Here is a 115,343-nt window from a genome sequence, read left to right as displayed (position 1 = left end):
TGAAGCAACTGTTTCACACATATAATCAATAAAACAAGCACTATAATGAAAAATGAATTTCCTGCTCCTAAAGCTTTATATAAAGGATCTGCGATTATTAATCCTAAGATTGCAAAAGCAGTTAGAAGTATTTTATAGAAAGAAAATACTCTTCCAATATACTCTTGAGGTATTTCTTTTTGTATTATGCTTCTTGAGTATATACCTTGGATTGTTTGGACAATGCCTACTAATATTAAAACTATAAATGTAAATATAAACTGATTGGAATATCCAAAAATCAAAAAACCTATTCCTGTTATTAATGAGGCTATTATAAATATTTTTATTTGTTTATATTTTGATAGCCACTTTAAAATTAAAGGAACTAATAGACCTCCTATTGCAAAAGCATAATCAAAATAAATTATCCCATCAGAACCTATTCTTAATTGCACATCTGCTATAACTACCTTATAAGTTTCATAGAATCTTCCTAAAACCGCAATCATGCTAACAACTACAAGCATATTTTTTATATCTGTATATTTTAATATAATTTTAAATCCTTCTGCTCCACTCTTAAATATTTCAAACTTAGATATACTATTGCCTACAGTGCAGTGTGTATATTTTATAAAGCTAAATAAAACTCCTGCTATAAGAAAACTTATTGCATTAATTACAAATAATATATTGCTTCCGTAGACTTTATAAATTACGCCTGCCAAAGCTGGAGATAAAAATGTACATATAGATTGCAAAACTGAAAATACAGAATTAGCATATGGTAATTCTTCTTTTATAACTAACTCTGGAAGAATTGCACTTTCAGAACTTTCATCTAAATCATTTAGTGACTGTAAAAGAAAAGCTAATATATATGCAAGCCAAATTCTATTGTTATCTGCAAAAATAAATAGAAATGCTATTATTGAACTGATTGAGTTTGCGTAAAAAATGATTTTTTTCTTATTATATCTATCTGTCATTATGCCTGCTAAATATTGAACCGGAATTCTCAACACTGCCCTTGAAAGCCACATTAATGCAATTGACATTACAGATTTGGTCATATCATAGAGTGCAATTGTTATGGCTACATAATACATATAGTCCCCAATAGCTGAAATAAATCCTCCTAAACTCAATAGCATAAAACTTTTATTTTTAACTAAGTTTTTATACATAGAACCATTCCCCCTTTTATGAAACAATGGCTTTATTATACATACATTTTTTTCCTAATATAAGTCTGCAATTTATTTTTTTTCTGTGCTATAATAAGAATGTAGGGAAGATTTTTACTTATAAAATATTCTTTACAAAAAAATTCTATTGTTATATACTTTATTGGATATGACATACTCTGATAATAAGTAAGTCCATATGCGACGCATATTTGAACTTGTTATTTATTTTCAGATGACAATTAAATACCAGGGGAGCTTGTATTGGCAGGCTGAGAGGAAGTAAACATTAACTTCGACCCATATACCTGATTTGGATAATGCCAACGTAGGAAACCTTAAAATGATGTTAATAGGATGTACCGTTGGTATGTCCTATATTTTATTTTAAGGAGTGTAATTATGACTAAAGAAAAAACTTCTCTATTAAACAATTCTTTATTGTGGTTTGGAGCTGCAATTTCTATTGCAGAAATATTAACAGGTTCACTTATTGCCCCACTGGGTTTCAGTACAGGAGTAACCGCAATTGTTTTAGGTCATTTTATTGGCTGTATTCTTTTATACTTTGCAGGACTTATTGGGTCTAAAAGTGGAATGGCCTCTATGGAATCTGGGAGAATCTCTTTTGGTGAAAAAGGCTCATACCTATTTTCAATTCTAAATATTCTTCAACTAATAGGTTGGACTGCTGTTATGGTTATTAGTGGTGCAAAAGCTTTAGATACTATAACTGGTTCAATTATAAATTACCATAATGAATGGTTATGGTGTATACTGATTGGTTTGCTAATAATAATCTGGATAGTTGTAGGAATTAAAAATCTAGGCAAACTTAACTTATTTGCAGTTGGTGGTTTATTAGTATTATGTGGTATTCTCGCTGCAATAATTTTTAAAGGAAATAAAGTTTATTCCTCAAGTGATGTAATGAGCTTTGGAACTGCTGTTGAGCTAGGTGTAGCTATGCCATTATCTTGGCTGCCACTAATAGCTGATTATACAAGTAAGGCTGACAAACCTAAAGCCGCAAATGCCATTAGCGTTATTTCTTATTTTATAGGTAGTAACTTTATGTACATTATTGGGTTAGGAGCTGCATTATATACTGGTACCACAGATATATCTCAAATCTTAGTTAGTGCTGGACTTGGAATCGCTGGGGTAATAGTTGTACTACTTTCTACAGTTACTACTACATTTTTAGATGTATATTCAGCTGCCATAAGCGCACTTAATATAAATAAAAATTTAAACGAAAAGTTTATAACAATTCTTGTTTGTATCATCGGAACTGTTATAGCAATGTTTACTCCAATTGAACAATATCAAGATTTCCTTTACTTTATAGGTTCAGTGTTTGCACCTATGATTACTATACTAATTACAGATTATTTTATATTAAAACATACACAGGTTACAGAATCAGTTAATATATCCAATATCATTGTGTGGATAATAGGATTTATTGTATATAGAAAGTTTATTCAATTAGATACGCCTTTAGGCAGTACTGTTCCTGTAATGATTGTTGTTTCTATTTTATGTTTACTCGTTAATTATTTTAAAAAAATTATCCGCAAATAAAAATTCTTTGGGAGGGAAAAATATGTTTGAAGAAATTTTAAAAAATGTTCAAGAAAAAACACCTCTAGTTCACAGCATTACAAATTATGTTACTGTTAATGATTGTGCCAATATAATTCTTGCTTGTGGTGGCTCACCAATAATGGCAGACGATATCAATGAGGTTGAAGATATCACATCTATATGTAACACTCTTGTAATTAACATTGGTACTCTTAATGAACGCACTATTGATTCCATGATAAAGGCTGGTAAGAAAGCTAACGAATTAAAACATCCAGTTATTCTTGACCCTGTAGGAGCTGGTGCTTCAAAATTTAGAAATGATACTGTAAAAAAACTTTTAAGTGCAGTTAACTTTTCAGTTATTAGAGGAAATATCTCAGAAATTAAGGCTGTAAATGCTGGCAGTGGCACTACTAAAGGTGTTGATACAGATATTAATGATGCAGTAAGTAATGATAATTTAAAAGAAGTAGTTAGCTTTGCTAAAGCTCTAAGCCAAAAAACAGGAGCAATTATCGCTATTACAGGTGCTATAGATATAGTAGCTGATAGCCAAAAAGCCTATATAATTAAGAATGGTACTTCTGCTATGTCAAAAATCACAGGTACAGGCTGCATGTTAACTACAGTTATAGCAAGCTTCTGTGGTGGAAATTATGATAATCTTTTAGATTCAACAGCTTGTGCCGTTTCTGCCATGGGTATATGTGGGGAATTAGCATTAGAGAAAGTAACTAAACTTGATGAGGGAACCTCTTCATTAAGAACATATATAATTGATTATATGAGCAAAATAAACAGCTCTATATTAAATAAAAAAATGAAAATAGAAACAATATAGATTAGGAGGATTACTATGAAAAAGGTTTTAACTATTGCTGGTTCAGATTGCAGTGGTGGTGCTGGAATTCAAGCTGATATTAAGACAATGACAGCTCATAAAGTTTATGCTATGAGTGCCATTACAGCATTAACAGCTCAAAATACCACTGGAGTCTATGGAGTTTTAGAATCCACTTCTGAATTCTTAGAACAACAGCTTGATTGCATATTTAAAGATATCTTCCCAGATGCAATTAAAATAGGAATGGTGTCTTCAATTTCTCTAATTGATGTCATAGTAAAAAAACTTAAAGAGTATAATGCCCAAAATATAGTTGTAGATCCTGTGATGTTTTCAACAAGCGGCCATGCCTTGATGTGCAGTGACGCTATGGATACTTTAAAAAACAAACTTATACCACTAGCTGATATTATAACTCCAAATATTTCTGAAGCTGAAGCTCTTTGCGGCTTCTCCATTGAAAATACTGAACAAATGTTAGAAGCAGCTAAGGTGATTTCATCACTATTAAATGGTTCTGTTTTAATAAAAGGTGGGCATCTTACAGATAGTGCTGACGACTTATTATATATTGATGGGAAAGTTACTTGGTTTAATGGAGAAAAGATTGATAATCCAAACACTCACGGAACTGGCTGCACACTTTCATCTGCCATTGCCTCTAACCTTGCACTAGGTTTCAATATGAATGATAGTGTCAAAAATGCAAAAAGTTACATTACTGGTGCATTGAAAGCAAATCTTGATTTAGGTGCTGGAAGTGGCCCACTAAATCATTGCTTTAACATAATTATTTAAACTAATAAATATTTGATTTGCGAATTTAAGACGATATTCTCATATACGATCTTATATATCCTAATGTGAATATTTTAAAAACGCCTATAGTTCTATTCCATCTAAATGTTGGTAGAATTATAGGTTTTTTTGTCAAAATTTCAGAACTTGTCCACCAACATTTTAGTGGAACACTTCTACATAGCTCTTACTGTATAAGTTCTAATAAGTTCTAAATAGAATTCTACCTAAATAACCGTACATATTACTCAAACATGTATTTTATTTACTTGAATATATAAGGGTTTGCACTAAATATTTAATACTTGCATATATCCATTAATTACTAAGTATATAAAAACTTCTACTGGTTATCATAATAGCATAGGGTGCTTAACAGTCGAGCAAAGATTTATATTTGCTTTTGATAAAGAGGTGAATATAAGTCGAGCAAAGATTACCTATAGGTTAAAATCATAATAAATTTTAGCTTATATATAGTCGGAGATAAAATTCTATACTGTGAGGAAAAGCTTTTATATAGTCGAAGTAATTTGATTATATAAAGGTTCCAACTTATGATATGGAGTCGAGCTAAGATTGCCTAAAGTATTGCATGATTTCGATCTAATGGTTATATTTAGCCGAAAGGTTATTTATAGTTGTGAAAATATTTTATGTAGTTGAACAAACCATCTTTATAGGTGAGTAGGTGCTATATAATAGTCGAAAGATTATTATTTGGTATTCTAATTTATCTACTTTTGATAAATTTTTTACTTATATTGGTGCAAGTGAAGATTGTTAAGTGCTCTTTTATAGAGTAGCAATCAACTTATATCTATTATGAGTTGGTTGCTACTTTTAATTTCTTACTTATTAGAATAATACATCATAATTACATCTGAATACAAATCAAAGGCACATGAATAAACAATTGTTTTCCCATCTATTACATTAATATAAAATGATCCATCACAAACGATTGCATCAAATTTCATGTTTTCTGGATTCAAATCATTCCTTACTTGAACAAAATGAGATACGCAGGCTTTTAAAAAGCTTTGAAAAGGACGATATCCTGCTGCCGGTGGTATTGGTGGATTACTAGTAGCTATATTGTAACTTTTTGTTCCTAAACTAACTCTAAAAACTTTGATATGCTGTTGAAATTCTCTAAGTTCATTTTCCACCCCTTCAGCATCACTACTACCGATACAAGGATGTTCCATTTTTCTAATTCCTCCGACTCCAATAATTTCATGAGAACTGCTCTCTTCATTATTAGCTCGTTCTTGCTCTTCAATTTTCTTTTTTTCATCTATCTTATCATTTAAGTTATTAACTCTTTCATCTATATCCTTAGATTTATAAGTTATTTTTTCTATTGCTATACATGCATCTTCAACTGTACCACTATCAAGTATCTTCTGCACTTCATCAAGTTTCTTAATACTATCTTCAATTTGTTTTATTTCATTAATTTTACCATTAACCTTGTCATCAGATTTAACATCAAGAGCTTGTTTGTATACACTTTTTGCTTCTTCATATTTTTTTGCTGCCATAAACTTTTCTGCAGAATTCAATAAAGCCTCAAATTTACTCTGCTTTTGCTCATTAAGAAATAAATAAGTTCCAGCACCGCCAAGTAGAATTAATAATAATACTATAATGCTAATTATAACTTTTTTCTTCATAAAATCTCCCCGCTAATAAATTATTTGTTTTTAATTAGTTTATCACCTATTAGACATAAATGTAAATAAATTATAAATATTTCAATGTTTAAAAATTATATAAAAGTCAATAATCATAACAAGGGGTGATTGAATTGTATAGAAGAAATATTATTAAATATAATGTCATTATTGCAGTAGAAGCAGTAGCTTTGGCTATTGCAGTTGCAGCACTAATACTTTTCCCTATATTATTTTAATTTTTCACTAATTTAGATCCCTCAATATAAATTTATAATACTTATAACTAAAGCCTGTTATGTACCCCCTACATAACAGGCTTTATAACTATAATAACTCTTACTAAAATACTCTACAGACTTCCTAATCGAACTTAAACTTACTTATTTCAATCTTCAATTTATTAGCAACACTTTCAAGATTATTAGCATACTCAGTAAGCTCGTCCATTGTTGCATTTACTTCTTGTACTGAAGCTGATACTTGCTCTGAAACTGAAGCTGTTTCCTCAGATACAGATGCAATACTCTCCACTTGTTCTGCTACTTCTGACTTATTTTCATTAATTTTTTCATTTAAAGTTTTTATCTTCTTAATTGCTTCAGTTAATTGAACCACTGAATCAGCTATTTCATTAAATAACGCTTTAGTAGATTCCATCTCAGTATCCTGAACTTCTAAAAGCTTTGTACTTTCAATCATAGCCTCTCTAGCTGCATTAGCCTTAGAATTTATCTCTTCTACAATACTTTGAATCTGATTTGTAGAATTTCTTGATTCTTCTGATAGTCCTCTTATTTCTTCAGCAACTACGGCAAACCCTCGTCCTGACTCGCCTGCCCTTGCTGCTTCTATGCTTGCATTTAAGGATAATAAATTAGTTTGTTCTGTTATTTCTGATATAGCATTTGATATATAATTAATCTTCTCTATGCTCTTAACCATATCAGTGACTATACTTGTTGTCTCAATTGAGTTCTCCTTTGTTTTCTTTGACTTTTCCCTAAGTGCACTAATAGTTCTTAATCCTCTACTACTTAAGTGTTCAGTTTTATCAGATAAATTACTAATACCTTCAGTTTCTTTTGCAATTTCATCCATGCCATTTGACAATGCCTCTACACTTTCACTTACACTTGTAGATGATTGAGCCTGGCTTGTTGCACCATTAGCAACTTCTTGAATAGCATGTGATACCTCTGAAACTGATGCTGTAGTCTCTTCTGACATACTTGAAATATTAATTGATGCTTCTACTAATGATTGTGATGTTGTTTCAACACTTTGTATAAGCTCTGATACATTTTCCACCATAGAGTTAACATTGTTCCCCAAGATGCCAAATTCATCTTTTACTGTTACCTTTACTCTCTCAGTAAAGTCTCCATTAGCTACCTTGCCTATTACTCTATTTACTTTATTTAATTCTTTCATTATCCGTAACGCAATTATAGCCCCAAGTATAACTCCGGCAACTATAGCTATTGCCATGGTAATAACTATTGCTAGGTTCAGTTCCCGTATATTAGACCTTACTTCATCCCCATTTATCATCCCAATTAACTTCCATGAAGTAGCTTGATTAGTTTCTTGTGATATGTAATCTAATTTTCCTTGCTTATCCTTCCATTCGTAGCTACCTTCTGCTTCTGATTTCACATTATTCCAAACTGGTAGCTCGCTAAAATTCTTCACGCCTTTTTTATCATTGCTATTACTTAATATAACATTACCATCACCATCCACAAGAAATATCAATCCAGTATTTAATAACTTTGTACTTTTAAAATATGACTCCATAGATTCCAAAGATAAATCTATGGCTACAACTCCAACAAATTTATTATCTGAATCCATCACTGCTTGTGCTATAGTCATAATTTGTTTGCCTGTAACATTATCTTTAAATGGCTTAGTAAATATCACTTTTCCGTTAGCCTCTTTAGCTAACTTGTACCAATCTCTTTCTTTAAAATTAAAATCCTTTATATTCATCACTTTACTATCTAATATTATTTCCCCATATTCCCCTGCATAATATGCATTTAGAATACCTTCATTAGTTTCTTTTGTGACCTTCATAGACTGCTGAACATATCCTACTGTTGTCTTATGCTCTACTTCGGAATCAGTTAAATCTGGTATGTCATCATCTTTTGTAAGTACATTAACTTGTCTTGATATTGTTTCCACACGATTTGAAAACCCTTTATTTACTTCTTTAAGTGTTTGCTTACTTGCTAATTTTAAAGTTTGTTCAAGCGAACTTTTGGATTTATATACAGAAATACAACCTAAAGAGATTATAGGTAATATTACTAATAATGAAATACTACCTATTAATTTTGTTAGTAATTTGTTTCTAAACTTCATATATTGTTTCCTCCCAGCCAAATTAATCTTCTCAACTCACTTTAATATTTTATTAAAATAATCAAATAACCCTATGCTTCCTATTTTATACCTATATTCTTCCTATTTCAATTTTTTATGACAATTATCAAGATTTTAGTCATAAAATATATTATTTTGTCTTTTATACTATTAATGGTTATCCCTTTTTATATTGACCATATGGAGGAAATTAGTATAATTAGAATAGAAAGTTATTTGAAATAACACTTTTCATAATATAAGGGAATATCAAAAAATTTAACATTATAATTTAAAAATTGGGGGAATTACTTTGAAGATTATTAATGATATTACTAATTTTATATTTTTAGATAACCAGCCTGAAAAGGCTGATATAATCTTTATTGCAGGGACTTCTTGGCCTGCACCTACAGAAAGAGCAGCTGAAATATATAAACATGAAGATGTACCTTATATTCTACCTTCTGGAAAGTATGGTGTGAATTTAGGATATTTCCCTGGACCTAAGGCAAAATCAGATATCTACAATGGAAACTATGCTACTGAATGGGAATATATGAAGGATGTATTAATAAAATGTGGAGTACCTTCTACTGCAATTTTAAGAGAAGATTCTGCTGAATTTACTTATGAAAATGCCTTTAAATCTCGTAAGGTCACTGATGAAAATAACTTGAACATAAAAAAAGCCATTATTTGTTGTCAAGCCTTTCATGCAAGACGATGCTTGATGTATTATAAATGGGCATTTCCTGAAGCAGAATTTTTACTTTGTCCTGCTGAAACTCAAGGTATAAACAAAAACAATTGGTATAAAAGTGACTACGGAATAAAGCGTGTAATGGGTGAACTTATGAGATGTGGTGATCAGCTTCAAGAAGCTATCCCTTTCTATAGAGAATTTCTTAAATGACTTCAGAATGAAATTATAGTAACTATAATGAACATATCTTTTTATTAAATAGAACTATTAACCCCAAAAGATAGTATTGAAAATTAACTTTCTAAGTTATATCTTCAATACTATCTCTTTACTTTGTTCCAATTTTACTTCTATTTAGTCATCTGAAAATAAATAACAAGTCTAAATAGATTAACATATAAACTTATTTGCTTTAATATGACTTATTAATCCAATTCAATAGCACCAGTATACAACTGATAGTATCTTCCTTTTAAATCAAGCAATTCATCATGAGTTCCACGTTCAATAATCTCACCTTGATCCATAACCATGATTGCATTAGAATTACGAACTGTGGAAAGTCTATGAGCAATAACAAAGGTTGTTCTGTCCTTCATAAGTCTATCTAGTCCATGCTCAATATGAAGCTCAGTCCTTGTATCAACAGAACTTGTTGCTTCATCAAGAATTAGAATAGGAGCATCTGCTACTGCTGCTCTTGCTATATTTAGAAGTTGACGTTGACCTTGACTCAAGTTAGCACCATCACCTTCAATTATAGTATCATATCCATGAGGAAGACGTTTTATAAAGGAATGTGCACTTGCTAACTTTGCTGCTTCTTCTATTTCTTCATCAGTAGCATTAATTCTACCATATCTAATGTTTTCTCTTACTGTACCCGTAAAAAGATGTGTATCTTGTAACACTATAGATATTGCATTTCTTAAGCTATCTTTTTTAATATGCTTTAAATCTATACCATCCACTGTTACTGAACCTTCATTTATTTCATAGAATCTTGTTAATAGATTAATTACAGTTGTTTTTCCTGCACCTGTAGAACCTACAAATGCAATTTTTTGCCCTGGTTTAGCATAAAGAGAAATATCCTTTAATATAGTTTTATTGTCATTGTAACCGAATGTCACATTATTAAATCTAACATCACCTTTCACAGGAATAAGTTTTTCTGTGTTTCCATCTTTACTAGGCAGCTTCCAGAAGAATTCACCAGTATTGTTTTTTATAAGTTCCCACGCATCCTCTGGATCCTTTTCTTCAACCTTTTCTTCCATAACTTCAAAAATACGTTCAGCACCTGCTATTGCTGATACTAAACTATTATATTGATTTGAAGCTTCATTTATAGGTCTTCCTATTTGTTGAGTAAGCTGCAAGAATACAACTAAGCCTCCAACACTAATGTGACCAAATACAGAAAGCACTCCCCCTATTGCAGCAACTAATGCATAGGTAAGATAATTAATATTTTTTGATAATGGCATCATCATTCCAGCGTACCCTTGAGCAGTGGTTGCTGCTTCACAAAGAGCATTGTTTAACTTATCAAATTCTTTCTCAGCAGTTTCTTCATAGCAGAATACTTTTACTACTTTCTGCCCTGTCATTATTTCTTCAACATACCCATTTACCGCTCCTAAATTCTTCTGCTGAGCCACAAAGTATTTACTACTGACTTTCATTAACTTACTTGCAGATATAGCTATTAAAGGTGCAATAACTACTACTACCAATGTTAACAACCAATTTCTATATATCATTAAAGAAAAGATCCCCGTTAGAGTAATTGCACTAGAAAAAAGAGTAACAATTCCATTTTGTGTAGCATCATACAAAGTATCCACATCATTTGTAAAACGACTCATCAATTCACCATGAGTATTAGAATCAAAGTATCTTACTGAAAGCTGCTGAAGATGTGAAAATAAATCATTTCTGATATCAGTTATAGTATGTTGTGCAACTATAACCATTAGTCTGCTTTGCAAATAAGCAGCCACAACTCCAATTAAAAAGATTGAACCTAATACAATAACTCCATGTAAAAGTCCTGCAAAACGTGCTGATATTGATAAGTTCCCCCCAACAGGTTGAAGAAAATTATCTATTATTGGCTGTAAATACGAAAGTGATGCTAATGAAGTAACTATATTAACAAGTACCATAGCAAATGCTAGTATAAGAGCTATTTTATTACGACTTATATATTTCCATAAATACTTGATTGTTTTTTTCACATTCTTAGGTTTACGAAGGTTTTTACCTTGAGAAGCTTGCTCTTGTTTTTCTTTCTTTGCTTTTCTCATTATGCATTCACCTCTTTTCTTTGTTGTGAATTATAAATTTCCTGATACTCCTCATTACTCTCTAATAGCTCTTCATGAGTTCCTAAACCCACTATTTTACCATCTTCAAGTACAATTATCTTATCTGCATCCTGAACAGAACTAATTCTTTGAGCAATTATAAAAGTTGTAGTATCCTTCAATGTAGTGCTAAATGCAGTCCTTATTTTACCTTCGGTAGCAGTATCCACAGCACTAGTACTATCATCAAGAATTAGAATAGGTGGTTTCTTAAGCATCGCCCTTGCAATACATAAACGTTGCTTTTGTCCTCCAGATACATTTACACCACCTTGATCAATCCAAGTATCATACCCATCAGGAAATCCCATTATAAAATCATGAGCTTGGGCATTCTTTGCTGCTTCTATTATTTCTTCATCTGTTGCATTCAAATTTCCCCACTTAAGGTTATCTCGAATAGTTCCTGAAAATAAGGTATTCTTCTGCAGAACCATTCCTATGTTATTACGCAAAGATTCAATAGTATAATCAATTAAATTCTTGCCATCAATAAGAATCTCACCAGAAGTTACATCATAAAGTCTTGGAATCAATTGAACTAGTGAACTTTTTCCTGAGCCTGTCCCACCTATGATTGCCACAACTTCACCCTTATGAGCTTTAAAATTTATATTCTCTAAAATAGTTTCATCTTGCTCTAGATTATACTTAAAGCTCACATTCTTAAATTCAACTTCACCTTGTATAAGTTCAACATCTTTTGCTGAAGCCTCATCTTCAAGATCCACAACTGTGTTAAGTACTTCTAAAATACGTTTATAAGAAGCACTGGCTTGTGTTACCATAATAAATATCATTGAAAGAACCATTAATGACATAAGAATCATAAAAATATAGTTTATAAAAGCAGTCATTGAGGCTACATCAAGAGTTCCATGAATAACTTGTGAACCTCCAAACCACAAAACTGCTACAATTGCAGAATTCATTGCAAACATCATTATTGGCATATTAAAAATCACTATGTTTATAGCCTCAAAAGATGATTTCATTAACTTGTCGTTAGTTCCATAAAACTTTTGTTTTTCATATTCTTCTCTAACAAAGGATTTAACTACACGAACATTGGTTACATTTTCTTGAACACTGGCATTTAACCCATCTAGGCACTTCCTTAACTTTTGAAATAAAGGCATAACCTTATAGATAATCGTTCCTAAAGCAATAATTATCACTGGAATTACTATAGCTAAAATAACTGCTAGGGATGCATTCAGACTAATAGCCATTAAAAGTGCAAAAATAAACATTAATGGAGCTTTAACACAAATTCTTAGTCCCATTATCACAGTATTTTGTAATTGCGTAACATCATTTGTAAGTCTTGTGCTCAACGAAGCTGTAGAAAAATCATCTATGTTCTTAAAAGAAAAAGTCTGAACTTTAGAAAAAAGACCCTTTCTAAGATTGGCTGCAAATCCTACTCCTGACTTGGCAGAAAACTTAGAATTTCCTATGCCACCTATAATAGATATTCCTGAGAAAATTATCATTATAATACCTATCATAACAATGTAAGATAAATTTTTCGATTGTATACCTTTACCTACAATAGCTGCCATTAATTGTGGCTGAATAATTTCTGACAAAACATCTAGGCACATAAAAAATATTGCAAGCCACACTTCTTTTTTATATGGCTTAAGGTAATATGCAATTTTTTTCAATTTTATCACCGTCCTTTAATACGTATATACATATAATTTTAACTATCTTTTGTACATTGTTTTTAATATCAGCAAATATACTTAAATTAGTTAAAAAAAATAGTAAGTTAATTTTTACAATCAACCTACTAAAGTGTAATTCTCTCAATTTTATTAGTCAACCACTATAAGTCAACTACAATTACTTATATTTTTATATGTTTATATCTTATAAATTTAGTTTCACTATGCAAGAGTGTTTTTTATCTTCATAAAAGCATAGTCCAAAGCTGATTCAGCATTACCTACATTTTTTCCAGCGCCTTGTGCCATCAAAGCACTTCCACCGCCTCTTCCATCAACCAAGGTAATGGCATCTTTTAATAAGTCATTCATACTAACAGCCTTTATATCTTTAGACGCACTAAAGTTTAAATTCACCTTATCTTCTACCTTATTTCCAAATAAAACTATAACTTTTTCATTATCTACAAGCTTTGAAGCTAGCTTAGATAGATACTTCAAATTTTCATTTGTATATAAGCACTTAACTACAGTAATATCTTTTATTTTTTCAGCATTTTCTAGTATTTCCTTAACTTCATATGAGCCAACCTTCTCAGTTAATTTCTTATTTTCATCAAGAGCTTCCTTTAACTGAGTTGTTAAATTATTTATAGCATTAGTTACTTCAAGTTCATTACAATTTAAAAATCTACATATCTCTGTTACAAAATCATCTTTTTTAAAGTAATCCTCAACTGCTCTTTTACCTGCTAAAAATTCTATTCTTGTAGTATTATTCTTATGTTTTTCCCACTTCTTAATCTTTATTAATTGAAGATCTCTACAATCACTTGGATGAACTCCACAACAAGCATTTATATCTAAATCTCCTATTTTTACTACCCTTATAGCTTCATCCGTATTTGGAAGTGCCCTTCTTAAACCTAGTTTTTTCAATTCAGACTTAGTTGGCCATAAGAATTCTACCTTCATTCCTTGATGTATAACTTCATTCGCCTTAATTTCAACTGCTCTAACTTGTTTTTCATCAATACTACCAATTATATCTATAGTACTAACTTCTTTTCCCAAATGAATTCCTGCTGTATTGGCATTAAATAACTTAAAAAAGCATCCAGACAAAACATGCTGACCTAAATGTTGCTGCATCCCATCAAACCTATTTTCCCAATCCAAAACACATTTAACCTTATGAATTTTTATAGGCTTTTTTTCTGTTACATGATAGACTACTCCAGCCTCTTCATATACATCAATTACTGGATGTACATCTATCATTCCTTTGTCTTGAGACTGACCTCCTCCACCTGGGAAAAAAGCAGTTCTGTCTAAAACAACATGAAACTTTCCATCCTTCTCTATGATATCCTCTATCTCTGCTGTAAATTCTCTTACATATTGATCTTCATAATAGATTTTTTCCATAATATCAACTCCTGCACAAATGTTATTTGAATTTCTATTTTATTATACTTTTCCAATCTATATATTTGTTAAGTATATCCACTGCCTTCTCTAAATAATCCTTTTCTAAGTCAGTAAATCTTGCAATTTCTTCACTGTCTAAGTCTAAAACCCCAAGCAACTCTCCATCCTTAACTATTGGAACTACCACTTCTGAATTAGATGCTGCATCACAAGCAATATGACCTTCAAACTCATGTACATTTTTAATTAATAGAGTTTCTTGCTTTTCTGCTGCTGTTCCACATACCCCTTTACCTATTTGAATTTTTGTACATGCTGGCATTCCTTGAAAAGGTCCAAGAATTAATTCATCATTATGTACCAAATAGAAACCACACCAATTAATTCTGCCTATCATAGCATTAATCACTGCAGAAGCATTACTTAGCTTTGTTAATCCAAGCTCATCCCCTTGAATTAATCCCTCTAGCATAAGTAACATATTGTCTAGCTTATCTTTTTCACTCATTCCATCAAACATCTTTATATCAAACATAATTATTCCTCCTCATAACAATGCGTAGAAACCACATAAATTATTATCTTTTTAAGTTTCATTATAACACCTATACATTGCATTTTTCTACATGTAAGTTGTATATAAGCACTCTATTTGTCTCCTATCATAAAAAAAGAGACTGAATTACCATAGAAAATAACGTCTATGATAAAATCAGTCTCAAATATATATAATTATAAGGGATTACATGTTAAATTTTTTGTACTTTAAATATAATGGGTTTAATAAATTTTATACATTTTAAATCATAGGCTATTTATTGATATATTGTATCTTTATAGAACTGTTCCATAATAATGTTGGTGGACAAGTTACAAAAATTCGACATTTTTCTACCAACATTTAAGTGGAATAGTTCTATACAATCTTTATTTATCCCATAACCATAACCCATCTATGATTAACTTGTCTCTTATTTAGTTACAAAACACAGCATTTATTATAAATATAAATCATCTGAGAATTCTAATCATGCTCTATTTTGATACTAGGAACCCTAGAATTGTTACCTCTTTATCTCTAGCTTGATTTTGCACTTCTATTTCAACTCTATGCTTTTTAACTTCGTTACCTTCAACTAAAATTTCAGTTTCAGAATAATCTCCCCAGCCATCTTTAAAATAAGTGTCTATGTTTTTAACTTCATCATTGATTTTTACAGTAATCTTTCCTGCTGTCTCAGCTACAGATTTTTTATATAGAATTGATACATTTTTTCCTTCAACTTCTGCTATCAATGTACCTGCTACATTTTTTGAACCTACAAACTTCCAAGCATTTTTAAATACTTGAAAACCATCTTCACATTTTTCAAATCCAATATTTTTTTCTACATTAGTAGTAGCATAATTTTCAATTATTCCATTGATGTATCTGTCTCCAAAAACACATTCTTTACTTAATACAGAATCATCTATTTCTATATTATTATCATTTTTATATTCATCAATTACACTTTCAATATAGTTTATAATAAGCTCAGAAAGTAATTTATGCCCTGTATCATTTGGGTGAACTTCATCTGTAGAAATTTCTTCCCACTTAACTTCATTTTTTGTTAACAGATCAAATACCACGTCTCTATAACTTATCATAGGTACATTGTAGTTTTTACCTATAGCTATCTGCTGTTCTTGCATATTAATTCCGCCTTCAATTATCATGAAGATTTCAACAACAGCAGGCTTACTTTTGCTGCTTAAAATTTTTCTTATTAAACTTTCATATGCTACTTTATAGAAATAATCTTCCTTATCATTTACAGCAAAATCTATAAATACTATATCGGGATTTAAATCTAATACTTGCTTTGCAACTCTATGAACACCAATTAAGGAACCCGTAGCTCCAACACCTGCATTTATATGTTTTACCTTAACATTATTAAATTTTTCTTTGAACCAGCTATATACTAATTCAACATAACATTTTTCGTAGATACTTGAATTACATCCTTGTGTTATTGATCCACCCAAAAATGCTACAGTTATGTCTTGTCCATTTTCAGCTTTTTGAATTAACTTTTTTATTCTATTGGTATCGCCTCTGCTAATTATAGATTTTTTTAATATTTCATCAATAATTTTGATTTCCATAGCCATCTGTCCTTTCAATTATTTTTATAGAATATATTTATTGTTGATCCTTTCTTCTTCTCTTTATTATTTCAATAAAACTATCTACACTGCTTAAATTCAAACAATAAAATATAAAAATATATAGAGGAAGTAATATTACTAAAATTAGAACAGGCCATTTATATCCTACAAATATAAATGCAATTAGCAAAATAATGCTATATATAAAATTCTTTAGATTGAAAAACATGAATATGAACCCTTCTAAAATTGTTCCCTCTTCTTTCTCTATACTATGTAATTGAATATTTAAAAGCTGCCAGAATAGACAAAATAAAATTGTCATTATACAAAGGTAACCCAAAAATAAATTTAGCACACCAGCTATTGGAGAATTTATTTTCTTCAATATTATAACCAATGCTGACAGCCATATTAAAATTAGAATAGGCATCAAGTCTTTTTTAAAGTTCTTGAATTCTCCTTTAAATATAGGAAGATAATTATCTCTTATATTACTATATCCGTCTACTTTTCCTTCTTTAATCAGTTTGACTAAAACTAAATTAGCTTTAAGAACTGGTTGAAAGGTGAAAAAAAGCGCTCCTATAACTAATAAAATCATAGAAAGAAAATTCACTTTAAATAATGCATAAAAACTATGTATTGTTTGTACTAATCTATTATTCTCTTGCATACCTATCACACCTTTTTTATTATGTGGCATCTGAAAACAATTAGGTTTATATGCTAGTTTATTTTCAGATGCCTAAATATAAGAAGAGTATATCACTCTTCTTATATTTATTTAATCCTAATTTATTAGAATCCTTGAGATGTCTTTGAATCATTCCAAGCTTTATTTAAATCTGCGATTGCTTTATCAAAATCTGCTTTGCTCTTCTTAGCTGCTAATGCTGCTGGTTGAACAAATGTACCACCCCAGATATCAATCTTACCTTTGTTGATTACTAAATCAAATTTTCCATCATCTTCTTTACTAGCTGGATCTTGAACTAATGTGTTAACACCAGATTTAATGAAATCTTGAAGAGCCTTATCTCCACCTGTTAACTTCTTGTTGTTTGGTATAAATCCATTATTTGCTGCATAATCAGAATCAAGGAATGCATACATAAATGCTTTAGCTTCTTCTTTATGAGTTGATTTGCTGCTTACACCATATGCATAATCTGGACTTAATATAGTATATGTCTTACCATCTTTAGTTGGGAAAGCCATAAATCCTATATCATCCTTGTTTGTTGCTAATCCCTTCATTTGAGGAATAGCCCATGTTCCTAGAGGCATCATAGCTACTTTTCCAGTTGCTAAATCAGTCTTTGATTGCTCCCAGTTAGTTGTTGTTAAATCTTTTTCTGTCCATCCTTTACTTATAAGAGTATAAAGAACTTCTAATGATTGTCCAAGTGGCTTTGATGCATCAAATACTGATGAATCTTTATATACTGTGTTAGGGAAATTCTTATCTCCACTGAATGCCCAACCAGTTGTATACCAGTTACTTAATGTCCATTTTGCACTAAAGTTTGTTGCTAAAGGAATTGCACCTGTTTTTGCAATTTTATCACAAGCTGCATAGAATTGATCTAAAGTTTTTATTTGTGTATCGTCAACTCCAGCCTTTTTAAATACAGCCTTGTTGTAAACAATACCTGTTGCTCCTAATCCATATGATAATCCATAAACTGTGTAAGTATCTTTACCTTCATCTTTAACTGCACTTAATTTATTTGATTGATATTCACTAATCTTTGAATCAGTATCTTTTCCTAATGGTTCAAAGAAGTTAGGAAGTTCTTTCTTAGGCATTGTACTTGGTAATAAAAGTACATCACCATAGTCATTTGAATTAAGACGAACCTTTATATCTCCTTCATAATCTTTAATTGCTTCCCATTTGATTGTAACTCCTGTCTTTGCCTTATAGTCATCTCCAAATTTCTTTAAATCTGTATCAACTATATCAGTTCTTTGAGTTAGAACCTTAAGTGTAACATCTTTCTTTCCATTGCTACCAGCAGATTTAGATCCACAACCTACTAGCATTCCAGCTGTAAGTGCTCCTGTTAATACCATACATAATGTTTTTTTCATTTTCATACTCTTTTCCCCCTCTTATATTAAATATTAAGTTATCGGTAACTTAACAACTTTATTGTAACTGTTTACAAGCATAAGGTAAATAGCAGTATATTAGTTTTCTTAACACTTTTTAATATGTTATTTACTTTACAACTTTCTTCTTAACGCCATTCTTTTTCATCCCCTGAAGCTAATACAGAATTGTTTTTTACATACTCCACAAGTTCTTCTACGTTAGTGTATGCCACAGCTAAGTATGTGTCAGCAGCTCCATAGTATATTGCAATTCTTCCTGTAGTTTCATCATGCAATGTAGCACATGGGAATGCAACATTTGGTACGAAACCTGTTGTTTCGTAACTTTCCTCAGGAGTCAATATATAATCTTTACATCTGTATAATACTTTTGAAGGGTTATCTATATCTAATATGGCAGCTCCCATTGAATATACAAATCCATTACATGTAGTAGAAACTCCATGATATAACATTAACCAACCTTCTGATGTTTCTATAGGTACAGCACCTGCCCCTATCTTAACTCCTTGCCACCAGCCAGCAGCACCTTTAGTCATTACTTTTCTATGTTTTCCCCAGAATACTAAATCTGGACTTTCACTTAAGAAAACATCACCAAATGGAGTATGTCCACTATCTGACGGTCTACTTAAAAGTGCATAGTTACCATGTATCTTTCTTGGGAATAAAACTCCATTTCTGTTGAATGGTATAAATGGATTTTCAAGTCTTACAAAGTTTTTAAAATCCTTTGTCATACCAAGACCTAGAGCGGCCCCTGAAAAATCTGTACACCAAACTATATAGTAAGTATCTTCTATTTTAACTACTCTTGGATCATAAGAATAATCTGGTTGATAATCATTACCTTTTTCATCTTTCCATTGAATTTCTTTATCTTCTATATCCCACTTTAAACCATCTTTACTTCTTCCAACATGAATTCTAGCTTTTCCATCTTTATGATCAGCTCTAAAAATTCCAATAAATTCACCTTCATATGGAACTACTGCACTATTATATACTCTAGCTGTACTAGGTGTAGGATTCCAACCAATAATAGGGTTATTAGTATGTCTCCATACAAGTCCTTCAAATCCTTCTGGCTTATCTTGCCATGGAATATTAGTTGAACCTTTACTTAATATCTTAACTTTACTCATATTTATCATCCTCTCTCTACTATTTATTTAATAATTCTAAATTTTTTCTTACTAATTCATTTCTTTGCTTAACACAGTCTACAGATCTTAATGGATCTTCCGGTGTGTTAAATGCATAATCAAGAAGTCTTTCAATTGTAGTTGTTGCTACATGAAGTCTTGTGTCTGAAGAAGCATAATAAATATATACTTCACCACTTTCTTTAACAATTGCTCCATTGGTAAATACTACATTAGAAACGTCTCCAACTCTTTCTTCGCCCATTGGTGCTATTAAATATCCACTTGGAGCTGCTATAACTTTGCTTGGATCTTTTAAGTCTGTTACAAATAAATATATTACATATCTTAGACCTGCAGCTGTATTTCTAACTCCATGCGCTATATGAACCCATCCTCTATCAGTCTTAATCGGAACTGCACCTGCTCCATTCTTAACTTCTGTGATAGTATGATATACTCTTGGACTAACTAATATCTCTTCTTCAACTACTGGATTTAAGATATCATCACATAATCCAAAGCATATACCACTTCCATTCCCAGTCTCTATAAATCCATCCATTGGTCTTGTATAAAATGCATATTTACCATCTACAAATTCAGGATGAAGAACTACATTTCTTTGCTGAGGAGATACTGTTTTTAAGTTAGGAAGTCTCTCCCAAGTTTTAAGATCTTTAGTTCTGGCAATTCCTGCCTCTGCTACTGCAGAAGATAAATCTCCTGGTGCTGCATCTGGATCTTTAGCTTCTGAACAGAATACCCCATATATCCACCCATCTTCATGCTTAGTTAATCTCATGTCATAAACATTGGTTTCTTTTTCACAAGTATCAGGAAGCTCTATTGCATAATCCCAAAACTTAAAGTTATCTATTCCATTTGGACTCTCAGCAACTGCAAAGAAAGATTTTCTATCATTTCCTTCAACCCTTGCTACAACATAGTATTTACCATCTAATTCTATAGCTCCTGCATTTAATACAGCGTTTATCCCTAATCTTTCAATAAATAGCGGATTTGTCTTCTCATTGAAATCATATCTCCATACTAATGGAGCATGCTCACGTGTAAGTACAGGATATTTATATCTAGTAAAAATACCATTATACTCATCTGTAGGCTGATTTTTTCTCGTAATTAGGGTGTTGTACTTTGCTAATTCTCTTTCCAGTCTTTCTTTAAACATTACATTGTCCTCCTCACTATTTCGATACACATTCTGCTATTGTGATAAGGGCATTTCCAAGGTTCAACTATAGGCTTATCCTTATAAGGTTGTCCATCTTCTGATACCTTCCAAAACCACTCTCCACTATTTCTTTTATCTACAATAGTAGATTTTATATAATCCCACATATTCATAGCAGCATCACAGTACTTTTTATCCTTAGTTATTTGAAAATTATTATAAAAACCTATAACTGCTTCTGCTTGCACCCACCAAATTCTGTCTGTATCTAACTTTCCTTCAACACATTCATTATTCATCCCGTGATCAGAATAAGCAAGTTCATGTATTTTGGCAGCCACCTTAGGAATATAGGATCTAACATCTTCTGTAACTTCCTTATCACCTATTACTTCTGCAGCTCTATCAATTAACCAACAAGTTTCAATATCATGTCCAAATGACTTAACATCTATAGTTACATTCCATTCCTCATCAAAAAATATTTTAAATACATGCTGATTTTCATCATATATTCTTACCTTAAATATATCTAGGATGTAAAGTAACTGATTCTTTACTCTTTCATCTTTCCATACACTATAAAGATTTGTATATGCCTCTAATACATGAAGGTGTGTATTTGTAGTTTTCTTTGAAATCACCCCACATTCACTGAGCATTTCATTTGATTTCTCATTCCATTCTTCATCAAATTCTTCAAGGTATCCATACATGTCTTTACAGTGCATTTCTATAATTTCAAATAATTCTTTTGCTAGATCTAAAGCTTCTTCATTCTTAGTTGCCTTATAATACTCAGCCAAAGCATATATTGCAAAGGCTTGGTTATAGGTATGTTTTATACTATCTGTAATCTTCCCTGTATAATCAGCCATCCAAAAAACTCCGCCATATTTTTTATCTAGAAACACATTTTTAAGAAAATTATATGCATGTTCTGCATACTTTAAATTCTTTTTATCATGATTAAGATTATAAGTGGCTGAATAGAACCATAAAATTCTTGAATTTAGTATGCAGCCTTTTTCAGCCGTTTTGTCTAATTCCAAATTGTAAGTCATATAGCCATAGAATCCACCATTTTCTTTGTCCTGTAGCTTATCCCAAAATGGTACAATAACATTTTCTAAATGCTCTAACATTTCTAATGCCATTTTCATTATTGAATCTCTCCTTTACCTATTAGCCTTTTACAGCTCCAGCTGCAAATCCATTGTAAATATATTTTTGCAAGCATAAGAATAATACAGTAGTAGGAATCATGATTATTATGATACCTGCACAGATAACATTCCATTCTCCGCCATATGGTCCCATAAAGCTAAGTAATGATGTGGATATTGGTCTTGCTTCTTTTGAAGGTAAGTATAGATATTGGGTATAGAAATCATTATATATACCTACACCTTTTATAATAAGCACAGTTGCTATAGCCGGCTTAAGCAATGGTAATATTATTCTAAAGAATATATAGAAATAGCTTGCTCCATCTAACATTGCTGACTCATCCAAAGATACTGAAATTGAATCTAAGAATTGCATCATGATTATAATACTCATTACATCTGCGCCAATGTATAAGATTATTACTGATATTGGGGTATTAATTATTCCTGTTTCTGAGTTAAATGCTGTTCTCACGAACATATCTAAGTTAGACATAATTTTGTAAGTACAAATTTGAGTAGTTACCATTGGTATTAACATTGCTGTCATATATAACCCAAAAACTAACTTCTTTCCTTTGAAATCAAATCTTTGTATAACATAGGCTACCATTGAACCAAACATTATTACAAATAGTAATGAACCTAACATTATCACTACTGTATTTACAAAACCTGTAAGCATACCTCCATCTACAAAGGCTTTTCTAAAATTCTCAAAATTTAAAAAGCTATGTGGAAGAGTTAGCTTACTTGCAGTACCATAAAATTCTGCTTTAGTCTTGAATGCACCAAAAAATACAACCAAAACAGGAATTATAAAAATTAAACTTGCAATTATTAAAGTAAAATATTTAAATGCAGACCAAAACATTCTCCCCATCTTGGAAGATTTATTTAAATCATATCCAGTTTTCTTTTCATTATTAACCTGAACATTTCCTTCCATAATTACTCTGCTCCTCCTTTACTTACTTTTTGAGAAATTATTGTTACTACTGCGACTATGATCAACACTATAATTGCCATTGCTGATGATAGACCCATATCCATATACTTGAATGCTGTGTTAATTGTATCTATAACGAAGGTGCTACTTCCATTTGCACCACCTGTCATGATATATGGAATTTCAAATACAGATATTGCACCTGAGATATTAAGGATTAATGAAAGTTGAACAATTCTCTTTATTGTTGGTAAAATAATATATTTAGCCTTGTCCCATTCTCCTGCACCGTCAATATCAGCTGCCTCTAATACATCACTTGGAACTGACTGTATTGCTCCTAATAGAATGACAAAGTTATATCCTAAGTATCTCCACATTGATGTGAATGCTAACGAGTAGTTAACTATATGTTCATTTCCTAACCACAATTGAACAAGATGTCCAAGGCCTAAGGCATTTAAAACTGAATCTAATGTTCCTCCTGGTTGGAAGAAGAAAACAAATATAAGTGATATAGCAACACTATTAATTAAATATGGGAAAAAGAATAATGCTTTGAATATTGATTTTCCTCTTATCTTCGAATTAAGTACTATTGCAAAATAGAATGCTATGCCTAATTGAATAAGTCCTCCTACAAAATAGTACAAACTGTTTTTCAATACTGCAAAATGTGAAGGATTGCTGAAAAGCTCTTTGTAGTTTGCTAGTCCAACAAATTCTTTATTTGGACTAAAACCATTCCATTTTTCAAATGAATATCCAAACATGGTCAATGCCGGATAATAAGTAAATGTTAATAATAAAACTAGCGGTATTAATAAGAATAGACATATTATCAAGGTTTTTTGTTTCTTATAGCTAAGCTTTGCAAACATCTATAACCCCTCCTGTTTAAATTAAGTTATCGGTAACGTTACATCTTTATTGTATTGTATACATTTTCATTTTTCAATAAGTTTTTTCAACTTCCTAAAAAGTGATAAGAAATCTGTATCGCAATCAAAAAAAAAGAATGTACTTATGGTACATTCTTTTTACATCTATATTCTTTTTACCGACTCTCTATCAACTAATAATCCTTTTATCAATATTCTACCAGACGGCCTGTCTTTCTGCTTTATTCTCTTTACTACAAGATCTATAGCCACCCTTGCCATCTCTTCTATATTTACTCTAACAGTGGTTATCTTAGGTGAAGACAGTCTTGCATGTATGCTATCATCAAATCCAACTACTGATATATCACTTGGAACTGAATACCCAAGTTCATTTAACTTTTTAATTGCAATATATGCAGCCTTATCACAGTTGCATACAAAAGCAGTCGGTGACTTTTTAGGGAAATCAATATCTATCCATTGATTATCATCAGATTTATCTGGCACAATCCATTCTTTTTTTATCTCTAAGTTATTTTCTAACATTGCTTTATAGTATCCCAAATAACGATCTTGAATACTTGAAGTAACGTTAAGGTTACCTATAAATCCTATTTCTTTATGTCCTCTTTCAATTAACTTATTCGTTAACTCATAAGTTGCGAAAAAGTTATCTGTAATTACAGAATCTACATTAAAGTTATTAGAGTAGAAATCTAAAAATACTGTGGCATAATTATATTTTGATAACTCCTTCAAATATTCTTTTGATATTTGTCCTAAAATTATTAAGCCATCAATCTTTTGCTCGAGTACCATTCTAGGAATATTTAATGTTTTCTCATCATTAGAATTTAATATATAAAACATAGCTGTAAAGTGTGACTTGTCCATCTCGTCATTCATTAGTTTATATAAATCCAAATAGAAATAATCTTCAACCCCAAAATATCTTTCAGCGGTTATAATTCCTATTGTATAATTTAGGTTTTCTTTTAAGGTTCTTCCTTTTGAATTATAAATGTATCCCAGCTCTTTTGCAGCTTCTAGAATTCTATTTTTCATTGCATCACTGATATCTTTTCTACCTGCTATAGCTTTTGAAACTGTTACCTTGGTTACCCCTACATAATCAGCTACATCTTGCATAGTAACTCTTTTTTCTTGCAAAAGTTTTCCCTCCCCTCAATAAGTACTTTTGATACCAACTTAAAAGTACTTAAAACTACACTTTTCTTGAATTATATGACTTTTAAAACTTTAATTCAATAGCCCCTTAAAATAATCTGTATTTATTATAAAATCAATTGGTTTTTTATCAAAATTACGATTTATTTCTATATTTTTTTGTAAACAATTACAAAAGTATTTTTAATTTTACTTTTACAAAAATAATAGGGAAACTATATACATAGCTTCCCTGTTAAATATTGGCAGGGGTAGTAGGATTTGAACCCACAACCAATGGTTTTGGAGACCACTACTCTACCGTTGAGCCATACCCCTTCATCAATAACAAATACAATATTAGCATAAGTTTTTATGTTTTGCAACTATACTTTTTTAGGTATTTATATAGCTTAATTAATAAATTAGCATTCATATATAGTTAATAAATATCAATTTCATATTTTTCAATATTAATTAATATTAATTTATTATTTTTTGAAATGCTTTTCAGCTATTTTCTTAGCTTTTATTTATTTTTTGTTGACAATTTATCAATTTCTTATTAATATTAATATATGAGATACAAGACAAAGACGTCTATCTAATTAGGGCGTCTTTGTCTTTTTTTATTGAATTTATTTATTTTATATGAAAGGAATGATTATTATGGAAATTAATTTAGCTGATAGTGCTTTCATCTTAGTATGTACTGCACTTGTATTATTCATGACACCTGGACTTGCTTTCTTCTACGGTGGAATGGTCAGAAGAAAAAATGTACTAAATACTATTTTATCTTCATTTTTTATTTGTGGACTAGCGTCGGTACTTTGGATTATCGTTGGATATTCCTTATCATTTGGGTCTGATAACTTTAGAATAATCGGTGGTTTTGATCATCTATTCTTTAACGGTGTTCTTAATACACCAAAAGCAGCTTACTCATCAACAATCCCTGAAACATTATTTGCTGCTTTTCAGATGATGTTTGCAATAATAACTCCAGCCTTAATAACTGGATCATTGGTAGAAAGAATGAAGTTTAAACCTCTTTTTATATTTGTAATTGCTTGGTCTTTTCTAGTATATTATCCACTTGCACATATGGTATGGGGTGAAGGTGGCCTAATAAGAAATTTAGGAGCTCTAGACTTTGCAGGTGGTAACGTAGTTCATATAAGTTCCGGTATTTCAGGATTAGTAGCTTGTATAATACTTGGTAAAAGAAAAGGACATGGTATGATATCTTACAAGCCTCACAATATACCTTTTGTGGTACTTGGTGCTGCTATTCTATGGTTTGGTTGGTTTGGTTTCAATGCTGGTAGTGCCTTAACTGCAGGTCCGCTTGCAGTACATGCTCTACTAACTACAAATACCTCTGCAGGTGCAGCTTTATTATCTTGGATGCTTGTTGAAAAAGTATTACATGGAAAAGTTACTGTATTAGGTGCTGCAACAGGTGCAGTACTTGGACTAGTTGCTATAACTCCTGGAGCTGGTTTTGTTCCAATCTGGGCATCATTAATAATCGGAGCTTTAGTGAGCCCAATTTGTTATTTCACTATGTCAGTTATAAAGAAGAAATTTGGTTACGATGATGCTTTAGATGCTTTTGGTTGTCACGGTACAGGTGGTATATGGGGTGGTATAGCTACTGGATTATTCACTGATAAATCTATAAACTCTGCTGCTCAATGGAACGGTCTAATATTCGGAGATACACATTTACTTGTGGTACAAATTATAAGTATTGTTATTACAATAGGCTTATCAGTTGTAGCTACATTCATTATTATGAAAGTATTGAAGGCTTTCATGGAAATAAGAGTTTCTTCTACAGATGAATCAAATGGATTAGATTTATCTGAGCATAGTGAATCAGCTTATCCATCATTTACTGGTCTTGATTAAGGAGGAAAATACTATGAAAAAAATTGAAGCTATAATCCGTCCAGATAAATTAGAAGAACTTAAAGAAGCATTACAAGCAGCTAATGTTCACGGAATCACTATAAGACAAGTTTTAGGATGTGGTAATCAACATGGATGGACTGAATATTACAGAAGTAATGAAGTGCTTATGAATCTTTTGCCAAAGGTTGAACTAAAAATTGTAGCAAATGATTCAGATGTAGAAAATATAGTAAGCATTATAATTTCAATTGCAAAAACAGGAGAAGTTGGGGATGGTAAAATATTTATATCAGATATATGCGAATGCATTAGAATTCGTACAGAAGAAAGAGGTCCATCTGCCATATAGCAACACTACGCTAATTTAATTTTGATTAATATAAATATATTAATACTACAAAATACAATTTCCTTAAAATATATTTTAAAATACACAAAAAGAGAGCAGTGATGCTCTCTTTTCTATTAAGAAAAGTAAAAAGGTTTAGACAAATTAAGTCTAAACCTTTAATACTCTATATCTGGCAGGGGCAGTAGGATTTGAACCCACAACCAATGGTTTTGGAGACCACTACTCTACCGTTGAGCCATACCCCTATGATACTTTTGAATTTTAACATATATAGTATTTTTTATCAAGCATTTATTTACACTTTCATATTAATTTCTTAACAAATCTTCAACAATTGCTTTCCTTTATTTTGGTATAATAAACCTATGATAATAACAAGTAACCCTAATAATAATTTAAGGGAGAAGGAGTTTCTTTAGCATATATAAACACCTTCTCCCTCCTCCTTATTTAATCAAATTCATATATTCTTTTGGAGATATGCCAACAATCCTTTTAAAAGCTCTATTGAAGGAGGCATGTTCTTTATACCCAACTTCATTTGCAACTTCGTATACCTTTATTCCAGGCTTCTTCAATAATTCTTTTGATATTTCAATTCTTAATTCTAATAAATAATCTAAAAAGTTTTTTCCAACTTTTCTTTTAAATAAATCACTAAAATAATTAGGATTCAGGTATACCTTACCTGCAACCTCAGTTAATGAAATATCTTTATTATAATTTTCTCTAATGTATTCTTTGACAAATTCAATCATTCTTTCACTTCTACTATCTCTTAATACCTTAATTTTATCAAACACATCATGAAAATAATTTAAGATATATGCTTTTGCACATTCTATTTGTTTAGCATATCTTATATATTCCTTAATGCTAATGCCTTCAGCTTCTTTATCATCATAGACATTAGAGAAATCTTCTATTTTAAATTTAGCTAAATCAATTAACTTTATTAATGCATTTTTAAACATTTCAGGTTTAATTTTATTATCTCGTCCAAATTTAATTAATGCTTGAAATTCATCTCCAAATTTTGTCTTATCACTTAATTCAATTGCTGCAACTAATTTATCTAGCATTTCTTCTATCAGCTGCTTATCAACTGTTGAATATGAGTTTAAATTAACATTAGCATCCCCATAGAAACCATCTAGAAGTTTTTCACAACATATTTTATAAGCCCTTTGTATATCATTATCAACAGATTGGATACTATATATTATCTCTCTATTATTTAATACTAAACTGTCTAAAATCTTTAGTATTACTTCCTCATATTGGTTGCTATAAACAATAATGACTTCATTTTCATTTTCATATTCACACATCATGGCAAAATCATAAAAATTATTACTATTTGCTTCTATATACATTTTTATTGTTGAGCTCTTATCTTGCAGTATTTTTGTTGAAACTACAACCATTTGAAAATCACTAACATCAATATTACCAATTAAATTCTTATCACTATCATTTTCTGATACCTTACCAGATATTATTTGCAAAAGTGCATTGGTCTGTATAATATTATTACTCATTTTTATACTTTTTTCATATTGCTTTGAATCAATAACTTCCTTTTCTATGCTTCTTTTAATATCTTGTAGCATAGTAATAAAATCTTGGTTATTTACAGGCTTTAGTAAATAATCAGAAGCACCATTTTTTAATGTTTCTCTAACAAATTTGTATTCATCAAATCCACTTAAAGCAATTATTTTCGATTTTATTCCATATGATTTTAATTGTTTGATAAGTTCTATTCCATCCATAACAGGCATTTTAATATCTGTTATTATTACATCTGGAGGATTTTTTATAATCATATCAAGCGCAATTGCCCCATTACTGGCCTCACCTACAACTATGAACTCTGTTCCCGCTCTTTCTATAATTTTTCTCATACCTGCACGTATAAGCTTATCATCGTCAACAATAATAATATTCATACTCATCCCTCCACAAATTGATTTTACCATCAATTTATATTTTTTAAAAGGTTTACAATAGTTTAATTTTTACTAATCTGCTATACTAATATTACGTGTAACTTAACAAATTACAAATTACCTCACATATAATAAGGATTGATATTATGAATAATATTTTTTTAAATTTAAAAAAGCGATTTATGGATTTTTCAATATATACTAAACTAATTGTAAGTTTTCTAACTATAGTATTATTTTTAGTTATAATTTCATTTGTAGATTTTTTTTATTACAAAAATGACAAAACTAAAAATACCTTAAATACAATTTCTCAAATGAATAATCAAGGTCTTACTGAAATAGACTCTTATATAAAAGATATAGAAAAATTAACTCAGCTACCTCTTTTCTACAAAAACTCAAACATACTATATAATTTAAAAGAAAGTAATTTAGATCCAAATAAAATAAATGATATGGAAACTGATACGAATTATATATTTAATAATATATTTGCTTTAAAAAATGAAATTCATTCTGTTTTTCTTTTTAATCTTAATGGTAAGAGTTTGTATAAAATACCAGGTTCATCACTATATACCCCTTACTATCCATCAAACGAACGTTGGTTTCAAGAAAGTATACAGAACTTCGGAAAACCTGTATTAACTCCAATATATAAAATAGACTATATAGCTGATAAGCAACTTGGTTCCAGTTACTTGTTTAATATATCTAGAGCCTTAATAGATTACGATATGGGAAAAGTTGAGGGTGTTATATCCATAAACAGTAATGTAGATGTCTTAAAAAACTTTCTACAAAAATTACTTATATATGATAAACAAAGAATTCTATTGATTGATCACAACAATAATATAATCTACGATACAATTGAAGATAATATTGGAAAACCATTAAAAAGCACTTCTATAAATCTTACAGATGATGAAATAAAAAAAGGATCTATAAACATAGACAATACAAATTATATTATAAAAACCAATAAATCTAGTTATTGTAATTGGACTATAGTTAATTTAATACCAACTCAATCGTTAAATAAACAAATAACTAATTTAAAAAATTATAGCATATCAATAACAATTTTGTTTATATTGCTATCACTTGTTTTTATAGTTCTTTTATCTAAACAGATTGTTCGACCTATTCAATTACTAACTAAAAAAATAAAATTAGTGGAAAGTGGTGATTTAGATGTACATCTAACACTTACTTCAAATGATGAGATTGGTAAGTTATCTAGAAGTTTTGACAGCATGATAATAAAATTACGCGAATTAATTAATGAAGTTTATGTTGATAAAATCAAACAAAAAGAACTTGAAATGAATATGTTGCAAAATCAAATCAATCCACATTTTCTTTACAATACACTTGAATCTATTCATATGATGGCTGAAATAAACGATGATGCTGAAGTATCAGAAATGTCTACTGCTTTAGGCTCTATACTTAGATATGGGCTTAATACTCGTATAAAGTTAGTCTCCCTTGAAGATGAGATTAACAATATAACTCTATATATGCAGCTCCAAAAAATTCGTTTAGATAATATAGAAGATTTAATTATTGACGTTGATAAAGAACTTTTAAAAACAAAAGTTTTAAAGCTAATACTTCAACCTATAGTTGAAAACTCTATATATCACGGATTAAGCAGTATAGCTGAAGGTGGAATAATAAGCATAAATATTTATATTTTAGATACCAATTTAATAATTGATGTTGTAGATAATGGACAAGGAATGGATAAGGATACCCTAGATAAATTGACAGGCTACATAAATGGGTTTAATGATAGCTTTAAATCAATTGGTCTAAGAAATGTAAACCTTCGTCTTAAACTACATTATGGGAATTCTTATGGCCTCGAAATATTTAGCTCTCCTGAACAAGGAACCTTAGTTAAAATTAAAATACCATTACTATAAATTATTAAAATTGTTTATGAAAAGAATAAAAAGGAGAAATACACTTCTCCTTTTTATTGATTTACAACTTTTTTTCTCCACAAATCATTATATCTTTTTATTACCTTATCTGGATTATTTGAAGTTAAATATTCCTTGAATATATCATTTAATGGATAGCCAAACTTAATTAATGCATTAGTTAAGTTTTCTGTACTTCCACTTTCTGTACCTCCATTTTCTGAACTTACTATAGGGATATTATATGAGAATAATTCATCTAATATCCAATTATTGAATGAATTATTCTTCATGGAACTCAATATGTTACAAGCGGAAGCATAGTTTCCCTCATAAAATAACCATTTTAATAATTTCTTTGCCTCTTCCTTATGCTTACAGTTCTTTGATATGGCGAATCTCCAATCTCCATTCTGTGTTATTAATTTCGCTTCTGGAAACGGAAACATTCCTATATTTTCTTTTGCACATCCTAGTTCTAACAACTGACTAGGATACCAAGTTCCAGTAAAAGTCATTGATACACTCCCATTCGCTTGATCCACTTTGAACTTGCTCCAATTAGGCTTATTAAGATCACTTTCAATAAACTCTCTTTGCTTCATTGTTTCTAAAAACTTTAGTGAATAATATAAACCACCATCATCACTAAATAAATCTCTTGTTAACAAATCATCCCCATATTGCATTCTTCCAGTATTCTCTACAGGTAGTACAAATCCTTCTGCATATACAGTTAATGGCCATTTATCTCCTGCATTAATGGCAAATGGAGTAATTCCTACAGCTTTAAGTTTCTCACATGCTTTATAAAATTCATCTAAAGTCCTAGGTACACTTTTTATGCCTGCTTTTAAAAAGGTCTTTTTATTATAAACAATACCATCATATCCTACACTACTGTTCACTGCATATAATCTTTTATCTTCACCAACACCTGTAAAATAACCTCTTAGATTATCCTTTGTAAAACCTAAATCATCAATTGGTTCATAATAAAGATGTAAATTTTCTGTTTTAGCATCAGTAGGTATTATAGTTATATCTGAACTCTCTCCTACTGATGCTCTTATCTTTAATATCTCATTTGGGTCCTTTATCCCTTCAAATGAAAGCTGAATATTAGGATTTAAAATCATATACTCTTTTGCTAAATCATTTAATTTATTGTCAACTAAATCTGTTCTATTGGTTGTTACTTTTAAACTTATCTTTTCTTGAACAATACTTTCTGTTTTACTTGTATTTTTCCTACTTGAATAATATAGAGCAATACTAGACAATATAATTACAACCAAAATATAAACAAGATTCTTTTTTAATCTATCCACGTAAATCATCCCTTTTCATCTAAAGTATACCAAACATGTTAATTAAATTATATGACATAATAATTAAAACATTCAACTTCTATTTGATAATCTTATCAATTCAAATCAACATTAACTATCTATTTTCCTAGGAAATAATGCTCTCATTCTACTGTTCATATAAAATATTCTTTTATTCTAAATATCTCTTATAAGATTTATCCGATAGCTAGCATCCGTAACACTCCAATCTTATATGAAACTCCTCTTCCTAAAGTCAGATGAGTAAGCGATTCACACTAAATCATAGATTTAGGTTCTCTGCTTAAGTTGAAGATAACGGCTGCACGCTCCTGGATAAGTTCAACTAAGATTCAGATGGGGATCAAACCCCACCTGAATCAAGTTTCACTTGATACTATCTCAAACAAAAAAAGTTAGAAATTCATCGAATTTCTAACTTTTTAAATTTGGCAGGGGCAGTAGGATTTGAACCCACAACCAATGGTTTTGGAGACCACTACTCTACCGTTGAGCCATACCCCTATATTTTCATCAACAAAAGTATTCTATCATAAATCAAATAACTTTGCAATAACCTTTTCTTAATATAAAACATCTCCAGAAAATAAATAATTCCATATGCTTTCAAATATATAACTACTTATATTAAAAAAGCTGTTGAACTACTAAAAAAAATTAGTTTCAGTGGTTCAACAGCATATTTCCTCAAAAAAATTAGTCATTTACTTGGAATCCAGCTAAACTTATCTTATTCTTTATTTCTCTCATATTATTAGATTTCACTCTAATAATTATTTCTTTTAAATCTCTAACACTATTAGGATTAATTACAACAAAACTAATAATATCTCCATGATTCTCTGCTACTATTTTAGATAGCTTTGATATTTGCCCTGGTACATCATAAGCAATAACCGAAAGCCTGTCCCCTTGATTAAGTCCAAAAATATTCGTAAATTGTTTAAATACAGCCTTATGTGTTAATATTCCAAGAAATTTATCTATTTCTTTATCAACAACAGCAACAAAGGATACATTCATCTTTTCTAACAAAGCTACTGCATTCTCTATTTCCTCATTTGCTCCTATTGTTGGCATATCAGTCCTCAAGAAATCTTCTACTTTATTATTAGTTAAAAAAGTATCCTTATCTTCATCTCCTGTGAAAAACTTTTCATAAATTTTATTAATTTCAATTGATCCCTTGAAATTCTTACCATCTACTACTGGTATTGATAATAAACCCTCAGTTTCCATCACTTTTAGTGCTTCCCCAATTGGTAAACTTGGACTTACTATTGTCAGCATATTTTTTTTCATCATTATAGTTTTTGCTAACATAATTATCTTGCCCCCTTATTAATTTATCATTTATCTATAACTTAATCCAACTTAAGGTTTTGGATTGAATTAATGATCTCTTGCAAGTACTTAGTGTAACTATCCTTAATTTCTGTATTTAACGCTAGTATTTTTATATTCTTATACTCATTTAATACTTTTGTTAGAGCATCTGTCTTTTCTGAGTTATCTAGTATAATTATACCATTATCCTTGTCAATTTGCTTCAATAATTCCTTTAATTTATCCTCAGAGTTATCCACGCTAATCTTATTATAATTTATTCCTATTCCATTAATCAAATATTCTAAATTATCACCAAATAGAACTACAGATTTTCCTTTAAATGATTGAACACTCTTTTTTAATTTATCTTTTTTACTATCTATATCCTTTATTATATTATTATATTGCTTTTCATATATATCCTTGTTTTTTATATCTTTTTCTTCTATAGCACTTTTTAAATTATATAAAGCTATCTTATGTTCTTCTGGACTTATCCAATAATACTCATTAGGAATATTGTCTTTCTCTTGAGATGAAGTTGATTTGCTTCTATTTATCACTTTAATTCCTCTGGAAAGATCCACTATTCCTACCTTTCCTTTTTTTAAGTTTTCTATAAACTTATCTGCCCAAGGTTCATTTCCTAAGCCCATATAAAGAAAAATATCCATTTTTGATACACTGTTTATTGAATTTTGTGTGAAATTAAAGTTTTTCATTTCATTACAATCATTAAACATAAGAGATAAATTATGCTTATCACCAATTATATCCTTGCACATATTATAAAGATATTTATTGGTTGTCATTATGTTAAGATATACATCTCTATCAGCATTGCTTTGAACATTTACTTCTTCATTTGCTTCTACTTGTATCTGAGGACTAACAATTTTATAATAATTTAATCCTAGAAAAAAAAATATATTTATGAAAACGAACATAAATGTTAGTTTTTTTAGATTGATTTTTTTCACGATTTCGCACCTCGCTTATGGTAACATTTTATATCTAATTGTTTTATTTTTCAATATCAAATTAGTTACAAATTTCGCTTTTCATTTCATATAAAGTTGGATAAAATAATAAATGATGTTTTATTTACTCAGAAAGGAGTGCTAAAATGGAATTTATTATAGATTCAGTACAAGATACCTTTGAACTTGGAAATAAAATAGGATCACTTGCAAAAGCTTCTGATATTTTCTGTCTTACTGGAGATCTTGGCACTGGCAAAACTCATATTACCAAAGGAATTGCAAAAGGCTTAGGGGTAACTGACAACATAACCAGTCCTACTTTTAATATAGTAAATGAATACCATAGCGGAAGATTAATACTATATCATTTCGATGTTTATAGGGTTAATGATCCTGATGAAATATATGCTATTGGCTTTGATGAATATATATTTGGAGATGGAGTTAGTGTAATTGAATGGGCAAATTATATTGAAGAATTGATACCAAAAGAATACGTTCATATACACATACAAAAGCTTCCTGAGCTTTCAGATAACCATAGAAAAATAACCATAAAATATTTTGGAGATAAGTATTCTTATCTAAAGGAGTTAGAAAGATGTTAATTTTAAGCGTAGAATCTGCAACCAGTGCTGCCTCTGTAGCATTAATTAAGGATGATGGTCTACTAGGAGAATACACATTAAACTATAAAAAACAACATTCTGTATTATTGATGAGTTTAATTGATAATTTATTAAAGGATAATGCCCTGACAATTAAGGATGTGGATGCATTTGTAGTTTCAAAAGGACCTGGTTCATTTACAGGACTTAGAATAGGTATGGCAACTGTTAAAGGACTATGTATGGGTTCTAATAAACCATTAATATCTGTATCATCTTTAGACGGCTTAGCTTTTAACGAATTAAATTTTTCAGGGATTATATGCCCTATCATGGATGCATTAAGAGAAAATGTGTACACATGCTTTTATAAAAATGTTGGTGGCAAATTAGAAAAGCTAATTGACCACTCTCATTTTTCAATTTCTGAATTAGCTGAAAAGCTAACTGAAATGAATGAGCCTGTTATATTTGTTGGAGATGGAGTAGAAAAATATAGAACTTATCTTGAAGAACATATGCAAAATATATATTTTGCTGCTAATTCAAACTCTTTTGCCAAAGCTTCATCACTTGGAGAAATAGGTCTTCAATTGCTTAATGCTGGATTTAGTGACGATTTAAATGCAGTAACACCAATTTACTTAAGAAAATCTCAAGCTGAAAGAGAATATGATAAGAAAATGGAGTTATCAAATGGAATTTAAATTAGTGCCTATGAACAAAAATCATATTCAAGATATCTTAGAAATTAGTAAGCTTAGCTTCCATACCCCTTGGAGCAAAGAATCTTTTATAAATGAATTAAACAATACTTTTGCACACTACGTAGTTGCAACTGTGGATAACAAGCCAATTGGATATGGAGGAATGTGGATAATTATTGACGAAGGTCATATAACAAACATTGCCATACATCCTAATTTTCGTGGCCAACGTCTTGGTACAAAAATCCTTGAAGAGATGATCAATGTATGTAAAGGTAAAAACGCACAAGCTATGACATTAGAAGTTAGAAAATCAAACTTAGTTGCTCAAAAATTATATTCTAGCTTTGGATTTAAGGAAGAGGGCATAAGAAAACAATACTACGAAGACAATAAAGAAGATTGCATAATAATGTGGAATAGAGATATTTAGACATGTAGTAAATATTAAACTATAAAGCTATATTTTAACATAATATTGAAATATAGCCTAAAAAATTATAGGTGGGATTCCCCACCTATAATACTCCTATTAAGAAATAAGTCCTGTAGCATTATTTTTATAAACGAATTGAGATTCCACAAGGCAGCCAACCGTTTGATCTTGAAAGTTTATCTATGTTTTTTAATATTTCATAGGCTTTATCTCCAACAGTAACTTTTTCAATAAGAACTACCCTATAAATTGCCTCAACCAAATGTTGCAAAACAACTTGAGGAATTTGACCTTTACTCAATTTATTTTGCCCATCCAGTATAATTTCATCAATAGTTTTGTTTTTAGGTTCATACACTTCTTTAAACTCATTTAATAAAAGTTCTGCCTGCTCCTCTATCCTTATCTTTTTCTTTTTCATTAAATAATCACCTTACTTCTTTAAAATCATACTCTAAATTATTATTTTTAAGTAATATAAATTACTATTGTTTATTATATTATATTTTTTCACAAACCTATTATAACATAATTTGCATAATATCACACATGTTGCACATACATTGGTTCTCTATTCTTTAAACTTTTTACTTTGATATATGAATGTGCTACATTGTTATAAAGCATAATGTTCTTAGGCTTTACTATTTCTTTATTGATAAATAAGGTTATATTTATCTTTTTATCTCTTTAACTTTTCTAATTCTTCATCAATTAACTTTGTATCTAATCTTTCAAATAATACCGAAAAATCTCCAATCTCCGTACTTCCATCTAAATCTATAATACTCCATTTGTTTTCATTACAACCCAACCATTGCTTTACTTTCCCTGAAGTCTCAGGTAAGAATGACTCTAAGATATTAGCAATATTAATTATAGCAAAGCAACAATTATAAATTGTATTTTTACATTCGTCTATATTATTCCTTATACCTATCCAAGGAGCCTTTTCATCAAAGTATTTATTAATATTTCTTATGAATGAAAAAATGTTATCTATTGCTATCTTTAAATTACCCTCTTCTACATCTTCCCCTACGCTTTTATATAAATTTTCTATATTAACTTTAATATCTTCCTCTACATTTCCTTCTGGCACCTTATTATCAAAGTATTTCTTTGAAAATGCTAAAGTTCTATTAACAAGGTTTCCATAAGCACCTAAAAGCTCCCCATTATTATTTTTTATAAATTCCCTCCAAGAAAAATCAGCATCCCTCTTTTCTGGTGCATTAGCTATAAAGAAATACCTTAATAAGTCACTATTATATTTTTCTATAAGATAAGGTACCCACACTGCCCAATTGTTACTTGTAGATATTTTTCTTCCTTCTAGCGTTACGTATTCGCTTGATATAATTCTATCTGGCTTCTTTTTGCATCCTATACCACTTAAAAGTGCTGGTAAGATAATTGAGTGAAATGGAATATTATCTTTGCCATGAATATAGTAAGAAACACTTTCTTCATTCCAAAAATCTTCCCAACTCTTATTGTTTTCTTCTCCCCACTTTTTACTTACAGTGTAATATCCAAGAACTGCATCTATCCATACATACACCTTTTTATCTTCAAAACCTTCTATAGGTATATCAATACCTAACGGTAAATCTCTTGATACAGCTCTATCAATAAGACCTTCTTTTATATATCTCTCTGTATTGTTTATTGCATTTACTCTCCATTTACCCTTTGATTTTTCTACATGTTCTCTCAATTCATCTTCAAACTTTGATAATGCAAAGTATAACTGCTTTCCTTCTTTCACCACAGGTTCATTTCCACAAAGTTTACATCGTCTATCAGACAACTCTAATGGATCTAGTAACGATGAACAATTGTCACATTGGTCTCCCCTTGCTATGCTGCCACAATGAGGACATACTCCCTCTACATATCTATCTGGTAAAAATTGATTGCAATGTTCACAATACAACTGCTCTACTTTATTTTCATAAATTAGGCCATTATCAGATAACTCCTTCAGTATTCTTCTCACCTCATTTTTATGATGCTCATCATCAGTTCTTGTGTAGCAATCATAAGAAAAATTCAACTTATCAAAGCAAGCTTTAAATTCTGCATGATACTTATCAGCAATACTCTTTGGTGACTTATTTTCATTTTTAGCTCTTATTGATATAGGTGTTCCATGACAGTCACTTCCTGAAACATAAAGTACATTATCCCCCTTCGCTCTATAATATCTTGCTATTACATCCCCTGGTAATAATGCTGCTAAATGACCGATATGCAATGACCCATTAGCATAAGGCCAAGCTCCTCCAATTAAAATATTCATAATCAATTACCTCCTTAAAATATGTGATTTTATTGTAATATCCTAAACAATAAAAAAACTCCCGAACCTAAGACCATATGTCCTAGGAACGAGAGTTAAACTTCGTGTTACCATCCTACTTTATCTATATATCACTATATAGACCTCTTCAAGTACGTTACAAATGATGTAATTATACTCTATCACTATAACGGGTGAACCCGTTGCAGCCTAAATCATTACAATCTCGGTGCACTGCTCCAAGGCCATTTTCACTTTAATATCCCTTATTCCATCTCACCAACAGGAACTCTCTGTAATGCATCTAAAAGTACATAGGTTTATATGCTATTTATTTTCAGATGCTTAAAGTATTCTTAAAGTTACTTTCCTTTTCCTTGCATTTATAAATCTCATTATACTCTTTCATATTTGTTTGTAAACAGGTTATTCTTTTTGATTAACTTTATTAGGAATATTCATTCCGTTAACAATACCCCCTCCAATTCCTACAAATATGAAATATAATATTTCGGGAATATCAATCACATATATACCCAATGCTCCTATAATTATCATAATAATAAGTAATAACCATATAGAGCTAAATGCCATCCATTCTTTCTTTATACGCAATTTAGAACTCAATTTTTCTGTTACATTATACTTTTTATCAGCTTTAAGATAAATAATGTTACTTATTATCATTGGTAATACAAGTGATAGTAGTTTAATAAAAAAGTTATTCATAAATCTGTAACTCCTAACTAAAAGTCCTTTTTTCTATATATACTTTGAGATATTATAAGTGATATCTCCATTATTAGCAATCCTGCTAAAACTAAAATAATACTTGAAAGAGCAGAATTATTCTCTATATATTTTCCAACAGCAAAAAACTTCTTTTGCAAGTCTATATTGCCAATAAATAATTTTGATAAAGCTCCTGCTGAAAATGCAATGAAGAAAAATGGTGCCATGACCCAAAGCTTAGCTTTAGAATAACCTAATTTATAATATATAGGCATCTGAATAGCCATAAATATTGAAAATAATAAAAATCCTACACCAACAGTAAAAACTATTTCTCCTGCTTCAGGTACATTTTTAACAAAGAAACTAAAACCAAATAAATATATTATAGATAGAATCACTGAAATGACAGCTAACATTAAAGAAAATAAGTATCTTCCACTAACTATCTTGTTTTTATTTATCGCGAGACTTCCATAAAACTTATCAATATCATTTTTTTCATTTAAAGCAAATGGATATGAACAAAAAATCACTGTCAACATAAACATCATGGTAATTATCATAATTAAATTTTGAGTTGTCGCTGCAATAAATATAGGCAATACTAGAATTAAAATAATATTTTTCTTAAAATAAGGTTTAAGCATTAATGCATCTAAAAATGCAAACTTAAGAGTTTTATCCATTTTACTTTCCTCCTTTATTCATAAAAATCATAATATCATCTAAAGTAGCTTTATCAGTTATTATTTTATTTGAGAATCCTGCTAATTTACTTACATCTATCAACCCTTCAAAACCAGTATGATGATGTCTGATACCTATAATATTCTTTGCTTGCTCTTCATTTATATCTTCTTTCGCACCTTTTATGATGCAGTATTTTTCAAGCAATTCATCCTTTGTCCCAGTAAATATTATTTGTCCATCTCTTAAATAGGTAATATAATCTGCTATCTTCTCTAAATCTGAAGTTATATGAGTTGAAAACAGTACACTTCTGTCTCCCTCTTCAATATAACTGCTTAAAAAGTCTAAAAATTCATCTCTAGCCACAGGATCAAGACCACCTGTAGGCTCGTCTAAAATGAGAAGTTTAGCATCATGAGAAAAGGCTACGGCTATCATAAGCTTCATCTGCATTCCTTTTGAAAGTTCCTTAACCTTCTTCTCTCTTGATAAACCAAATTCTTTAAGATATTTATCGTAAACTCTACTGTCCCATCTTTTATGAAACATCTTTACTGCTCTCTCTACATCTGACAGATTCCAATCATCAAGATAATACGGTTTATCAAAGACCACAGCCACATCTTCCTTTATTTCTTCTTCATCATTTATATGATCAAGCCCAAATAATTTAATACTTCCACTATTTTTCTTTAGCATATTAAGAATTAATTTTATAGTGGTTGTTTTTCCTGCTCCATTTGGACCTATAAAGCCCATTATATAACCTTTTTCAACAGAAAATGATATATCCTTAATTGAAAACTCTTTAAATTCTTTTCTTACATTGCTTAGTTCTAAAACATTATTCATATTTATCCTCCTCTAACATTACATCAAACATTTCTTTCAATTCTGCTTTAGTTAATTTAGCAACTTTAGCTGAACTAATTGCTGAGGTGAATGATTCTTCTATCTCTCTTAATAATTGTTCTCTTATCATCTCATTGTTTTGAGGCAAGACATAGCATCCTTTGCCTTGAACATTGGAAACGAACCCTTCACTCTGTAAATCGTTATATGCTCTAGTAGTGGTTATTACACTTATTTTTAAATCACGAGCTAACTGCCTAATTGATGGCAGCATTTCTCCTTCTTTAACTTCTCCACTAAGAATAGCACTCTTTATCTGTTCTTTTATTTGCTCATAAATTGGAACACCTGCACTGTTTGAAATTACTACTCTCATGTTTACCTCACTATCAATTTGTTTCTATGTGTAATTACTGTATATACTATATATATACAGTATAATCTTTATATACTATTTGTCAATATAAACCTGAATTTTTTTGGTAAAAATCTCACATACCAAACAAAAAAAGAATGATACATCCCTTATTATCTAAGGTTTATACCATTCTTTAACTCTTATTAATATTTAAATTATCAATACACTTGTTCTTTGGGCAAATCACAATCTATTAATTTATTTACGCCAGAACAAGATTATAACTCCTATGAAAGTTGCTTTACAACCAAGCTTACCACTCTTAATTTATCCATTTCAGAAACAGTAAAACTGTAATTTTCAAAGGTGATAGTTTTATCTACTTGGATTGATGCTCCGAGCTTATTGTATAACCATCCACCAATACTATCAAAACCTTCATGTTCAATTTCTATATTGAAAAATTCGTTGATTTCATCAATGGGAACAATAGCCTTTACCAAATACTCTCCTTCTGCTAATTTTCTTATTTCTTGAGTTTCTTCATCAAACTCATCTTGGATATCCCCAACAATCTCTTCAAGTATGTCTTCAATCGTTACAAGACCTGAAGTTCCACCATACTCATCCATTACTATTGCAATTTGAATCTTATCTTTTTTAAGTTTTTCTAATAATCTGCTTATAGAAATTGTCTCTGGAATATATAATATTTTTCTTGTTATTTCATCTAAATCATACTTGTTTTGTGTATAGCTTTGATTATACAAATCCTTTATATGTATAAAACCTAGGATATCATCTTTATCCTTACCACACACGGGAAACCTTGTAAACCCTTCCTCACTTACTATTTTAAAGACCTCTTCTTCGGAATCATCTTTATAAATACAGCACATATCTGTTCTTGGCACCATTACTTCTCTAACAAGTTTATCTCCAAAATCAAAGACATTATCCACAAGCTTTTGTTCGCTCTCATCAATTAACCCACTTTGGTAACTTTCCTCTATGAGCATACGTATCTCTTCTCCTGTATGTGGATCAGCAATCTCGTCTGCTTGAGAATATCCAAAAGGCTTAAGAAAAACATTTGTGCTTGCATTAAAGAAAAATATTATTGGATACATTATTTTATAAAATACTAATAACAATAAAGATGTATTTAACATTATTGTCTCAGTATTATATAATGCAAGAGCTTTAGGAACTAACTCTCCAATTACAACTTCTATCATTGTCACTAAGAAAAATGATATAGCAAATGATATTGTATGTATAATACTTTCACTTAACCCTAACAGCTTCATAACTGGTAATATTAGTTCTGTTATTGTTGATTCTCCCATCCATCCTAAACCAAGAGAACATAACGTTATACCTAACTGGCAGGCTGAAAGGCAAGAATTCAAATTATCTTTTACGGTCTTGGCATGCTTAGCCTTTCCACTCCCTTCAGCAACCAAGGTATCTATTCTTGAATTACGTATCTTTACCATTGCAAATTCACTTGCTGTGAAAAAGCCATTTATTAAAACTAAAACCGCTATTGCAAGTATTTTAATTATTTCTTCCATAAATCTATTAGACTTATAAAAATAAGCTAATATTACCCCACCTCTTTCTAAATTTATTAATCTGAATGTTTAGTTTATGTATTCTATTATATTATTATATTTATCTTTTACAAATATTTATTTTTTATAGTAAATACGGCTATAATAATATTCTGCAGTTTGATAATAGTCTATTATTGCTAGCTGCTATCTATTAACTATCATGTATATAGTCCTAAAACTAAAAGAACTAAGAAGTTATCATTTAATATTAAGGTATTAACTTTCATCCATATAACACCAAGACTATATTTATTAACTAACAATTATTCTGGTATTAACTAATAGCTATATAGTCCTAACAGTATCCTCTAGACTTATTGCAAGTTTCACATACTAACTATCACCCATATAGAACTATTCCATAATAATGTTGGTGGACAAGTTACAAAAATTCGACATTTTTCTACCAACATTTAAGTGGAATAGTTCTATACACGTTTTTATAAACATACTGTTTATGCATATACGCATAGATATTTAACCAAGTACATTCTTCTAATAGTCAACAATAATAATTTTTAACATCCATCCTACATTTAGTGTCTAACTCTTCCCTAAAATATTAAATAAACAGATTTAATTTTATGGCTGCGCAAATATATTATAAATTTCATTAAATTAAAATTTATATCTCTTGCAAATACAAAAATTTAGTGCTAAGCTTTAATTGACCACATGGTCAACACATATAGACAAACATAAAGTGTAATTACTAAAAACATAGCTTAAGATATTTAGAAATAAGTAACTAGTCCAAATATACTAGCATATAAACCTATCTACTTTCAGATACCTAATAAGGAGGAATCAATTATGCCAAATGTATTATCAATAAACAGTCTTGTAAAATACTATGGAAAGCATCTAGCTTTATCTGAAGTTTCTTTTGATGTAAAAAAAGGAGAAGTCTTTGGTCTAATAGGTCCAAATGGAGCTGGTAAATCTACTACCTTAAGATGCATATTAGGTCTTATAAAGAAAACCAGCGGTTCTATTAAAATTTTTGATCAGCCAATAGATGGCAATGAAAAAAAGCTTAGAAAACGCATAGGATATTTACCTTCTGAATGTAATTTTTATGGAGAAATGAAGGTTATTGATGTGCTAAATTATTCAAAGGAATTATATAAAACTAAATCTATGGAGATAGAGCCTCTCGCTGAAAGATTGAACCTTGATTTAAATAAAAGAATTGAGGATCTATCCTACGGAAATAGAAAAAAGGTTGGAATAATAGATGCCTTATTATCTGGCGGAGATTTATTTATATTTGATGAAGCTACAGGTGGTCTTGACCCGCTAATCCAAGAAGAGTTTTTTCAAATTCTAGAGGACTTAAAACAGCAAGGAAAAACCATAATCTACTCTGCCCATGTACTTAGTGAAGTTCAAAGACTTTGTGATAAGGTAGGAATAATAAAGGATGGAAAGCTAATCAAGGTTGAAGAAGTAGATAAACTAAGAGAAATTAACCTTAAAAAGGTTTCATTGACAACAAAGGATACTACTCTTGAAAACTTTGCAAATATATTTGACTATAAAAGAGATAAGAATAAAATTTCCTTTACTTATAACGGAGATGAGAAAACACTTTTAAATAAGCTATTAACCTGTAATTTTAAGGATCTAACTATAGAAAATCCAAGTCTTGAAGAAATATTCTTAAAATACTATGAAAAGGAGTAATGCTGATGTTACCAATAATTAAAAGAGAATTAAAAGCAAATTTAAAAGGATTTATAATCTGGACATTAGTAATTGTTGCTATAGTTTTAATGATGTTAGTAAGTTATGTGTCAATGAAAGATGATATGGCTAACCTAAACTCAGTTATGGCCTCTATGCCTAAAGCTCTTTTAAAGGCCTTTGGGATGGACAATCTAGATATGACATCTATTGAAGGTTTTTATGCCAGTAAAGGACATCTGTCAGTTATTTTGATAGGTTCAGTATATGCTTGCAACCTTGCTTCATCATTACTTGTTAAGGAATATGATCAAAAAACTAGCGAATATTTATTATCTAAGCCAATCTCAAGAAGTGAGGTTTACTTTGCAAAAGCAATAAGCTTCTTGATATTAATAACTTTATTTAATGTAATAATAGGTGGAACAGTAGCTGTAGGTATATATTCATTTGCCAGTGGAAGTGCAGTAAATAACAAAGTTGTGTTTTTACTTGCTTTATCTCCATATCTTCTTGAGCTAGCTTTTGGATACATCTGCTATTTCTTATCAATATTCTGTACAAAAACTAGAGCTTCTATTGGTATCTCTTTGGGTGTTGTTTTTGGTTTCTATTTACTTTATGTAGTTGGAAATTTAGCAGATACTTTTAGTTTCTTAAAGGATTATAACTTTTATAGTTATGTTGATACAACAGCCTTAGTAGTTAACAAATCTCTTAATTTCTCTCATATACTTGCTATGGTCTTAACAGCTTTAATCTCTCTATTGGCAGGAAAATTAGTTTATGATAGAAGGGACTTTTAGTAAATGAGTGAAATAAAAATACCAGGGGATAAAGAAGCGGTAATATATAAGGCTGCCCTAGCTGAATTTTCTAAGAATGGTTATGATTTAGCTTCAACAAATAAAATAGTCAATTCTATAGATATTTCAAAAGGAACTCTGTTTAATTACTTTGGAAATAAGAGAAATCTATATATCTTTGTAGTAAAAAAAGTTTTGGATTTTCTTACTCCTATATTGCTAGAAGATATAAAAAATTTATCTCCAGATTTTTTTGAACGTATCTCCCAAGTTTCTGCTGCTAAATTAAAGCTTACTCTTCAATATCCTGAAGAAAGCAATATACTTTTAGAATCCTTCGGAACCAAATTTGAAGATTTTAAAAAGGAGCTACAATCAGAATACGATAAATATGTAGTTCTTAGCAACAAACTACTTTTAGACGAACTTGACTTTAGTAAATTTAAATCTGGCATCGATGTACAAGTTGTTTTCAATATGCTTTTATTTATAGGAGAAGGCTTTAGCAAGCAAATCACTACTTTGTATAAATCTGATTATAAAAAAATATTAGAAAATAGAGATTTCATACAAGAAGAATATAATAAATACATCAATATAATAAGAACCAGCGTCTATAAGGATAATTAACTTAATCTTCAATTAAATCTATCTGATATTAACTTACTTGGTATTATTTTGCTATAACATTTAATTATAATAAACTTTTAAGATAATTTTAAGTTATTCTTAAGTTATTTTTAAGGAAAAACCACCTTTCTGATTTGCATATAAAATTCAAAATGGGTATAATTGTATATAGACTTGTAAATATTATTTTAGGTGGGATAATTGATTATGGAGAAAAATGAAAGACTCATAGCCTATATACTTGTTTTATTAATAACAACAATATACTATGTTATTGGTTATGTATTTCATATTGATATATTAAAAGTTTTTGTTGTTCATAAAGACGGTTTTAGCATAGGCTTTGCTGCAATTTTATTAGTATTTGTTACTACATTTATTGTTGGATTAATTCTTATGAACTTACAAAAGAGAAAACTTAATAATGAATAATATGAAAATCAGTATAAAATTATATATATTACAATAAATAAAATACATTTTTCAGTCTACTGTACTTGCTACCATTGATGGAGCATACAATTTAGACCTTATATAACTTCAATACCATCAAGTTTAACTTCTCTTCTATAAATTAGTAGCAAATATAAAAATAGATAATACATATATATTAATGAACATGTTTATTGGAGGTCTTTACTTGAACAGAATACCCTCTCTTATGTTTAATAATATAGATATTTTTAACCAGCTATTTAATAATATTTTTTTAGACGGTGCAACAAATTATATGCTATCAAACAACTTTGATGATAACGACGCTGAAACCGAAGACTCATATGAAATAGAAATAAAAGACTATGGTGATTGTTATATAATAAAAGGTTATTTGCCTGGAGTATCACCTAATGATATGAGGATAGATTTTGAAAAAAACAAAGTGATTTTAACCATTAGGCAGAATCACTTCTATAAAAATGAAAGTAGTTCATTTATTAGCATGGTCTACACTAACGGAAATATGGTAAAATCATTTGATGTAGAAGAGATAGATAAAAATAGTATTAGAGCTACGTTTGAAGAAGATACCTTATTCTTAACATTGCCTAAAAAGAAACCTACTCAGGTAAATGATGAAAAATCACCAATAATAATTGATGTTGATAGCTATGAAGAAAAATAAAGGGGTACATCACCCCTTTACCATTCCTACTATCTGACGTAAGTCCAATAATCTGATTTACATCATTCTTATCTACAACTATAATCTTTTCATTGTTGGTATAACCTATAATTTGAGACAAATCTTCATAGATAAATCTACTAAGTTCTCCCTAGTATCTTTTCTTGAATTCCAATTTCTAAGATCCCATGCTTCTCCGCTTAGGTCATCTCCACCATATAATATTTGACCTAAAATGACCTTTCTAAATTGTGCTACAGCAAAAAATGCTGCTGCCTCCATTTCTACTGTTACACAGCCTTCAGATACTCTTAAGGCTATCTTGTCTCTTGTTTCTCTGTAGATAGCATCTGTTGTCCATGTTTTTGCCTTGATATATTTAATTCCATCGTTGATAAATTCATTCTCAATAACTTGTATAGCATGCTTATTTGCTTCAACTTCTCTTGATGGCTCAAGGTAATGATAAGATAATCCCTCATCTCTTATAGCTGCTATAGGTAATACTATATTTCCAACAGCAATATCCTTTTGAAGAACACCAGCACCTCCACAAACTATAAACTTTTTTGCCCCAAAAGCTATCAATTCTTCAAACACTGCTGCTGATGCTGCTGCACCAACAAACCCTAAAGTGAGTGCAACTCTTTTTCCTTCATACATTGTTTCATAGACTGGAATGGTTAATGTTTCAGATTTTAACTCTGCAATTAATTTCAATTCTCCATTCTCATTTTTCTTCTCAACAACTTCTCTAAAAAAAGTTATTACACAACATTCTGGAATATCAATTGGCTTAATCAATTCTGAAGGTTCTGTAAATGATTTTTTACAGGTATCAAATTCCAATATTGGATATTCTCTTTTTTTAAGCATTTTTCCGCCCCCTACCATCAATGTATTTTTACCATTATATCACACTAATGTAAGATTACAAATAATGCCTCTAAAGAAATTCTTTATATAAGAAATATTATTTATCAAAGTTGAAGTTATTTGTAAGTGAATGATACATAAAAGTAAGCAGTAATAATTAATTAGAACTTATCTATCTTGATAGAGACTATATATTTAAAAATATAAACACATATGTAACTATTCCATTAAAATGTTGGTGGACAACTTACAAAACTTCGACATTGTTTTCGACATTTCCTTTCAAAATTCTACCAACATTTAGATGGAATACTTCTATACACATTTGCAGAATACCATATAACATACCATTACCAATTGATATAATTACAATATATTCATCAAAATAAAGTTAGTCATATACTCACATTATATCTCTCGACAAATCAAGAAATGCTTTAAGTGCTGGAGACATCCATTTATCTTTATGATACAAAACCTGTGAAACTATCCCAAAGCCTGGTCCCACCCAATTAAGCGGTATAAGTCTTCCATTAGCTAATTCCTCTTCTACAGCAATTTTAGGCAAAAGAGTTATTCCAAGTCCACTCATGGTAAATTGTTTAATCGCTTGTACACTTCCTGTCTCAAGAACTAAATTAGGCTTTACGTCATGCTCACTAAGAATCTTTTCAAAAGCCATTCTGTAACTACATCCTGATTCAGTTAATATAAGAGGCTCTCCCTCAATATCTTTTGGAGTTATTTCTTTTTTGTTTATTAACGGATGCCCTGGATAAGTTAATAACAACATAGTTTCATTAAACTCTACATCTGCTATAAACTCTTCATTATCTATTTTTCTTCCAAGAGAAAAAGCTACATCAATTGCATTATCTCTCAGCATATCTCTGAAAACAGAACAGCTTCCAAATTTCATTGACACCTCTACGTCTGGATAAAGACTTCGATATTTTTTTAGTATTTCCGGAAGACGTAATACACATAAGGATTCAGCTGCTCCTATGGTAAGAGTTCCTGTTGGCCTCTTTTCATTGAATACAACATTTTTCATGTCATCTGATAATTTAATCATTTGCTTTGCATAAGGCAAAAGCTTTTTTCCTTCGTGAGTTAATGAAGTTGTCTTCCCCATTCTTTCAAATAGCTTTACTCCTAATTCATCTTCAAGCAGCTTAATCTGTGTTGTTACTGTTGATTGGGCGTATCCCATTTCACTGGCTGCTGCAGTAAAACTTTGAAGTTCACTTATAGTTATAAATGCTTTAAGCTGTCTAAAATCCATAGTTCATTCTCCTTATCAAAATTATTGAATGTTTTAATCAAAATTATCAATTTTACTAATACATATCTTAATGATATCATATTATTAATAGATAAGGTATATGAAAATAAATAGAAAATCGAAATATGCTAGCATATAAACCTATTTGCTTTTAGATACCTAAGGCATATGATAATAAAATATAATTATGAGGTGATATTACATGGATACCAAATTAAAAGTTGGGGTTATAGGTGCAACTGGTATGGTTGGTCAAAGGTTCCTATGTCTCTTAGAAAATCATCCTTGGTTTGAAGTTGTTGTGGTTGCTGCCAGCAAAAGTTCTGCTGGACTTACCTATGAAGAAGCAGTTAAAAATAGATGGAAGATGGCATCCCCCCTTCCTGATAAATTTAAAAAACTTGTAGTAAAAGATGCTTCTGAAGTTGAAGAAATCTGTAACATGGTTGACTTTGTTTTCTGTGCTGTTTCATTAAGCAAGAAGGAAACAAAGCTTCTTGAAGAAGAATATGCAAAACATGAAACTCCTGTAGTTTCTAATAACTCAGCTAATAGAAATGAACCTGATGTACCTGTTATAGTACCAGAAATAAATTCAGATCATGCAAAAATTATAGAAGTTCAAAAGAAGCGTTTAGGCACAAAGAGAGGCTTTATAGCTGTAAAACCTAACTGCTCTATTCAAAGTTATGTTCCTCCTATAAATGCATTAATGGAATTCGAACCTGAACTTATATTAGCTTGTACTTACCAAGCTATATCTGGATCTGGAAAGACATTTAAAGAATTCCCTGAAATAATTGATAATGTTATACCATTTATAGATGGTGAAGAAGAAAAGAGCGAAAATGAACCTTTAAAAATTTGGGGTTCAATTGAAGATGGCAAGATTGTAAATGCTACTAATCCTGTTATTACAACACAATGCATAAGAGTTCCTGTATCTGATGGACATCTTGCAGCTGTTTTTGTAAACTTCAAGAAAAAACCTACAAAAGAACAAATAATCGAAGCTTGGGAAAATTATAAAGCTCCTGAAATAGTATTAAATCTTCCAAGTGCACCAAAGAAATTCCTACACTATTTTGAGGAACCAAACAGACCTCAACCTAATCTAGACAGAGATTATGAAAATGGTATGGGAATCACTATGGGTAGATTAAGAGAAGACAAGGTATATGATTACAAATTCGTAGGTCTTTCTCACAATACTCTACGTGGAGCAGCTGGTGGCGGAGTTCTTTCTGCTGAACTATTAACAGCTATGGGATACATTACTGCGAAATAATGCCTAACCAAGACATCAATTTTTAATGAAAGTGAGCCTTTAGTACTCGTCTTACTAAAGGCTCACTTTCTTATATAATAAATATATTTTTTCTTATTCTTATTCTTATTACATTTTAAACTTAGACATTTCCTCTGTTAATCTCTCAGAACTTCTTTTAACTATAATTACTTCCTCCAGTACATCATTGGACTTCTCATTTATTCCTGATACTCTATTAGCAATATGCATAGTCCCATCAGCACCTTCACTAGCTGCTATAGTTACACCCTCTATAGTTTTTACCATATCACTTACTGATAGTAAAATTTCCTTTGAAATATCACTTAAATTTTGTGAATATTCCTTATAATAAATAGCATCTTTATTATATTCATTACTTGTGTTAACCAATGTTTCATAATCATTTAATATAGCTTCTTTTATAAAATCAATTAGATCACTAGAACTTCTGGTTAACTCTGAAACTGAAGAAACTATAATTTCTGTTGTTTTTTGTATTTCACTTATTGTATCGCTAGATTGTTCTGCCAAAGTTCTTATTTCTTCAGCTACTACGCTAAACCCTTTGCCAGCTTCTCCTGCCCTTGCAGCCTCTATTGCTGCATTTAATGCTAGTAGATTAGTTTGTGATGTTATTTCAAGTATTGAATCAGATAACACATTTATTTGCTCTACTGCTTTTGTTTTCTCAATAGCTTGTCTTACCAAAACTTCAGTTTTTGTAAATACGTCAGTAACTTCTTTTCTGTTTTTTTCCGAAGTCTCCTTTAAATTTTTAGCTTTTTCACCTATTTCTACTGCTCTATGTATCCCCTGTCGAGACTTCTGGTCTATAGTATTAATTGCATTCTCCATTTCATGTGAAGTTGCAAACATCTCTTCTGCAGATGCTGCTGTTTCCTCCATATTAGCTGCTAATTCTTCTGTAGTAGCTGAAACTTCTTCTACATCAGTATTTAGAAGCTTAACTTTTCCATTAACAACTTCTATCACATTATCCATATCATTAGTTGTTGTTGATACATTACTAATCAAATTCTTCAGCGAATTCTGAACACTATTGATTGATCGAGCTATATCCTCAATTTCATCCTTTGTTCTTATATTTATATTCTCAGTAAAATCTCCAGCACTCATTTTACCTAGAGAATGCTTTATTTTCATAATGTCTTGCCCTAATTTTTTTGAAAACACATAAACTCCTACAAAAACCATAATACTCACAACTACCAATGTAATAATTACAGTTTTAAATAAAGTACTCCTAATATTCTCAAACATACTTGAATCGATATCAACTCCAGCAATTGCCACAACATTTCCTTGAGCATTTTTTATTGGAGCATATGCAGAAATAAAGGTACCATATTCATCTGTTATAGACTTACTAGAAACTACAGTTTGTCCACTAAAAGCTCTATTCATTTCTTTATCCTGCTGATACTCCTCCAAGAAATTCGAAGGATCTACAGATACATCAACCAAAAACTTAGAATTAGTGTCATTTACCTTCATAAGTGTATAGAAATTTCTAGCTGCACTTTTAGATTTAGCTGACTCCATTGAAGCTAATAATTCTTTATATTCTTCGCTCCCAGTTGATTTATCTAATATAACTTTCTCTAATTTACTTCCATCAATTGAGTTCTTAAGTTCAGATATGCATTTACTAGCTGTGTTTGTTAAATCCTTTTCAAATTTAACAAACATAAAGTAATTAACTAAAAGTATAGCTATTACCATAAGACTCAATGTTGCCATTATCATTTTAAAAACCTTAGCACCAAACCTATTCATATTCCCCCCTAATTTTAAACCTTTTTCTAAAATATTCTACATTTATTAATACATTTTAAATCGAATTACATTTTACTTTAAATTTTTATCATTTTCAACATTTTTCGATTATTTGATTAATAAATACTCAATATAATTCATGCTTTTTTAATTTAAACTTAAACCAAATTAAATAAGTGCATTGATTAGATTTTTTCTAACCAATGCACTTATTCAATCTTTTAATTTATTAACTTATTTCACAAGCATACTTTTAACTTCATTTTCTTTCTGAAACAGAAGACACCCACCATCATGTTCTCCCACTAACATACCTGTTGCATTAAGTTTTTTAAATAGCGGAGATTTTAGTGCTTGTCTTAAAGAAACCTCCCCTAAATTTGTATCTGAATAAGGTGAAAATGGACATGGTTCTGCCGCTCCATCTACATTTATATGAAAGAAACCTCTTCCTGCTGCAAGACATCCTTCTGAATATTTTTCATCCCCAGGAAAAGAAACAAAAACAGAATTTACATACTTTTCTCTAAGCTCTTCAATCTTATTTTCTAGTATTTTACGTTCAACATCAGTTGGAGCCAAAGATTTTGTTGATTCAATTACAGGAACATACTCCACAAATAGCAACGCTCTACATCCCTTATCATATAGTTTTTCAAAAAATACTTCATCTGTAACAGTTCCAACATTCTCAGTGGTAACAGTTACAGAAGCTCCATACAAAATTCCCCTTTCTTTAAGCTTGTCCATAGTCTGCATTAAAATATCATACGTACCTTCCCCACGTCTATTATCAGTTTGAAACTTATCTCCCTCTATACTAATAATAGGCACAAGATTTCTACTATTATCAAATATTTTTAAATAATCATCATTAAGCATTGTTCCATTAGTGAATATAGGAAAAATAATATCCTTCACTCCTGCTGCTTTTTCTATAACCTCTCTTCTCATTAAAGGTTCACCACCAACAAGAAGAATAAATGAAACACCTAATTCATTAGCCTCATTAAAGATTTCTTCCCATCTTTTACTGGATAATTGTTTTTTATTGACACCTTCTCCACAAGATTGATTTGCTCTTGCATAACACCCCTTACAAAATAAGTTACAACTACTAGTTATGCTTGAAATTAAAAATACAGGAACATTTTCTCCTCTTCTTGCCAAGCTTTGTCTTCTATTTTTAGCCTCTTTACTTGATATTGCATACTTTAAAACAAAGGCTATTTCTTTTGGCTTATTAAAAGATGCTTTTACAAGTCCTCTTACAACATTCTCAATTCCCTTGTTCAAATAATCAGCTAAATTAAAATCAGTGTTCATTCCTACATCACCCCTAAGTATAATTATTTAATCCCTTATGTATATTATAGTAAACCATTTAATAAAAAATTCTAATATTTGCTATTTATTTTGATTCCTTATCATCTTCTTATATACTTTTTTGTAGCACCTAACCAATATAGTATAATAGTACCACATTGTTACTTAATAGTATCTTTTTATTAATTATAAGATATCCTTTTTAAACCTTTAGGTTTTATTTTAGTCTTTCTTTTAAACTATTCTTGATAATAGAGTTATATAAAAAAAGCACAAATTGTATTTGCACTTTTTTATAGCTTCTTAAATAATATACTTTACTTCTTTATTGCTGAATAATGTTTCTATCTCCTCCTTAAAGAATTGTTTTATCTCTTCTAGATTCTCTTTTGGATAAACATACTTCCCATATCCAAACTGTCCAAATTTGAACTTACGATCTTCATCCTTCATTGGCAATTCACTTTCTGGGAATATATCAAGTATTCTATTTTTAGCTATAGTGGTATAACGATGAGATATAATTTCAAATGTCACAGGGAATTTTAAATCAGTTGGAAGCTTACTCTTTAGTTCTAATAATAAATCATGATATTCATCTTTCCAATTAGGATAAATGAAAACAGGCGCAATCAGAAATCCTATAGGATAATCAGCACTAGCAGCCTTAATACTAGCTTCTATTCTTTTGTCACGAGAAGCTGTAAAATGCTCATATTGATTTATAACTGCGGAAGTGTTAATACTAAATCTTATTTCTGTATGACCGTTATGCTTCAAGTTAAGAAGAGAATCTACATCACTAAATTTTGTTACAAATCTAAACCTTCCATTTTCACTACTACCAAAAAAGTTTATTGCCTTCTCCAAAGAATGAGTATAAGGTTCCACAGGTATAGGGTCAGATGTAGCTGCACCCTCAAATATAGTTATCTCTAGTAATCTTTCATCTATATATTTCTGAGCTTGATGAAGAATTTCATCTGTATTTGCATGAATCCTCACAAAAGGCTTATCTCCAAGCATTGTATTTAAATAACAATACTCACACTGCCCCATACACCCTGACACCAATGGAAGTTGATAGTGAGCTGATGGTTTACAAGATTGAAACTTTAAACTCTTCTTAGTGCCAACCACCAAAGTCTTCTTACCTTCTCTATATTGAGAGAATAAATCCTCACCTGGTATATGTTGTTTAAGTTTATTGGAACTTAAATTAATTATCTCAATGCTAGTATTGTCTTTAAACTTATTAAGAATTTTCCTCGCTACTTCAAACTCCAAAACATCTTTCTCAAATATAATTCTTTTAGGTACAAACATATCTTTCACTAAAAAACAACTTAAAATAAGCTGCTTTTTCTGTCCCCTTTCTTCTTATGTCTATTTTTCTAACTATTATTTGCTAAAGATAGTTAAGTATACATTAGAATAATTATTAGCACTGCTTAATTTCTTTATTAACATGAAAAATTATATTATAAGCTTCTTCCCAGTACTTTTCTGGTATATCACAGTGATCTACTTCTCTATCACTTATTAACGCAAGTTCTTTTGCTTTTTCTATAACTTCAGGTAGAAGATTATTTCCTGTCTTTATTTCATGCATTATAATTTTTGAAAATATAGGTGCCCTCTCTACTAAATCACTTTGTGTATATTCCTCAATTGTTCTTTCAATATCATAATCAAGCGAAATTAATTCTGGCTGATAAAATTCATTATCACAATGCAAAATTGCAAATTGTGACTTACCATTAGAACTTAAAGGTACTCCTACTGAACCTGGATTTATGAGCATCTTACCTTCAAAATTAAATATTCCCTGTCTATGTGTATGACCACAAATAAGTAAATTTGTTTCGCACTGTCTAAGATTTTCCTCTGCTTCTTTGCTGCCTACGTTCAAAAACTCAGTTGTTGAATTTAAAGAACCATGACAGATTGTAAATTCAGGAGCTCCTTCAATAGATACTTTCATTGTAATTGGACATGCTTTAAAGAAATCCATATCCTGTTGCTTTAGATTTTCATATGTATATAGCAAAGATCCACTACTAGAACCATTATGCCAATCAGCATACACTCCATTCTCATAATTAATTTGATAATCCTCTCTGTTTCCTCTAATAAACCAAGTTTTATATTTTTCTGATACTTTTTTTATCAATTCCATGGTTTTCTGTGGATGTGGACAATCACTGATATAATCTCCTAAAAATACAAACCCATTTACTCTAACTTCTTCACAATGAGTTAAACACTTTTCCAATGCAATATAATTACTATGAATATCTCCAAGCAATGCTAATTTCATTTTGGAACATCCTCCTTATTGCAACATAAATAAATTCTCACATGTTAATTATTGTTGCAAATAATATATTTAATTATTCTATAATGTCACGGATTAATCTAGAGTATATTGAAATTTATAACACCAACTATAAATCTATAAAAACATTTACCCATAAAAATATAAACATATATAAATATTTATAGTAAAACTGCACCTTCAATCATATCCCTAAAAATAATGCATCGGAGAAAAGCACTGATATTGCTAGTAATAGCATAATTTTAGTATCTTAACCCTATAAATTTCAAATCCAATACCAATAATTGCTTTAATTTCTATTTGTATCTTATCTTCTATTCTGATATAATTCATTTGTTTAGTTTTACTAAAAATGTTATTAAAGTTATAAAAGGAGGAATTGATTTGAAATTCAAAAAAGTAATTTCAACACTAAGCATAGCTACTATGTTGCTTGCTTTTAGTGGATGTACTAAAGATTTAGATTTAAGCATCAATATTAAAAATGGGGATAAGTATGTTATCCACGAAGTCACAAACCAAGATATGACTATGACTTTAGGAACTCAACAAATGGCAACAAACCAAACTGTTGATATGAACTTATTAATGGACGTAAAAGATGTTGATAAGGATAAAAATGTCACAATCGAATATAAATATGATTCAATGAAAATGTCAGCCACTTCAAATGGTCAATCAATGACCTATGATTCTACAAAGGCTGATGAAAGCAATCCATTAAATGAAGTTTACAAAGGAATCATCGGAAAGTCTTTTACAGTAAAGATGACTAATAAAGGTAAGTTATTAGAAATAAAAGGTGTAACAGATTTAATTAACTCAATTTTAGATAAAGTTAATGTGCCTGATGCTCAAAAAGAAACACTTAAGTCTTCATTAACTAGAAGTTTTGGTGATGATGCAATAAAGTCAATGGTTCAACAATCAATGGACATTTATCCAGATAAGGCTGTAAAGAAAGATGATACTTGGAACAAAAAATATGATATTAAAACTGTTTTTCCTATAACTGTTGATAATACATTTAAACTTTTAAGCAATGACAGTTCAGAAGTATCTTTAAACCAACAATCAAATATCACTGCTGATACTAAAGGTACTCCAATAGATATTATGGGTATAAAATCTAATATTAATTTAACTGGTACTTCTACAGGAACTGTAAAAATAAATAAGAGTAACGGTTTATTACAAAGCGGTGAAGTAACTGAAAATATGAGTGGCGAGATGCAAATGCTAAAAAGCAGTCTTATCCCTCAAGATATAAAAGTCCCAATGAAAATGACTGCTAAAATAACTTACGATATTAAAAAGAAATAGATATACAAATATTAATAATAATTTATTTCTGCTTAAAACAAAATCCTCTAGGTTAAACCCCTAGAGGATTTTTATACTCTTTATTGCTACTGTTCACTTCTTTCAAATTTTCTTATGAAGAAAAATATCAGTATTACCCCCATAATTGCTCCTAAGATTCCTTCTCCATTAATCCCAATTAAATTACCTTCAATAATTCCTTTTCTATTTACATAAATATCTCCTAACAGCATAACGTTTATAGAATTCCATACAGAATGTATAAATAAAACTGGAACTATATTTTTTGATAAATAGAAACAATATGAAGATGGGAAGCTATAAGTAAAAGCCGCTATAGCTTGAAATACACATAGTAAAAGTGGATTTGACATTCCTGTTGCTTGTCCAAGTAAAAATACTACTGGTGCATGAAACAATGCCCACACTATACCAACTATAATTGTAGCTTTAGTTTTACCATGCTCTTGAGTCAACTTTGGAAGAAGATATCCCCTCCAACCATACTCCTCTCCTAGTGCAGCTGGCAATGTAAGTATCACTGATATAAGTATAACTATAATATCTCTTATTACAGGAATCTTTGCATTAGTCAAATGTCCAACACCCATAACCTCTGCCAGCAATCCACAAACAATTAAAAACACTATGGGATACAATATACCAAATAGCATTGCTTTCATATTCATCTTGTTTTTGAAGCACTCATATATTTTGTTTTTATCTTTATACTGAATCCAATTAAAAAGCACAGCTAATCCACCTGGAATAAACATAAGAAGCGAAAAATATTTAATTCCTATATTTGCATCAATAAATAGAGCAAAAGATACAATCCAGGTAGCTAAAAGCACAGCCACAATGTAAATTTTCGAATAACTTTTTTCGTTCATGATAATATTCTCTCCTTCAAACTTGCAGTTAGTTTGGTAAATCCTTCTTTTCTATATCTCTTATAGATAAATATGCAATTAATATTCCTACTACTGATAAAATACATGGAACAATTACAATTGATGCTAGCCTAAATTGTTCATTACCACTATTAAGCAGTGAAGTCATTATTATTGAAGTTACTATTACTAGTCCTCTCTTTTTCTTTCTAACTGCAAAATAAACTGGTATTAAACTTAATATTGAGTTTAAGGCTGCATCTATTACTATATCAATAAATGAGTGCATGCTAATTGAGAATGCACTAGCACTTGTAACCTTAGAAAATATATTAGCTACATAAAACACTCCGTGCATAAAAAGATTTGATGCTAACATTGCTACAAAAATAAATCCCACAACTACAATAAACTTTGCAGCCATAATTTTCTTCCTTTTTATAGGATACATGAACATTAAATTTATAGTTTTATTGTTGTACTCATCCATAACAAAGTTTGAAATAAGTACCCCTGCAAAAATAATATAAACACTTCTAACAAATACTTTTGCTATATCATTAAAATTATTAAATACACCTTTATCACCATCCTGAAAAAAGGCTATATACATGCAAAATAGCATAGCCGCTGTTGTTATCCCTGTTGTTATTATACCATCTTTAATAGTACCACCTATCTTATTCTTTTTAAGTTCAAGCCTTATTAAATTAAGCATTTTTTGCATCCTCCTCCAATGTTTTTATGAAATAATCTTCAAGAGAACTCTTCTTTCTAAGGATGGACTCGATATTTACACCACTTAAGATTAATGCCTTTGAAATTTGATTTTGAGATAAATTCAAGTCGTATATTCTTATACAGTCATCATCTAACAATTTAAAGTTAGATATACCTAAGTCATTAGAAAGTACATAACAGGCTTTTCTTAAATCTGATGTAATTATTTCAACATACTCTGTATTGGCGTTTCTTATAGCTTCAACAGGAACTTCCTTAACTAGTTTGGTATTATCAAGTATCCCTATTGTATCTGCAATCTTCTCCATTTCACTTAATATATGACTTGAAAGCAAAATTGTCATCCCGTACTCTCTACTAAGCATTTTAAGAAGCTCTCTTACTTTTCTAATTCCAACAGGATCAAGTCCATTTATTGGTTCATCCAATATAAGAAATTCTGGCTTTGTACTAATTGCTCTTGCAATTCCAAGCCTTTGCTTCATTCCAAGTGAAAAATCCTTAACTTTTTTACTCCCTGTATCTTCTAACTCTACAAGTTTTAGTGCCTTATCTATAGCACTTTTATCATAATATCCAAGATACTCTAGATGGAGTTCAAGATTTTCTCTTGCTGTAAGCTTGTCATAAAACACAGGATATTCAATAATAGCACCAATTCTTTTAAACACTTCATAAGATTCATTTGTAAGCTTTTCTCCCAAGATTTCAATTTCTCCAGCTGTAGGCTTAATCAAATTTGTTATCATCCTCATTATTGTAGTTTTACCTGCACCATTAGGTCCTAAAAGTCCGTAAATTTCACCTTTTTTTATATTAATATTTACATCTGACACACAATCCTTACCATTGAATATTTTAGTAAGTTTAGTAGTTCGTAATACATATTCCATGTTATCGCTCCTCTCAGCTTTATTACATTTTTTATTTTACAGCTGGTAATTATCTTTTTTATTAATCAAATCTTACAAAAATCTTAAGTTTGAGCACCTGAAGGTACATATGTTTATATTCTAGTCTATTTTCAGTTATACTGTGTAGACAGAACTCTTGGAAAGATTTCTATCTGTAAAACATACTTTCTTGTGCAACTAAAAATACCTGTTGCATATTTCAACTTATTATTTATTCTCAAGTGTCTTAAATTTTAAGGACATGCCTCTGTAGCAAAAGCACGTCCTCTTTCCTTTTCGATTATTATATATTTTTATAAAAGTTAGCACAAAGAACCTAGAATTTTATCTTTTTAGCTAATTATTTATTACTAAGCTAATAAGTTATTTTTTGAAGTTTAACTGTAAATGTCGTCTTCTCATATGGTTTGCTGATAAGCAGAATTTCTCCACCAAGCTTTTCTACAAGCCTTTTTGTTATTGTGAGACCAAGTCCACTACCTTCATACTCTTTATTTCTTGAGTCCTCAAGAGTGTACATTCTTTCAAACACCTTATCCTGCTCTTTTTCTTCTATGCCTTTTCCTTTGTCCCAAATATCCACATATACAAATTCTTCATCACATCTTAATCCTAACCCCAAAACTCTTCCGCTACTTCCGTACTTAATTGAATTGGATATTAAATTATTCAATATTCTATCTAGGGCTTCTTGATTTCCTCTTGCATAAATATTGATTTCTGGAATATCTATATTTACATCCATTTGCTTGCTGGTTAACATATCATAATAATTCAATATATTTTTTCTACAAACTTCATTCATGTTTACTCTAGTAATAGGAATCTCCTTATCACCTGATTCAAGCTTTGACAGGTCAAAAAACTTATTTATAAGCTTCACTATTTCAAGTGTTTTATCTTGTACCTTTGAAAGCAATACTTGTCTCTCTTCAACACTTAAGTCTTGTTGCATATTTAAAGTTTCTATATATCCTAATATAACAGTAAGGGGTGTTTTCAAATCATGAGAAATATTTGATAACATCTTTCTCATAGATATCTCTTTTTTTCTATAATCCACTAGGATCTTTTGGTTAAATTCTAATAGTTTGTTAACTTCTACAAGCATCTCCTTAGTTGCTGAATCTCCTGAAACCACCATTACTTTTTCATCTGACTGCTCTTTCATTATTTCATGAAGCTTTTCTTTAATATAAATTAGACTCTTACTATTTTCTTTATTTCTTCTATACTGAAATAAAATTATACAAGCTAATATAAAAATAATTAAATATAATACTATCATTTTACATCACCAAGCTTGTAGCCTATACCCCAAAGAGTTTTTATATATTTAGGGTTCGAAGGATCATCCTCAATTTTTTCTCTTATTCTTCTCATGTGCACATTTATAACATTCTCATCACCATAATATTCTTCTCCCCATATAAAAGAATAAATTTGTGCCTTTGTAAAAACTCTACTTGGATTTTGAATAAATAATTTTAATATCTCAAATTCTTTGGAAGTAAGCTGTATATTCTCATTATTTTTACTTACTAAAAAGTTATCTAAATCTATAGTTAAATTACCAAATTTAATTATCTTTATTTCTTCCTTTTCAATTGTATTTGAGTATTTTGTAGCCCTTCTAATAGATGCCTTTATTCTTGCAGAAAGTTCTATCATTGAAAAAGGCTTGGATATATAATCATCAGCACCAAAACCAAGACCTAGAGCCTTGTCCACATCAGTATCCTTAGCAGACATTATAAGCACAGGTATCAAACTCTTTTCTCTGATTATTCTAAGTACTTCCATTCCATCAAGCTTAGGCATCATGATATCAAGAATTATCATGTCAAAATTGCCTCTTAAAAATTTTTCAACTCCCTCTTCACCATCAAAGGCAGTATCCACTGAAAAACCATCCTTGATTAAATAATCTTTCACCATCTCACTGATAGACTTATCATCTTCTATAATTAATATCTTATTATTCATGTTATTTCATAACTCCCCTTATACAAATACAAAAATAGTTAACTATATTATACCTAATTTTCTACTAAAAGTATCACAGTCTTAAAATTACAATGATTTTTACAACCATTTTTTCAATAGAAGAAGCATGCTAATAATATAAATTTAACATGCTTTTTTATATTTAAGTATTCAGTTTTTAACGAACAATATGAGTTGTGCACTATATTAATTTCGCAAACTAATGATATATTTATCTATTGCAATTGCAGAAACAAATAAGATTACAACATCTACAACACTCCTAAAAAGCATTTGAGGCATAATACCTTTCGTTATTAATCCCATAAAGCAATTAAATATTATCCAATTTGCTCCAATAGTTGATACAAACCTTAATGCTATACGGTAATGCTTTTTTTCAAATGCTAATAAAGGATATAAAATCACATAAATACATCCCATGAATAATCCAAATAATACTGTCCATAAATAGCATTCAATTGGATATAAAGAAGTATCATTGGTTATAAACCCACTTTCATAACCAATTGTTCTCCCTATAAGAATACCTATTGCAATAATTAGAATTGCCTTAATCTTTTTAGTTACGTGTAATTTTTCAATCTCATTACTACTCTTATTATTACTTAATGTAAAAAGAGTAATGGTGAAACATAGTAATATTGCAGGTATCCCATCTCCTACTCCCATAATAAATTGATACTTTACAAACTCAATTCCCCAGATTGAAAAAGGAGAACCTCCAATTACAACTTCTTGCATTCCAATCAAATAAATCATTGCAAAGGATATTCCAAATCTAATACCAGCTTGTAATTTAGACAACTTTGTTCTTCTACCTATATATCCTACTGCTATGGCACATTGCGTAAATAGCACAATAAAATAAAACATTGCTATTGCAGGAAAGCCAAACCATTTAACAAGAATACTATCAAACTTTGTTGCATCTACTGCTGCTGGCAGAATAGCATGAATAATTATCGCCAAAATAGTACAAGTTATAACTGTAACTATATTTATTACAATTGCCTTCTTTGTACTTATACATTTTGTCTTCATTACTCCCCTCCAAACTAATTTATAATTCTTAAATCTAACTATACATAATTCACAAGCACTTTTGAGATGTAATAAATTTATTACATCTGCTTTCGTACTGCAAAAAACTCATAAAAACTATTGTATTTTATTATTTCATGTTCTTAAAAAACTTTATATTAAAATATAATGCAAAGAGTGCTAGTATCGTAAATATTGCCATCTTTGTTATGATAGCTCCAATTGGAAGTGATATTCCTGCTACTATCTGAAATACGGTTTGAATTGGTAGCATTATCCCAATAATACTGCATACTGTCAATAGCAACTCTAATAAAACATATCCCATTGCATTTCGCTTTTTCAATTGAAATAAGCAAATCACAGCAGTAGGAGCAATAAGCCCCATATCTAAAACATATGTGATTTGTGTTGTATAAACTTCAATTAATTCTAAAGAACGACCCAATACTAGTGAATTAATGATGTCTGGAAGCCAAGCTACAATAAGTGTAATTGCTACGAAAGTTAAGAATATATATATTCCTTTAAGTGGCAATTCCTCCCCCATATTCTCTACTATCTGCTTTTTATCCATACTTGAAATTGCAATAATTAATCCAAAAACACTGGCTGAAAAAAGTGCAATATATACTAGGTGTAATATATTATAAGTTACTCCAAATGCTATACTTGCAGAATAGTAAGTAAATAAAGAAATTACTGACATTAAGAACAATCGATTTTTCAATTTTCTCTTCTTGATATCTAGTATCAATGCTAGTATTAAGATTGGAATGGCAACACATATGATTGCAAAATCTGTTCCCCGAAATATAGGTGCCATAAAATACGAATCACGTGCATACAATCCACTTCCATATATTTTCACTGTATCACCATATTGATTCACAAAATTGAATGCTTTTCCTCCCGTTTCATACAAAAGACCTATTGATGATGTTAAAATACTCAATACAATTATAATAATAGTAATTATATGCAAACTTTTATCATTATCCTCTCCCACAATAACCCTCCCATTATTTTTATTATTTCTCATTTAAACCATCTTTTAATACTAAATATAAATTCACTCTATTCTTTATTTATTGATTGAGCAAATTCATTAATATTTTCTTCTGAAAGTGTTGATGTATCCTCATTTGTCTTAGAAACTATCTTCATGATTAACTTCTCAAAGAAATTCATTTTCTTTAAGATTAACTCTCCCCCAAAATGTTTTACTGTAGCAGCTTTACTTAATAACTCATTAGGATAATAATTCTTTACCAAAGTCTCAAAATCCTTATCACTCATACCGCATATAAAGAAGCCAAGCTTTTTGTTTTTTAATACACTAAGATTTTCTAGGCAGAATTGTTTTATTTCTTTCTGAATCTGTCCTGCATATATTGAACCTCCAATTATAACCTTATCAAATGAAGCTACATCAGGTATAGTTTGCTTTTTTATATTAACTAACACCACTTCCCCCTGTAACTTATTCTTTAAAATTTCACTACATTTTTCTGCTGTACCATGTTTGGTTCCATAAACAATTAATGTTCTCATTTTGAATCCTCCCTTTATTTCATAATTCCGTTAATAAGCATCTTAAAATGATGATCTATAAGTCTTTCCTTTTGCTGCTCTGATATATTTTTTTCCATTACCAACCTAGACACAAGCCCATGGGTTGATGTCCAAAAAATTTGTGCAGTAAGCTCAGCATCTATATCCCTAAATCTACCTCTTTCTATTCCTAACTCAATAACTTTACACAACCCTTGTATACTACTTCTTTCCTTTGAAACTCCTTTGTGCAGTATATTTACTTTTTGCTGAACTGATTCTATATCACTCATCAAAATAGCTTTAAACCGCTGTGGAGTTTTTAACATAAGTTCAATATAACTCCTTAAATTATTTTCTATAGTTTTTTCTGGTTCTTCTATATCTATAGGCTCCTTACCTACACATTTCAATATATTTTTATACCCCTCATCAACAATGCATGTTACTATTTCAGCTTTATCTTTAAAGTAGTGATAAATAATACCTGGAGAATACTCTATTTTGTTTGCTATCTTTCTAATTGATAACTTTTCGTACCCTTCCTCAATCAATATTTCATTAGCTGCATCTATTATCTTCTTCATTATGATTTCTTTTTCCATTTGTCTTCTTTCTGTTATTCCCATAGTCTACTCTGCTCCAATCTTCTTTCCTATCTCATAAGCTTTACTTTCATCCTTTTCCCCATTTTTAAATCCTACTTTTTCAGTAGCTTTTCTGCTGCCAAGTTGTGTCTCAACTTTGTCTAATTCACCATTACTTAATTCACCGCCGGTTACAAATACAAGTACTTTTTGGGTATCAGAAATTTTTATAGACTTCATATAATCAGATAAAGTAGTTGAAGTTTGTCCGATATACACAGGAGAACCAAAAACAACAATTGAATACTGAGAAATATCCTTAGACATATGCTTTCCTGGATAGTTAATTGTAACTTCATAACCTGACTGATTAATTCCTTTTGCTAAGCTCTCAGCAATCTTATTTGTAGTCTTGCCCCTTGATGGTTGATATACTACTAAGGCTTTTTTTGCATTTTGTCTTTCTGACTTTAATATTTGATTATGATCACCATAATCCTTATTATTTGCTTTTACAAACCAAGAAAAACCTAAAACTACTGCGATTATTAGTACTATAAAACCTATAAATACTTTTCCTAAAACTTTTAACCCTCTTTTCATCTCACACCTCATACATACAATTTTTACAGTTTGAAATATAATCCGCATTTTAACTAAGTTTATGAACAATTATAGCATTTATTAAACAGCGTACTTTTATTAAACACTGTTTAATATATGGTAACATATATGTTTTTTTATGTAAATATATAACTACAAAAATATAATTTGTGATATATTGCAGTGAATTAATCGTTATAAACTTAATGATTTAAAAATTTATTTTTATGATAGCTATTCAAGAACAATTGTATGATAATAATATTAATAAAAGCTGCCTTGGTAATGAGCATAAATATAATTATTAGGTTGTATATGGAACTGTTCCATCAGAATGTTGGTGTCCAAGCTGCAAAAATTCGACATTTTCCCGACAAAATATAGCACTTTTCTACCAACATTTAAGTGGAATAGTTCTATACGCATTTATACTATATAAATATATGGTACTTTAGCTAGCAAAACAAAACATTCTTAAACATAATAAAATAACTTTAAAGTGGAATTTAAAATTAGAAATAATATACTGATTGGAGATTAGATATGATTAATTTGAGACCTCACCATGGACTTTGCATTCAACATTTTATAGGAAAAGGTTATAGCAAAGACTTTGTGGAAAATATGAGAAAAACTATTAACCTATTAGAGAGTAATGAAAACTCTAAAATTACACTAACTGTAGGAGTAGATAAAATTTGTAGTTTTTGCCCCAACAATCAAGAAAATACTTGTTTGTCTGGACAAAAGCCAGAATCTTATGATAATCAATGTTTAAAATTATGTAATCTTAAAACTGGTGATATACTGTATTGGAAAGATTTTAAAAAGAAGGTTCAAGATAATATTTTAAAAGTGAATAAACTTAATGAAGTTTGTGTAGATTGTGAATGGCTATCTATATGTGAAGCCATTTATAAATAAAATTTTTTACCTATCTGACTTTATTATAATTTCCTAAAGAATAAAAAGCTGCTGCACAATTTATTATATAAAACTATGCAACAGTTTTTTGTTTAAATTTCTATTAAGCCGCTTTTATACTGCTAAAAATATTGTCACCGAGCATCGAAATAAATTTTGATATTCCCTGATTTACAGGTCCACCCTTAGTAATAGTTCCTGATGCTCCATTAGAACCTGGAACAAAAGTGTAAGTTCCAGCTTGGAAAGTATAATTCTTACCTTGATTATTATCCCACTTTCCATTCCCATCATTGAAGCAAGCTTGTAACTTTGCAGCCATTCCAAGATCTATTGTTATTTTATTATATCCAGCTATATCAGATGTAGGTATTTTTACTCCAGGAACTGAAGTCCAAGAACCCCCATCAACACAATAATGAATATATGGTGTTGAATACCCTTGTTTATAATAAATTGTAACAACATTTCCTACTTCTCCACCAACAGTAATAGTATTACTCTTGTCTGAAATAGGATTATTCATCGAATCAAGTGCTCTTACATAATAGTTATACTTTGTATTCTTTGGTGAGATATTAGTGTCTGTATAGCTTGTTGCACCGATAGACAATCCAATTAACTTATCATCTCTGTAGATGCCATAACCTGCTACATACTTACTTCCTATCACTTTAGATTCATTCCATGTAAGTGTAACTGATGAATCAGTGGTATTTGTAGCTGTAAGATTACTTGGTGCTGTGATACTATCTTTAATTTGTGGAACGTCTTGTGTCATTGTGTGAGTATCTCCATCAATTGTCCAATTACCTTCTCCCACAGTGTAATTGTTAGAATTGTTATTATCCCAATTACCTCCATTTAAATTAAAGCATACCTTTGCACTATTATCAGAGCCAAGATCTATTGTATATTCTTTATATCCAGAATACGTTGAATCACTCATAAGCTTACCTGGAACTGCTGTCCATGTTCCATCAATACAATAATGTATATTATTTCTTCCAGCAGCGCTCTTGTAGTAGATAGTTGATTTACTTGCGTCTGTAGTTACGTTTAAATTATTGCTACTTTGTGAACAATTATATCCGTCATAAGCTTCCACATAATAGGTATACTCAGAATTAGAATTGACTGATTCATCAGTAGTCTTGGTATCAGTTGTATCTGCAACTAGAGCAGGAATTGTATATAGATGAGTTTTTCCTAAACGGTAAACATGATAACGAACTTTATAGTTATCAGTAGATGGACTCCAACTTAAACTTACTGACTTACTTGATTTGCTTGTACAAATTAAATTTGTTGGCGTGGTTGGAGGTATATTATCCTGTAAGGTTGATACTTCTATAGAATTTGATAGTATTGAATAATTCCCATCAGCATCATATGCTAAAACTGAAAAATCATGAGATTCACCTGGTGTCAGATTATCTACAGTAAATTCTGGTTTTGTACTTGTCCACATTTTTTGGCCTGATTCATATATATCATATCCTACAACTGAACTTGTAGAAGATGGAGTCCAAGATAAATGTATCGAAGTTAAAGTTTGAGAATCAGAATGTAAATTAGTAGGAGCTGCAATATTCACCGAATTTACACAGAACTTTGTCATATTTCCATCAAGTATTGTAGGCATAGAAATAGGTGCTGTATACTCATTCGAAGTTGAATTATCAATAATTTTAAAATCCTTTATTGTCAGCGGTGAACCATCTTTTGATGTATCAGAAATTTCTACTCCCCACTTATGGGATAAAAAGTCTTTTTTATCTGCTTTGTCTAAAAGGCTAGTTAAATCAATAACAAAGCTAGAATCACAGGCATTAGCTGTTCCATCAAAGGAAAAATCTCCACCATTGATAAGTAAAATTCCAGGTCTAAAATTTATATCTGTATCTTTATTTCCATCTAAATTAAATTTAGTGATAATTTGATCTCTCTTTGAAGTATTTAAAGTAAATTGTGCCATAACCTTTGGTGTATAAGTGCTTGGTTTTACTGAAATCCAGTATAGTGTATTACTATCAAAAACAGGCATTCTGCTTGTCCCTGAAGGATTATTGTTAACACTAGATACCTCATTCAACGCATCGTATGAAATCCACATAAATCCTTTGTTTCCCCAATCAGTTCCCCATGAATTTGCAATCTTAAAAGCACCTTTTTCACCTGGTTCTACTTTTCCATCCTTATTTAAATCCACCCAGATATTATCATTATATCCCACAACAGTCATGGCATGTCCACCATCCTGTGTTCTGTTTTCCCAGGCACATATAGATTGTCCTACATAATCATCATCTAATGTTGTGGATGGATCATCTTTTACTACGTAATCCGAAGTGTTCCATGAAAAAATATAAGTAGTAAAGGTTAGAACTTTACCATTTGCTAGTAATGATTTTACTTCATTTAAATGTGAATCACTTGGTGAAGTAATTGGTGTTTTAGTTGAATTATCTCCTATAGTCACATATCCAGATTCATCAATTCTATTTTTCATAGCAGTTTTATATATAGAGGCATTGGTTGGCCATGCTCTATAGTTTGTTTCAGGAACTGTATCAGGTGAATATGGATAATCTGCTAAGGAAGGAACACCATTCTCTTGCATTATTCGATAATTTCCACTTATACTGCTACCATTATTATTTATACCATTAACAAAATTATAAGTCCATTTAGGTGAATACTTATTTAAATTATTTGGATCATTTTTAGCATCTTTATTACGATCAAAATTCAATGTATATGACATTTGATAATATGTGGTAGCAAAACTAGCACAGGTTCCCAAACTTCCCTGATTTCCGATTGTAGGAAAGTACTTCAATGTACTATTATCAGCTGAACTTGGTAATTCTGAAGTAGCGTTCTCATTAGCAGCACTTTTACTTAATGAATTAATTCTATCTGTTCTTAATTCACTAGCCTTATTTTTCTCATTGCTTTTTCTCTGGTGCGCTAAGGAGTTCAAGTCTACCTTAGTCGTTTTTATCATATTTTTATCCATCCATGCCTTTTCTTCTTTTGTAGGTGCTTTAACTCCATAATTACTTTTTTTAGATGGTACATCATTATTGTTTTTGCTTGAAACCATATTTACGCTACTTCTATTTTTCTCAGCTGCATAAACTGCTTTGCCTTGAAATGGACTTGCTAAAGCTATAAATGATAATACTGTTAATATTGAAGTTATTCGTTTAAATTTTTGCATATACTTTCCCCCTTGTTTGGTTTAATTATAAATAGATTACTAGAATTGTACATTTGTTTCTAATTATAGATTCTCTACGTAGTGAATCGTTTAAAAAAGCTTATGTAATTAATTACATTCCTATTATACGACTCTATAATCTATATGCAAGGGTTGGAAATACTGTATTTTTGTTGAATAAGGTGGAATTTTGTATAATACCGTTTACAAGTTGTGTACAATCTATTAACTTTTGCTATCTATCATCGTTAAATTAGATATTTAAACTTCTTGAATATGTCTAATAAAAAGATCACAGGCGACTGTTTATAATATCCCTAAGAATAAAAAAAGTTACATAACTAAACATCCTAGTCATGTAACCTTCTTTTAGCAGTCTATTCCATTACATCTCAGCATTTTCTTAGCTTTTGGGACAGCTTTTTCAAATTTATATTCTGGTATATTTTCTTCAATAAATCCTACCATTGCTAACAACCCTGAAGTAAAGTTTCCAAAAGCAATCTTAGAATGAGGCCCTCTAAAAATCAAAGCACTCCTATTAGAAAAAGTAATTGTTTCTATCTCCACTAACATCAAAGTTTGAGTTGAAAAAATTTTTTTGCATGTTATTTCTTCCTTGGAAACTATTATTTTAAATTTGAAGAATATAGTAATTTCCCAAACTCCAATTAATATAAATAATCCTGTTATTGAATATCCACAGATATAAAATAGATCTGTCATGCTACTATCAATGCTACCTTCACTCATAATTTCAGGAACATAGTATCCCATCAAAGCAGCCACAGAAGAAAATAGTATAACTAAAATTAAGCCAGTAAATAAAAATACACCACTTTTTTTAAAAATAAGCCTGCCTTCATTGTCTTTTTTAGGTTTCTTTTTATACAAATTAACTATGATCCCATGCGATATGGCTTGTTCTACCATTTTATTCACTCCCTTCCATAGTATTAATTATCGTGCCATACTCATACACATTTATATCTATTCTTCTATTTAATTATTCCTATCATATTCTAATAATAATAAATTCTATATTCAATAACTTACTACATTCATAAAACAATAATTTTATATTTGTATATTTTATTTTTCTGCTACAATAGTAAAAGTTTTTGGAATCCCTTTATCAAAAACCTCAGAGGATAAGTTTGGTTCTTCTTTTAAACTTCTTATTCTCAATCCTCCACTTGCTACGCTAGTAACTATTTCACCTAAATTCCATCTTCGTAATAACACCTTTTGTACATTTTCATGGTCAGTTGAATACTTTGAAAATGACACTTCCTTCTCTATTAAAGATATATCAAAATAATCACCAGTTACCTTATGCTTACGTACTTTTGCTGTTGAACCTCTCGAAGTTATTAGCTTAGTTGAAACAGGATGAAAATCTCTAATAACGAATCTGCCCCCATCCTTTAATAGCTTGCGAACAACCTCTACAAATGGCTTTAGATCTAAGAAATAATGCAATATTCCCATTTCAGCAAATACAATATCATAGTCACCTGACAGCTGCTCTTCTGTCAGCTTAAGTACATCCGATAAAATGTATTCTATCTTTACTCCACCTTCTTCTGCTAACTTTAATGCATATCGCTTATTAGCTTCTGAAAAATCTACTACAGTTACTTCTGCCCCTAGCAAAGCTAAAGATACAGCCTTAGTACCATTGGACCCCATCAAATTCATTATTTTTTTTCCTTTGACATCACCAAATTCAGCATAAAGATTTGAAATCATCTTTGTTGGATCCTTGATAATTTTCTTAATTGCTTCTTGTGGGTCACCAAATCTATTTATCCATGCATCATAAGTCTCGCTGCTCCATGATTCATGATTTTTATCAATGCACACTCTGTCTTCACCATTAAAATCAGCTTCTTGCTTTGAACTATCCATTTTGCGTATTATCTCCTGCTTAAATATAATTTTTCTTATCTCATCTATTTTATATTAACATTATTACCACTTCAATACTAACTAATGTAAATATTTTATACTAGCTGTCAATAATGCATCTGAATTTACCTAGATTTATATGTTATGGATATAACTCTATTTATCTTCAGATGCTTAAACTTATGAAATATACTTCAACTTTTCTCTAAGCACATTAATAAGTGTCTTTTTTTCTTCATCACATATTGCGTCTGCATGAAGTTTAGCTGCAATCATAGGCAACATCCATTGCTGGATTTCTTCATATTTCATACCTGATATTTTCATGTATTCATCAAGAAACATATCGATCACAAATTCTCTTATTAAGTGAAGATAATTAACAAAATTCTGTGGAGTTTCTGGCGGCAAAACAGCATATCTCATCATAATAACATATTGAGCAATGTCAGCAGCAGGATTTCCTGTGGCAGCATCCATCCAATCAATAATAACTGGTTTATCATCTCTCATGATGAAGTTTCCTGGATTAGGATCACCATGACAAAGACAGTTCTTAATTGGTAGTGTATCTATATAATTATAAATCTTACACTTTTCTTCTTCTGATAAGTAAGCTGGTCGTGAAATATTTCCTTTTATATCTTCAATTTGATTTGGCATCCCATCAATACTTTTTTGGTGAATTTCATATAAAATTCTTGCAGTAGTACGAATATCGTTATCTTTACAATCAAGTAACTTTTTATCCTCCTCTGTAAGATTACTTTTCATATCATTAAAAATAATATCCTCTTGTATAAATCTCTCCATAAATGATTGTCCAATAATTCTTTCATAAATTATACCCAGTCTTCCATCTAAATCTATTCTTTCATATGGTCTATATGTTGGAAGTCCACTTTTCCAGGCTACAACCATATTATTATATTCCTTATTTACTGCATATTCATCAATATTAGAACGGAATAATTTTATCGCTCTATCCTCCCCCCATTCAAAAACTTCTGCACACCCACCTTGCCCAATACACTTTCCTAATAAAGAATTCATAATATTCTCCACTCCTTTTATTCTTTGCTCTTTTTAATTCAAACAAAGTACCATAATTGTTTTTCTAATCATTCCTTGTTATATTCTCACTGGCAAGAAGAATCTCGTACATATCTGTAACCATATTACTTGCTTCATCAATGCTTATCTTTATTGTATCTGTATTTATCATTGTGGCTATTCCGATTATATATATTGATAACTTCAAATAAATCTTTCTGAGGATTTTCTCATCAATTTTATTTAATCTTTTACTGTGCCGCATAGAAGCAGTAAACATTTCTTCTCCAATAAACTTATCTTGATTCAAATCAAAACTTTTATATCCTGATAAATATACAGTTTTATAGAGTTGCTTTTCATTTCGTGCAAATTGCAAATAACCTAATCCTAGATTTAAAGCCGGACTATTGTGTTCATTCTCGTAACTTCTCATGTTGCTAAGTGCAAAATCAATTGCTTGATTATATACATCTTCTTTTAGTTGATCCATATTACCACATACACTATAAATAGGTTGTGTAGAACACTTAATTCTTTGAGCCAAATTCCTAGCAGTCAGTGCATCCATTCCTTGCTCTCGTACAATATCAAATGCTTCATTAAGAACTTTTTCTCTTGTTATCTCTGCCTTTGGTGGCATATCCTCATCTCCAATCATAAAATAACATATGTTATCACTCTCACTTTCTAAATTCAAGCCTATTTTGTAAATAATGTATAACAATTAATATACACAAAGTCCAAGTTGATGTTATAATACTATAAATTACATATTAGGAGTGATTTTTTTGAAAAGAGCAGCAATTTTATTTCCGAAGTTTGATAACATTAATTTAATAGATAATATAAGAGAAAAATACGATCCACTTGCAAATTACATTGCACCTCATATTTCTATAGTCTTTCCATTTGAAAGTGATCTTTCTACTGATGAACTAAAAGAACATTTCAATAAGTCATTAAAAGGCATGAAAAAATTTAACATTCAATTAAGAGGTATTACAGGTGATTATAAGGATGGTTATTTATTCCTTAATGTAAAAAAAGGAAATGATACTATAATAGAACTACATGACAAACTATATAGTGGAATTTTAGGAACTTTCTTATGGAGAAAGGTAACATACTGTCCTCATTTAACTGTAGGGATGCTACCTGATCAAAAAGATTTCAATAAAGCACTTGATGAATTAAATTATTATGACGAAATTTTTGAAACAGTAATTGATAGAATATATGTAGAAAATATTGATTCAAATGAGAATTCAATAATAGAATTTTCATTTACTCTTGAATAAACTTTCTAAACGCAAAAAACTATAATGTGATAATTACTACCTTAAAATCAACTATCCCATTATAGTTTTTTTATTTAGTCAAATTAAACACTTTTATTAACATTAGATATTTTATTTTTCAACCTTTTGCCAGCTAAATTAATAAATCCTTTAAATATAGCTCCAAAAACTTTTTTGGCAATATTTAATTTTGTTTCATAAAAATAATTAGAATCTAGCCATCCTTTTTCCTTCCAAAAATCATAATCTGCTTGAGAGGTAAAAGTTTTGCTTCTCAAACAATTGAACATAAAGATATCATAAAATGAAGGCACTTTGCGAACATCACTATGAAGTATTTTCTTGAATTCATCCGTACTTTTATTTATCATAGAAAGCATCTTAGTATGGTAATATTCATCATATCCCCAAGCAGAAACATTGTTCTTATCATCAAAATACATTGGAGAAATAATATTTATGCTCCCAATTAAATTACATCCCCATCCACTTACAGTCATTTTCATATACTTACTTACTTGCTTATGTCCACCTCCATCACTTGTAACTACTATCAAAGTTGGTTTGCCAACTAATTCTTGGCGATGAAATAAAAATGCCATTCTATCTATAATTCTTTTTAAAGGAGCTGGCACTTGGTAGGCATACACTGGTGTTGCAAAGATAATCCCATCAGCTTCTATTAACCTTTTTCGTATTTTATATATATCATCTTTGCATGGACAAAGTAATTCACTCTTTTTAAAACATATTCCACAGCCTTTACAATCTTGAATATCATAATCTTTTAGAAAAATATAGTCATAAGTAATATCATCACTTCCTAACCTTTTTTCTATTTCCTTGCATACATTTAAACTATCTTTCTTTCTTGGACTTCCCATTAATATAACTATTTTCATTTTTATCCCTCCCACTATCCAACGTTGGATAGCACTATTATTTTTTTATCCTATTCCTAAATAGAATAGGATAAATTACTATTTACTAAGTTTTCTGATTAACTCATCAAGTTTTTCTGATGCCTGTTCAGGATTATTTAGAATTTCTTGTTTCAATTTTTCAATAGAATCACTAGTTGAACTTTCTATGGCTTCAGCATTTGAAAAATCAAATTTAGAAATAAGATTTGATATATCCTTACTTACATTGATACATTGATCTATTTGTTCAATAAGTGCTTCATGCCATTTTATTTGATACTCAAGATTTGAAATCATCATTTCAAAAGAAATTCTCTCAACACCAAGACTTTTATTATTAATTTTTATTTTCTCCCAATCCTTTAAATAAGAAATCTTTTCTTCTAATTTATTGATATGATTATTAATATGCAAAATCATACTTTGCTTATCAAGAGTGTTTAATAATGGATAAATTATGAATTTATCTGAACCACTTGGGAAAATTTCATTATCTAATTCCTTTTCAACAAAGTTCTTTAATTCTTCTCTACCCTTATCAGTTATTTCATAAATTCTTCTAGCCTTCGAACTAAAACCATATTCCTCTTTCAAAATAATTAATTTCTCTTTTTGAAGCTTATTTATAGCATAATATATTGATCCAGATTGTATTTTCGTCCATTTGTCCATATGATTTATCTGTATGAATCTTTGAATTTCATACCCATGAGTTGGTTTAAGACTTAAATAATATAAAATTAGTACTTTTATCACTTTTTTCGCTCCTATCCAATATTGACTACAATTCTATATTGCACCCAATATTGGATATAGTCAATATTTTTATGTACTTTCTAAAGTTTATATTTTTCTAAGTCTCATATCCAACAAATAATTTTGGCTGTAAAACTAAAAAGTTGATGTTTTTATATTTACAAACATCAACTTTCTTCATTCATTTAAGTTGTTTAAAACTATAATATAAGCATATTTGTTAACTCTATATATAAATTTTATCAAATGACTTATGTAACACTTTTTCAATAAATATTCTAGTAAGCTTTGGATCAAATTTCTTACCTGAGTTTAACTTTAGTTCATTAATAGCAACTTCCTCCGGTAATGCATCACGATAACTTCTTTTGCTAATCATAGCATCATAAGAATCTGCTATTGCAATAATTCTTGATTGAAGCGGAATTCTATCACCTTTTAATCCTTTCGGGTATCCTGTTCCATCCCACCTTTCATGATGAGCCAGCACATATTCAGCTAATTCTGAAAGTTCATTTACTGTACTAAGTATTCTATATCCTATCTCTGGATGTTTCATTATTTGCTGCATTTCTTCTTCAGTTAATCTAGCTTCCTTATTGAGTATATTTTCTTCTATAGCTATTTTCCCTATATCATGCAATAATCCTGCTGTTTTAAGTTCTTCAATTTCATCCTCAGGCAATCCGAGTACTTGACCCATAGATTCACATAACTCTGAAGTCCTATGAGAATGCTGTTCTTCTCTCTTGTTTTTTTCATGAAGTGCGGTAATTATAGCATTTACAGTTTTTCCTCTCATGGTTGGACTTTCTAATAACTTTTTTCTATACATATGATCTTCTGCTTTTTTTAATACTTCTTCAATCTTTTGTCCTATATTATTTTTGGTTTCGTATCCTAAAGATACAGAAATATCTACAGATCGTACTTTCTCTTTTAATGCTAAAGCTTTAATGTCTTTAACTATCTGCTCAGCTTCAAAAGCTTCTGTTTTAGGCGATAGAATTACGAATTCATCCCCTGCTAGTCTTGCTAGAATATCTCCCTCACGACATCCATTTTTCATAACTTCCACTACTTTTCTAAGAAGTTCATCCCCAGTGCCATGACCAAAAGAATCATTCACTAGTTTTAGACCATTAACATCAGCCATAATAATTGATAAAGGTAAATAACATTCAGCGTCTAATCGTCTCAACTCACTTTCAAAAAATCTCCTATTATATAGCCCTGTTAATTGATCATGATAACTCAAATATTCTAAAGTATACTCCATTTCTTTTCGCTTACTTATATCCCTTATTATAGCTAATATCTGCTCTTCATTGTTCTTTACCATTCTCATCTCAAACCACTTTGCTTCTCCTGATATTTCAAGAATATATTCAAAGTTCTGCATTTCTCCAGATTTAAGTACTGATTGTATCATCTTATATGCAGCTTCAGATATCTCCTTAGGAATTATATCTAAAATGTTCTTATCAATTAAGTCCTTCCTAGGTAAAAATAAAAGACTCTCATCATTAGTTATACAATCTATATAATTTCCTTCATTGTCGATAATAAACAATAAATCAGGTATTGCTTTAACAATAGCACTATTCTTTTCTTCACTGATACTTAACTTCTTTTCATTTTCTATTATTTGTTTATATTTTTCTCTTAATTCTTCTTCTGATGAAGTCAATTGATATACATAAGCCTCAAGTTCTCGATTGACTTCAGATATCTGCTTGTAACTTTCATTAAGCTTATTTTCTGCGGAGTTAATTTTTTTTAAAAGATTTTTCAATAATGAGTAAAGTATTACTGAAGTAATGATTATAAATAATACTCCTTTGTAAGTATGTATAAGTAGCAATAATTTTTTATTACTAACCAGAATATTCGCCAACTTATCAGAAAAATAAACCCAGCAAAATCCCATCAAAGCATATATTAAACAAATTTTAATGCATTCAATTTTAAGTCTATTTCTTTGATTTATTTTAGTAATTGTATTAATCTTTTTCTCTATAAATGAAAGCATAATGCACCTTCTAACTTATTTTCTTTTGTATTTTATTTATTGAAGATAGTATTTGAAAATCTCAACTATAATTTTTCTTATATCCTATATTAAATATTATTACATTATTACATATACATTATTTATCTTATTATAATTAAACCTTGCACTAAAAATGGCCATAAGCATAATTATATATTGTTTTTTTGTATTTTCCAATCACAAACATAAAAATTTCAGTTAAATCCTCATGGTATAAAATGATTAATAAATAAAATATCACCAATACCTCTTCTATAAACTGTTAAAAAGTAGCATAATATTTAATATTGTAACTATAATTCCAATTATCCAAAGAAGAATACTATCAATTAACGAATTCTTATATTCTCCCATAACCTTCTTAGATGAAGTTAAATATATTTGAGCAAAAATTGTTATTGGTAATTGTACACTCAATAACATTTGTGAGTATACAAGTCCATTAAATGGATTTTGTATGAAAAATATTATTATTAGAGCACAAATTATAGTTATAGCAACACCTATTTTAGTTTGCTTTCTATTTATATCATATTCCTCTCCAAACAATCCTGCAAAGATGGATCCACCTGCCATTCCTGCTGTAATTGAAGAAGCTATTCCTGCAAACAATAAAGCTGTAGCAAAAATTATTGATGCCGCATTTCCTAACAAAGGTTTTAACATTATCTGAGCCTGTTCAAGTTCTGTTACTTTAATTCCTTTTTGAAAGAAAGTTATGGCTACCAAAATCATTGCACTATTTATTACAAAACCTATCACCATTGATATTATAGTATCAAGAAATTCATATTTAAGTTGTTTTTCCATTATGAATTTATCTTTTAAATTCCACTTGCGGCTTTGAATTACTTCTGAATGTAGAAATAAGTTATGTGGCATTACTACTGCTCCTAAAATACTCATTACTATTGGTAATGCTCCTTTGGGAATTGATGGAATTATTGAATTTGTAAATACTTCTTTCCAATTAACATCTACTAACATAGTCTCAAATATAAATGCTATACCAATTACTGAAACAAATCCAATTATAACCTTCTCAATCTTTTTATATGAATTTGAAAACAACATAAACAATATAAGTGCAGCTGAAATTAAACCTCCTATCTTTGTTGGTATGTTAAATAACATTTTTAGTGCAATAGATGCTCCTAAAATCTCAGCCATAGATGTACCTACAGCTGCAAGCATAGCTGTCACTGTTATCCCCCTAGCTATAGTTGGTTTTATATATTTGTTAACTGCCTCAGAAATGCACAATCCTGTAACTATTCCTAAATGTGCTGCATTATGCTGTAATACTATTAACATTATAGTAGCTAAAGTTACAATCCAAAGTAATCTATATCCAAAACCTGATCCAGCTGCAATATTAGATGCCCAATTTCCTGGATCAATAAATCCTACAGTAACTAAAATTCCTGGTCCAACATACTTTAAGAATTCTTTTTTATTAAATTTACTCTTCCCTTCATTTAATTCAAAATTTGTTTTCACACCCTTCACTTCCTTTTTCTAAATACTATACCCTTTATATTAACAGTAACATAATTGATAATGATTTTCAATTAAAGTTAGTATAAATTAAATTTATTTTTTACGCATCTGTCTTTTCGAACGAATGTGAGAAAAACTTAGCAGGCGAATATAATTTATTTTTTATTCTTTCTTGATACAAATCCTAATCAAATAGCTTTTTTTATAAGTTATCCACAAATTTGATTTTATTATAGTATCCTAAAGAACAAAAAAATTGAGTTACTGGCAATATGCGTTGTAACTCAACTTCTTTCTTACGTCTGTATATATATTAAATGAGTAATATTATTTTATCTTTAAATTTCTTAAGAACTCCTCGCATTCCCTAATACTCATAATTTTAGGTACTGGATATCCTGGATTTCCTTCCTTCATAGCTCTTTTTGCGATTAGAGGTATGTCCTCTTCTTTTATTTCTTTTATTCCTTGAGGTATATTCATATTTTTGTTCATAAGCTTAATCTTTTCAATTAACTTAATAGCTAAATCTTTTTTATCCTGGTCCTTAGTCCCCAAGTTTGCATATATAGCAAGCTCAGATAACTTATCATAAGCTGACTCTCCATAAAATTCTAATACTTTAGGAAGAATTATAGCATTTGCAAGACCATGAGCTACTCCATACAATCCACCTATACTATGAGCAATGGCATGAACATAACCAACATATGCTCTTGTAAATGCAGCTCCAGCATAATTCGAAGCCAATAGCATAGCATTACGCTTTTCCACATCCTTTCCATCCTTATAAACATTCTCTAAGTTATCAATTATCATTTTAGTTGCATTTCTAGCTTTATCATCAGTAAACGCTGTTCCATTTTTACCTATATAAGCTTCAATAGCATGAGTTAGTGCATCCATACCTGTTGAAGCTGTGAGACTTGGTGGAACCCCTACTGTTAATTCAGGATCTAATACAACATAATCTGGGATGAATTTTAAATCTGAAATAGCATATTTCTCATGAGTTTCTGAATCAGTAACAACAGCAGCTACAGTAACTTCAGAACCACTTCCTGCTGTTGTTGGTACAGCAAAAATTGGAGGTATAGGATTCTTAACTTTTTGGAAACCTCTTAAATCCTGTATTTTTAAATTGTTATTTGCTGCTCTTGCAGCAACAACCTTAGCACAATCAATTGGAGATCCGCCGCCAATTGTTACAATTGCAACACAATTTTTTTGTTTATAAACATTTAAACATTCCTCTATATTATCTATAGTAGGATTAGGTTTAACACTATCATAGACTTCATATTGAATATTATTCTCTGATAATTTTGTGTAAAATTCATCTAACAACCCAGATTTATTTATTGTTTTACTTACAATAATCATTACCTTACTAATTTGCTTATCCTTTATTACATCAGGTAGTTTATTTATGGTTCCTGCTCCTAAAATTAATTGTGGTTCTTTAAATTTAACAAATTTTATTCCTGTCCTAAGTATAGCTTGAGCTGATCTGTAATAGGCTTTTTTTATTGTCCAAATCATATACTTTTTCTCCTTATTTTAAAACTAACTTATTACTGTTACTAAAATTATCTTCCCAAAACTTTAGATAATCTTGTAAATCATATGAATCATACTTTATACATGTACCAATTCGTATGTACAACACTACAATAAGGTATGCATTTATAACATCCTTTGAATAACCCAAATCTGATAAAGCTAAATATATGTTATTCACTCCAACTGATGATAAGAATCTAATATTTGAACACAAAGCGTAGATCACATCATATATAGGTTCTCCAACAATCGAGGCTGAATTTACAACGCCAACTAACTTTTTGTTTCTAAACACACAATTATTTATTCCAAAATCACCATGCAATAAATATTTATCTACATGTCTTTCTTCTGATGTGATTAACTCTATTTTATGCTTTACCATCATATAATCTTGATAATCAATTAACGTCTTTATTCTTTTACTTGATTGAAAAATTGAATTCATAAAAAATTGCCTGTAATCCTCCAACTTTTTCAAATATCCATAACCATCCGAATCACATATTTTATATGCTTTTGCTATAAGAATTATGTCTCTAAGCAATTCCATACTATCTATATTTAATTTTATATCTCCTTGTATATATTCATAACATAGAAGGCGTTTCTTAGAATTATGATATATAACATTAGGAAATACATCTATTTCTCTATAAAAATCTAAAAATTTCACTTCATTATCAATGCTAACCTCATCACTTATTTTAACTATTATTTTCTTATTATCTTCCTTTTCAATTAGCCATATTTTGTTTTTGTGTTCCCCTGCAAGCTGATCATAGTTACAAATATGTTTAACTATATCGTTTGAAATCAAAACCCTAATAACCCCTTTTATATCCATAAAAACCATTCTCCTCCCACATTTGAATTCACTAATAAAATAAATAACTCTCTTTCACTCGTTATTTATTTCCAAATACTAAATAGAAATCCTCAAAAAGACATGAGGATTTCTATTTAGCATTTAACAATTTAGTTATCTTATGTCAACTCCACCAAATATACATGTAGCATTAATATAAATAACTGGACTATTTTCAGATTTGCTTTGTCTTGTGTGATTTGATACGCCACCAAATATTGGAGTACTAGACACAACTACTGTCACATCTGGTGGAACAATAACTTCAACTCCTCCAAAAATTGTGGTAATATCAATTACAACATCTTTTTCAACATATGCTCCAGATAGATTAACACTAAATCCACCAAATATAGATGTTAAATTAGCTCCTGGAAATACTTCTTGTGAAAAATTAACTTCTTGTTTACTAAAAATAGTTGTATATTCTGGCTTTCCTTTAGCATTGTCATGATTAATTGTAGCTGAAATCTTATGTTTTCTTCCACTACCTCCAAGGATTATAGAAAGACCAATTAATATTAGTACTACAGGCCAAAGTAGCTTGCCAACTATATGATTGTCAATAACATGTTGTTCAGATAACAACAAAATAACTCCAACTAATAATCCAATACTATTTGCTGTACGAAATCCGTTTTCTAAAATACTTATTGCGCAAGGTATTATAATAAATAAAGTCCACCATCCTGCAAAAAATAAATGAAAATCCCACCAATTTAATGAATTTCCAGCAAAGCCCACACCTGCTATGATAAATGCTAGTCCCCATAAAACGCTTGATAATTTATGCCTCACTTTTATTTTCCCCCTTTTATTAACATTTAAGTCACTAATAAATTATATAACCTTATAATAACATATATGTTAATACTTACTAAAGTTTTTATTTTAAATTTAAACCAAATTCTACATTATACTATATACCCCTATTCGGTTTATGTAAAGAAAAAATTAGAGCTTGTAACTATTTGTTTATTTAAATAACTACAAGCTCCCTTTGATTATAAATATCTCTGATTCCAAATTTTTATTTTGTAGTAATTGCTCCTACTGGACAATTATCAGTAGCCTCAATACAGGCGTGTTCATTTTTGTCTGAAACCTCATCAACAATTAAGGCTGCTTTTCCATCATCCTCAATTTCAAAAACTTCTGGACAAATGCTCGCACACATCCCACAAGCTATACAAGTACCTTTATCTACGAATGCTTTCAAACTAATCACTTCTTTCTATAATAATATTATCATTAATATTATTAGCTGTACTTTCTCTAGTTATGTATTCACCATAATGTTATATATTTCTTATACATTTTATTATTTCTATATTTTATTTTTCTTTTCAATATTTTTATATTATAAATCTTGTTTCAGAAAATGCCCTAGATTTATTCACATAAACTTATATATCTTTTAAATCTTCCTTTGCATGCAACACATTCATCTTTAATATTAAATCCAGCATCAATAATATACTCATTCATATTCTCAAATGTAACTATCACAAGCTTTTCACAAATTCTACGAGCTGTATTAATTATCTTTAACTGATCTGCTAAAGTAGTCGGTGTAAAAAGTCCATATGGAATGTCAATTATAGCAACATTATATTTATCATTTATCTTATGCATATCTTCATTAATAATAACATTCTTGTATCCAAAATATTTCAAATTCCTTTTAGCATCTTCTGATACATTTTTGTTTATCTCATAACCAACTGCTTTAATGTTCATTGACAATGCCTCTATTACTACAGTACCAACTCCACAACATGGATCTACTAGTTTATTGTTCAAATCATTGCCGACAGCAATATTAACTATAGACCTTGCCATTTTCACACTTAATGAATTGGAATAGGAATTAGGCTTCTCATCATGTTCATGCCACTTAAAATCATTTCTTGCATATATTCCAAATATCCACTTTCCATCTACCTTAGATATTCCAAGTTTAACTTCAGGATTATGAATATCTGGTGTTCCTGTTATAAGATATCCTACATCTCTTACTGCCCTTATTCTTTCTTCATAATCAATATCCTCTTTATCATGTTTTATATAGAATACTTTAAATTTCTCATAAGAAACTTTATCTTGTGCAATTCTATCCAATATATCACTAATATCATCAGCAATATAAAGTACTGATATCATATCCTTTATAAATGGACTCCTAGATAAATTTATATACTTATCAGAAAAAAAATATTTTCTAGTTAAATTTACTCCAAACAAAGTCCTCATTTCCATTCTACATAAGCTTTCCTCATATACAGGGTAATTAACGACATAAAAAAATTCTTTATTCATAAAACTATATCCTCTTCTTCTAATACTCAATACTAATAATAACATTTTTTATAAGTTATCCACAAATTCATTTTTATTATAATATCCTAAAGAATAAAAAATAATATTTTTCTACACTATCTACAACTAATATCAAATTATTCTTAATTTTAACGTAAATTGGAGAAATAATTAACTATTTTTTGTACTAGCTAGTACAAATAACATAAAGTCATTTTTCAAGTGTTTATAAGGTTTTACTGTTATTTACCATTTCTTCATGTAAATGTTATACTATACTCATCAGTACAAATTTTAATATTAAGGAGATATTTGCTATGAAAAAATCAATTAAAAGAACAATTTTATCCTGTTTTTTATGTTTGTCTTTGGTATTTTTACTTCCTTCTTATGCCTTCGCTAGTACTACTAGCAAACACTCAACTTCTCAACTTAATTCTTTAGAAAAATTAAATAATAAATACCCAATTGTTATGATGCACGGACTTTTTGGTTGGGGTAATGATGAACTTTTTGGCATCAATTATTGGGGTGGCAAATCAAGTTTAAAGGATCTATTGACTTCCAAAGGTTATACAGTTTTCACACCTACTTTAGGCTCAATATCTAGTAACTGGGACAGAGCCTGTGAATTATATGCCTACTTAAAAGGTGGTACTGTAGATTATGGTGAAGCACACTCAAAAAAATATGGACATGCACGTTATGGTAGAACTTTTCCAGGTGCTTATCCTGAATTTGGTACTTACTCAAACGATAATGAACTTAAAAAGATCCATCTAGTGGGACATAGTATGGGTGGAGAAACAATCAGAGTACTAGCACAATTATTAGAAAATGGAGACCCTGACGAAATGAAAATGTCTAGTGTAAATACAAGCCCTCTATTCACTGGCGGAAAGCATTGGATAGATAGTATAACTACTATAGCTACTCCTCATGATGGTAGTCAACAAGATGAAGAACAACTTAGTATCGAACCATACTTTCATCAAGTTTTCTGTGCTCTAGCTGCTAATACAGGTATATTAAATTCTAGTAACCCTTGCTTTGATTTTAAGATGGATCAATGGGGATTAAAGAAACAAACTGATGAATCTTTCTCATCCTATTGCCATAGAGTATTCTCAAGCAGTATTTGGGGAAAGACTACTGACTTAAGTGTTTGGGATTTATCTCAAAAAGGTGCTAAAGAATTGAATAGCTGGGTAAAAGCTCAAGATGATATATATTATTTTTCAATTGCTTGCGTTGATACTCACAGAGATTTAGTATCCGGTCACCAAGTTCCTAATTTAAATATGAATCCACTTATGTTAAAAAGTTCATTATATATGGGACGTTATACTAACTACACTCCAGGAGAAGTAGTTGTCAATAGTGATTGGTGGAGAAATGATGGAATTGTAAGTGTTAGATCTGCTATCGCTCCTCATGAAGGCTCTCAAGATAAAGTTGTAAATTATAATGGAATTCCTCAAAAAGGCGTTTGGAACTACTTAGGTGAAATTCAAAATATAGATCATATTGAAGTTGTTGGACAAAATCAACCACTATATCACAATTATCTTCAAAATAAATTTGTTAGTTGGGCTAAAATGTTGACAAGCCTACCTAAATAAGCAAAAGTTCTTTTGAAAATAAAAATAATCATACTATAAAAAAGGAGGGTTACTCTAAATACATAGTAACTCTCCTTTTTTTATCATTTAAATTATTTTTTAGCTAAAAGTTCTGTAATACTCTTTGTTGCGTCAAAAAATGGTGCCATACTTCCATCGTGATTAAGAGTATCTATTATATCTGCCATAAATGCTGACATATCTACTTCTTTGAACCATTTTGAGTTCTTTACTTTTTCTGGTATGTAAGTTAAATTAGTTGAATATACTCTGTCGATAAGTCCTTCTTCATAGAATTTATCAAATTTATTTATTCCCTCTGTAAAGAAAGCAAAAGTTGCTGCAGCATATATACTTTTAGCTCCACGTTTCTTTAATTGGGCAGCTATATCTAATATAGATTCACCAGAGGCAATTATATCATCTACTATTAATATATCTTGACCTTCAACATCTCTTCCAATATACTCATGTTGAACTATTGGATTTTTGCCTTTTACTATAGTGGAATGATCTCTTCTCTTATAAAATAAACCAATATCTAATCCTAACATTGTAGAATAGTATATAGCTCTATCCATAGCTCCAGTATCTGGACTTATAACTATCATCTTATTTTTGTCAATTTCTATTTTTCTTTCATCTTTGATGAATGTCTTTATTATCTCATATGTAGGATATAAATTTTCAAATGATGTTAATGGTATAGCATTTTGAACATTAGGATCATGAACATCAAAAGTAATAATTTCATCTACTCCCAATCTTTCTAACTCTTGAAGTGCAATTGCACAATCTAAGGATTCTCTACCCTTTCTTCTATGTTGTCTTGATGCATAAAGTAATGGCATTATTACTGATACTCTATTAGCTCTACCACTTATTGCAGATACTACTCTTTTTATATCTTGGAAATGTTCATCTGGACCCTTATAATTTTCAATTCCAAACATATTGTAAGTACAATTATAATTTCCTACATCACATAGAATATAGATATCCTTTCCTCTTACACTTTCCTTAATCTTGACTTTTCCTTCACCATTAGAAAATCTAATTTCATCAACATTTATTAGATAAGATTCTTCTTCATCATCATTAGCACTGTTAGCTCTTATCTTTCTTAAATATTGATTAATTTCTTTCCCTATCTTTGAACAACTTTCTAAAGCAATAATCCCAAGCTCTCCATGAGGTTGGATATTGTTTAATTCATTACACATCGAACCACTCCTTCTAATATGTAAATATATTTTATTTAGCTTTTTATTTTACGTCAAACATCTTTTACATTAGTATCATATCATGTATTATTTATACAAACAATATTATTTCTTTTTCTACTTAAAATAACATAACATATTACAAAAAGTAATAAATTATTTATGTAATCTTTCACAAAATATAAAAGGAAACTGAAATAATATTATTACCGTCTCCTTTATATTCAACACTGTTTATTTATTATATTTGTTCTTCTTCAAATTTTAATTCTTTTTCTATTAACATAATAATAGCTTCATCAATTGTACAATTTGTAATCTCAGCTATTGCCTTTACTTTCACAGGATTTATAACAATTTTCTTGTCCAATCCTTCTACTTCTATTTTAACATAAGGCTCGTCTCCATAAATATCTAATGGATATTTAACTTTTGAATTAATTTGGTTAACTATTTTTTTTGATTCATTTAAGACCTCTTGATATAAATCTGCTCTTTCATTGATGTAGTTTATTATATTCCCTGTATTCATTTGTAAAACTCCTTCATAATAATATTTTTCTCATAGGTTATTAAATTCTATAAATTATACAATTCTCCTTTATGTATATAAAGGTCACATTTCCATGGGTTTCTCCAATTGTAACTAGTTCTATAATTATATTTAATAAAAGTAGGATATTAGACATAAAAAAACCTCCATTGGTATAAATTCAATAGAGGCTTATGATATTATTAAAAATTTTCTTTTTTTACCCCATAATTTTTTTTGCTGGTGCTTCTAACTTTAAAGCAACTGATACTGCTTTATATAATGGGAAAGTAACTATTGAAGTAATTGCACCTTTTAGTAAGTTAAATGGTAGCATTACTGTAGATGCATAAACTGCTAAGTTTCCAAACTCCATATGAAATGCCTTTGTGTACATTGGTAAAAGTACAAAATAGTTTAGCAATGATCCAAATACAGACATTACAACAACTGATACTAATAAAGACATTACTGCCATCTTCTTTGTTTTATTTTTCTTATAAATGTATCCTGCAGTAAAAACCCAAACAGCTCCTACAGCAAAATTAGCAAATTCTCCAATTAACATACTATAAGACCCTTTGATAACTACATTTATTACATTCTTTAATAATTCTATGAGTACCCCTGCTACTGGACCTAAGGCAAAACTTCCTATAAGTGCTGGCATATCACTAAAATCAAATCTTAAGAAAGCTGGAAATATAGGTAGTGGAAAGCTAAAATACATAAGCACTACTGCCACTGCTGTAAACACTCCTATTTTTACCATAGTATTTGTGTTGTTCTTTTTCATTATTCATTCCTCCTGATTATTTGATAGTTAATAGAATTATCTTCTCAAAAAACCTTAAAGAATTATTTTATATTATTTCATAAAATAAACCCCTGATATACGAAAATACATCAGGGGTTATACGTCAGAATAACTGTACAAATTATACTTATTCATCATCTTCTTTCATCCAGACTATACTGTCGGCTTCGGAATTACACCGAATCATGCAATTAATTGCTCGTGGGCTTTACCACCGGTGGAGACTTACACTCCGCCCTGAAGATATCTATTAACTTTTCTTAAATTATACAACAAAAAATAAATTTGTACAAGCTTGTTTTGTATTAATATGCTTCAATGTCCACCATTTATCTCATGTTATCGACCATATTATCTAACTGGTCAGCAATGTGCACTGAATCTTGGATATTCATATTCACTTCTTCCATAGCTTTAGACTGCTCTTTTGTAGTTTCTAATGTACTTTGTGAATTTTTCATGGTCCCTTTAACAGATTCTTGGATAGTGTTAGTTAATTTAGCAATCTCATTCGCTGTTTCCTTTGAATTTTCAGATAACTTCTTTATTTCAGATGCAACTACTGCAAATCCTTTTCCTACTTCTCCAGCACGAGCTGCCTCAATTGAAGCATTTAATCCTAACATCTTTGTTTGATTTGCTATATTTTTTATAGCATCAAGAATAGAATTAATTTCATCAGTAATTGCTCCAACTTCAGATATAGATTCATTTAATTGCTCTTGTTGAGCACTTATATCTGCTGCTGACGCTGAAAGTTCTTCTATAGATGCTGATACTTGCATAAAGTTATTGCTTAATCTCTTTGATAATGTTTTTAACTTTATTTCATTAAAACCATTCTTAGCAAAAGAATTTGCTATTATAAATAATACATCTGCTGCCGCTTCTATATTCTTCATTTGAGTAATTTTTACTTGCTCTGCTGCATCTGCCATAGCTTCAGCATTTACATCTATCTCATTTCCAATTTGTATGTAAGTTTGTCTATCAGGCTTTTCTGTAAGCATTTGTCCACCTAAAACAGTTCCTAAGAGCTTTCCTTCTACAATAATAGGTGCTGCAAAATCAATAAGCCCTGCATGGCAAAAACCTACGTATGGTTTACCAGTTCTAGCTGCCTCTTCTCCCATCCTATTATGGGATGCAGCACATCTGTCATCTCCTTTTTTAGTTGAATGTACAAATCTGTCACAAAACTTTGTGTAAGAACTTGGCTTAGTTACTGGTTTACCATTTTTGTCTACTGTAACACTAGCACAATTAATTCCTACAGCAAAGTTATCTTGAAATCTTTGTAATAATTCTATATCTATAATGTCTGTTATTTCTAGCTTGTCCATGTCGATCGTATTATCTTCTAAAATATGTATCATAATAAGTTCCCCCCGCTTTATTTATAATCGTACAAATCTAACTTAATTATAATACACCATTTCTTTAATGTCATTTAATTTTTTATGGTAAATTTCAAATTTGTACATGTATACAAGTATTTTTTTCGACATTATATATCTATCTATTCATTCTATATTTAAACACAAAAATTCTTATATTAATCTTTGCATAAAAGTCCCTGATATATTAAATATATCAGGGACTTTTATAAAAAACTATGTAAATATTCTTTTTTAAAGTGTTTTAATTCACACCCTCAACAATATTATCTAGCTGATCTGCGATGTGTACTGAATCTTGAATATTCATATTCACTTCTTCCATAGCTTTAGATTGTTCTTTTGTAGTTTCTAATGTAGTTTGTGAATTTTTCATAGTGCTTTTAACGGATTCTTGTATTGTATTAGTTAATTTAGCTATTTCATTTGCTGTTTCCTTAGAGTTTTCAGATAACTTCTTTATTTCAGATGCAACTACTGCAAATCCTTTTCCTACTTCTCCTGCACGAGCTGCTTCAATTGAAGCATTTAATCCTAGCATCTTTGTTTGATTTGCTATATTCTTTATAGCATCAAGAATAGAATTAATTTGATCAGTAATTGCACCAACTTCAGATATTGCTTCGTTTAACTGCTCTTGCTGAGAACTTATATCCGCTGCTGATGCTGAAAGTTCCTCTATAGAAGCTGATACTTGCATAAAATTATTGCTTAATCTCTTTGATAAAGTCTTTAGTTTAATTTCATTATATCCATTTTTAGCAAAAGAATTCACTATAGCAAACAATACATCTGCAGCAGCTTCTATATTTTCCATATGAGTTCTTCCTACTTCTTCCGCTGCATCTGCCATAACTTTAGAATCTACATCTATTTCATTAGCAATTTCAATAAAACTTTGTCTGTCAACTTCTTCAGTGTGCATTTGGCCACCTAAAACTGTACCTAAAAGTTTTCCTTCTACAATAATAGGAGCTGCAAAATCTACAAGCCCAGCATGACACAATCCTACATAAGGTTTTCCAAGCCTTGCTGCTTCTTCTCCCATTCTATGATGAGATGCAGCACACCTATCACTACCCTTTTGGGTTGACTGAACAAGATTAAGGCAATAGTTTGTATAAGAACTAGGTTTTGTTACTGGCTGCCCTTTTGCATCTACTGTAACACTAGCGCAGTTAATTCCTATAGCAAAATTGTCTTGAAATCTTTGTAATAGTTCTATATCTATTACATCCTTAATCTCCAACTTTTCTAGATCTACAGTATTATCCTCACGTATACTTATCATAATTAATTCCTCCTTACCCTTTTATGAGTAATATATCGGAGAAAACTGTTATTCCTTGAATAAAAATGTATAAATCAATACTTTTAATGAAGCTTACTTATTAGACCTCTAATCTATTATTCCTTCTTCATTGATAATGCTATTCTATGTCTTTTTTCATCAATTTCGAGCACTCTTACTTCAATGATGTCGCCTACACTCACTATATCTAATGGATGTTTAACAAATCTATCTGCCATTTGACTTTTATGCACCAATCCATCTTGATGAACTCCAATATCTACAAAAGCACCAAAATCAGAAACATTTCTTACAGTCCCCATTAACATCATGCCTGGTTTTAAGTCTTTAATATCTAAAACACCGGATTTTAGTATTGGTTTTGGAAGTTCTTCTCTTGGATCTCTTCCTGGCTTCTTAAGTTCTTTTATTATATCTTTAAGGGTAAGTTCACCAATTGATAGTTCCTCTGACAACTTTTTAATGCCAAGTTCATTTACTTTAGCATCAATACTTTGTATAGCTCCATTTCTTATATCTTCTTCGCTATACCCTAATTTGTTGATAAGTTGTTTAGTAGCATCATAAGATTCTGGATGAACAGAAGTATTATCTAATATTTCATTACTTTCAGCAACCCTTAAGAAACCAGCACATTGCTCAAAAGCTTTTTGTCCAAGTCTCTTTACTTTTAACAATTCTTTTCGGTTCTTAAATTTGCCATTTTCTTCTCTATAAGCTACAACGTTTGCTGCAATAGATGGGTTAATACCTGCTATATAACTAAGTAAAGATGGAGTTGCTACATTTAAATCTACTCCTACATTATTAACACAGTCTTCAACTATTCCTTTTAATGATTCATCCAGCTTCTTTGGAGTTACATCATGTTGATACTGTCCTACCCCTATAGACTTTGGATCAATCTTCACAAGTTCAGCTAGTGGGTCTTGCAGTCTTCTTCCTATAGATATTGCTCCTCTTATGGTTACATCTAAATCAGGATATTCCTTTGCTGCAAGTTCTGACGCTGAGTATACTGATGCCCCAGCCTCTGAAACTATTACATAGTATATTTCCTTGCCCTTTTCTCTTTTGACTTCACTTAAAATTCTAGCTATTACTTCCTCTGATTCTCTGCTTGCTGTACCATTTCCTAAAGAAATAACATCTACATCATATTTATAAATTAATTCTTTTAGAGTTTTCACAGTCCCTTCCACATCACTCTTTGGTACAGTAGGATAAACTGTAGCCTTCTCTAAAAACTTTCCTGTATCATCCAAAACAGCAACCTTACAGCCTGTTCTAAAACCAGGATCATATCCCATAACCACCTTACCTTTTATAGGTGATTGCATTAGTAATGCTTTAAGATTAGCCTTAAATATATTTATAGCCCCTTCTTCTCCTATATCAGTAAGCTCACTTCTTATTTCTCTTTCTATTGATGGATAGATAAGTCTCTTAAACGAATCTCTAACTGATAACTCAACATATTTATCAGTAACTTCATTACCTTTTAAACACTTATTTAATAAATATTGAATTAGTTTATCTTCTGGAGCCGTTACTTTAACTGATAGAACTTTTTCTTTTTCCCCTCTGTTAATAGCAAGAATTCTATGAGAAGGAATATTTCTTACAGCTTCACTATATTCATAATACATTTCATATGGGGTTGGTTCATCGCTTCCACCTTTTGTTTCTATAATTCCTTCTCTTTGAACAATCTCCCTAATGTACTTTCTAAAGCTTGCTTCATCAGATATCTTTTCACTTATTATATCCATAGCTCCAGCCAATGCTTCCTCTTTGGAGTTAACACCCTTTTCTTCATCTATATATTTTTGTACTTCACTTTCTATATCACCTTTAAATTCTGCTGAATATATTAATTCTGCTAATGGTGATAATCCCTTTTCCACAGCTATAGTAGCTCTTGTTCTTTTCTTTTGCTTATATGGTCTATACAAATCTTCAATTTCAGTTAATGTTTTAGCATTATTTATAGCTTTTGATAACTCATCTGTAAGCTTTCCTTGCTCCTCTATAAGCCTTGTTACATCTTCTTTTCTTCCTTCTAGGTTTCTTAAATATGTTAATCTCTCAAATAATTTTCTTAGTACATCATCACTTAATCCACCAGTTTGTTCCTTTCTATATCTAGCTATAAAAGGGACTGTATTTCCATCATCAAGCAGTTTAATTACATTCTCTACTTGACTTACTCTTATTTCTAATTCTTTTGCTAATATCTCTATTATCTTTTCCATAAAGGCCTCCTAAAATTTAAATGTCTATTTCTTATTATAATGCTTATCATATTTATTGCAAATAAGGTTTATCTTCCTTAGTTCTATATAAAATTTATTATTATTATTGTCATAAAAAATCAAGAGATGCATTTAGGTGTATCACCTAAAAACATCTCTCTTAAAAGTATTTTCATACTATAGTAATTCATCTATTTATCCATTGTTATCTATAACTTAATCTTAAGCAGATTTTTTCAAACCTGTTTCTGTTTCTTCTTTTAATATTGCCTTAACAACCTTTTCAAGTTTAGGCATAAAGAATTGAATACATGGGCCTGTCAGTCCAGCTACTATTATTGTACCTACACCAACTACTCCACCAAGGAAAAATCCTACTACAAAAACTAGTACATCATATGTCATTCTAACCCAACGATATTCTACTTTAGTTTTATCAACTAACATAAGCACAAGTACATCATTAGGTGCAACTCCTAAATTAGAAGCTTTTAATATTGAAAAACCTATTCCAATTATTATACATCCAACTACTAAAACTAAACAGTTAACTATTAGTCCAAGGTCTTTAAATGGAATCACTGATACCATTTTTACGCTTAAATCAATAAATTGTCCTGCTAAAAGAACTGATAAAAATGTTCCTATATTTATATAAGTTCTGTCTATTATTGCTAATATAACAAATAATACTCCTGTTATAATCATGTTACTTTGTCCTGGAGTAACACCCACTACCTTTGAAAGTCCTTGAGTAAATACTGTAAATGGATCTGATCCTATATTGGCACCTAGGAAAAGAGCCACTCCAAGTTGTATTATCCAAAGACCTACAAAGAAAAATATAAATTTCTTTAAGAATAATTTCAAGTTAATTTCTTTCATATTTTCCTCCATAATCATTATATATAGTTAAAAAATAAACAATGTTTTTATAGAACTATTATAGATTATCATAAAAAAATCCAAAAATCAAACATATTTCTTGTAAAAACCTCTTATAGACAATTTAATTTAACTCTGTACGGTTTTTATTCTAAATTTAAAGTTCTTAATTACATATATTATTACTTAGCCATTGCTTAATTTATAAAGAATTTTGACTCTTCAAAAATGCAATTATAAATAAATCTATATCTCCATCCATAACTGCAGTCACATTGGATGTTTCAACTAAAGTTCTATGATCCTTAACCATAGAGTAAGGATGAAATACATAAGATCTTATCTGACTTCCCCAGCCCATATCCTTTAACTCTCCAGTTAAGTCTTCTATCTTTTCCTTATGTGCTCTTTCTTTTAATTCTATGAGTTTAGATTTTAGCATTTCCATTGCGGTATCTTTATTAGAATATTGACTTCTTTCGTTTTGGCAACTTACAACTATACCTGTTGGAATGTGGGTAATTCTAATTGCAGATTCAGTCTTATTTACATGTTGCCCACCAGCTCCACTAGATCTATAGGTATCAATTCTTAAATCTACAGGATTTATTTCAATATCTTGATCTTTAGTAAGCTCAGGCAATACTTCTATTGATGCAAAAGATGTTTGTCGCTTTCCATTAGCATTAAAAGGTGAAATTCTTACAAGTCTATGAATTCCCTTCTCAGCTTTCAAATATCCATAAGCATAAATTCCTTTAACCTTTATTGTAGCACTTTTTATACCAGCTTCATCACCAGGTAGGTTTTCTATTACCTCCACATCATAACCTTTTTTCTCACAATAGCGCAGATACATTCTGAATAACATCTCTGTCCAATCATTCGCATCAGCTCCACCAACTCCAGTATGGAAGGTTACTATAGCATTGTTGCTATCATATGCTCCTGATAACATGGTTTCTATCTTAAATTGTTCAACCTCTGAAATGATATTATTTATTTCTTCAAGAATTTCTTTATTTGTTTCAGAATCATCCTCTTCAGAAATCTCAGCCAAAACTTGAACATCCTCTATTCTTTGAAAAAGATCCTTATACCTTTGAACCTTATCCTTTAGTTGCTTTGTTTGCTTTGTAATTTCAGTTGCAGCATTGGCATCATTCCAAAACTCTGGTTCTTGCATTTTAAATTCCAGCTCAGATACTTTCTTTTCTATAGCTGAAATGTCAAAGTGAATCCCTCATTTCTTCTAATGTTTGCTCTATGTTCTTAAGCTTGCTAATTTGATTTTCAATTTCAAGCAACATATTATCACCTCATTTAATTTATTATAACCAATATTAACATTGTAACACTAAATTAAAAAAATATCCCTAATTATTTTGCAATAAAAAAAGGGCTAAGCCCTTTTTTATTTTTATAATACTTCTCTTCCATGGCAATTCTTATACTTCTTACCACTGCCACATGGACACAAATCATTTCTTCCTATTTTGTCTTCCTTCTTTATAGGTTTTTTCTTTGTGCTTCCATCATCACCATAGTTTGTTGAAGTTTCTTCTACAACTCTTTCTCTTTCAGGAGCATGCTCTATTTGAACGTGATACAACATTTTAACTGTTTCAGTCTTAATATTTTGTATCATTTCATCAAACATAGCACTACCTTCAAATTGATATGCTTGTGTTGGATCTTGTTGCTTATATGCTCTAAGTCCTATTCCTTGTTTTAGATGATCCATATCATCTATATTATCCATCCACTTTGTATCAACAACTTTAAGCATTACTACTCTTTCAATTTCTCTAAGTTGTTCTTCTCCAAAGTCTGCTTCCTTTGCTGCATAAACTTCTTTTGCAACTGATAAGAATCTTGATTTCATTTCATTCTTTTGCATCTTTTCAAGTTCTTCAACTGTTACTATTCCTTCTGGGATACAGATATCTTCTAAATAATCCACTAAATTTTTCAATTCTTGCTTAAAGGTATCCTCTACACCTGTAACATGTGAATCTACTGCAAAATCAATTATATCTTCAACCATTCCTTGAACTTGATCCTTTAAGTTTTCACCTTCAAGTACTTGAGATCTTTGTCTATATATAACTTCTCTTTGCTTATTCATAACATCATCATATCCAAGTAAAGTCTTTCTTACATCAAAGTTATTTCCTTCAACCTTCTTTTGAGCATTCTCTATAGATTTAGTAACCATCTTACTTTCTATAGCTTCATCTTCAGCCAATCCGCTTCCAATAATACCTTGTAGTCTTTCTCCACCAAATATTCTCATTAAATCATCTTCTAAAGAAATATAGAATCTTGATTCACCTGGATCTCCTTGACGTCCTGAACGTCCTCTAAGCTGATTATCTATTCTTCTAGACTCATGTCTTTCAGTACCTATAATCTTAAGTCCTCCAACTTCTACTACACCTTCACCAAGTTTAATATCAGTACCTCTACCAGCCATGTTAGTAGCTATTGTAACAGTCCCAAGTTCTCCTGCATGAGATATAATATCTGCTTCCTGTTCATGGAATTTAGCATTTAAAACTCTATGCTTAACGCCCTTTTTACTAAGTAATTTTGATAAAGCTTCTGACTTTTCAATACTTGTAGTACCAACTAGAACCGGTTGACCTTTCTTATTTGTTTCAGCTATATCATCAACAATAGCATTTAATTTACCACGTTGAGTTGTATAGATTAAGTCTGGTAAATCAGTTCTGACAACTGGTCTATGCGTAGGAATTACTATAACATCCAATCCATAAATTTCTCTAAATTCATTTTCTTCTGTTAAAGCTGTACCAGTCATACCTGCTAATTTTTTATACATTCTAAAATAATTTTGGAATGTAATTGTAGCTAAAGTTTTAGATTCTCTTTCTACCTTTACACCCTCTTTAGCTTCAATAGCTTGATGTAAACCATCAGAGTATCTTCTACCTTCCATTAGTCTTCCTGTAAACTCATCTACAATTATAACTTCTCCATCTTTAACCATGTAGTCTTTATCTAGCTTCATCATGTAATTTGCTTTTAATGCTTGAGTTAAATAATGTTGAAGTTCCATATTCTCAGCATCAGCATAATTTTCAACTCCAAAAGCTTTTTCTGCCTTAGCTACACCTGCATCTGTAAGCATAACAGCATTTGCTTTTTCATCTAAAGTAAAATCATCTTCTGCTGTTAATCCCTTTGCAAAGAAATCTGCTATCTTATAAAATTCAGTACTCTTTTCTCCTGCACCTGAAATTATAAGTGGAGTTCTAGCTTCATCAATTAATATAGAGTCAACTTCGTCCACTATACAATAGTGTAAAGGTCTTTGAACTCTTTCTTCTTTATATATAACCATATTGTCTCTAAGATAATCGAATCCAAATTCATTGTTTGTTCCATAAGTTATATCAGCATTATATGATTCTCTTCTTTGATTATTGTCTAATTCATGAACAATAACACCTGTAGTAAGTCCTAGGAATCCATATACTCTTCCCATTTCCTCCATATCTCTCTTAGCAAGATAATCATTTACTGTAACTACATGTACTCCCTTACCTTCTAGTGCATTTAAATATGCTGGTAATGTAGCAACTAAAGTTTTTCCTTCACCTGTTTTCATTTCTGAAATTCTACCTTGATGAAGTACTATACCTCCAATTAATTGTTCTCTATAATGTGTTAACCCTAGAACTCTAGTCGAAGCTTCTCTTACAACTGCAAAAGCTTCTGGTAATATAGAATCCAAACTTTCTCCATTTGAAACCCTATCTTTAAATTCTTGAGTTTTATTTCTTAAATCCTCATCTGATAGTTCTCTAATTGAACTTTGTAGTGAATCTATTTTATCTACAATAGGAACTATCCTTTTTACTTCCCTCTCACTATAAGTCCCAAAAACTTTACTTAACAATCCCATGCTTCTTTCCTCTCAATCCTGTAGTATTATATTTAGGCATCTTCAAAAAAATAGGTAAGTACTTATACTAATCTATTTGACCTTATGCTACGTGAACAGAACTATTAGATAGCTCACTATCTGCAGAACCTGCTTCATTGTCTAACTAAAAATATCAGTCGCATATTTAGATTTGTTGCTTATCTTCAGATGCTTTAAACGTATTTTTTTAAATTATACCATTTATTAGTTTATAAATTCAACATATTCTTATTACATTATACCTTTATACATAATTAAAAGCTACCCAAAATTGATTTTGAGTAGCTAAATATCAATTATTAATTTATATTTTATAAAAATTCTGGTTCGATTAATCCATAATCTCCATCTTTTCTTTTATAAATGACTCTTATTTCGTTAGTTTCTGCTTCTTTGTATACAAAAAAGTTATGTCCTACGAGTTCCATTTGTAATATAGCTTCTTCTTGGAACATTGGTTTTACTGGGAACTTTTTAGTTTTAACAACTCTTCCTTCTTGTTCTTCTTCATTTCTATTTTCAATCATATCTAGATTTAAATATCTTACAGATTCACCACTATACTTTCTTTCTAACTTTGTCTTTTGCTTTCTCATCTGTCTTTCTAATTTATCTTCAATTAAATCAATGGATTTATACATATCCTCAGTTGATTCTTCGCATCTTAACACTACCCCATTAAATGGTATTGTTACTTCTATTATATGTCTGTTCTTTTGTACACTTAATGTAACTTTGGCTTCCACATTTGGATTAAAATATTTATCTAGCTTCGATAATTTTTTTTCCACAGCCTCTCTCAATGCAGGTGTTAACTTTATGTTTTTTGCTAATACTGTTACTTTCATATGGTCAGCCCCTCTCAAAACTAAGATTACTTTTAATTAAGTAATCGTTTTATTTGTTAATTTTATTTTACATACATTTTTATCTTTTAACAAGTTTGCTTTTACCGAATTAACTGAATATTAATAATATTAAATCAATTTTTCTATAGAATACTTTGTTTCTCCTATTTAGTGTTAACTTTACTTTGTCCAACAAAATATTTTATAATTATTATAACCGAGCACAAAATAATTATTAAAAAATACAAAAAAGTCATTAGTTTTAGAAACTAATGACTTTTTTATGGAAAAGCTAGTTGACCTGGTCTTTGACCCCACACTCGCCTGCTGGAGCTTTTGCTACCCGGACTCAACCTCTCACTACTAACCCTCTCAGCTACTAACTGGCAGGACTTACCTCTAAACCGCACCATGCTCATTAACTCTTTGTTTAACTTACGTGGATCGTTTCGCCTGCGACTGGCATCGACTTTCAACCACAAACCTAGCTTTTCTGAAAATTATTATACAATTATATTGTACTTTTTGCAACAGCAATTATTAGAACTTTTTTTGCTCCTGCATCAATCAATGCCTTCTTTGCAAAAAATAATGTTGCTCCTGTAGTTATAACATCATCTATAAGAATAACTTCCTTTCCAGAAACTTCCTTTGAAGATTGAAAAGCATCTTTTAAATTATCTATTCTCTCTTTATGACTTAGTCTTTTTTGTTCTTTAACATTATCATCTTTAATTAGGTACTTCTTTGCTAAAATCCCAGTTTCATGCTCAATATATTCTGCTAGAAACTCACATTGATCAAATCCTCTATCTTTTATATTTTTCTTTGAACTTGGTATATATGCCAGCACCCAATTCTTATCTTCAAAGGATTTTATTTTATCGATAATAAAATCCCCTAGTTTTTCTCCAATATAAAAATCTCTGCCGTATTTAAATTTTAAAACCAGTTTCTTTATTTCATGCCCATAATAGCAACACGGATACACATATTCATCAAAATCTTTTAATTTTATTTTCCCAGTAATATAATTTATCTTGCTATTACATTTATCACAAATTACTTCATCACTTTCTTCTCCACAACAAATACATTGATTGATATGTGGAAACAAAGTTTCAATAAAACATTCATAAAAATACTTTATTAACTCAACAAACCTTTTTCCCATGAAATTTTATTATACTGCCTTGCATATTCTTTAGCTAAATCAATATTGTCACTGACTTCATTTGATAGTAGCAAAACTTCTCCCTCCTTATTCTTTTCTCCTACTTTCCCACATAAATATATTATCTTCTTATAGTCAAACCATCTATCGTCAGAAAAATAAACTATTATATCTAGGTTAGGTATATTTCTAAACTCCTCATTAATAACTTCAGAAACTATAATAACAGCATTATCCTTTATGCTATTTACCTCTTTATATAATTTATTGCTCTGCTCTTCACTATATTTAAATACTTTGATTTTATCACTTATTTTTAATTTTTTAAGATAGTACTCATAAACAAGCTCTTTTTTTTCAGAATCAGGAGTTAACATTAGAATCTTTCTTTTTTGAGATTTAAACCATTTTAAATAATCATATATAACAAATGGAATATCTTCTTCCAAATCAACCCGTGTTTTTATTACCCTTGGCTCAATAAAAGGTTTGTCACTTAACGCATTTCCAGCATATAAAACTCTTACATTTAGGAATATTTCTTCAAAGGTATATGCAATTATTTTCTTTGAGTTCTTATAAAAATAATCAATAAAATCTTGTAACTCTAACTTAGAATAATTGGACAATGCACTTATATCATCTAAAATCACCAAATCATATTTTCCTTTAATGTTAGGCGTATTACCTAGACGGCTAAAATTAATACTAGCCTCACTATCTATACACCCATCCTTAACTTTTGAATATGTTATATCTTTTCCCAAACTCTTAATTACAGTAATTATTTCTTTATACTTTTCCTCATTATTGCCTAAATATAGAACTCTTCCATTTGATTTAAGAACATCATAAATCAAAGACTTAAAAATTCTTATTTCATTATATGGATAAGTTACTATATTTATTAATTTTTCTTCATCTTCTTCATACCATGCCTTTAAATTTTTAATTAAACATTTTATTTCAGAACATTTTTGATTTTCTTGTATTACACACTCTTTCATAATATACCTCTATTCTTTAGAAAATACATTTTCAGACACAATATCATTTATTCTCCACTGAAGTGAAGAATTTCTGTCAATACTCTTAATATTATTAATCATATAGCTAAGCGCCTTAACATCCCCAACAAGGACTACCAATTCTTTAGCTCTAGTTATTCCTGTATACAATAAGTTTCTATTCATTAATAATGGTGACCCCATAAATACAGGCATAATAACTACTGGGAATTCACTTCCCTGACTTTTATGAATAGTTATTGCATAAGCACTCTCAAGTTCATCTGCATTAATATTATCATAAATGACCTTTCTCTCTTCATCAAAAATTACAGACATAGTTCTATTTTCAACATTTATATCTTCTATGAATCCAACATCACCATTAAACACCCCTGTACCTTCATTTTCTCCACTTCCTGCAATTCTAGTCCAGTTTATAGAATAATTATTTTTCGTTTGCATTACTTTATCGCCAACTCTAAAAATCATATTCTTTAATTGTTTTTCTTTCTTATTTTTATTACTAGGATTTAATACTGCTTGTAATTTTTCATTTAGATTTGTCACACCTAAACTTCCTTTTCTCGTTGGTGTCAATATTTGAATGTCTCGAAGCTTATTCCATGACTTATTGAACTTAGGTAATCTAATATTAGCAAGCTCTACAACGGTCCTTAACATTTCCTCTTGATTAGTTCCATTTATAAAGAAAAAATCCTTTCCTTTTTCATTTAGAATAGGCATTTCACCATTATTTATTTTATGAGCATTTACTATTATCATACTTTCTTTACCCTGTCTAAATATTTCATTAAGTCTAACCACCTTGGTAAAGTTCGCATTTATTAGATCTGCTAATACATTTCCCGGACCAACTGAAGGTAATTGATCTACATCTCCTACAACTATAAGTCTCGTTCCCATCTTAATTGATTTTAACAGATTATTCATTAACATGATATCTATCATCGAAGCTTCATCAACTATAATTACATCTGCATCTAATGGTTCCCCTTCGCTTTGTCCATACATTAATTCCTCATTATCATCTATCACCATGTCTAACATTCTATGTATAGTCTTTGCTTCCCTCTTAGTTGATTCAGACATTCTTTTAGCTGCCCTTCCTGTTGGTGCACCTAAAAGTACTTTTAATCCACATTTTTCAAAAATATCAATTATACATTTTATTATAGTTGTTTTTCCTGTGCCAGGACCACCTGTTATTATTTCAATGCCATTATCCATAGCCCCTGTGATAGCTTCTTTCTGAGAAGGTGCAAATTTTATATTATTTCCTTCTTCAAAAAGCTTTATTTCATAGTCTACATCTATGTTTAAGCTATTAAAATTGCTTATGGCTAACTTTAATATTCGCTGAGTTATTCCAATCTCACAATAATAATATGGCATAGCAAAAACTGCATCCACACCATTAACCTTTTCTATCATTATTTTATTCTCAATGACTTCGTTATTCAAACAATCTTCTACAGTTTCCTCTTTTATATCTAGGACTTCTGAAGATCTACTTAACAATTCATCCTTTGGCATAAATGTATTGCCATTGGCACAGTATTCATTTATTACATATCTTATTCCGCTACTTATTCTAAAAGAAGATTCTTTATCAATACCTAGAGATGCTGCTATTTTATCTGATGTTTTAAATCCAATACCAGATATTTCATCACATAATACATATGGATTCTGTTTAACTATAACTACTGAATTTGCACCATATTTTTTATATATTTTCATGCACTGTGAAACAGTAACCATATGTGCTTGAAAGAACATTATTATATTTTTCAATTCTCTCTGGGACTTATATGATTCCATAATAATTTCTATTTTTTTCTTTCCAAGTCCTTGAATTTCATTTAGTTTATTAATATCTTCATCCAATATTTCTAATGTTCTATCACCAAATCTACTTACTATCTTCTTCGCTGTTACAGGACCAATTCCATAAATTACACCTGAAGATAAATATTTTTCTATTGCACTTGCCGTACTAGGAACAATTTCTTCACATTCTACAACTTTAAATTGCTTACCAAACTTTGCATTTAAAATCCACTCACCTTTAAGCAACAAATTCTGATTCTCGCTAACATATGGGATTGTTCCTACTGCTATTATTTCTTTTCTCTCTGATTCTATTTTAAAAACTGTGTACCCATTTTCTTCATTCTTAAATAAAATTGATAGAACGTTTCCTCTTAACTCATCCATCAAATCTCTCCTAATTTTTTTAATCATTACTTCATTATAACAAATTATTAGGTATCTGAAAATAAATAACAAATCCAAATAGACTAGCAAATGGAGTTATTTATTTTTAAAGATGCCTTATATATTGAAATTCTTTACATAACTCACAATTCTAAACATTTTATTAAAAGAAAAAAGCTTTCTAGTAACATTATTACCAGAAAGCTTTTTCTTCTAAATTAGATATATTTTTTTATTTCTTCTACCTTATTTAATTGTTCCCAAGGAAGATTTAAATCTGTTCTACCAAAATGACCATATGCTGCTGTTTGCTTGTATATTGGTCTTCTAAGGTCTAAATCTCTTATTATAGCACCTGGTCTTAAATCAAAGACTTTTTCAACTATAGAAGTTATTTGTTCATCTGATACCTTTCCTGTTCCAAAAGTATCAACTTCTATTGATACAGGTTTTGCCACTCCTATAGCATAAGCTATTTCTATTTCAAGCTTATCAGCTACTCCTGCTGCAACTAAGTTCTTTGCAACCCATCTAGCTGCATAAGCTCCTGATCTATCAACCTTTGTTGGATCCTTTCCAGAGAAAGCACCACCACCGTGTCTGCCGTATCCACCATAAGTGTCAACAATTATCTTTCTTCCTGTTAAACCACTATCTCCTTGAGGTCCACCGATTACAAATCTTCCAGTAGGATTTATATAATACTTAGTGTTTTCATCAAGTAATTCTTCTGGTACAACTGCATTAATAACATGTTCTCTTATATCACTTCTTATTTGCTCTTGAGTAACCTTATCATCATGTTGAGTTGATACTACTATTGCATCTATTCTCTTTGGAATGTTATCTTCATACTCAACTGTTACTTGAGTCTTTCCATCTGGTCTTAAATAAGCAAGAATACCATTCTTTCTTACTTCTGTTAACTTTCTAGATAATCTATGAGCCATAGCTATTGGTAAAGGCATAAATTCCTTTGTTTCGTTTGTAGCAAAACCAAACATCATACCTTGGTCTCCAGCACCTATAGCGTCTATTTTATCCATTTCACCTTGTTTTGATTCGATAGCTTCATCTACACCCATAGCTATATCTTTTGACTGCTCATCTATAGAAGTCAACACTGCACAAGTATCACAATCAAAACCATATTTAGCTCTGTCATAACCTATTCCTCTAACTGTTTCTCTAACTATATTAGGGATGTTAACATTAGCACTTGTAGATATTTCTCCCATTACTAAAACCATACCTGTGGTAACAGTTGTTTCACAAGCAACTCTAGCATGAGGGTCTTGAGATAAAATTGCATCCAAAACTCCATCTGAAATTTGATCACAGATTTTATCTGGATGTCCTTCTGTAACTGATTCTGAAGTAAATAATCTTTTCATAATTTCACGTCGTAAATCGACATTTCGCTCCTTTCAAATAAAAAATAAAAGCCTCTCCTTGCGATAAGAAGAGACTATACAGTACTACACATTCTTATCTTGCAACATACTTGTTGCGGAATTGGCACCTTATGTACTTAATTACATAGGTTGCCGGGTTTCATAGGGCCGTATCCCTCCACCTCTCTGGATAAGAGTAAATTTAACTATTTAATTATTATTCATTATATCACTATTAATATTCATAAACAACATATTATATGCTAGCATTTATAAATATTTTGGTGGAGGAGAGTGGATTCGAACCACTGAAGCAACTTGCAACAGATTTACAGTCTGCCCCCTTTGGCCACTCGGGAACTCCTCCGTATCATGGAGCTGGCAATAGGACTCGAACCTACAACCTGCTGATTACAAGTCAGCTGCTCTACCAATTGAGCCATGCCAGCATATTTTATTTTAATAATGGTGGTCACAACAGGGTTCGAACCTGTGACCCTCTGCTTGTAAGGCAGATGCTCTCCCAGCTGAGCTATGCGACCTAATTATAATGGTGGAGGAGAGTGGATTCGAACCACTGAAGCAACTTGCAACAGATTTACAGTCTGCCCCCTTTGGCCACTCGGGAACTCCTCCATATTATGGAGCTGGCAATAGGACTCGAACCTACAACCTGCTGATTACAAGTCAGCTGCTCTACCAATTGAGCCATGCCAGCATATTTCATTTTAATAATGGTGGTCACAACAGGGCTCGAACCTGTGACCCTCTGCTTGTAAGGCAGATGCTCTCCCAGCTGAGCTATGCGACCTAGTTATAATGGTGGAGGAGAGTGGATTCGAACCACTGAAGCAACTTGCAACAGATTTACAGTCTGCCCCCTTTGGCCACTCGGGAACTCCTCCGCATTATGGAGCTGGCAATAGGACTCGAACCTACAACCTGCTGATTACAAGTCAGCTGCTCTACCAATTGAGCCATGCCAGCGTACTATCACATCGGTTAATTTGCTCAACCGACAATGATTAGTATATAGTCTTAGCGAACTATTTTCAATACTAATTTACAAGCATATTCAGCTATTATAGCAAATGTAGTCACTTATAGTCGTTAATGCTCTTAATTTATAGATATATCTACCTATTTTATAATTGTTTAATTTATACTTTTTTCTATTTTATTTATATCAATATAAGGGGACAATATTTCTTTTATTTTACCATATTCATCCTTAGATAATCTTTCTTTTAGTATTTTAAATATATTAACACTGGCATTATACTCATCACCACTTTTTAATAGTTTCTGTATTCTTCCCTCATCAACAGCAGATAATTTCTTTGAATAATATAGTAACTTAGCCTTATCTATTAAGCTTATTTTGGATGCTATTGTACTTTTATCCACTTTAAACACTGTAGTATCTTCTTTTGCATCATCAGATGATTCCTTATTTTGCACTTGAGCTTTATCATCTATATTATCCTGATCCGGTTTTTTTTCTTCTTGATTTTCTTTATTCTGTGATTCATCTTTCTGTATTGGTGCATTATTTTTATTATTGCTGTTATCATTTTTAACAATATCATTTTTATTTTTTTGTTTCTCAACTTTATCTGCTTTTTGCTTATTTTCATTTATATTTATGCTTTGGGGAGCAGGATTAACCCCTTCACTATCTATATCATAATTAATTACCATAATGGTAACTAATGCAATAGTAGTGACTATTATAACCATGCTACTCATGATTTTTTTCATTTTTACCACCTCACTAATATTTGAATAATTGCCCAAAATACTTTTTTTTATTCTATCTCTTAATAATATGTGCAATTTCTTCATATACATTAGTGGAGGGGGGGAAACACAGTGAGCAAAGTAAAAATTAATTACGATTCGCCCTTAGCTTACTATGAACTTGCTTATTTTGCTAAGGATTTTATTAATGAAAATACCATAATTGTTTGTATAGGTACAGATAAGTTTATTGGAGATTGCTTAGGCCCTTTAGTTGGAACTCTTTTGAAAAAAAGTAATTTTCCACTACCCGTCTTCGGTACGTTGGAACAACCTTGCCATGCATTAAATATTGATAGTACATTAGAAAAAATATTCAAGAAATATCCTAAAGCTAACATAATAGGTATTGATGCTTGTATTGGAGAAGATAACACTATAGGTGAATTACAAGCTCGTGATACCCCTATTCATCCCGGAAAGGGTGTAGGTAAATCCCTACCCTCTGTCGGAAATTGTTCAATAATAGGCATTGTAGATAGTTCTGATGGCATTCACCTTTTTACCCAAAAAAACATTAGATTAAGCTTAGTAATGTCTATGTCAACTATAATACATGATGCATTATTACATGCATATTATTTAAGTAAACTTCATAATACAAGTGTATAGATATTTACAATATAGTTATTGAAAAGTAATAAAATGAGCTTATAGGCACACTATCTTATGTGTGTCTATAAGCTCATTTTCATAATACTATTCTATCAATTTAACTTCTTTATCACTATTAAATTCAATTTTATTAAGATGTTTAAGTGATTTTCCAGTACCTTTTACCACGCACTCTACAGAGTCTTCTGCTACTTTTACTTTTACACCTGTGATTTTTTCTATATATTTATCTAATCCAAATAATAGACCACCACCGCCAGTAAGAAGTATACCAGACTCCATTATATCAGCTGACAACTCAGGTGGAGTTTTTTCTAACACTGCATGTACTGTTTCTGCAATCAAAGAAACTGGCTCTTCTAAAGCATTTCTGATTTCTTCTGAATTTACTTCAATAGTATCTGGTAATCCAGTTATAAGGTTTCTACCCTTTACTGGCATTACATAATTTCTTAAACCCCCATATGCAGAACCTATACTAATTTTTAAATCTTCAGCAGTTCTCTCTCCAATCATTAGCTTGTATTTATTTCTAATATGTTTAATTATAGCTTCATCAAATTTATCTCCAGCTATTTTAAGAGAATCTCTAACAACCACACCACCTAGCGAAATAACAGCTACATCTGTGGTTCCGCCACCAATGTCAACTACCATTGATCCATTAGGCTCTGATATATCTAATCCAGCCCCTATAGCTGCTGCCAAAGGCTCCTCTATTAAGTATACATTCTTTGCACCTGAATTTTTTGTAGCATTTATAACAGCTCTTTTTTCTACTTCTGTTGCTTGTGAAGGAATACACACCATTACATTAGGCGCAGAAATTCTTCTTTTGCCACATCCCTTCTTTATAAAATACTTCAACATTTTTTCTGTAATATCATAATCTGATATTACTCCATCTCTTAATGGTCTAACCGCTACTATATTTCCTGGTGTTCTGCCTATCATTTGTCTCGCCTCTTCACCAACTGCAAGTACCTGGTTCTTATTCTTATCTACGGCTACTACTGATGGTTCTTTTAGAACCACACCTTTATCTTTTAAATATACTAAAACCGTAGCAGTACCTAAATCTATTCCCATATCAGTTCCAATACTAAAAAACCACATAGCATTCACTCCCAAAACAAATTTCACATAATATTATACAAAATATGATTTGATTTAACAATATTTTTCATTAATAACTCCTTGGGATTAATATTAATTTAATATTATATATTGGCACTACCCTTCAATAGCTTTGTATTTTAGTTTAGTTGCCTTTCCACCTCTTAAATGTCTTTCTGCCTTATTTAAATCTAAAATTACTTTTGCCTCTTGAGCAATTGTTGGATTTATTTGAGGTAATCTTTCTGTCATATCCTTATGAATTGTACTTTTGCTTACTCCAAAAACTGTAGCAGTTTTTCTAATTGTTGCTTTAGAATTAATTATATATTGAGCTACATCCAATACTCTTTCTTCAATATAATCCTTCAATTTTTTTCCTCCTATTCTACCCATAAATATTTTTAATAGTTAATAATTTTTCAAATATAAAAATTTTTTAAGATATTTAAATAAAAATTCTTCAGCCATTTTCTAAAAAAATGACTGAAGTATTATTTTTATTTGAATGAAACATACTTTGTAGGATTTACTTGATTGTCTTTAGAATCCAATACTTGAAAACCTAAATCTTGACCTATCTTATCTAGCTTTAGACTAATAGCTGTGCCTCCAACAACACCTATTTGTTGTTGTTGTTTTACTACATCATTAACCTTTACTTTTACTGCTGGATCTAAGTTATAATAAACTGTTTTCATTCCATTGCTATGAGTAATCTCAACATAATAACCTATTAAATTATCTGGTGATTCCCCAATTGCTGTAACTTTTCCATCTGCAGCTGCTAATACAGCCATGCCCTTGTCAGCTTTTATAGAAATACCTTTCATTGCACACCAAGCATCTAATGTTTCAACTTTTACTGGAGTTTCTTTATACTCTCTAGTAACGGTTCCATTGCTTATAGGCTTTGCAAACGCAACTTGCGCTGTATTAGTAACTTGCTTTGTTGTATTTGCCTTTTGAGCTTCTTTCTCAGCATTTGCTTTAACTTTACTAGCCGCATCTTGTTTTACTAAATCTGCATTAGGCATATCATTGGTTGGCTTATTTTCATTTACTTTATAATTATTTTCTGCAACCTTCTGTTGTGCCTTCTTCTTATTATCTGCACTCTTTTTTGCAGTTATACCTGCAGCTGTAGCAATAACACATAAGCAGACAAATAAAATTACATAAAAAGATTCTTTTTTTATAAAGTTAAAAAACTTCTTAATTACGTTCATTTGAACACCTCCATTCAGTATTATTTCCCGTAATATCCAATTAATTCACTTACAACACGAATTTGTATATAAAAATTTCTATCTTTTTCTACATTATTACCCAATTTTCTCTATTTATTATATTATTATTCCTAATTCACATGATTTAATTCATAAATATTATTCTTTTTCATTATTTAGATGGACTAAAAAATTAGATAATTCATTCCGAATTGAATTATCTAATTTTATAAAAATAGTTATCCTCCCATTAATAATCCTTTGTATTAGTATTATTAATAGGAGGACATGATATCTAGACAATTTATTTTTGTACTTTTACAAGAACTACTGATATCAAATTAAAAAACCCAGCAGAAAGCAACTAGTTGCGCTCTACTGGGTTTTATTGCATCACTCAATTTTATAATTGATATATAAGGGATTTTGGTGCCATTTCTTCTGCATCACTCTGTAATATATATTTTATTTTTCCTATTAAATCTTCTACACCGATATGGGTTAAAATACATCCATTTTCTCCGTGTTAAACTATATTCACACTACATTCACAGATTTCTGATACCATTATTTAGAGCTTTGCTATCATAGCTTCATCTACTACTAATCACCAATGTTAATCTGTTAAAGTTAATTATTTATTTCCATCCTTCTCAGTAAATTCTAAGGAATTTTTAACCTTTGACCTATATATTGTTCAATAGAGAGTTTTTATATTATTTTTAACTTAAGCATTAAATTACGAAAGAAGGTACTTAACAAATGAATATATCAGGAATATTAAATTCACCTTATTTAAACACTATAAATTATAATAGACAATCACAAAAAGTTGATACAGTATCAAGTGCAACTAAAACTCAAAATGCACAAAATATAGATACAATATCAACTCAATCAAAAGCTCAAAGTATACAAAAACCAGATACAATATCAAGTGCAACCAAATCAAATGGTGGAGATCATTATTTTGAGGCTAGAGCTTAACTAAAAAATATCTTTATAAGAACTCTCTTTTCTAAGTATGCAATTTTCAATTCCGCATAATTTTTCTATAATATCCTAGTTTGCATCTAACTTCGAAATGTTAGTACCACTATAATAATGATTCAATATTTCTCTATAACTGTGTCCACTTTTAGCCATTATATTAGCCCCCCATTGGCTCATACCAACATCATGACCATATCCAAAACAAGTTATAGTTATTGAACTCTCATTAAAATCTAATGAAAAATTACTAGAATTTAATTCAAATATCTTTCTAAAATCCACGCCTGTTATCTTTTGACATCCTAATTGAATTTCCTTTACAGCACCAGATACTGTTCTACTCAGGATGGATACAGATTTTTTCACTTGTGCTGATTTTAAATTTGAGTTTGGATACTTAGAATTCACAATATTGATAAATTCATTGATTGATACATTTTTAGAGGCTTTGTACTTAGGAGCTATTTCTTCGCCTTTACTTGGAACAGATTTTAAATATGGTATATCTTCATTAAAAACATCTATTGAATCTTCAGTTTTTCCTGCACTAATTGCAAAATATTGTGGATATTTTATAATGCTCCCATTATAGGTCACAACTTCACCTGCAGTCTCGTTTACTGCTGCTTTTATTTTTTCATAATACTCCTGTGCTTTATTTTGATCCCACGATTCCATTCTTTTATCTTTGTCAAGATAAGCTTGACAATGTACAGTATCACATATATCTGCTCCATTGGCTTGAGAGCACCTTTCCATAATTTTATTTATAGCAAAAGTACGTGCTGCTACTGCCTGTGCCTTTAATGCCTCCTTATCGAAATTAGCAGGCATCTCTGCACTTACTACACCAATTATATAAACTTCTAAATCCATTTCCTCAGTCTTACCACTTGATGCTCTGTAAACCTTAATCTTATTCAATTTAGACTTGGTTACATTAACCTCTTTATCATTAATAACAAATTGTTTAGCAGAATCTTTTCCGTATGCCTCACCCTTTTTATTATCTCCAACAAAAAAAACTATAGCCACTATTACAATAGTTAGTGTAAAAATAATAATCAAATAACTTAACATTATTTTCTTTATTTTCTCACTTGTATTGAATCGCCTCATTAAATATTCTCCTTTTTTTGATTATTGTAATTAATTTATATTCCAACTTTTATAATTTTATTCGATATATAGTAGTTATAGTTATATACTTAAATGCTATTTGAACACCTATATTTTTTAAAATAAAACAGCTATATCAAAGATATAGCTGTTTTGTAGCAGATTATTCATTTATTCTATAAATATCTGCACCTAATTTTCTTAATTTGTCTTCTATTCTCACATAACCTCTATCAATATGATAAACATCTGTAACCTTTGTATATCCATCAGCTACAAGACCTGCTAAAATCATTGCAGCTCCTGCTCTAAGATCTGTTGCCTTAACTTCACATCCACTTAATCTTCTAACGCCTTCTACAAATGCAGATCTTCCATCTACTTTTATATTGGCACCCATTCTAATAAGTTCAGTTGCATGCATAAATCTATTTTCGAATATGGTTTCTGTAATTACACTTGAACCTTGGGCTAGAGATAACATTGTCATCATTTGTGCTTGCATATCTGTAGGAAATCCTGGATATGGTAATGTTTTTATACTAACTCCTCGTCTTTCATTACGTCCATCTACAATTATTGACTTATTATCATTAATTAATTCTATAAGAACTCCACACTCTTTTAGTTTTTCAATTACTGGTCTTAAGTGTTCTTCATTAATTCCATTTACAGTTAATTTGCTTTTAGTTACTGCTGCTGCCACTAAGAATGTTCCTGCTTCAATTCTATCATATATAGGAGTATATCTTGTTCCTTTTAATTCATCTACACCTTCGATAATTATTTGTCCTGTTCCTGCTCCATCAATTTTTGCTCCCATTGTGTTTAAAAAATTAACCAAATCTACAATTTCTGGTTCTTCTGCAGCATTTTCAATTATAGTTGTACCCTCTGCTAAAGCAGAAGCCATAATTATATTTTCTGTTGCTCCTACTGAAGGAAAATCTAAATAGATTCTATTTCCCTTTAATTTTTTTGCTTTAGCTTCTACAAAACCATGCCCAATTTCAATTTCAGCACCTAAAGCTTTTAATCCTTTTAGATGTAAATCGATTGGTCTTGAGCCTATATTGCATCCACCTGGCATTGATAACTTACATATACCGAATTTAGATAACATCGGACCTAAAATTAAAAAAGAGGCTCTCATTTTTCTTATAAGTTCTGAATTTGTATTGACAGGCTTTATGTCTTTTGTATTGATTAAAATTTCATCTGTATTTTTATTTATAATTACTTTAGACCCTAATTCACTTAATACATCTGATATAACAGCAACATCTTCTAACATAGGTGTGTTATCAATGATTAAATCCTCATTACATAAAATAGATGCTGCAATTATAGGCAAAACTGCATTTTTTGCTGAGCTGATATTTACTTCACCACTTAGTTCATTCCCACCATTAATTACTATCTTCTCCATAATGTCCTCCATTAAAATTGTTAATATGTTGCAAATATATCTGGGGTACCCAAAATGATATATGTGCCGGAATTGTAATTACATATAGCATAATTAAGATTAAAGGAATTTATTGTGGCTACTCCTACATACCCAGAATTAATGGGAATTGATTTAATATTTGTGGCTCCAATATTAATCAAATTTGTTTCCAATGTATCTAATTCAGTATCTTTAGATACACCTAGTTTTCCCTTTATATAAGTAAAATATCGTCTGTTTTCACATGTATCATTTGTTAATTCTTCTAATTGTTTTTTAATGATGGTAACTTCTTTTTTATTTGTGTTTTTTTCTGATACAATGCTCATTTCTTTAGTTTCATTTACTCCTATAATAGCTTCATAATTTATAGTATTCTTTTCGCCAATAATTGTTATATTATTTTCATTATAATTTATAGATTTTATTTTACTTTTATTTTTTAAATTATTAACTATTATTTGAGGATTGCATTTATATGTGGAAACTTGTTTAACTCCAACTTCTTGAAAATTCATATTGGGTCCTAAAATTTTATAATAATTGTTTTCATTAATATCAACATTACCTAAAATAAATAAAACAAAAAAGCATAAAAAGCTAATTTTAACAAATAAATTTTTTTTCATTTCCCCACCTCTCTTTTTTCATTATTAGCCTTTTATGTAATTTTTAAACAAAACAAAAAAAAGAATTATGCACTCAGTACATAATTCTTTTAAAACTTGTTTATTTTAATTTACTTGAGACATCTATTCTAGCTAAAGCTCTTGTCAATGCAATCTGTGCTCTTGTTATATCCACACCATCTTTAGCTTCAATTCTCTTTTCTGCTCTTTCTTTGGCCTCTTCTGCTCTTTCAATATCTATATCTTCTGGTAATTCTGCTGCATCGCAACAAAATGTTAGTTCATTATTACCAAACTCTACTACTCCAGTAGAAGTAAATAGCTTATATACCTTATCATTTTCATCAACAAATTCAGTCATTCCCGGTTTAGTAACAGTAATAAATCTTCCATGGTTTGGTAAGATTTCAAACTGTCCACTAAGACTTGTTGATTTAAATTTCTTAGCATTTCCAGAAAATACACTCTTATCAGGCGTTATTAAGGTAAACTTAAAAGTACTCATAATACTATCCCCTTTCTAAGATACTATTTTGCAAGGGTCTTAGCTTTTTCTACTGCTTCTTCTATAGTACCAACAAATAGGAATGCTGCTTCAGGAATATCATCATGCTTACCTTCAAGAATTTCTCTGAATCCTCTAATAGTTTCTTTTATTGGAACATACTTACCTTGCATACTTGTAAATTGTTCTGCAACTGTAAATGGTTGAGATAAGAATCTTTGTATCTTTCTAGCTCTAGATACAATTAACTTATCTTCTTCTGATAATTCATCTACACCAAGTATAGCGATGATATCTTGAAGCTCTTTATATCTTTCAAGTATATGCTTAACCTTTGATGCTACTTCATAATGTTCTTTTCCTACTATTCTTGGATCTAGTATTCTAGATGAAGAATCTAGTGGGTCAACAGCTGGATAAATTCCAAGCTCTGATATACTTCTT

General features: G+C 30.1%; 102 protein-coding genes, 11 tRNA genes and 3 riboswitches (2 of these 116 only partly in view). Of the genes, 22 read left to right on the top strand and 91 right to left on the bottom strand.

The features are described from left to right. Positions 1 to 1,169 carry the 5' portion of an MFS transporter gene (locus OCU47_RS01745; RefSeq protein ID WP_261826872.1) on the bottom strand. The gene continues 52 nt to the left of window position 1, outside the view, so the window shows 1,169 of its 1,221 coding nt (coding positions 1-1,169); it begins with the start codon at positions 1,167 to 1,169; its stop codon lies beyond the left edge, outside the window. A 241-nt stretch (positions 1,170 to 1,410) separates the two neighbouring features. After that, positions 1,411 to 1,521: riboswitch (TPP riboswitch) on the top strand. Positions 1,522 to 1,571: 50 nt separating this feature from the next. Here OCU47_RS01745 and cytX point away from each other — a divergent pair. Genes cytX through thiD form a run of 3 tightly spaced genes read left to right on the top strand, consistent with a single transcriptional unit; the run spans position 1,572 to position 4,404 of the window. Next, positions 1,572 to 2,756, top strand: a complete 1,185-nt coding sequence (gene cytX, locus OCU47_RS01740; RefSeq protein ID WP_261826871.1) for a putative hydroxymethylpyrimidine transporter CytX — start codon at positions 1,572 to 1,574, stop codon at positions 2,754 to 2,756. A 22-nt stretch (positions 2,757 to 2,778) separates the two neighbouring features. After that, positions 2,779 to 3,603, top strand: coding sequence for a hydroxyethylthiazole kinase (gene thiM / locus OCU47_RS01735; RefSeq protein WP_261826870.1), 825 nt, complete (start codon positions 2,779 to 2,781; stop codon positions 3,601 to 3,603). Positions 3,604 to 3,618: 15 nt separating this feature from the next. After that, entirely contained in the window at positions 3,619 to 4,404 is a 786-nt protein-coding gene (gene thiD / locus OCU47_RS01730; RefSeq protein ID WP_261826869.1) for a bifunctional hydroxymethylpyrimidine kinase/phosphomethylpyrimidine kinase, read from the top strand. Positions 4,405 to 5,255: 851 nt separating this feature from the next. On the opposite strand, the gene OCU47_RS01725 is transcribed toward thiD, so the two are convergent. Continuing rightward, the gene (locus OCU47_RS01725) at positions 5,256 to 6,083 is read right to left on the bottom strand and encodes a hypothetical protein (protein ID WP_261826868.1); all 828 of its coding nucleotides are present in this window, start codon (positions 6,081 to 6,083) and stop codon (positions 5,256 to 5,258) included. A 363-nt stretch (positions 6,084 to 6,446) separates the two neighbouring features. Further along, on the bottom strand, positions 6,447 to 8,456 hold the full coding sequence (locus OCU47_RS01720; protein WP_261826867.1) for a methyl-accepting chemotaxis protein: 2,010 nt from the start codon (positions 8,454 to 8,456) through the stop codon (positions 6,447 to 6,449). A gap of 313 nt (positions 8,457 to 8,769) precedes the next feature. On the opposite strand from OCU47_RS01720, the gene OCU47_RS01715 reads away from it, so the two are divergent. After that, positions 8,770 to 9,372, top strand: a complete 603-nt coding sequence (locus OCU47_RS01715; RefSeq protein ID WP_261826866.1) for a YdcF family protein — start codon at positions 8,770 to 8,772, stop codon at positions 9,370 to 9,372. Positions 9,373 to 9,587: 215 nt separating this feature from the next. Here the strand turns inward: OCU47_RS01715 and OCU47_RS01710 are convergent, their stop codons facing one another. From OCU47_RS01710 to OCU47_RS01645, 14 genes are all read right to left on the bottom strand, one after another. Then, positions 9,588 to 11,474 (bottom strand): ABC transporter ATP-binding protein, encoded by a 1,887-nt coding sequence (locus OCU47_RS01710; protein ID WP_261826865.1) that lies wholly within the window; start codon positions 11,472 to 11,474, stop codon positions 9,588 to 9,590. After that, positions 11,474 to 13,213, bottom strand: a complete 1,740-nt coding sequence (locus OCU47_RS01705; protein WP_482026986.1) for an ABC transporter ATP-binding protein — start codon at positions 13,211 to 13,213, stop codon at positions 11,474 to 11,476. The genes OCU47_RS01710 and OCU47_RS01705 overlap by 1 nt, the downstream gene beginning before the upstream one ends. A 216-nt stretch (positions 13,214 to 13,429) precedes the next feature. Then, complete coding sequence (locus tag OCU47_RS01700) at positions 13,430 to 14,635, bottom strand: alanyl-tRNA editing protein (protein WP_261826863.1); 1,206 nt, start codon at positions 14,633 to 14,635, stop codon at positions 13,430 to 13,432. Positions 14,636 to 14,669: 34 nt separating this feature from the next. Beyond that, positions 14,670 to 15,173: a GAF domain-containing protein gene (locus tag OCU47_RS01695; protein WP_261826862.1), complete on the bottom strand. Its 504-nt coding sequence runs from the start codon at positions 15,171 to 15,173 to the stop codon at positions 14,670 to 14,672. A gap of 500 nt (positions 15,174 to 15,673) precedes the next feature. Then, positions 15,674 to 16,792: an SGNH/GDSL hydrolase family protein gene (locus OCU47_RS01690; protein WP_261826861.1), complete on the bottom strand. Its 1,119-nt coding sequence runs from the start codon at positions 16,790 to 16,792 to the stop codon at positions 15,674 to 15,676. A 37-nt stretch (positions 16,793 to 16,829) separates the two neighbouring features. Beyond that, entirely contained in the window at positions 16,830 to 17,471 is a 642-nt protein-coding gene (locus OCU47_RS01685) for a hypothetical protein (RefSeq protein ID WP_261826860.1), read from the bottom strand. Between the two features lie 125 nt (positions 17,472 to 17,596). Then, positions 17,597 to 18,898 carry an ABC transporter substrate-binding protein gene (locus tag OCU47_RS01680; protein WP_261826859.1) on the bottom strand — a complete coding sequence of 434 codons (1,302 nt, stop codon included), beginning with the start codon at positions 18,896 to 18,898 and terminating at the stop codon, positions 17,597 to 17,599. Between the two features lie 143 nt (positions 18,899 to 19,041). Continuing rightward, positions 19,042 to 20,061: a glycoside hydrolase family 130 protein gene (locus OCU47_RS01675; protein WP_261826858.1), complete on the bottom strand. Its 1,020-nt coding sequence runs from the start codon at positions 20,059 to 20,061 to the stop codon at positions 19,042 to 19,044. Positions 20,062 to 20,080: 19 nt separating this feature from the next. Then, positions 20,081 to 21,253: a glycoside hydrolase family 130 protein gene (locus tag OCU47_RS01670; protein WP_261826857.1), complete on the bottom strand. Its 1,173-nt coding sequence runs from the start codon at positions 21,251 to 21,253 to the stop codon at positions 20,081 to 20,083. Further along, positions 21,253 to 22,419: an AGE family epimerase/isomerase gene (locus tag OCU47_RS01665; RefSeq protein WP_261826856.1), complete on the bottom strand. Its 1,167-nt coding sequence runs from the start codon at positions 22,417 to 22,419 to the stop codon at positions 21,253 to 21,255. The genes OCU47_RS01670 and OCU47_RS01665 overlap by 1 nt, the downstream gene beginning before the upstream one ends. 22 nt (positions 22,420 to 22,441) lie before the next feature. Then, positions 22,442 to 23,374, bottom strand: a complete 933-nt coding sequence (locus OCU47_RS01660; protein WP_261826855.1) for a carbohydrate ABC transporter permease — start codon at positions 23,372 to 23,374, stop codon at positions 22,442 to 22,444. 2 nt (positions 23,375 to 23,376) lie between these two features. After that, on the bottom strand, positions 23,377 to 24,255 hold the full coding sequence (locus OCU47_RS01655) for a carbohydrate ABC transporter permease (RefSeq protein WP_261826854.1): 879 nt from the start codon (positions 24,253 to 24,255) through the stop codon (positions 23,377 to 23,379). 165 nt (positions 24,256 to 24,420) lie between these two features. Further along, positions 24,421 to 25,428 (bottom strand): substrate-binding domain-containing protein, encoded by a 1,008-nt coding sequence (locus OCU47_RS01650; protein ID WP_261826853.1) that lies wholly within the window; start codon positions 25,426 to 25,428, stop codon positions 24,421 to 24,423. A gap of 261 nt (positions 25,429 to 25,689) precedes the next feature. Beyond that, positions 25,690 to 25,764: transfer RNA gene (locus OCU47_RS01645), tRNA-Trp, on the bottom strand. A gap of 330 nt (positions 25,765 to 26,094) precedes the next feature. Here OCU47_RS01645 and OCU47_RS01640 point away from each other — a divergent pair. Continuing rightward, positions 26,095 to 27,342 carry an ammonium transporter gene (locus tag OCU47_RS01640; protein ID WP_261826852.1) on the top strand — a complete coding sequence of 416 codons (1,248 nt, stop codon included), beginning with the start codon at positions 26,095 to 26,097 and terminating at the stop codon, positions 27,340 to 27,342. 13 nt (positions 27,343 to 27,355) lie between these two features. Further along, positions 27,356 to 27,694 (top strand): P-II family nitrogen regulator, encoded by a 339-nt coding sequence (locus OCU47_RS01635; protein ID WP_261826851.1) that lies wholly within the window; start codon positions 27,356 to 27,358, stop codon positions 27,692 to 27,694. Between the two features lie 173 nt (positions 27,695 to 27,867). On the opposite strand, the gene OCU47_RS01630 is transcribed toward OCU47_RS01635, so the two are convergent. Both OCU47_RS01630 and OCU47_RS01625 read right to left on the bottom strand, forming a co-directional pair. Further along, positions 27,868 to 27,942 (bottom strand) — tRNA-Trp (locus OCU47_RS01630). A 201-nt stretch (positions 27,943 to 28,143) separates the two neighbouring features. Continuing rightward, positions 28,144 to 29,649, bottom strand: a complete 1,506-nt coding sequence (locus OCU47_RS01625; RefSeq protein ID WP_261826850.1) for a response regulator — start codon at positions 29,647 to 29,649, stop codon at positions 28,144 to 28,146. 146 nt (positions 29,650 to 29,795) lie between these two features. Here OCU47_RS01625 and OCU47_RS01620 point away from each other — a divergent pair, with 146 nt between their 5' ends. Then, positions 29,796 to 31,586 (top strand): cache domain-containing sensor histidine kinase, encoded by a 1,791-nt coding sequence (locus OCU47_RS01620; protein ID WP_261826849.1) that lies wholly within the window; start codon positions 29,796 to 29,798, stop codon positions 31,584 to 31,586. 53 nt (positions 31,587 to 31,639) lie between these two features. On the opposite strand, the gene OCU47_RS01615 is transcribed toward OCU47_RS01620, so the two are convergent. The 4 genes from OCU47_RS01615 to OCU47_RS01600 all read right to left on the bottom strand — a co-directional run bounded on the left by OCU47_RS01615 (position 31,640) and on the right by OCU47_RS01600 (position 35,247). Continuing rightward, the gene (locus OCU47_RS01615) at positions 31,640 to 32,917 is read right to left on the bottom strand and encodes an ABC transporter substrate-binding protein (protein ID WP_261826848.1); all 1,278 of its coding nucleotides are present in this window, start codon (positions 32,915 to 32,917) and stop codon (positions 31,640 to 31,642) included. 450 nt (positions 32,918 to 33,367) lie between these two features. Continuing rightward, positions 33,368 to 33,442 (bottom strand) — tRNA-Trp (locus OCU47_RS01610). 192 nt (positions 33,443 to 33,634) lie between these two features. Continuing rightward, positions 33,635 to 34,261, bottom strand: a complete 627-nt coding sequence (locus OCU47_RS01605) for a CBS domain-containing protein (RefSeq protein ID WP_261826847.1) — start codon at positions 34,259 to 34,261, stop codon at positions 33,635 to 33,637. 41 nt (positions 34,262 to 34,302) lie between these two features. Continuing rightward, positions 34,303 to 35,247, bottom strand: coding sequence for a metal ABC transporter substrate-binding protein (locus OCU47_RS01600; protein ID WP_261826846.1), 945 nt, complete (start codon positions 35,245 to 35,247; stop codon positions 34,303 to 34,305). 146 nt (positions 35,248 to 35,393) lie between these two features. Here OCU47_RS01600 and tsaE point away from each other — a divergent pair, with 146 nt between their 5' ends. From tsaE to rimI, 3 genes are read left to right on the top strand one after another with little or no spacing between them, the layout of a single operon-like run. Beyond that, positions 35,394 to 35,858, top strand: coding sequence for a tRNA (adenosine(37)-N6)-threonylcarbamoyltransferase complex ATPase subunit type 1 TsaE (gene tsaE / locus OCU47_RS01595; protein ID WP_261826845.1), 465 nt, complete (start codon positions 35,394 to 35,396; stop codon positions 35,856 to 35,858). Further along, positions 35,852 to 36,565 (top strand): tRNA (adenosine(37)-N6)-threonylcarbamoyltransferase complex dimerization subunit type 1 TsaB, encoded by a 714-nt coding sequence (gene tsaB / locus OCU47_RS01590; RefSeq protein ID WP_261826844.1) that lies wholly within the window; start codon positions 35,852 to 35,854, stop codon positions 36,563 to 36,565. The genes tsaE and tsaB overlap by 7 nt, the downstream gene beginning before the upstream one ends. Beyond that, positions 36,555 to 36,998 (top strand): ribosomal protein S18-alanine N-acetyltransferase, encoded by a 444-nt coding sequence (gene rimI / locus OCU47_RS01585; protein WP_261826843.1) that lies wholly within the window; start codon positions 36,555 to 36,557, stop codon positions 36,996 to 36,998. The genes tsaB and rimI overlap by 11 nt, the downstream gene beginning before the upstream one ends. A gap of 127 nt (positions 36,999 to 37,125) precedes the next feature. On the opposite strand, the gene OCU47_RS01580 is transcribed toward rimI, so the two are convergent. The 7 genes from OCU47_RS01580 to OCU47_RS01550 form a co-directional block, all read right to left on the bottom strand. Next, positions 37,126 to 37,422 (bottom strand): hypothetical protein, encoded by a 297-nt coding sequence (locus tag OCU47_RS01580; protein ID WP_261826842.1) that lies wholly within the window; start codon positions 37,420 to 37,422, stop codon positions 37,126 to 37,128. A 261-nt stretch (positions 37,423 to 37,683) separates the two neighbouring features. Next, positions 37,684 to 39,306 (bottom strand): methionine--tRNA ligase, encoded by a 1,623-nt coding sequence (metG, locus tag OCU47_RS01575; protein ID WP_261826841.1) that lies wholly within the window; start codon positions 39,304 to 39,306, stop codon positions 37,684 to 37,686. 426 nt (positions 39,307 to 39,732) lie between these two features. Beyond that, entirely contained in the window at positions 39,733 to 40,035 is a 303-nt protein-coding gene (locus OCU47_RS01570) for a hypothetical protein (protein WP_261826840.1), read from the bottom strand. A 17-nt stretch (positions 40,036 to 40,052) separates the two neighbouring features. Beyond that, a complete protein-coding gene (locus OCU47_RS01565) occupies positions 40,053 to 40,727 on the bottom strand; it encodes an ABC-2 transporter permease (protein ID WP_261826839.1) in 675 nt (224 codons plus the stop codon). Position 40,728: 1 nt separating this feature from the next. Then, the gene (locus OCU47_RS01560) at positions 40,729 to 41,583 is read right to left on the bottom strand and encodes an ABC transporter ATP-binding protein (RefSeq protein ID WP_261826838.1); all 855 of its coding nucleotides are present in this window, start codon (positions 41,581 to 41,583) and stop codon (positions 40,729 to 40,731) included. Then, complete coding sequence (locus OCU47_RS01555; protein ID WP_261826837.1) at positions 41,576 to 41,959, bottom strand: GntR family transcriptional regulator; 384 nt, start codon at positions 41,957 to 41,959, stop codon at positions 41,576 to 41,578. The genes OCU47_RS01560 and OCU47_RS01555 overlap by 8 nt, the downstream gene beginning before the upstream one ends. A gap of 269 nt (positions 41,960 to 42,228) precedes the next feature. After that, positions 42,229 to 43,518 (bottom strand): hemolysin family protein, encoded by a 1,290-nt coding sequence (locus OCU47_RS01550; protein WP_261826836.1) that lies wholly within the window; start codon positions 43,516 to 43,518, stop codon positions 42,229 to 42,231. Between the two features lie 855 nt (positions 43,519 to 44,373). On the opposite strand from OCU47_RS01550, the gene OCU47_RS01545 reads away from it, so the two are divergent. The 5 genes from OCU47_RS01545 (at position 44,374) to OCU47_RS01525 (ending at position 47,805) form a co-directional block, all read left to right on the top strand. After that, positions 44,374 to 45,246 (top strand): ABC transporter ATP-binding protein, encoded by an 873-nt coding sequence (locus tag OCU47_RS01545; protein ID WP_261826835.1) that lies wholly within the window; start codon positions 44,374 to 44,376, stop codon positions 45,244 to 45,246. A 5-nt stretch (positions 45,247 to 45,251) separates the two neighbouring features. After that, positions 45,252 to 46,052 (top strand): ABC transporter permease, encoded by an 801-nt coding sequence (locus tag OCU47_RS01540; RefSeq protein ID WP_261826834.1) that lies wholly within the window; start codon positions 45,252 to 45,254, stop codon positions 46,050 to 46,052. A gap of 3 nt (positions 46,053 to 46,055) precedes the next feature. Then, the gene (locus tag OCU47_RS01535) at positions 46,056 to 46,682 is read left to right on the top strand and encodes a TetR/AcrR family transcriptional regulator (RefSeq protein ID WP_261826833.1); all 627 of its coding nucleotides are present in this window, start codon (positions 46,056 to 46,058) and stop codon (positions 46,680 to 46,682) included. 207 nt (positions 46,683 to 46,889) lie between these two features. Further along, positions 46,890 to 47,114: a hypothetical protein gene (locus tag OCU47_RS01530; RefSeq protein WP_261826832.1), complete on the top strand. Its 225-nt coding sequence runs from the start codon at positions 46,890 to 46,892 to the stop codon at positions 47,112 to 47,114. Positions 47,115 to 47,322: 208 nt separating this feature from the next. After that, positions 47,323 to 47,805 (top strand): Hsp20/alpha crystallin family protein, encoded by a 483-nt coding sequence (locus OCU47_RS01525; protein ID WP_261826831.1) that lies wholly within the window; start codon positions 47,323 to 47,325, stop codon positions 47,803 to 47,805. A 105-nt stretch (positions 47,806 to 47,910) separates the two neighbouring features. On the opposite strand, the gene OCU47_RS01520 is transcribed toward OCU47_RS01525, so the two are convergent. Both OCU47_RS01520 and OCU47_RS01515 read right to left on the bottom strand, forming a co-directional pair. Then, positions 47,911 to 48,681 (bottom strand): nucleoside phosphorylase, encoded by a 771-nt coding sequence (locus tag OCU47_RS01520; RefSeq protein WP_261826830.1) that lies wholly within the window; start codon positions 48,679 to 48,681, stop codon positions 47,911 to 47,913. Positions 48,682 to 49,084: 403 nt separating this feature from the next. After that, positions 49,085 to 49,966, bottom strand: coding sequence for a LysR family transcriptional regulator (locus tag OCU47_RS01515; protein WP_261826829.1), 882 nt, complete (start codon positions 49,964 to 49,966; stop codon positions 49,085 to 49,087). 202 nt (positions 49,967 to 50,168) lie between these two features. On the opposite strand from OCU47_RS01515, the gene asd reads away from it, so the two are divergent. Then, positions 50,169 to 51,254, top strand: coding sequence for an aspartate-semialdehyde dehydrogenase (gene asd, locus OCU47_RS01510; protein WP_261826828.1), 1,086 nt, complete (start codon positions 50,169 to 50,171; stop codon positions 51,252 to 51,254). Positions 51,255 to 51,362: 108 nt separating this feature from the next. On the opposite strand, the gene OCU47_RS01505 is transcribed toward asd, so the two are convergent. The 4 genes from OCU47_RS01505 to OCU47_RS01490 all read right to left on the bottom strand — a co-directional run bounded on the left by OCU47_RS01505 (position 51,363) and on the right by OCU47_RS01490 (position 56,700). Next, positions 51,363 to 53,054 carry a methyl-accepting chemotaxis protein gene (locus tag OCU47_RS01505; RefSeq protein ID WP_261826827.1) on the bottom strand — a complete coding sequence of 564 codons (1,692 nt, stop codon included), beginning with the start codon at positions 53,052 to 53,054 and terminating at the stop codon, positions 51,363 to 51,365. Positions 53,055 to 53,288: 234 nt separating this feature from the next. Then, entirely contained in the window at positions 53,289 to 54,380 is a 1,092-nt protein-coding gene (locus OCU47_RS01500) for a radical SAM/SPASM domain-containing protein (protein WP_261826826.1), read from the bottom strand. A gap of 303 nt (positions 54,381 to 54,683) precedes the next feature. Next, positions 54,684 to 55,706: a spore photoproduct lyase gene (gene splB, locus OCU47_RS01495; protein WP_261830565.1), complete on the bottom strand. Its 1,023-nt coding sequence runs from the start codon at positions 55,704 to 55,706 to the stop codon at positions 54,684 to 54,686. A gap of 115 nt (positions 55,707 to 55,821) precedes the next feature. Continuing rightward, entirely contained in the window at positions 55,822 to 56,700 is an 879-nt protein-coding gene (locus OCU47_RS01490; RefSeq protein ID WP_261826825.1) for a metallophosphoesterase family protein, read from the bottom strand. Between the two features lie 405 nt (positions 56,701 to 57,105). Here OCU47_RS01490 and OCU47_RS01485 point away from each other — a divergent pair, with 405 nt between their 5' ends. Beyond that, positions 57,106 to 58,044: a DUF6263 family protein gene (locus OCU47_RS01485; RefSeq protein WP_261826824.1), complete on the top strand. Its 939-nt coding sequence runs from the start codon at positions 57,106 to 57,108 to the stop codon at positions 58,042 to 58,044. Between the two features lie 86 nt (positions 58,045 to 58,130). Here the strand turns inward: OCU47_RS01485 and OCU47_RS01480 are convergent, their stop codons facing one another. The 10 genes from OCU47_RS01480 to OCU47_RS01435 all read right to left on the bottom strand — a co-directional run bounded on the left by OCU47_RS01480 (position 58,131) and on the right by OCU47_RS01435 (position 66,387). Continuing rightward, positions 58,131 to 58,937, bottom strand: coding sequence for a CPBP family intramembrane glutamic endopeptidase (locus tag OCU47_RS01480; RefSeq protein ID WP_261826823.1), 807 nt, complete (start codon positions 58,935 to 58,937; stop codon positions 58,131 to 58,133). Between the two features lie 28 nt (positions 58,938 to 58,965). Beyond that, positions 58,966 to 59,655, bottom strand: coding sequence for an ABC transporter permease (locus tag OCU47_RS01475; RefSeq protein ID WP_261826822.1), 690 nt, complete (start codon positions 59,653 to 59,655; stop codon positions 58,966 to 58,968). Beyond that, positions 59,648 to 60,571 carry an ABC transporter ATP-binding protein gene (locus tag OCU47_RS01470; RefSeq protein WP_261826821.1) on the bottom strand — a complete coding sequence of 308 codons (924 nt, stop codon included), beginning with the start codon at positions 60,569 to 60,571 and terminating at the stop codon, positions 59,648 to 59,650. The genes OCU47_RS01475 and OCU47_RS01470 overlap by 8 nt, the downstream gene beginning before the upstream one ends. Positions 60,572 to 60,947: 376 nt before the next feature. Continuing rightward, positions 60,948 to 61,880, bottom strand: coding sequence for a sensor histidine kinase (locus tag OCU47_RS01465; RefSeq protein WP_261826820.1), 933 nt, complete (start codon positions 61,878 to 61,880; stop codon positions 60,948 to 60,950). Then, positions 61,877 to 62,578: a response regulator transcription factor gene (locus tag OCU47_RS01460; protein ID WP_261826819.1), complete on the bottom strand. Its 702-nt coding sequence runs from the start codon at positions 62,576 to 62,578 to the stop codon at positions 61,877 to 61,879. Before OCU47_RS01460 ends, OCU47_RS01465 begins: the two co-directional genes overlap by 4 nt. A 207-nt stretch (positions 62,579 to 62,785) precedes the next feature. Beyond that, on the bottom strand, positions 62,786 to 63,643 hold the full coding sequence (locus OCU47_RS01455; RefSeq protein WP_261826818.1) for a hypothetical protein: 858 nt from the start codon (positions 63,641 to 63,643) through the stop codon (positions 62,786 to 62,788). A 130-nt stretch (positions 63,644 to 63,773) separates the two neighbouring features. Further along, on the bottom strand, positions 63,774 to 64,652 hold the full coding sequence (locus tag OCU47_RS01450; RefSeq protein WP_261826817.1) for a hypothetical protein: 879 nt from the start codon (positions 64,650 to 64,652) through the stop codon (positions 63,774 to 63,776). A 68-nt stretch (positions 64,653 to 64,720) separates the two neighbouring features. Then, positions 64,721 to 65,197: a flavodoxin domain-containing protein gene (locus tag OCU47_RS01445; protein WP_261826816.1), complete on the bottom strand. Its 477-nt coding sequence runs from the start codon at positions 65,195 to 65,197 to the stop codon at positions 64,721 to 64,723. A gap of 14 nt (positions 65,198 to 65,211) precedes the next feature. Further along, positions 65,212 to 65,826: a TetR/AcrR family transcriptional regulator gene (locus OCU47_RS01440; protein WP_261826815.1), complete on the bottom strand. Its 615-nt coding sequence runs from the start codon at positions 65,824 to 65,826 to the stop codon at positions 65,212 to 65,214. A gap of 3 nt (positions 65,827 to 65,829) precedes the next feature. Then, a complete protein-coding gene (locus OCU47_RS01435; protein WP_261826814.1) occupies positions 65,830 to 66,387 on the bottom strand; it encodes a flavodoxin family protein in 558 nt (185 codons plus the stop codon). 543 nt (positions 66,388 to 66,930) lie between these two features. Between OCU47_RS01435 and OCU47_RS01430 the strand changes: the two genes are divergently transcribed. Continuing rightward, positions 66,931 to 67,311: a DUF1284 domain-containing protein gene (locus OCU47_RS01430; RefSeq protein ID WP_261826813.1), complete on the top strand. Its 381-nt coding sequence runs from the start codon at positions 66,931 to 66,933 to the stop codon at positions 67,309 to 67,311. A gap of 103 nt (positions 67,312 to 67,414) precedes the next feature. Here OCU47_RS01430 and OCU47_RS01425 read toward each other — a convergent pair whose 3' ends face one another. From OCU47_RS01425 to OCU47_RS01405, 5 genes are all read right to left on the bottom strand, one after another. Continuing rightward, complete coding sequence (locus OCU47_RS01425) at positions 67,415 to 70,537, bottom strand: carbohydrate binding domain-containing protein (RefSeq protein WP_261826812.1); 3,123 nt, start codon at positions 70,535 to 70,537, stop codon at positions 67,415 to 67,417. A gap of 369 nt (positions 70,538 to 70,906) precedes the next feature. Further along, on the bottom strand, positions 70,907 to 71,470 hold the full coding sequence (locus tag OCU47_RS01420) for a hypothetical protein (RefSeq protein WP_261826811.1): 564 nt from the start codon (positions 71,468 to 71,470) through the stop codon (positions 70,907 to 70,909). Between the two features lie 159 nt (positions 71,471 to 71,629). Continuing rightward, on the bottom strand, positions 71,630 to 72,448 hold the full coding sequence (locus OCU47_RS01415) for a class I SAM-dependent methyltransferase (protein WP_261826810.1): 819 nt from the start codon (positions 72,446 to 72,448) through the stop codon (positions 71,630 to 71,632). Positions 72,449 to 72,628: 180 nt separating this feature from the next. Next, complete coding sequence (locus OCU47_RS01410; RefSeq protein ID WP_261826809.1) at positions 72,629 to 73,501, bottom strand: phosphotransferase; 873 nt, start codon at positions 73,499 to 73,501, stop codon at positions 72,629 to 72,631. Positions 73,502 to 73,565: 64 nt separating this feature from the next. Further along, positions 73,566 to 74,144, bottom strand: coding sequence for a TetR/AcrR family transcriptional regulator (locus OCU47_RS01405; protein ID WP_261826808.1), 579 nt, complete (start codon positions 74,142 to 74,144; stop codon positions 73,566 to 73,568). A 148-nt stretch (positions 74,145 to 74,292) separates the two neighbouring features. Between OCU47_RS01405 and OCU47_RS01400 the strand changes: the two genes are divergently transcribed. Then, positions 74,293 to 74,802 (top strand): 2'-5' RNA ligase family protein, encoded by a 510-nt coding sequence (locus OCU47_RS01400; protein WP_261826807.1) that lies wholly within the window; start codon positions 74,293 to 74,295, stop codon positions 74,800 to 74,802. Positions 74,803 to 74,885: 83 nt separating this feature from the next. Here the strand turns inward: OCU47_RS01400 and OCU47_RS01395 are convergent, their stop codons facing one another. The 9 genes from OCU47_RS01395 to OCU47_RS01355 form a co-directional block, all read right to left on the bottom strand. Further along, complete coding sequence (locus OCU47_RS01395; protein ID WP_261826806.1) at positions 74,886 to 75,704, bottom strand: flavodoxin family protein; 819 nt, start codon at positions 75,702 to 75,704, stop codon at positions 74,886 to 74,888. Positions 75,705 to 75,782: 78 nt separating this feature from the next. Next, entirely contained in the window at positions 75,783 to 76,481 is a 699-nt protein-coding gene (locus OCU47_RS01390) for a PadR family transcriptional regulator (protein WP_261826805.1), read from the bottom strand. A gap of 226 nt (positions 76,482 to 76,707) precedes the next feature. After that, entirely contained in the window at positions 76,708 to 78,513 is a 1,806-nt protein-coding gene (locus OCU47_RS01385; RefSeq protein ID WP_261826804.1) for an HD domain-containing phosphohydrolase, read from the bottom strand. A gap of 273 nt (positions 78,514 to 78,786) precedes the next feature. After that, entirely contained in the window at positions 78,787 to 80,034 is a 1,248-nt protein-coding gene (locus tag OCU47_RS01380; protein WP_261826803.1) for an Nramp family divalent metal transporter, read from the bottom strand. Between the two features lie 327 nt (positions 80,035 to 80,361). Continuing rightward, positions 80,362 to 81,576 carry an iron-containing alcohol dehydrogenase gene (locus OCU47_RS01375; RefSeq protein ID WP_261826802.1) on the bottom strand — a complete coding sequence of 405 codons (1,215 nt, stop codon included), beginning with the start codon at positions 81,574 to 81,576 and terminating at the stop codon, positions 80,362 to 80,364. Positions 81,577 to 81,589: 13 nt separating this feature from the next. Further along, positions 81,590 to 82,444: a hypothetical protein gene (locus OCU47_RS01370; protein ID WP_261826801.1), complete on the bottom strand. Its 855-nt coding sequence runs from the start codon at positions 82,442 to 82,444 to the stop codon at positions 81,590 to 81,592. Between the two features lie 135 nt (positions 82,445 to 82,579). Further along, the gene (locus tag OCU47_RS01365; RefSeq protein ID WP_261826800.1) at positions 82,580 to 83,263 is read right to left on the bottom strand and encodes a cell wall-active antibiotics response protein; all 684 of its coding nucleotides are present in this window, start codon (positions 83,261 to 83,263) and stop codon (positions 82,580 to 82,582) included. Positions 83,264 to 83,495: 232 nt separating this feature from the next. Next, positions 83,496 to 83,684 carry a ferredoxin gene (locus tag OCU47_RS01360; RefSeq protein WP_261826799.1) on the bottom strand — a complete coding sequence of 63 codons (189 nt, stop codon included), beginning with the start codon at positions 83,682 to 83,684 and terminating at the stop codon, positions 83,496 to 83,498. Between the two features lie 173 nt (positions 83,685 to 83,857). Further along, positions 83,858 to 84,784: a TRM11 family SAM-dependent methyltransferase gene (locus OCU47_RS01355; protein ID WP_261826798.1), complete on the bottom strand. Its 927-nt coding sequence runs from the start codon at positions 84,782 to 84,784 to the stop codon at positions 83,858 to 83,860. A 317-nt stretch (positions 84,785 to 85,101) separates the two neighbouring features. Here OCU47_RS01355 and OCU47_RS01350 point away from each other — a divergent pair, with 317 nt between their 5' ends. Then, positions 85,102 to 86,406 carry an esterase/lipase family protein gene (locus tag OCU47_RS01350; RefSeq protein ID WP_261826797.1) on the top strand — a complete coding sequence of 435 codons (1,305 nt, stop codon included), beginning with the start codon at positions 85,102 to 85,104 and terminating at the stop codon, positions 86,404 to 86,406. Positions 86,407 to 86,498: 92 nt separating this feature from the next. Here OCU47_RS01350 and OCU47_RS01345 read toward each other — a convergent pair whose 3' ends face one another. From OCU47_RS01345 to OCU47_RS01230, 23 genes are all read right to left on the bottom strand, one after another. Further along, the gene (locus OCU47_RS01345) at positions 86,499 to 87,629 is read right to left on the bottom strand and encodes a ribose-phosphate pyrophosphokinase (protein WP_261826796.1); all 1,131 of its coding nucleotides are present in this window, start codon (positions 87,627 to 87,629) and stop codon (positions 86,499 to 86,501) included. Positions 87,630 to 87,870: 241 nt separating this feature from the next. Beyond that, the gene (locus tag OCU47_RS01340) at positions 87,871 to 88,161 is read right to left on the bottom strand and encodes a hypothetical protein (protein ID WP_261826795.1); all 291 of its coding nucleotides are present in this window, start codon (positions 88,159 to 88,161) and stop codon (positions 87,871 to 87,873) included. Between the two features lie 220 nt (positions 88,162 to 88,381). Then, positions 88,382 to 88,957 carry an ECF transporter S component gene (locus tag OCU47_RS01335; RefSeq protein ID WP_261826794.1) on the bottom strand — a complete coding sequence of 192 codons (576 nt, stop codon included), beginning with the start codon at positions 88,955 to 88,957 and terminating at the stop codon, positions 88,382 to 88,384. A gap of 153 nt (positions 88,958 to 89,110) precedes the next feature. Further along, a riboswitch (FMN riboswitch) is annotated at positions 89,111 to 89,227 on the bottom strand. A gap of 80 nt (positions 89,228 to 89,307) precedes the next feature. After that, positions 89,308 to 90,354, bottom strand: coding sequence for a PocR ligand-binding domain-containing protein (locus OCU47_RS01330; protein ID WP_261826793.1), 1,047 nt, complete (start codon positions 90,352 to 90,354; stop codon positions 89,308 to 89,310). Between the two features lie 265 nt (positions 90,355 to 90,619). Continuing rightward, entirely contained in the window at positions 90,620 to 91,666 is a 1,047-nt protein-coding gene (locus OCU47_RS21760; protein WP_309297420.1) for a PocR ligand-binding domain-containing protein, read from the bottom strand. A gap of 116 nt (positions 91,667 to 91,782) precedes the next feature. Continuing rightward, entirely contained in the window at positions 91,783 to 93,942 is a 2,160-nt protein-coding gene (locus tag OCU47_RS01315) for a Tex family protein (protein ID WP_261826792.1), read from the bottom strand. A 222-nt stretch (positions 93,943 to 94,164) separates the two neighbouring features. After that, positions 94,165 to 94,827 carry a YczE/YyaS/YitT family protein gene (locus tag OCU47_RS01310; RefSeq protein WP_261826791.1) on the bottom strand — a complete coding sequence of 221 codons (663 nt, stop codon included), beginning with the start codon at positions 94,825 to 94,827 and terminating at the stop codon, positions 94,165 to 94,167. Between the two features lie 202 nt (positions 94,828 to 95,029). After that, positions 95,030 to 96,137, bottom strand: a protein-coding gene (gene prfB / locus OCU47_RS01305; protein ID WP_261826790.1) for a peptide chain release factor 2 whose coding sequence is annotated in 2 segments (ribosomal slippage) — positions 95,030 to 96,070 and positions 96,072 to 96,137 — 1,107 coding nt in all. Because the reading frame shifts where the segments join, the coding sequence is not laid out codon by codon here. 110 nt (positions 96,138 to 96,247) lie between these two features. Further along, positions 96,248 to 98,758: a preprotein translocase subunit SecA gene (gene secA / locus OCU47_RS01300; RefSeq protein ID WP_261826789.1), complete on the bottom strand. Its 2,511-nt coding sequence runs from the start codon at positions 98,756 to 98,758 to the stop codon at positions 96,248 to 96,250. A 332-nt stretch (positions 98,759 to 99,090) separates the two neighbouring features. Continuing rightward, positions 99,091 to 99,627 carry a ribosome hibernation-promoting factor, HPF/YfiA family gene (gene hpf, locus OCU47_RS01295; RefSeq protein ID WP_261826788.1) on the bottom strand — a complete coding sequence of 179 codons (537 nt, stop codon included), beginning with the start codon at positions 99,625 to 99,627 and terminating at the stop codon, positions 99,091 to 99,093. 511 nt (positions 99,628 to 100,138) lie between these two features. Next, on the bottom strand, positions 100,139 to 100,801 hold the full coding sequence (locus tag OCU47_RS01290; RefSeq protein ID WP_261826787.1) for a ComF family protein: 663 nt from the start codon (positions 100,799 to 100,801) through the stop codon (positions 100,139 to 100,141). Further along, positions 100,777 to 101,808: a hypothetical protein gene (locus tag OCU47_RS01285; RefSeq protein ID WP_261826786.1), complete on the bottom strand. Its 1,032-nt coding sequence runs from the start codon at positions 101,806 to 101,808 to the stop codon at positions 100,777 to 100,779. Before OCU47_RS01285 ends, OCU47_RS01290 begins: the two co-directional genes overlap by 25 nt. 9 nt (positions 101,809 to 101,817) lie before the next feature. Continuing rightward, positions 101,818 to 104,049 carry an SF1B family DNA helicase RecD2 gene (gene recD2 / locus OCU47_RS01280; protein ID WP_261826785.1) on the bottom strand — a complete coding sequence of 744 codons (2,232 nt, stop codon included), beginning with the start codon at positions 104,047 to 104,049 and terminating at the stop codon, positions 101,818 to 101,820. Between the two features lie 218 nt (positions 104,050 to 104,267). Then, positions 104,268 to 105,443, bottom strand: a complete 1,176-nt coding sequence (gene metK / locus OCU47_RS01275; protein WP_261826784.1) for a methionine adenosyltransferase — start codon at positions 105,441 to 105,443, stop codon at positions 104,268 to 104,270. A 91-nt stretch (positions 105,444 to 105,534) separates the two neighbouring features. Beyond that, positions 105,535 to 105,640: riboswitch (SAM riboswitch) on the bottom strand. Positions 105,641 to 105,725: 85 nt separating this feature from the next. After that, positions 105,726 to 105,810 (bottom strand) — tRNA-Tyr (locus OCU47_RS01270). 6 nt (positions 105,811 to 105,816) lie between these two features. Continuing rightward, a tRNA-Thr gene (locus OCU47_RS01265) sits at positions 105,817 to 105,892 on the bottom strand. Between the two features lie 17 nt (positions 105,893 to 105,909). Beyond that, positions 105,910 to 105,985: transfer RNA gene (locus OCU47_RS01260), tRNA-Val, on the bottom strand. A gap of 9 nt (positions 105,986 to 105,994) precedes the next feature. After that, positions 105,995 to 106,079 (bottom strand) — tRNA-Tyr (locus OCU47_RS01255). A 6-nt stretch (positions 106,080 to 106,085) separates the two neighbouring features. Then, positions 106,086 to 106,161 (bottom strand) — tRNA-Thr (locus OCU47_RS01250). A gap of 17 nt (positions 106,162 to 106,178) precedes the next feature. Further along, positions 106,179 to 106,254 (bottom strand) — tRNA-Val (locus tag OCU47_RS01245). A gap of 9 nt (positions 106,255 to 106,263) precedes the next feature. Continuing rightward, positions 106,264 to 106,348 (bottom strand) — tRNA-Tyr (locus tag OCU47_RS01240). 6 nt (positions 106,349 to 106,354) lie between these two features. Further along, positions 106,355 to 106,430 (bottom strand) — tRNA-Thr (locus OCU47_RS01235). 168 nt (positions 106,431 to 106,598) lie between these two features. Then, positions 106,599 to 107,204, bottom strand: a complete 606-nt coding sequence (locus OCU47_RS01230; protein WP_261826783.1) for a hypothetical protein — start codon at positions 107,202 to 107,204, stop codon at positions 106,599 to 106,601. Positions 107,205 to 107,315: 111 nt separating this feature from the next. Between OCU47_RS01230 and yyaC the strand changes: the two genes are divergently transcribed. Next, positions 107,316 to 107,855: a spore protease YyaC gene (gene yyaC / locus OCU47_RS01225; protein ID WP_261826782.1), complete on the top strand. Its 540-nt coding sequence runs from the start codon at positions 107,316 to 107,318 to the stop codon at positions 107,853 to 107,855. 87 nt (positions 107,856 to 107,942) lie between these two features. Here yyaC and mreB read toward each other — a convergent pair whose 3' ends face one another. The 3 genes from mreB to OCU47_RS01210 all read right to left on the bottom strand — a co-directional run bounded on the left by mreB (position 107,943) and on the right by OCU47_RS01210 (position 110,203). Then, positions 107,943 to 108,974: a rod shape-determining protein MreB gene (gene mreB, locus OCU47_RS01220; RefSeq protein WP_261826781.1), complete on the bottom strand. Its 1,032-nt coding sequence runs from the start codon at positions 108,972 to 108,974 to the stop codon at positions 107,943 to 107,945. A 117-nt stretch (positions 108,975 to 109,091) separates the two neighbouring features. Next, the gene (gene spoIIID / locus OCU47_RS01215) at positions 109,092 to 109,346 is read right to left on the bottom strand and encodes a sporulation transcriptional regulator SpoIIID (protein WP_261826780.1); all 255 of its coding nucleotides are present in this window, start codon (positions 109,344 to 109,346) and stop codon (positions 109,092 to 109,094) included. A gap of 128 nt (positions 109,347 to 109,474) precedes the next feature. Continuing rightward, positions 109,475 to 110,203: a M23 family metallopeptidase gene (locus tag OCU47_RS01210; RefSeq protein WP_261826779.1), complete on the bottom strand. Its 729-nt coding sequence runs from the start codon at positions 110,201 to 110,203 to the stop codon at positions 109,475 to 109,477. Between the two features lie 762 nt (positions 110,204 to 110,965). Here OCU47_RS01210 and OCU47_RS01205 point away from each other — a divergent pair. After that, on the top strand, positions 110,966 to 111,190 hold the full coding sequence (locus OCU47_RS01205) for a hypothetical protein (protein ID WP_261826778.1): 225 nt from the start codon (positions 110,966 to 110,968) through the stop codon (positions 111,188 to 111,190). Between the two features lie 75 nt (positions 111,191 to 111,265). Here the strand turns inward: OCU47_RS01205 and spoIID are convergent, their stop codons facing one another. The 5 genes from spoIID to atpD form a co-directional block, all read right to left on the bottom strand. Continuing rightward, on the bottom strand, positions 111,266 to 112,315 hold the full coding sequence (gene spoIID / locus OCU47_RS01200; protein WP_261826777.1) for a stage II sporulation protein D: 1,050 nt from the start codon (positions 112,313 to 112,315) through the stop codon (positions 111,266 to 111,268). A 163-nt stretch (positions 112,316 to 112,478) separates the two neighbouring features. Then, positions 112,479 to 113,744 carry a UDP-N-acetylglucosamine 1-carboxyvinyltransferase gene (gene murA, locus OCU47_RS01195; protein ID WP_261826776.1) on the bottom strand — a complete coding sequence of 422 codons (1,266 nt, stop codon included), beginning with the start codon at positions 113,742 to 113,744 and terminating at the stop codon, positions 112,479 to 112,481. 20 nt (positions 113,745 to 113,764) lie between these two features. Then, positions 113,765 to 114,394, bottom strand: coding sequence for a hypothetical protein (locus OCU47_RS01190; protein ID WP_261826775.1), 630 nt, complete (start codon positions 114,392 to 114,394; stop codon positions 113,765 to 113,767). A gap of 100 nt (positions 114,395 to 114,494) precedes the next feature. Next, positions 114,495 to 114,899, bottom strand: a complete 405-nt coding sequence (atpC, locus tag OCU47_RS01185) for an ATP synthase F1 subunit epsilon (protein ID WP_261826774.1) — start codon at positions 114,897 to 114,899, stop codon at positions 114,495 to 114,497. Between the two features lie 23 nt (positions 114,900 to 114,922). Continuing rightward, positions 114,923 to 115,343, bottom strand: the end of a protein-coding gene (atpD, locus tag OCU47_RS01180) for a F0F1 ATP synthase subunit beta (protein WP_261826773.1). Its footprint extends 974 nt past the window's final position; the window shows 421 of its 1,395 coding nt (coding positions 975-1,395); the start codon falls outside the window, past its right edge — the gene reads right to left on this strand; it ends in the stop codon at positions 114,923 to 114,925.

Source organism: Clostridium sp. TW13 (assembly GCF_024345225.1).
GTDB classification, from domain to species: Bacteria; Bacillota; Clostridia; order Clostridiales; family Clostridiaceae; genus Inconstantimicrobium; species Inconstantimicrobium mannanitabidum.
This window is presented reverse-complemented; position numbering and strand designations above follow the sequence as displayed.

Bases quoted from the DNA above. Each gene is read 5' to 3' on its own strand.
- cytX (WP_261826871.1), top strand. From the start codon at position 1,572: ATGACTAAAGAAAAAACTTCTCTATTAAACAATTCTTTATTGTGGTTT.
- thiM (WP_261826870.1), top strand. From the start codon at position 2,779: ATGTTTGAAGAAATTTTAAAAAATGTTCAAGAAAAAACACCTCTAGTT.
- thiD (WP_261826869.1), top strand. From the start codon at position 3,619: ATGAAAAAGGTTTTAACTATTGCTGGTTCAGATTGCAGTGGTGGTGCT.
- OCU47_RS01725 (WP_261826868.1), bottom strand. From the start codon at position 6,083: ATGAAGAAAAAAGTTATAATTAGCATTATAGTATTATTATTAATTCTA.
- OCU47_RS01720 (WP_261826867.1), bottom strand. From the start codon at position 8,456: ATGAAGTTTAGAAACAAATTACTAACAAAATTAATAGGTAGTATTTCA.
- OCU47_RS01710 (WP_261826865.1), bottom strand. From the start codon at position 11,474: ATGAGAAAAGCAAAGAAAGAAAAACAAGAGCAAGCTTCTCAAGGTAAA.
- OCU47_RS01700 (WP_261826863.1), bottom strand. From the start codon at position 14,635: ATGGAAAAAATCTATTATGAAGATCAATATGTAAGAGAATTTACAGCA.
- OCU47_RS01695 (WP_261826862.1), bottom strand. From the start codon at position 15,173: ATGTTTGATATAAAGATGTTTGATGGAATGAGTGAAAAAGATAAGCTA.
- OCU47_RS01690 (WP_261826861.1), bottom strand. From the start codon at position 16,792: ATGGAAATCAAAATTATTGATGAAATATTAAAAAAATCTATAATTAGC.
- OCU47_RS01685 (WP_261826860.1), bottom strand. From the start codon at position 17,471: ATGCAAGAGAATAATAGATTAGTACAAACAATACATAGTTTTTATGCA.
- OCU47_RS01680 (WP_261826859.1), bottom strand. From the start codon at position 18,898: ATGAAAATGAAAAAAACATTATGTATGGTATTAACAGGAGCACTTACA.
- OCU47_RS01675 (WP_261826858.1), bottom strand. From the start codon at position 20,061: ATGAGTAAAGTTAAGATATTAAGTAAAGGTTCAACTAATATTCCATGG.
- OCU47_RS01670 (WP_261826857.1), bottom strand. From the start codon at position 21,253: ATGTTTAAAGAAAGACTGGAAAGAGAATTAGCAAAGTACAACACCCTA.
- OCU47_RS01665 (WP_261826856.1), bottom strand. From the start codon at position 22,419: ATGAAAATGGCATTAGAAATGTTAGAGCATTTAGAAAATGTTATTGTA.
- OCU47_RS01660 (WP_261826855.1), bottom strand. From the start codon at position 23,374: ATGGAAGGAAATGTTCAGGTTAATAATGAAAAGAAAACTGGATATGAT.
- OCU47_RS01655 (WP_261826854.1), bottom strand. From the start codon at position 24,255: ATGTTTGCAAAGCTTAGCTATAAGAAACAAAAAACCTTGATAATATGT.
- OCU47_RS01640 (WP_261826852.1), top strand. From the start codon at position 26,095: ATGGAAATTAATTTAGCTGATAGTGCTTTCATCTTAGTATGTACTGCA.
- OCU47_RS01635 (WP_261826851.1), top strand. From the start codon at position 27,356: ATGAAAAAAATTGAAGCTATAATCCGTCCAGATAAATTAGAAGAACTT.
- OCU47_RS01625 (WP_261826850.1), bottom strand. From the start codon at position 29,649: ATGAATATTATTATTGTTGACGATGATAAGCTTATACGTGCAGGTATG.
- OCU47_RS01620 (WP_261826849.1), top strand. From the start codon at position 29,796: ATGAATAATATTTTTTTAAATTTAAAAAAGCGATTTATGGATTTTTCA.
- OCU47_RS01605 (WP_261826847.1), bottom strand. From the start codon at position 34,261: ATGTTAGCAAAAACTATAATGATGAAAAAAAATATGCTGACAATAGTA.
- tsaE (WP_261826845.1), top strand. From the start codon at position 35,394: ATGGAATTTATTATAGATTCAGTACAAGATACCTTTGAACTTGGAAAT.
- tsaB (WP_261826844.1), top strand. From the start codon at position 35,852: ATGTTAATTTTAAGCGTAGAATCTGCAACCAGTGCTGCCTCTGTAGCA.
- rimI (WP_261826843.1), top strand. From the start codon at position 36,555: ATGGAATTTAAATTAGTGCCTATGAACAAAAATCATATTCAAGATATC.
- OCU47_RS01580 (WP_261826842.1), bottom strand. From the start codon at position 37,422: ATGAAAAAGAAAAAGATAAGGATAGAGGAGCAGGCAGAACTTTTATTA.
- metG (WP_261826841.1), bottom strand. From the start codon at position 39,306: ATGAATATTTTAATTGGAGGAGCTTGGCCTTATGCTAATGGGTCATTG.
- OCU47_RS01570 (WP_261826840.1), bottom strand. From the start codon at position 40,035: ATGAATAACTTTTTTATTAAACTACTATCACTTGTATTACCAATGATA.
- OCU47_RS01565 (WP_261826839.1), bottom strand. From the start codon at position 40,727: ATGGATAAAACTCTTAAGTTTGCATTTTTAGATGCATTAATGCTTAAA.
- OCU47_RS01560 (WP_261826838.1), bottom strand. From the start codon at position 41,583: ATGAATAATGTTTTAGAACTAAGCAATGTAAGAAAAGAATTTAAAGAG.
- OCU47_RS01555 (WP_261826837.1), bottom strand. From the start codon at position 41,959: ATGAGAGTAGTAATTTCAAACAGTGCAGGTGTTCCAATTTATGAGCAA.
- OCU47_RS01550 (WP_261826836.1), bottom strand. From the start codon at position 43,518: ATGGAAGAAATAATTAAAATACTTGCAATAGCGGTTTTAGTTTTAATA.
- OCU47_RS01545 (WP_261826835.1), top strand. From the start codon at position 44,374: ATGCCAAATGTATTATCAATAAACAGTCTTGTAAAATACTATGGAAAG.
- OCU47_RS01540 (WP_261826834.1), top strand. From the start codon at position 45,252: ATGTTACCAATAATTAAAAGAGAATTAAAAGCAAATTTAAAAGGATTT.
- OCU47_RS01535 (WP_261826833.1), top strand. From the start codon at position 46,056: ATGAGTGAAATAAAAATACCAGGGGATAAAGAAGCGGTAATATATAAG.
- OCU47_RS01530 (WP_261826832.1), top strand. From the start codon at position 46,890: ATGGAGAAAAATGAAAGACTCATAGCCTATATACTTGTTTTATTAATA.
- OCU47_RS01520 (WP_261826830.1), bottom strand. From the start codon at position 48,681: ATGCTTAAAAAAAGAGAATATCCAATATTGGAATTTGATACCTGTAAA.
- OCU47_RS01515 (WP_261826829.1), bottom strand. From the start codon at position 49,966: ATGGATTTTAGACAGCTTAAAGCATTTATAACTATAAGTGAACTTCAA.
- asd (WP_261826828.1), top strand. From the start codon at position 50,169: ATGGATACCAAATTAAAAGTTGGGGTTATAGGTGCAACTGGTATGGTT.
- OCU47_RS01505 (WP_261826827.1), bottom strand. From the start codon at position 53,054: ATGAATAGGTTTGGTGCTAAGGTTTTTAAAATGATAATGGCAACATTG.
- OCU47_RS01500 (WP_261826826.1), bottom strand. From the start codon at position 54,380: ATGAACACTGATTTTAATTTAGCTGATTATTTGAACAAGGGAATTGAG.
- splB (WP_261830565.1), bottom strand. From the start codon at position 55,706: ATGTTTGTACCTAAAAGAATTATATTTGAGAAAGATGTTTTGGAGTTT.
- OCU47_RS01490 (WP_261826825.1), bottom strand. From the start codon at position 56,700: ATGAAATTAGCATTGCTTGGAGATATTCATAGTAATTATATTGCATTG.
- OCU47_RS01480 (WP_261826823.1), bottom strand. From the start codon at position 58,937: ATGAACGAAAAAAGTTATTCGAAAATTTACATTGTGGCTGTGCTTTTA.
- OCU47_RS01475 (WP_261826822.1), bottom strand. From the start codon at position 59,655: ATGCTTAATTTAATAAGGCTTGAACTTAAAAAGAATAAGATAGGTGGT.
- OCU47_RS01470 (WP_261826821.1), bottom strand. From the start codon at position 60,571: ATGGAATATGTATTACGAACTACTAAACTTACTAAAATATTCAATGGT.
- OCU47_RS01465 (WP_261826820.1), bottom strand. From the start codon at position 61,880: ATGATAGTATTATATTTAATTATTTTTATATTAGCTTGTATAATTTTA.
- OCU47_RS01460 (WP_261826819.1), bottom strand. From the start codon at position 62,578: ATGAATAATAAGATATTAATTATAGAAGATGATAAGTCTATCAGTGAG.
- OCU47_RS01455 (WP_261826818.1), bottom strand. From the start codon at position 63,643: ATGAAGACAAAATGTATAAGTACAAAGAAGGCAATTGTAATAAATATA.
- OCU47_RS01445 (WP_261826816.1), bottom strand. From the start codon at position 65,197: ATGAGAACATTAATTGTTTATGGAACCAAACATGGTACAGCAGAAAAA.
- OCU47_RS01440 (WP_261826815.1), bottom strand. From the start codon at position 65,826: ATGGGAATAACAGAAAGAAGACAAATGGAAAAAGAAATCATAATGAAG.
- OCU47_RS01435 (WP_261826814.1), bottom strand. From the start codon at position 66,387: ATGAAAAGAGGGTTAAAAGTTTTAGGAAAAGTATTTATAGGTTTTATA.
- OCU47_RS01430 (WP_261826813.1), top strand. From the start codon at position 66,931: ATGATTAATTTGAGACCTCACCATGGACTTTGCATTCAACATTTTATA.
- OCU47_RS01425 (WP_261826812.1), bottom strand. From the start codon at position 70,537: ATGCAAAAATTTAAACGAATAACTTCAATATTAACAGTATTATCATTT.
- OCU47_RS01420 (WP_261826811.1), bottom strand. From the start codon at position 71,470: ATGGTAGAACAAGCCATATCGCATGGGATCATAGTTAATTTGTATAAA.
- OCU47_RS01415 (WP_261826810.1), bottom strand. From the start codon at position 72,448: ATGGATAGTTCAAAGCAAGAAGCTGATTTTAATGGTGAAGACAGAGTG.
- OCU47_RS01410 (WP_261826809.1), bottom strand. From the start codon at position 73,501: ATGAATTCTTTATTAGGAAAGTGTATTGGGCAAGGTGGGTGTGCAGAA.
- OCU47_RS01405 (WP_261826808.1), bottom strand. From the start codon at position 74,144: ATGCCACCAAAGGCAGAGATAACAAGAGAAAAAGTTCTTAATGAAGCA.
- OCU47_RS01395 (WP_261826806.1), bottom strand. From the start codon at position 75,704: ATGAAAATAGTTATATTAATGGGAAGTCCAAGAAAGAAAGATAGTTTA.
- OCU47_RS01385 (WP_261826804.1), bottom strand. From the start codon at position 78,513: ATGCTTTCATTTATAGAGAAAAAGATTAATACAATTACTAAAATAAAT.
- OCU47_RS01375 (WP_261826802.1), bottom strand. From the start codon at position 81,576: ATGATTTGGACAATAAAAAAAGCCTATTACAGATCAGCTCAAGCTATA.
- OCU47_RS01370 (WP_261826801.1), bottom strand. From the start codon at position 82,444: ATGGATATAAAAGGGGTTATTAGGGTTTTGATTTCAAACGATATAGTT.
- OCU47_RS01355 (WP_261826798.1), bottom strand. From the start codon at position 84,784: ATGAATAAAGAATTTTTTTATGTCGTTAATTACCCTGTATATGAGGAA.
- OCU47_RS01350 (WP_261826797.1), top strand. From the start codon at position 85,102: ATGAAAAAATCAATTAAAAGAACAATTTTATCCTGTTTTTTATGTTTG.
- OCU47_RS01345 (WP_261826796.1), bottom strand. From the start codon at position 87,629: ATGTGTAATGAATTAAACAATATCCAACCTCATGGAGAGCTTGGGATT.
- OCU47_RS01340 (WP_261826795.1), bottom strand. From the start codon at position 88,161: ATGAATACAGGGAATATAATAAACTACATCAATGAAAGAGCAGATTTA.
- OCU47_RS01335 (WP_261826794.1), bottom strand. From the start codon at position 88,957: ATGAAAAAGAACAACACAAATACTATGGTAAAAATAGGAGTGTTTACA.
- OCU47_RS01330 (WP_261826793.1), bottom strand. From the start codon at position 90,354: ATGATACATATTTTAGAAGATAATACGATCGACATGGACAAGCTAGAA.
- OCU47_RS21760 (WP_309297420.1), bottom strand. From the start codon at position 91,666: ATGATAAGTATACGTGAGGATAATACTGTAGATCTAGAAAAGTTGGAG.
- OCU47_RS01315 (WP_261826792.1), bottom strand. From the start codon at position 93,942: ATGGAAAAGATAATAGAGATATTAGCAAAAGAATTAGAAATAAGAGTA.
- OCU47_RS01310 (WP_261826791.1), bottom strand. From the start codon at position 94,827: ATGAAAGAAATTAACTTGAAATTATTCTTAAAGAAATTTATATTTTTC.
- secA (WP_261826789.1), bottom strand. From the start codon at position 98,758: ATGGGATTGTTAAGTAAAGTTTTTGGGACTTATAGTGAGAGGGAAGTA.
- hpf (WP_261826788.1), bottom strand. From the start codon at position 99,627: ATGAAAGTAACAGTATTAGCAAAAAACATAAAGTTAACACCTGCATTG.
- OCU47_RS01290 (WP_261826787.1), bottom strand. From the start codon at position 100,801: ATGGGAAAAAGGTTTGTTGAGTTAATAAAGTATTTTTATGAATGTTTT.
- OCU47_RS01285 (WP_261826786.1), bottom strand. From the start codon at position 101,808: ATGAAAGAGTGTGTAATACAAGAAAATCAAAAATGTTCTGAAATAAAA.
- recD2 (WP_261826785.1), bottom strand. From the start codon at position 104,049: ATGGATGAGTTAAGAGGAAACGTTCTATCAATTTTATTTAAGAATGAA.
- metK (WP_261826784.1), bottom strand. From the start codon at position 105,443: ATGAAAAGATTATTTACTTCAGAATCAGTTACAGAAGGACATCCAGAT.
- OCU47_RS01230 (WP_261826783.1), bottom strand. From the start codon at position 107,204: ATGAAAAAAATCATGAGTAGCATGGTTATAATAGTCACTACTATTGCA.
- mreB (WP_261826781.1), bottom strand. From the start codon at position 108,974: ATGTGGTTTTTTAGTATTGGAACTGATATGGGAATAGATTTAGGTACT.
- OCU47_RS01210 (WP_261826779.1), bottom strand. From the start codon at position 110,203: ATGAACGTAATTAAGAAGTTTTTTAACTTTATAAAAAAAGAATCTTTT.
- OCU47_RS01205 (WP_261826778.1), top strand. From the start codon at position 110,966: ATGAATATATCAGGAATATTAAATTCACCTTATTTAAACACTATAAAT.
- spoIID (WP_261826777.1), bottom strand. From the start codon at position 112,315: ATGAGGCGATTCAATACAAGTGAGAAAATAAAGAAAATAATGTTAAGT.
- murA (WP_261826776.1), bottom strand. From the start codon at position 113,744: ATGGAGAAGATAGTAATTAATGGTGGGAATGAACTAAGTGGTGAAGTA.
- OCU47_RS01190 (WP_261826775.1), bottom strand. From the start codon at position 114,394: ATGAAAAAAAATTTATTTGTTAAAATTAGCTTTTTATGCTTTTTTGTT.
- atpC (WP_261826774.1), bottom strand. From the start codon at position 114,899: ATGAGTACTTTTAAGTTTACCTTAATAACGCCTGATAAGAGTGTATTT.